Source organism: Methanococcus maripaludis, assembly GCF_002945325.1.
GTDB lineage: Archaea > AGJL01 > Methanococci > Methanococcales > Methanococcaceae > Methanococcus > Methanococcus maripaludis.
The window spans coordinates 1548419-1663761 of the sequence record NZ_CP026606.1; the positions used below are offsets into that span (position 1 = coordinate 1548419).

The window sequence follows — 115343 nt, forward strand, 5'->3', positions numbered from 1 at the left end:
GCCTGAAAATGTTGTAAAACTGTGCAATGAAGCACTTAATTTGGGAATTTTACCTGAAGAAATTATTGACAATGGATTAATTGCAGGGATGGATGAAGTAGGTAAGCTTTACGAAGAAGAAGAATATTTTGTTCCAGAAGTATTAATCTGTGCAGATGCACTTTATGCCGGGCTTGACGTTGTAAAACCCCATATTACAACAGAAGACGCAACAAAACCAATAAAAGTTGTTATCGGGGTAGTTCAAGGGGATACTCACGATATAGGTAAAATCTTGTAAAAATTATGATGGGTGCATCAGGAATTGAAGTATACGACCTTGGAAGGGATGTTCCGTTAGAACTCTTTGTCGAAAAAGCCGAAGAAATTGGTGCAGATTTTATCGGAATGTCAACTTTAATGACAACGACAATGGATGGAATGGAAAAAGTAATCAAAATGCTCGAAGAAAAAGGACTTAGGGATAAATACAAAGTATTTATCGGTGGAGGACCTATTTCACAAAGTTTTGCGGATAGAATTGGGGCCGATATATATACAAACACTGCAAACGAAGCAGTAAGGCGCGTAAAAGAAGTTTACGAGGGATTGTAATGGAAATAAAAAAAGATATAATGACTTCTAAAGAAAGAGTTGCAGCATTTTTGGAAGGAAAACCTTTAGATCGAATAGTTGCGATGCCAATAGTTACTTCAAACACGGCACAGCTAATTGGTAAATCTCAAAAAGATTTCCAGTTAAATTCTGAAGTGATGACAAAATCACACATTGCAGGTTTTGAGAAATTTGGATATGATTTGCTTTATCTATTTACAAATTGTTCATATCTTGCAGAAGCAATGGGTCAGAAATTAGTTTATTTTGAAAATGAACCTGCAAGCTGTAGGGATCCCGTTGTGAAAACACCCGAAGATATTTCAAAAATAAATGTTGCAGAAGGTTACGAAGCAAACTTACCTGTATACTACGAAGCTATCGAAATGATTCAAAAAGAAATAGGGGATCAAGTAAATGTTGCAGTCTGTTTTTCAGGGCCTTTTTCAACAGCTTCAACTTTGAGAGGACACGAACAATTCATAAAAGATACATACAATAACCCCGAATTATGTCACGAATTAATGAAAATGGCAACAGAAAGTGCAAAAAACTTTATAACTGAAGTTGTAAAGCGAGGTGCAATTCCAATTATTCTTGAACCGCTTTCATCAGGAAGTCTAATAAGTCCAAGATCATTTAAACAGTTTTCAAAACCCTACATAACCGAGCTCGTTGAACACGCACACGAGTTGGGAACTATTATTCCACTGCATATCTGTGAAAAAACAACAAAAATAATAGATCAAATGTCAGAAACAGGTGCAGATGTATTGAGTATTGATCTGTGTGATCTTGAGGTTGCAAAGGAAAAAGTTTCTGGAAAATCTGTAATTCTTGGAAACGTAAGTCCTTCTGATGATCTGCTTTTTGGTCCTGTAGAAAGGATTCATGAAACATGTAAAAATTTAATCGAAATAATGGATGGATTCAAACCAGGATTTATTCTTTCAACAGGCTGTGAAACATCTGATAAAGTTCCTATGGAAAATATTCAAGCTTTGATGGATTCAGCAAGATATTATGGAGTAAATGAAGATTTTCAAAACCAAGTTTAATAATTAATAAAAAATTCCTTTTTTCTTTTTAATTTAAAATTTAAAAAAGCAGAAAAATAATATTTTAATAAGATTAGAGATCTCTTGGATCAACAATTTCTCCTTTAACAGCACATGCTGCAGCAGTAATTGGTGATGCAAGGTATACGTCTGATTCTAACGAACCTTCTCTTCCTCTGAAGTTTCTGTTTGATGTTGCAATTCCAACTTCTCCAGGGCCTAAGAGTCCGTATAATGCACCCATACATGCAGAACATGATGGATTTGTTACAACACAGCCGTACTGGTAGAATTTTTTAATTAATCCTTCATCAATAGCTTCAAGCATAATGCTTCTTGATGCAGGGGTTACAACGACTCTGATATCTTTTGAAATTCCGCCGTGTTTTTCAATGACGTTTAAAGCAGCTCTCAAATCTTCAAGTCTTCCGTTTGTACATGAACCAATAAATACTTGATCAATTGGAGTTCCTGCAACTTCTCTTACTGCTTTTACATTGTCCACGTTGTGCGGGCATGCCATAACGGGTTCAAGGTTGCTTACATCGATTTCGAATTTTTCTTCAAATTCTGCATCTTTATCTCCAAGAACTAATTCGAATGGTTTTGCGGTGTTGTTAGCTTCCATTGCATTTTTTACATAATTAATTGTTTTGTCGTCAGGAGCAATCAATCCTGCTTTTCCGCCCATTTCGATAGCCATGTTTGACATTGTCATTCTTGATGCAATAGTCATGTTATCCACTGTGTTTCCGGCAAACTGTGCAGCTTTGTATGTCGCACCATCAGCTCCAACCATTCCAATAATGCTCAAAATTACATCTTTTGACATTACTTCTGGTTTTAATTCTCCCGTGATATTAAAGTAAAGTGTTTCGGGAACTTTAAACCATAATTCGCCAGTTGCAAATGCAGCAGCCATGTCGGTACTTCCAATTCCTGTTGCAAATGCACCAAATGCACCGTACGTACAGGTGTGGCTGTCTGCACCAACTACAACAGTTCCTGGAACTATGTGACCTTTTTCAGGCAATACCTGGTGGCAAACTCCTTCTCTAATATCATAGAAGTGTTTGATATTTTGTTCTTTTACAAAGTTTCTCATTAATATATGATTTTCAGCAGCGTTGATGCTATCAGCAGGTATCTGGTGGTCGAATGGAATCACAATCTTTTCATTGTCCCAAACTTTTGAAATACCTTCTTTTTTTAATGTATTTACTGAAAGCGGGCCTGTAATATCGTGGACCATCGCGGTTTCTACTTTAGCCATAACGATGTCTCCAGGTGAAACCTCTGAGTTACCTGAAGCTTTTGCCAAAATTTTTTCAGCTAGGGTCATTGCCATGTTTATACCTCCATATAGCACCATATGACAAATAAGACGTACTTACTTGGAAAGTATTATATAGCAGAACTATTTATTTATTTCTACGAATTAGAATTAGCAGTTGTTTTTTTATTATGCGAGGTGCGAATATGATGGATACACAAAGACCATTAGACGCTTTAGGTAAATCAATTAACACAAACGTAACAGTTTACTTAAAAGATGGTAAAGTTGTTAAAGGAAGATTAAAAGCATACGACTTACACATGAACGTTGCTTTAGAAAATGCTAAAATTGAAAACGATGAAGAAAAAGAATTCCCAATGCTGGTTGTAAGGGGAGACAACGTACTCTACGTTTCATTATAATTCCTTTGATTCAACAGTTAATTTTTTATGTGATCTCGATATATGGAATAAGGTAAAGATAAACACGGTGAAGTAAATGACAAAAGGAACACCATCCCAAGGTAAACACAATAAAGGTTCAAACCATATTGTATGCAGAAGATGTGGAAGAAGAGCATTCCACGTAAGAAAAAAAGTATGTGCAGCATGCGGATTTGGTAGAAGCTCAAAAATCAAAAGATTTGCATGGCAATGGAAAAAAGTGACCGGAAAAGGAAATAGAGTAAAATAACATACCCACTTTCTTTTTTATTACTTAAAATAATTATCTAAACCATCTTTTTTATTACTCGTTTAAACTCAATTTTTGTAACACTTATATACCAGTTCAATTTAGTTATTCTATCGATATTTATCAACATTCTACGAATAGTATATAATCTATTAATTTGATTTTGTGATAATCATGTGTGGTATCTTTGGAATTTATTCTCATGAAAAAAGTAACATTGTAAAAAAAGTGTACTATGGTCTTTACGCACTTCAACACAGGGGGCAAGAGGGTGCTGGAATTGCTGTTGGGAACGGTAAAGAAATAGGATTCTATAAGGGATTGGGATTGGTTCCAGAAGTATTTTCAAACAAGGAATTACAAAATTTGTACGGGCACATCGGCGTTGGCCATGTAAGGTACTCTACAACCGGCAGAAATACAATTGAGAACTGTCAGCCATTTGTTGTAAACAGTTCTTTTGGAAAAATTGCAATTACCCACAATGGAGATATTGTAAATTCAAAAGAATTAAAACATGAACTCGAAAAAAAGGGACATATCTTTGTTTCTACAACAGATTCCGAAGTTATTGCTCAACTTCTGGTTCGAGAACTTTTAAAAAATGATGACATTATTACTGCAGTTACAAACGTGACGCAAAAATTAAACGGTGCTTACTCTCTTTTAATTATCTATGACGATACATTGATTGCAATAAGGGATCCAAACGGATTTAAGCCGTTATGCATTGGAAAAGATGATGGAGCATACTATTTTAGTTCTGAAAGCTGTGCTCTTGACATTGTTGATGTTGAATTTGAAAGGGACGTTGCCCCTGGAGAAATGGTTGTTGTAGACCAAAATGGACTTAACACCTACAAACTACCAAATGCAAAAGAAAAAGCATCTTCTTGTATGTTTGAATACGTTTATTTTGCAAGACCTGATTCCGTAATTGATGGGGTAAGCGTTTACGAAGTAAGAAGAAATATTGGAAAAATTTTAGCAAGGGAAACTCCTGAAGAAGTCGATATTGTATCCCCAGTTCCTGATTCAGGAATTATTTTTTCACAAGGATACACCGAAGAAGCAGAAGTTCCTTACTACGAAGCTTTAATTAAAAATAGGTATATTGGAAGAACATTTATCCTTCCAACGCAGGAAGAACGAGATCTTGCGGTAAGATTGAAGTTAAACCCTGTAAAATACCTTTTAAAAGATAAAAAGGTCATGTTGATTGACGACAGTATCGTTCGTGGAACTACATCTGGAAAAATAATGAAGATGGCTAAAAAAGCGGGTGCAAAAGAGGTTCACTTAAGAATTGGATCCCCAAGAATTGTTTCACCATGTTTTTATGGAATAGACATGGCTACAACAAAGGAATTAATTGCAAATTCAAAAACTGACGAAGAAATAGCTGAAATGATTGGCGCAGATTCTGTAGCATACTTAAGTATTGAAGGATTAGTCGAAGCAATTGGAAGAGATGACCTTTGTTTAGCATGTTTAAACGAAGAATATCCAACAGATGTTTCATGTAAATTTGAATGCGGAAATTGCAAAAAATAAAATTTTAATTTCTATTTTTTTAATATTTTAAAAATTTAAAAAAAGAGTAATTATTTCTTAAATTTTGAAAAAATGCTTCTTTTTAATTTTTCAAAGAAACTTTCATTATAAATTTCTTCAATTTTCCCAATATCAACGTATGATCCTGTAACTTTTAGTGCAAGTTCAGTATATGCTTTTGAAGAAGGGCATCTGGGATTGTATTCAATTACATCCATTTTTTTAAGGGTTGAATTTCTGATATTTTCATCTTCTGGGATCAATCCAACAATTTTTTCTTCCAAAATCATTTCAATTTCGTCAGGTCCCATTTCACCGAAATCTTTTCCAGTTCTATTTAATACAATTCCCATTACATTGGTTCCTGCCATTTCACTGCTTTCTTTAATTTTCATCGCATCAGCAATTGAAAAAAGTTCAGGAGTCACCACAAGTAGGATTTTATCTGCAATTGCAAGGTGAATTGCCATGTCTTTGTTCAAACCTGCTGGAGCATCAATAATTACGTAATCGTATTCATCAGCAATTTCATTTATTACATCAGGGAATAAATCGAGGTCTGATTTTTTGTAGCCTGCAATAGAAAGGCTTGCTGGGAGTACAAATGCACCAGTTCTATGTTCGTAAATTGCATCTCTTACAGAACACTCTTCTGCGAGAACTTCATGAATGGAGGGTCTCTTTTTTTCAAAATCAAATATTAGCCCCAAATTGGCCATTGAGATATCCCCATCAATTACAATAGTTTTTTTGCCGAGTTTGGAAAGCGCAACCGCTAAATTTGCAGATGTTGTCGTTTTTCCAACTCCACCTTTTCCAGAAGCTACCGTAATAATCATGAAATCACCAAATAAAACAAAATAAATCGTGTAATTAACTACTTATTATTTAATTTAAAGTATTTGTATTTAGTTATTTGTAACGGAAAAAAGTATTTAATCAAACAGTTACTATTCAATAGAAAGTCAAGTTAATAATCAGGTTATAAAAAATGGAAGAATTAATTCTTGGAATAGTTCAAGGACTTACCGAATTTTTACCGATCTCAAGTTCTGGACACCTTGCTATATTTACTGCAATTTTTAACAGTACTCCGGATGTCGGTTATTTTGCATTTTTACACCTTGCAACGTTTTTGGCGGTTTTAATTTTTGTAAAAGCGGAAGTTTTTGAAATAGTAAATGGAATTACAAAAAAAGAAAAGGAATACCTAAACCTTGCATCAAAACTTGTTATATCAACAATCCCTGCAGTTTTTGTCGGACTATTTTTTGGAGATTTTATAGAATCAGTTTTTTCATCAACCTTATTAATTGGGGTTTTTTTATCAATTACTGGAATATTAATGCTTCTTTCAGATAATTTAAATAAAAACCTAAAAACAATTAAATCTATTCCCTATCTTGATGCACTTATTATCGGAGTATTTCAAGCCTTTTCAGTGCTTCCAGGAATTTCAAGAAGCGGAACAACACTTTTTGCAGCGCTTTTTTTAGGTATAAACAAAGAAGATGCTGTAAAATATTCATTTTTAATGAGTCTTCCAGTAACCTTTGGTGCCGGGATATTAGAACTTCAAAAAATAACTTTTTCATCAGAACAGGTACTTGGATTTGTTATTTCATTTTTAACCGGACTTTTAGGGTTATATCTGGTTAAAAAAATGGTAATTGGTGGAAAACTTAAAATTTTTGGATATTACTGCTTTTTAGCGTCATTTTTTGTAATAATGTTTCTATAGAATAATTGATAAAAATTGAGGGATATTTTGAAAAAAGAATTGATATTACTTGGTATTTTAATTTCGATAGTATTTGCAGGATGTGTTGATCAAAACCCTGAAGAATATTATTTAGAAGGTGTTTTACAGTACGATGCTGGAAATTATACTGAATCGATAGATTTATTTGAAAAAGCAATTCAATTGGACCCCGAAGAATCGAAATATTGGCTCATGAAGGGAAAAGCGCTCTATAATTTGGAAAGATACGAAGAAGCAGTTGATTGCTACAATTATGTCATAAATGTAATTGAAGATGAATACAATAAAGATGTTTGGGCTGCAAAAGCAGACGCTTTAAGGTATATTGAAGGAAAAGAAGTCGAAGCAGAAATCGCTGAAGCAAGAGCAAAATAGATCATAAATAGAAATCTAAAATTAAAGGAATTTTTCAATTTTTGAAAGATCTGGAAATTTTAAAACTTCTTCCCCAATAATAATTGGAAAAATATCTTCTTTTTTAACTTTTTTTAAGTAGGGCGACATGAAGTTGCTTTCAAGTTCGTTTATCTTGACACCTGACGCAATGTGTGAAAATGCAGGTGCTACAAGTATTTTAAAATCATTTTGAACGATTTCAAGATAGCTTGGAAATCTCTGCTTATTTATTTCTAAAACGGGGTGCTCATGACCCATGATTAAAAGATCAAAGTTAAACTCAACATCAAATGGTTTATCCCCATGGACCATTAAAATCTTATCCTCAAGCAAATAATCTAAAATTTTAAAATTCGTATTTTCTTTTAGTATGTATTCGAGCATTATGTCATGATTTCCGCGAATTACGATTATTTCATAATTTGTTAAAAGAGAATTCAATTCTTTAATGGTTTCATAAACTTTATATGGAACTTTTTGAAAGTGGTGGAGAAAATCTCCTAAGAAAACTAATTTTTCAGGTTTGAATTCAACTATTAAATTTTTAATTCGTTTCAGAAGTTCTTTTTTTTCATTCAAGGGGAATAAAACACCGGTTCGTCGAATAAATTCTTCCATTCCAACGTGGACATCTGCAAGTATTAAAATTTTATTTTCTTCTAAAAATACTGCATTATCTTTAAACTGGATTTCATGCCCATTTATTTCCATAATTATTCCTCAAGCGAAATTCCCTTTTCGTATTCAATCATTTTGATAACCATCTGGTGGAACTCTTTTAAAAGTTGGTTTTTGTTTTCTGCAAGAACTGAATCGCTCGCAGTAAGTGTTGCGATTCCAAAGCTCATTGGAGTTGGAATTGGAACTTCGATTACATTAATTTTTAATTTTCCGTTTCTAATTTCGCCCAGAACTTCACGAATATTGTCAAGTTCAAGTGAATCTTCAATAATTTCCCGCAGTGTTTCTTCAAGTGGCGCAAATCTGTCAAGGCTTTTTGCGTAGCTTATTAAAATATCCGCACTAACCTGCTGTTTTTTTGCAGATTTTTTATGCCCAATATAATTTCTCAAAATCATGAGGCTTCTTGTTGCATTTATCCTGAACATTCTTTTTAACAGGTTTGTTCCATCAAGAGCCTGTTTTAATACATCTTTTATATTTTCTGGAGTTAATGATCGAACTGCACTTTCAATATCGACTTTTTGATTTTTTGCAAATTCTAATGAAAATCCTGTATCCGAAATACTTACCAAAACTCCAAGTTTGTACTGTTTACTCAAGGCATAAGCCACAGCTCTGCTAAATCCATCGTTAAATTTCCTTCCATAATTGCTGTGGAAATAGTAGTGCATTTTTTTGTCGAAAATATGGCCTTCTACAACCATTTTATTTAATGTGCTGACGCTATCGTTTCCTTTGTATAATATCTGTTCATTAAAAAGCCCGTAGAGACTTTTCGTAGCATTTGAATCAAGCGGATATTCATTCAAAAGGTCAAGAAGTCTACCTGCGTTGTATTTTGAAACAGCTTCTTTTTTAAAAAGAAGGATATTTCTTCCAAGGTCGTAGCTTAAAGGCAGTCTTTCGGAGTACCAGCTAGGAATATTTGGCCTTTCGCTTGTTTTATCGACATAAACTTTACTTCCACGCCGGTATTGAAATTTAAGATGTTCTCCACCAAGTGTAAATACATCGCCCTTTTCAAGCCGGTCTAAATACTGCTCATCAAGTTTTCCAATCCAAATCGTGGTCCCCCTAAGATAAACGTCACAACTGAAATCGTCCGGAATTGTACCAATATTCATGTAATAAATTGCTCTTGCAGTTTTTCCGGTTTTTCCAATCATTTGAGTGTCTGGGTCGTACCATATTTTTGAATATATCCTTTTTTCATCCATTCCTGCGTATGATGCAGTCATGTAATTTAAAAGGATTTTAAACTCCTCATCAGTAATATCGTGGTAATTATAGCTTCTTCTAACAATATTTTTTACTCTTTCAAGTTCAATATATCCGTTAATCGCAATCCCATAAATATGCTGTATCAAAACGTCAAGCGGGCCTTTTGGAATGTGTACTTTATCGATAAATCCATCCATCGCTTTTTTTAGCATTACGGCACATTCTAAAAGTTCATCTCGGTCAAGTGCAATTATTCTGCCCTTTGCAACTTTTCCAATTCCGTGTCCTGCCCGCCCAATTCTTTGAAGCATTGTTTTAACACTTTTTGGGCTTCCAATCTGTACAACGAGGTCGATATATGGCATATCAATTCCAAGTTCAAGACTGCTGCTAGTTGTAGCAAATTTAAGATTTCCGCTTTTTAACTTTTCTTCGAGTTCAAGCCTTTTTTCTTTGGATAAACTTCCGTGATGGCATCCGCTATTTGTTTCATCGTACTTTTCAGGATAACGCTTTCTAAGATTGTATAATACCCTTTCAGCACCGCCTCTTGTATTTGTAAATATGAGGGTATTTTCATGAGTCTGGATCAATCTATCGAGTTTTTCGTAGAGTTTTTCAGAAATTTCTTTTGGAGTTTTATTTATTAAATCATCAACTGGACACAGTAATTTTAAATCATAGCTTCTGACAAACCTTGTATCGACAATTTCAACGGGCCTTTTGTATCCATCGTCATAGTATCCCCCAAGGTAATCTGCAACCATTTCTAATGGTTCAACTGTTGCACTGCATCCAATTCTTAAGAATTCCTGATTAGTAATTTCTCGAAGTCTTTCAAGGCTTATACTTAAATGAACTCCCCTTTTATTGTCTGCAAGTGCGTGGATTTCATCAATAATTACCCACTGAACTGTTTTTAATTTTTCTTTAAATTTTGGGGAATTTAATATGATTGCAAGCGTTTCTGGAGTTGTATTTAAAATATGGGGTGTTTTTTTAAGCATTTTTGATTTTTCATAGTTTGAAGTATCCCCATGTCTTATTGCATGTCTAATTCCAGTAATTTCATTTCCTTCTTCTTTTAAAATTTCTTTGATTTCAGTTAATGGTTCATCCAAATTTACGTGGATGTCGTTTGCAAGGCTTTTTAACGGGCTGATGTATAAGCAATAGATACTATTTTGTAGTCCTTCTTCTTTTTCAATTCTAAAAAGTTCGTTTATAATTGCAATAAAACTGCTGAGTGTTTTTCCACTTCCTGTTGGACTGCAAATTAACGTATTTCTTCCAAAATGTATCTTTGGAATTGCAAGTCTTTGAGGGGGGGTAAAATATCCATTATTGATTGATTTATAGGCTTCAAACTTATTTAACCACCACTTTTTAACTGCAGGTTCAAATAAATCTAATATTTCCCCATCATTTTTCAACCCAAATGGATATTCTGGATTTTTTAAATTTTTTGAAGTAGTTGATTGGATAATATCACCGTAAAAATATGGTGTAAATCTGTAAATTTTTAAGTCTAATTTTTAAATTTGGAGGGTTTTAAAATTGATCTGAAAATAACTATTGACAAAAGTGTTTTGAAATATTGTTATATGTATTTTTGGATTCATTAAAAAAGTTGAATGAAATCACTGGAATTTTTCTTTTAATTTGTTTAACTGCTTTTCAAGAATATGCCTTTTCAAATTAACCTGTATTGCACCAACAGGGCATGCTGCAACGCAAATTTTACAGTTGTGACAATCTGAAACATCAAATGCATAATATTTTCCGTCTTTATCTTTTTTATAAATTCTAGGGCCTTTTGGACACTTATCGTAACATTTACCGCAACCAGTGCATTTTTCCTTATCAACGATAATTTCTACAGTCATAACTCTCACGTTTGAAATTTTCTGAATTTTAACAGATTTAGTTCTAATTAATAATGGCATTGAAATATATTTAACACTATCCTTCCTAAAATCGTCAAAATATCTAAAAATAGTTCAGAAAACGTCCCCCTAGGGAATATGGTTTTTTAAATTAACTTAAAAAAATGAAAAATAATTATTTTATGTGTTTTTTAATTAGTTCATTCATGTTTTCCGCAGATTTTAAAATGTTTTCTGCACCAACAATTGCTGAAACAACAGCAACACCCGATACACCGCATTTTAATACATTTTCAACGTTTGAATGATTAATGCCGCCAATTGCAACAATTGGGAGTTTGGCAATTTTTGAAATGTTTTTTAATCCATTAATTCCTAAGTCTCTTGCATCAAGTTTAGTGTTTGTCGAATAAACCGCACCAACTCCTAAATAATCAGCACCTTCTGATTCTGCAGTTTTCATCTCATCGAGGTTGTATGCGGACGCTCCAATTATTAAATTAGGTGCAATTTCTTTAATTTTTGAAACAGGCATATCATCAATTCCAACGTGGATTCCATCAGCATTTACGGCCTGTGCTACATCGAGCCTGTCGTTTACAAAAAACAAGGCATCGTATTCAGAAGTTAATTTTCTGAGTTTATTTCCAACTTCAATCATTTTACGAGTATTTGAAGTTTTCATTCGAAGTTGGATTGAAGTAGCACCCCCTTTTAGGGATTCTTCAACAGATATAACTTCATCTGAATAATTACTGTCAGTTATTACGTAAAATTTTAATTTATCCTTAAATTTCAAATTTATTCACCTTAGCTTTTTCTAAAACTAATTTTTCATCGATTCTGTATAGCCAGTCGTATACTTTTGCCTGAAATGTTCCTGGATACGGTGCTTCATTAAATGCCATTTCAGCAGAAATTCCGTAAACTACAAGTCCGCTTACCGCAGCTTTCAGTGGATCATCGACTGCGGAAAATGCACCAATAATTGATGTAGTTGCACAGCCAGTTCCAGTAACTTTTGAAAGCATGGAATGCCCATTTGAAATTGCATAAATTTCTTTTCCATTGCTTACATGATCAACCGGGCCAGTTACTGCTGAAACCGTGTTGAATTCTTTTGCAGCATTTTTAGAAAGTTCGATAGCTTCGTTGTTATCGTATGCAGCACTATCTACTCCTCTTGTTTTTCCGTGTTCCCCTAAAACTGCGGCAATTTCACCAAAATTTCCCCTTAAAACTGAAATATCTGCAAAGTCGAGTATTTTTAAAGCTGTTTTTGTTCTTAATTTGGTAGCTCCTGCACCCACTGGATCGAGAATTATTGGTTTTTTAAGGTCACTTGCAATTTTTGCAGCTTTTTCCATTGATGGAATCCAGTATTCGTCAAGAGTTCCAATGTTTACTACTAATGCGCTTGCAATTGAAACCATTTCTTCTAATTCATCTATTGCATGGGCCATTACTGGAGAAGCACCAAGTGCCAAAAGTGAATTTGCAGTAGAGTTCATTACCACGTAATTTGTAATGTTTTGAACGAGCGGGTTTGTTTCCCTTAATTTTGTAAGATTTTTTGCTACAAAGTCCATTTTTTCACCGATTTTCACCAAATTATCATTTAATAAAAACATCCATATATTTAAAAACATGCCGGTAAAAAAGTTTCCGAAAAAATTATAAATTTGTCAGATATCTATCATAATTATAAAGTATAACGTATATATATAGGTTGATATCAATATAAAAAACGATGAAATAAGGATGTTTTTATTATAAATAAACCGGTGAAAACAATGGATGAAAAAGACATGAAAATACTCGACTTTTTAATAACTGATGGAAGAAAACCTTTTACTGAGATTGCAAAGGAATTAAAGACAAGTGAAAGTTCAGTTAGAAAAAGAGTTAAGAAAATGGAAGAAGAAGGGGTTATAAAAGGATACTCAGTAATGGTCGACACTCCAAAGATGGGGTACAATGTTGTTGCACAAACCGGATTTGATACAAACCCTGAAGATTTTTTAGCGGTTGCACAGGAACTCTGTAAATTTGAAGAAGTAAAAAAGGTCTTTACTTCAACAGGGGATCACATGATAATGACTGAAATCTGGGCGAAAGATGGAAAAGAACTTTCAGAAATTATATTTAATAAAATTGGAAAAATTAAGGGAATTAAAAAGGTCTGCCCAGCAATTATTTTAGAACAGTTGAAATAAACAACTTATTTTGATCAACTTTCACTCGCAAATTTTCAATTTGTGGTGCCGACAAATCTTTGATTTGTACGGTTTAAAAGGTTGAAAGTATGTCCTGCAATTATATTGGAGCAATTAAAATAATTATTTTAAAATTTTATTAATTTTTTAAAAAATATAAAAAAAGTTTTGATCAACTGTTTAAAAAAGATTAAAAGAATTATTTAAAGTATCTATCTAAAATTCCTTTTAACATTTTAGCGTGTCTAGCTTCGTCTCTTGAGCTTTCTTCAAAGAAATCATGAATGTTTTCAAGGCCTTCTTTTTCAGCTAAATCTGCAGCTGCTTTTTTTTCGTTGTTAGCCATAGTTTCGCCTTCAAACATCATTTCAAGGTTTTCTTTTAGCGTAGCTTTAATTACTCCGTTCATTTCTACAAATTTTGAAGCATGTTCTGCTTCTTCAAATGCAATCGATTTTAAAACTTCTGCAATTTCTGGGAAACCTTCTCTTTGTGCTTGTCTTGCCATTGCAAGGTACATTCCAACTTCCATACATTCTCCTTTAACGTTTCCGCCAACTTCTTTTTCAAGTGCAGTACCTTTTGAAATTCCGATTTTGTGTTCGTTTATAAGTTCCATAATTTTCACCGTATATCGTTATATATTTTGAAATTTACTTCTATTTTTAATTTCAAAATTTTTATTGTTTTTTTCTAGTATAAAAAGTATATTTTAGGTTTTATCTTAAATTATAATGTATTTACTGGTATATTACTTTAATTAGATATATTTATTAATTTCTGTTCAGGTGTATCAATTTCATATTATTTTAGTTTCATTCCAAGTCTTTTTCCTGCGTTGTAGCATTTTTCAAGTTCTCCTTCTTCAGGAACGTAAAGTACTTCGTAAGAATCATCAAGGACTTCAAATCCACATTCTTTTAAATCATTTCCAATAAGTTTCGTAGCTCCACCTCGTCCACCCATAGAACCAAAGGTTAAAGCCAATTTTTTAAATCCGGTTCTATCAAATCTAAGTCCCCTTAAATAGTACATTAAATCCCCGATACTTGGGAACGGCTGATCATTAATTGTCGGAATTCCAAATAAAACTGCTTTACTGTCAAGAATATCTTTTACAATTTCACTTCTTTCATCACTGTGTAAGTTATAAATTACAACTTCAATTCCTTCTGCTAAAAGACCTTCTGCAAACGCGTGAGCCATCTTTTGAGTTGAATAGTGCATTGTGTCATACACAATTGTAGCTTTGTTTTTGCACTGTCCTGTTGCAAAATTTTGGTATGCAGAAATTACTTTCATTGGATCAGTCCAGATCTGGCCGTGGGAAGGTGCGATCATCGTTATTTTTTCAAGTAATCCTAACGAAATTACTTCGTTAAATTTCTTCAAAACGAGTTTTGAGAGCGGAGTAATTAAGTTTGCATAGAATTTCTGGTTTGCATCCATAAGGATATTTTCAGGAATTTCGTTATCAAATCTTTTGGTAAGGCACAAGTGCTGGCCAAATGCATCGTTTGAGAATAAAATTCCTTCTTCACCGTAAAGTGTAAACATGCTGTCAGGCCAGTGTAAAAGTGGAGCTTCCAAGAATGTAAGTGTTTTTCCGCCTAAATCGACACTTTCAAGAGATTTTATAACTTTAAATGGTGCATCTTTAAGTCCTGCGTAGTGTTTTTTCAAACCTTCAACTGCAACTTCGGTACAGTAGATTGGAGCATCTGGAAATTTCTTGGTAATTTCAACGAGAGCTCCACTATGGTCTTTTTCAACGTGATTTTGAACAATTACATCGATATTGAATTCTCTTCCTTCCTTTTCAAAGGCGTTTTTAATTCTTCCCCACATCTGGGCAGAGGTTCCAGGATATACATTATCAATCACTGCAACCTTTTCATCCCCAAATACAAGGTACGCGTTATATGTAGTTCCTTTTAATGTATAGCCGTGGTATGATCGGATATCCCAGTCATAAGTTCCAACCCAGTAGACTCCATCGCTAATTTTCACTGCATCTGCTTTCATGAAAATGCCCTCCAAAATTTGGATAAGAATTGAGTTATTGATATTATAATTTATAAAAAGAATCTATTTATATAATTTTATATTTAGAATTACTATTTCATCAAAAGAGGTAAAATTAAGAATTATTTTAAGTAGTTTTCAATAATCATTCCTTTTTTGTTGCAGATATTTTTCAATTTTTTATACAGTATTTCATCAATTTCAAAACCATTTTTCTTACTTTCAGAAGTGCGTGCTTCAACGTCGCCAGGAATCAAAATTTCAGAAGATCCTTCAGATAGTCTTGAATTTTTTATTTCATCGACTAAGAAGTCAGTTTTATCTAAAAATTCGCTTTTTTCACCGAAAAATTCAGGATTTATCGCGATAAAGAAATCTCCTTTTGTACATTTTTCATCAGCTCTTGCAGTTCCTTTTACATTTGTTCCAATGTCTGCACCGCCAATTGCAGAAAGAATTTCAACCGCCATTGCAATTCCGTATCCTTTAATTCCACCAAATGGTAAAATGCTACCTTCAAGTGCTTTATCCGGATCAGTTGTAATATTTCCATTAACATCTACTGCTGCATTTTCAGGAAGTGTTTTTCCAAGACGTTTTGCTTCAAAGATTTTCCCCCTTGCAACGGATGCTGTTGCCATATCAAGAGAATATTTGTGTTTTTTTCCAGAAATCGCAATTGCAATTGGATTTGTTCCCAAAATTTTATCTTTTCCACCATATGGTGCCATTGCGGGTTCAGTATTTGTAATTGCAATTCCAATCATTCCTTTTTTTGAAGCTCTTTCAGAATAATGTCCAGTAATTCCAAAATGATTTGAATTATATGTAGCAACCGCTCCAATTCCTACATTTTTCGCTTTTTCAACTGCTAAATCCATTGCCATTGCAGCTGTAACATAACCTAATGCTAAATCTCCGTTTATCGTTGCAGTTGCAGGACTTTCTCTTTCAATTTTGATATCTGGATTAATTTTTATATTTTCAGTTTCAAGACCGATTATTGTTTGCGGAAATCTTCCAATGCCGTGTGAAGTAAATCCTTTCAAGTCCGCTTCTGTGTAAATTTCAGCAGTAATATTGGCATGTTCTTTCTTAACACCGTATGCCATTAAAATATCCGAAAGTAATTTTTTTTCTCCTTCAGGCGTAATTATATGTGACATCATGATTCCTCCAATAATTAAAGCTTTAAATATCCCATGTTGTAGTAGACGACGCTTCCATCAGCATCAACTATTGCAATAATTAATTCTTTTCTAACGGAGTGTGCAACCCTAACGAATCCCGTAATTTCTGAAATTTCGCAAGGAATTTCTTCTGAAAAAACTTTTACGAGGTATCTTGAGTGAATCTCATCAATATTACTTCTTTCATAAAGTCTAAAATCAGAACCGTATTTTAAACCAGTTCGAACAGTATATCCTCTGTTTCTTAGGTCTTTGTATGCAAGATACCGAATGCACAACTTTATATCAATATTCTGTGCAACGTCGAATAATTCTTCAAAAGAAAGAAGTTTATTTTTTTTATCTCTCAAGGATATCCAGTTTTTAGATACTAGGTAGAGCCCTTCCACAAATGAAAGTGAAAGAAAGTTTTCGTGAAGTTCTCCGTACCTTTTTTCATTTAAACGAGATATTCCGTCTTTATCGTAAATTACAATTCTCTCATCCGAGAGTTTTGCAGGTATTGTCTTTTTAGGTTTCGCCATTATATTTCCTCAAATCAAAAATAAAAATATCAGAATAAAAAACATGTATCTAATATATAATAGAGAAAACTATATATAGTTTTTAAAAATATTCAATATAATTCAAGCTTACACGTGATTTTAAATCCATTTCTCTTAATTTACGGAAATTGGCATATATAAACGCGAAGACTATTTTAAGGTGGATATATGAGCGGAAATTCATCAACTGATTTGTATTTATTCAAAAAATCATTAAAGGAACTTAAAGGTAAAAAGGGAAAAGGAACAGAGCTTATAAGTGTTTATGTTCCAGCAGGAAGGAGGCTTTCTGATATTTCTCAATATTTGAGGCAGGAGCTTTCCCAATCCTCAAACATTAAAAGCAAAACAACAATGAAAAACGTACAATCTGCAATCGAGGTAATTTTGCAGAGATTGAAGCTTTTAAAGGAACCTCTCGAAATGGGGGTAATTATATTTGCAGGAATGATTCCAAGGGGCGGTCCAGGAACAGAAAAGATGGAAGTTTACGTTCTTGAACCTCCTGAACCTGTAAAAACATTTGTTTATAGGTGTGACTCTTTATTTTACACCGATCCATTGGAGGACTTTATTCAGGATAATGAAGTTTACGGTGTAATTTTAGTCGACAGAAACGAGGCTACAATTGGAACTGTTCGTGGAAAAACAATAACTATATTAAAAAAGCTTACAAGTGGAGTTCCAGGTAAGTTTAAGGCAGGAGGTCAGTCTGCAAGAAGGCTCGAAAGACTTATTGATGATGCTGCACACCAATTCATGGTAAGGATTGGAGAATATGCAACAGAATCATTCATGCCGATATTAGAAGAAAAAAAATTAAAAGGACTTCTTTTAGGAGGTCCTGGAAACACCAAAAACGAATTTGCTGAAAAAGACTACCTTCACCACGAATTAAAGAAAAAAATCATCGATACATTTGATTTGTGTTACACCGAAGAATTTGGAATCCGGGAACTTTTAGAAAAGGCATCCGACCTTTTAAGAGATCTTGATTTGATGAAAGAAAAAAATTTAATCCAGAGATTCTTCAAAGAACTTATAAAAGATGATGGCGGGCTTTCAGCTTACGGTGAAGCTCAGGTAATGAAATATCTTGAAATGGGTGCAATTGACACGCTCATCGTTACTGAAGACATCGGAATTACAAGAGTTACTGTAAAATGTAATAACTGTGACTATGTTCAAGAAGTAAACGTAAAAACAAACGAAATGTTCAAATTCGAAGAACAGTTAAAGACCAAAGCATGCCCAACATGTGGCGGTGCAATGTATGTTGATGAGGAGAAAGATATTATTGAATATTTATCTGATCTTTGTAATGTGCACAATACTGAGATAATCGTTGTTTCTACAGATACCGAAGAAGGAAGCCAGATTTCAAGAGCATTCAAAGGAATGGCTGCAATTTTACGGTACAAATTGTAATTATTCTAAAATATTTTAAAAATTATTAAAAACTATTTTTAAATAACGTTTTTTAGATTTTGGAGGGACTTTTATGTTTTTCGAGTATTCAATTAAAACTGACACAAGAGAGTCCTTGGTTGATATTTCTGACCATATTTTAGATGCAGTTGTAAAATCAAACGTACAAAATGGGATTGCGGTAGTTTTTACACCACACACTACGTCTGCAATAACTATAAATGAAAATGCAGATCCATCTGTCAAAAAAGATATTGTTAAATTTTTACACGAAAAAATCCCTGAAAATTATGGATTTTCACATTATGAAGGAAATTCTGACGCTCATTTAAAAAGTTCGTTTTTTGGGCCATCCTTAACTTTGATAATAAACGATGGAAAAATAATTCTTGGAACCTGGCAGGGTGTTTATTTTTGCGAATTTGATGGGCCGAGAAACAGGAAATTTTACGTAAAAATAATGAGAGACTGATTTAATTGTTAATTAATTCAAGTAAAAAATAATTTATACGGGAATTTTCTAAAAATAATCTGAAACATTTAATTTTTGAAAAATTAATTAAAAAATTTATTTTCTGGTGAAAATATGATTGCTACAATTCAAACAACACTTGGAACAATTAAAATAGAACTATTTGCTGATAAAGCACCGATAACCGTTGAAAACTTCAAAAAATACGCAGAAACTGGATTTTTCGATGGAACGATCTTTCACAGAGTAATAAAAGGATTCATGGTTCAGGGTGGCGGATTTACAAAAGATGGAATTCAAAAAGAAACTTTTGCACCAATTAAAAATGAAGCTAAAAACGGACTTTCAAACAAAAGAGGAACCATCGCAATGGCTAGAACCAACGTTGTAGATTCAGCAACAAGCCAGTTTTTCATAAACACCGTTGACAACATGTTTTTGAACTACCAAAATGATGCAAACTACGGTTACGCAGTATTTGGTGAAATGACAGACGGTTTTGATGTTCTTGATAAAATTGCTGCTGTTAAAACTGGAAACAGGGGATACTTCGCAGACTGGCCAGTTGAAGATGTAATAATTGAAAAAGTTACAGTCGAATAAATTATTTTTTTTATTTATTTTAGTTATTTTCTGGTGAAAATATGGATTTTAAAAACGCTATTTTTATAATTGTCGCATCAATTGTTCTTTTAACCAGTTTTTCAGGATGTACTGAATCTGATTCAACAACTTCGAACGAAACTGGAGAAATAGTTTATGCAACAATTCAGACGAATTACGGAAACATGACTTTTGAACTCTATCCTGATAAAGCACCAATAACTGTTGAAAACTTCAAAAAATACGCAGAATCTGGGTTTTATGAAGGAACAATTTTCCACAGGGTAATAAGTGATTTCATGATTCAGGGTGGCGGATTTACCGTAAACGGAACTAAAAAAGAAACAATCGATCCAATTAAAAATGAAGCTAAAAACGGACTTTCAAACAAAAGAGGAACCATCGCAATGGCAAGAACCAACATTGTAGATTCCGCAACAAGCCAGTTTTTCATAAACACAGTTGATAATTCATATCTGGATTATCAAGATGATTCAAACTATGGTTACGCAGTATTTGGTAAAATGATCGATGGCTTTGACGTTCTTGAGAAAATCGAAAATGTCGCTACTGCAAATAATGGGCAGTATCAAAACTGGCCAATTGAAGATGTAATTATTGAAAAAGTTAAAATTGAAGAATAATTAAAAAATAGATTAATATTTAATTTTTTTATTTATTTTAACTTATTTTGCACGTTTTATCGAAAGTGAAACTCTTTTTTTATCAAAATCAATGTCCATTACCATAACATCAACAATGTCTCCAACAGAGATTACATCAAGAGGATGTTTTATGAACCTGTCAGCAATTTCTGAAATATGTGCTAACCCATCGTGGTGAACTCCAATATCAATAAAAGCTCCGAAATCAACAATATTTCTGACAGTTCCTTTTAATATCATTCCTTCTTTTAAATCTTCAAGTTCTAAAACATCGCTTCTTAAAACGGGTTTTGGAAGGTCTTCTCTTAGATCTCTCCCTGGTTTTTCAAGCTCTTTAATTATATCTTCTAGTGTTGGGATTCCGCAATCCAGTTTTTCAGCCAATTTTTCAATATCGACTTTTTCAGAAATTTTATCGATTTTCTTTTCTTTGATATTTTTTATCGAGATATTTAACTCATTAAGTAAATTTTCTGCAATTTTGTATGATTCTGGGTGAACACCCGTATTGTCAAATAAATTTTTACCTTCAGGAATTCTCAAAAACCCTGCACACTGTTCAAATGCTTTTTTACCGAGTTTACTTACCTTTAAAAGTTCTTTTCTGGATTCAAATTTTCCATTTTCCGTTCTGTATGCTACAATGTTTTTTGCAATTCCAATATTGATGCCTGACACATAATTTAAAAGTGAAACTGATGCAGTGTTTAAATCAACGCCAACAGAGTTTACTGAAGACTCAACAACCCCTGTTAAACTTTCAGATAACTTTTTCTGGTTCATATCATGCTGGTACTGTCCAACACCTATTGATTTTGGGTCGATTTTTACAAGTTCTGCTAAAGGATCCTGAAGTCTTCTTGCAATTGATATTGCACTTCTAATTCCAACATCGTATTCTGGAAATTCATCAGAGCCGAGTTCCGATGCAGAATAAACAGAAGCTCCAGCTTCATTTACAATTACGTAGTAAACATCGTTTACAACTTCTTTTAAAATTTCAGAAACAATGTTTTCAGATTCTCTTGAAGCGGTTCCATTTCCAATTGCTACAACGTCGATATCGTATTTTATTATGAGTTCTTTAACCTGTTTTTTAGTTTCTGCAATTTTGTTATGTGGTTCTGTAGGGTATACTACCGTTTTATCGAGAACTTTTCCGGTTTCATCGACTACTGCAAGTTTACAGCCTGTTCTAAATGCCGGGTCCCATCCAAGCACGGTTTTGTTTTTTATTGGTGGCTGCAATAACAACTGTTTTAAATTTTTTGAAAATACTTCAATTGCACCGTTTTCTGCTTTTTCTGTGAGGCTATTCCTAATTTCCCTTTCAATTGACGGTGAAATTAATCTTTTGTAGCTGTCAATTACCGTATCTTTTAAAATTTCAGAAGTTTTTGAATTTTCTAAAATTATATTTTTAAAGATCCAGTCCTGAATAAAATCAACAGGTGCATCGATTTTCACCTGTAAAATTTTTTCTGATTCTCCTCTATTTATTGCAAGGATTCTGTGGCCTGGAATTTTATTGATCGCTTCAGAATATTCATAATACATTTCATAAACTGATTTTTCGTCCACATTTTTTGCTTTTACCGAAATAATTCCTTCTGAAAATGTAAGTTCACGAATAAACTTTCTGTAGTCTGCATTATCTGAAATTTCTTCTGCAATAATATCTTTGGCGCCAGAGATTGCATCATCTATTGAATTAACTTCCAATTCTGGATTAACAAATTCTTCTGCAAGTTCTTCAATTGGTTTTTCCAAAATTTGTTTTAAAATTAATTCTGATAAGGGTTTTAAACCCTTACTTTCCGCAATTGTCGCCCTTGTTTTTCTTTTTGGCCTGAATGGACGGTAAATATCTTCAAGTTCAGTTAAAAGTTCAGATTTTTCGATCTTTTGTTTCAATTCTTCAGTTAATTTGTCCTGTTCGTCAATTAATTTTATAATCTGGGCTTTTTTATCTTCTAAATTTCTTAAATAATTCAATCTATCAAAAAATTTCCTCAAAACAACGTCATCAAGGGAACCTGTTGCTTCTTTCCTATATCTTGAAATAAATGGAATGGTATTTCCTTCGTCAATTAATTTAACTGTGTTTTCGACTTGAAATGTTTTTAAATTAAATTCTTTCTGCAATTTTTGAAAAATATACATAATAAACCCTCTAAAAAAGTAATTAATTAGATAAAATAATTTCTGAAAAATTAATTTTTAACTTTTCTAAATTTTGCAATGAAAAATGGCTCATTTGGTGGAATTACCTTCAAAGTTCCTTTAACTTCGCCTTCAATCATGTTTATTCCTGGGAAATCATCCACAGTTAACTCAATAAGTTCCATGTTTTTATTTGTCTTTAAAATATATCGAACGATATCTTCGTCTTCTTCAATTTCGGGGGAACATGTACTGTATACCAATTCACCGCCGTCTTTTAATACTTCGATTGCAGTTCTAAATAATTCGACCTGTCTTTTTGCACAAAATAATATATCTCGTTTTGTTTTTACCCTGTTATTGTCTTTTATCTCGTTTCCAGTACATGGGGCATCTAAAAGAATTTTATTGAATCTTAACTTTTTATCGAGGTTAACTGCGTTCGTGTTTATCATTAATGTATTTTTAAAGCCCATCCTGTTGATATTTGACCTTAAACTTTTTAATCTGTTTTTATTTATCTCAACAGCAAGAATTGATCCTTCATTTTCCATCAACTGTGCAAGGTGCGTAGTTTTTCCACCCGGTGCTGCACACATGTCGAGTACATCGTCATCTTTTGATGGATTAAGAGTTATTGATGGAATTATCGATGAAATACTCTGTAAAAAATAGTATCCCAAAAGATATTCTGGAGTTGAACCCATGGAAAATGGTGATTTTGCAACTCTAAATACATAATCTAAGAATGTATCTTCTAATTCTACTCCTTTTTCTTCCAATCGCTTTTTAAGGTCTTCAGAAGATATTTTTAACGTGTTTACCCTTATAAACTGTAAATTTTCCAAAAATACCACCGCAGTATAATAATATAGTAATTAGTAATATCAGCAACCGTGTTTATAATCTTTTTTTGATTTTCGACCATAGCAAAATCGTAAAAACTGCAATTGTTGGAAAAAACACAAAACCGATGGTGTTGTGAATGTATTCACCATTTCCAAACGTATTTGCGAGGATTCCTATAATAACGATTCTAAATATGTTTCCAAGGTATATTAATAATATACAAAATAATGAACCAAAAACATAATACTTTAACCTGTTTTCAACCGTCAATATATGAGCCAATAATATCGAAATCAACATCATTCCAGTACATGGTTCAGTTATTGAAATTATGATATTTGGAAGATATACAAGATTTTGAATCAGAATTACATCGTTTAATAAAAGTTTTAACAATAAATAGCTTTGATAAGCTATAAAATTTGTTAAATGACTTTCAAAATGGCATAATATATGGTAAATTATATATGAATAACTAAAATATTTTAAGATTATTAAAAAATATTCGTTAAATTTTTTATTCATGTTTTATCATGTTGCATGTCATGATATATCCTATTTAGTAACCTACCATTTGTGAACATATCCTTCTAATTCCACGGATTTTCCATCAACCGTTTTTCCGAATTCTACGACTTTTCCAATTTTTGTTACTGAATTTATATCTTTTAATTTTTCTTCGGCTTTTTTAAAATCAGGAGTTGTAAAAAGTAGTTCAAACTCTTCACCGCTGTTTAAAACCGTTTTTAATAAATCCCTATCAAATTTTTCACAGAATTCAATAACTTCGGTTGAAACGGAGTTTAAAAGTTTTTTTGAATTTATTTCAAAGTTTCCTGTATAATTTAAATCTTTTGAAAGACCGTCAGATATGTCGCAACATGAGGTGATTGTTTTATTCAATAAAAGCCCTTCTTTAACCCTTGCTTTAGGTTCTGCAAGCTTTTCCATGATCTCAGGAAATTCAGAAATTGTTTTTTCAAATTCCATATTTCCTAAAATTCCTTTATTTTTCATCTCAAGAAGTTTTAAAGCGCAATTAACTTTTCCAACATCGCCAGTGATGCAGATATCTTCACCAATAATTCCACCGCGATATATCGGATTATTCGTAATTCCAAATGCAGTTCCAGACAGTGTTAATTCAGGCGCTTTATTTGTATCTCCGCCTGCAATTGGGCATTCGTACTCTTTTGAAATAAAATTTATTCCTTTTGACATTTCATCGATAAATGTTTTGTCTGGGCTATCAAAACCCATTGAAATTACCATTCCAAGAGGTTTTGCACACATTGCGGCAATATCTGATACATTTGCAGTAACAACCCTCATTCCAATCTGAAATGGTGTTAAAATACTTGGAAAATGTGTTGATTTAAACATCATGTCTGTTGTAACAACCAAATGCTGGTTTTCTAATTTAAAAACCGCACAGTCATCCCCAATTCCCATTTCAACCCCATTTGAATAGGAAAGATTTTTTGAAATAATTTTAATAATATCAAGTTCATTCATTTTTGTTCCTGTTTTCAAAAGTTTGATAGTTTTTATGGAAAATCTCTTTAAAATATTTAGCTAATAATTAATGGTATTACTTCCGCATACAAAAACTTACAAAATGTAAATTCTAATTTCACAATCACCTTTATATACTGAATCCGAGATACTAATGATGCAATTGACGCATAAAGACTGAATGTTCTTTTTATGCACTTGGTGGATGATGAACGGAGTAGCTTCTGATTTATGATGAAAGATGGGCGAGCTGACACCAATTTTTTTATTCTGAAAAACTAAATTTTTATATCTCTTCTTTTAACTACTAACTTTTATACTATTCTTCATTTTGGCGGTAAAATGGCAATTAAAAACGTTTCAATCGTGTACCCGAATAAATTTGGCGGAGGGATAGCATGTCTTGCAGTGCATGTTTTAACCGGCCACTTAAACAAGTACTCAGATATTTCTGCAAATGCGTATTTTATAGAAAATTACTCGAAAATTAAGAACAATGACGCTATTTTAATAACTTTACAGTACGAAAACGACTATTTTAACGTTGTAAAAATTGTAAAAGAATTAAAAGCTCAAAATCCAAACGCTATTTTTATTGCAGGGGGTCCCTGCGCCATTTCAAACCCGCTAACTATTCAGGAATTTTTTGATGCATTTGTTGTCGGTGAAATTGAAGGAACTGATACAATGTACCAATTGATAAATGGTAATTTTGAAATTCCTGGAGTATATGTTCCGAAAAATTATAATAATGAAAAAATTAAAAGAATATATCCAAAAAAACTCGGGATAGATGATTATCCAATAGCCCAAGTTACGCATGAATCGGGAGCTTATGGAAAAGCTTATCTTCTTGAAATTGGAAGGGGTTGCATTAGAAACTGTAAGTTTTGCATGGCCAAATGCATCTACGCTCCTCCAAGATATCGAAAAATTGAAGATTTAAAGTATCTGGTCGATGAAGGATTAAAAAACACCGATGCAGACAAGGTTTCACTAATTGCCCCATCTGTAAGTGATTATAAGTATGTACTAGATTTATGCGCACACATCTCTGAAAAAAATGTGTTAATTTCGCCTTCATCATTACGGGCAGATACAATTACTGATGAACTGCTTGACTTTTTAAATCTGAAAACATTGACGATAGCACCCGAAGCAGGTAGCGAAGTTCTGCGAAAAAAAATTGATAAAGGAGTCACTGAAGAAAATATTTTAAATGCAGTTGATATTGCTAAAACACACGGAATATCTACCGTAAAACTTTATTATATGGTTGGTTTTCCTGATGAATCAGAAGATGATATTGAAGAAATAATAAATTTAACAAAAAAAATAAAAGATAACGTTCGAAAAGTAGATGTTAGCATAAACCCAATGGTTCCAAAGCCCCACACTCCTTTCGAAGACTTTGAATTTGACATGGACTCAAAAACGAAGATAAAATATATCGAAAAAAGTCTGCGAAAAATAAAAGTTAGTGTTGATTTTGAAAAATTCAATTCTATGGTTGCACAGACCGTTCTTGCAAGAGGGGGAAGTGAACTTTCAAAAGTTTTAAATGAGTCAAGAAACACAATCGAACTTATTAAAAATGTGGATTTGGATAATTACATTAATAAAATCGAAGAAAAACCTTGGGATTTTATAGAAATCTAATTTAACAAAGATATAACTTAACAATTATAAAAACGGTGATAGCATGGCGATATTAGGACTCGTTGGAAAACCAAACGTTGGAAAATCAACTACATTCAATGCAATGACGGAAAAAATTGCAGATATTGGAAACTATCCATTTACTACGATAAACCCAAATATTGGAACTTCTTTTGTTACAAAGCCATGCCCATGTGACACTTTAAATTTAAAATGTACTCCAAATAATTCGAAATGTTTCTCTGGAATGCGTTATATTCCTGTTGAAGTAATTGACGTTGCAGGGCTTGTTCCTGATGCACACAAAGGAAAAGGGATGGGTAACAAATTTTTAGATGATTTAAGGCAGGCTGATGCATTTATACTCGTTGTTGATGCAAGCGGAAAAACGGATCTCGAAGGAAATCCTTCTGAAAATAACGATCCTGTAGAAGATGTTAAATTTTTGTTAAATGAACTTGATATGTGGATTCACGGAATTTTAACGAAAAACTGGGAAAGACTTTCAAGAAAAGCACAGCAGGAAAAAAACCTTTTAAAAGCGCTTTCTGAACAGTTAAGCGGATTAAATATTTCCGAAAATCAGGTATTTGCAGTAATTAAAGAATTTGACGAAAGTCCAATGAAATGGACAGAAGAAGATTTAATCAATGTTTCAACAAATTTAAGAAAAGCTTCAAAACCAATGATTATTGCTGCAAACAAGGCAGATCACCCTGATGCAGAAAAAAACATTGAAAAATTAAAAGAAGAATTTAATGACTTTTTAGTTATTCCAACATCCGCTGAAATTGAGCTTGCACTCAAAAATGCACAGAAAGCAGGTTTAATAAAATACGATGGAAAATCAATGGAAGTTTTAGATGAATCATCACTAAATGATGCACAGAAAAATGCACTAAACTACATGAAAAATTATCTTGATAAATTTGGTGGAACCGGAATTCAGGATTTGATCAATGTTGCGTATTATGATCTTTTAGATATGATTGTGGTTTATCCTGTAGAAGATGAGGGAAAATTCTGCGATAAAAAAGGAAACGTTTTACCTGACGCATATCTTGTAAAAAAAGGAGCAACTGCAAAAGACCTTGCATTTAAAATACACACTGAAATCGGTCAAAAATTCATTTATGCGGTTGATGCAAAGAAAAAGTTGAGAATCAGTGCAGATCAAGAATTAAATGATGGAGATATTATAAAAATCGTTTCTGCTGCATAATTTTTAATTTTCATTACGTTTTTTTTACTTTTTTACATATTTTGGAGGATTATTATGATACCAGATAATAATAAAGCGCTAGATTTATTAAATTGTTATGTAAAAGAGCAGTCAAATCTCGACCATAATTTAATTGTAGGGTATGGGATGCTTGGAATAGCTAAATATTTAGAAAAAGATGAAACCGAGCAGAATTACTGGTTTGTGTCCGGAGTTTTGCACGACATCGATATTGAAGAGTATGGGTCGGATATTGAAAAACACTGCATTATCGGTGAAAAAATTTTGGAAAGAGAAGGAATTTCCAAAAATTTAATTGATGACATAAAATCTCACAACGATGTATTAAATATTGGGCGAAATTCGGAAATTAGGCATGCTTTATGGGCAGTTGATGCACTTTCGGGAATTATTCGAGCTTATGTATTAATGAGGTCTGACAAGGATGTAAAAAAAGCAGAATTAAAGTCAATTAAGAAAAAACTAAAAGATAAAAGTTTTGCACAAAATGTTTCAAGAGAACAGATTAAATCCTGTGAAGAAAATTTGAAAATAACGCTTGATGATTTTGTAAATTCTGTTTTAAAAGAAATAAAAGAAAATATTTCATTTAATTAATTTTAAAATTTAACTTTTTTAAAAAGTAATTTTTTTAAGTTTTTTTATTTTATTAATGGGAACATTACGTGAACTGTTGTACCTTTTCCAATTTTGCTTTCAACCCAGATCGATCCACCATGGGATTCCACAATTTTTTTACAAACTGCAAGTCCAAGGCCGGATCCTCCAACTTCTCGTTTTGAAGAAGAATCGATTTGGTAGAATTTATCAAATATTTTTCCAAGGTGTTCTTTTGGAATTCCTGGTCCCTGATCAGTAATTTCAAGGTGGATATTTCCTTTATCTTCAAAACCCATCACTGTAACTTTGGTCTGTTTTTTGCTGAATTTTATTGCATTTTCGATTAAATTACTAAGAACCTGATGAATTTTAGACTTATCTCCTTTAATATCCAGATTATCCACATCTTCGAGTAAAACTATATTTTTACTTTCTGCGAAATAATCGAAAGACCTTAAAATATCATTTACTTCTTTTTTAAGGTTTATTTTGTCTCGTTTGATGTCCAAAATCTTATTATCTACAGTTACAAGGTCTGACATATTGTCTGTAATTCTTTTTAACCTGTCTGAGTTTTCAGATATTACAGATATGAATTCTTTCTGTTTTTCGCTTAATTTTCCTGCAGTTTCATCTTTTAATAATTCAACATAGCCTAAGATTGCAGTAAGTGGCGTTCTAAGTTCGTGCGATACTATGGACAGTATTTCTGATTTTAAATTATCAACTTCTTTTAATTCGTCAAATGAAGTTTTAAGGGTATGTGCATCACTTTTAAGCTTTTTATCGGATTTTCGTATTTCATCAGCCATTTTATTAAACGATTCTGCAAGTTCTTCTAATTCATCGCCTGTATCAATTGATGCTCTTTCGTCGTAATTTCCACGTCCAAAAGATTCGGCAGAGTTTTTAAGTTTTTTTATCGAGTCGACTATTTTTTTATTTAATATCACTGCAACAAAAACTGCTATAATCAGGCTAGAAAATGCGATAAAGAATATTTTTTGGATTACTGAATTTAATAATACCGTAAATGGCGATTTTGGAGTTCCAACACAGGTCATTCCTATTACTTCACCGTCAATATTGTATATCGGGGAATATTTAGCAAGGTAGGGCACTCCATTTATGGTAACCGTACTCCTAACGTCCTGTTTTTTTGAAACAGTTTCATATATATCTTCATCTGCAAGTTCACCAACAAAATCTACTCCATCTTTTTGGCAGGTTGTAGATATTCTTACGTTGTTTAGATATATCGAAGCTTCATCACCGGTAACTTCTTTAATTCGGTCAACCCAGTAATCATCCTTATTCATTATATCTACGTAGGTTACAGCACCTATAAGAGAATCTCCATCATATATTGGTGCAACCGTAAAAATTGTAAGTGCATCGTGCCCATCTAGTTCATAATCGCTATATTTTGAAGCTTCTTCGTTTGGGAGGATATCGTAAGCATATATGGTATTTTTTTCTAATAATTTTTTAACGTAACTGCTTATTTCTGCATCATCGTCTCCGTAGCTTGCACAGATTACGTTTCCGTCTGCATCAGTAAAAACTGCTAAATCGATCCAAGACTGGTCTTCAAGGCCGTTTGCAAAATCTTGAAGCGTATCTTTATCATTATTTTTAACAGCATTAACAACAACTGGAAGGTTTGCCGTATATGCAGTCATCGTGTCAAATTCAACAAGAACGCTGTCCATTCGTTCATTTAATATTCCTAAATTTATATCTAGTTCAGATTCCTGATTTGAAGTCATCAAATCTGAAATAGTATCTGTAGATACATAACTCATCATAACGATTGGAATTAAAACAATAATTATTGAAAAAATCAGTAATTTAGTTCCAATCATTCCAATTCTCGATCTTCTCATGGGGCACCACTAAATAAGTCAGTTTGAGTAAATTTTTTTAAATATTTTCATTTAATTATTTTAGTTAAATATTTAGGAATATCATTAAATAATTATTTGTTCGTTCTTTGCCCGACATTTTGATCTTCAGTTGCTTAATTTTGACGAGTAAGTGCTGTGAATTACCATTCCAAATATTACAACAAGCAGTCCTAAATTTGCAAAAATGTCCGGGAATGCACCGCCCAATAGAATAAGTTCACCAAGTACTGAAAATACTATTTCTCCAGACTGGGTTGATTCGACAGCGGCAAGTTTTTTCATATCTTTTCTTACCATGTCCGTTGCTTTGAAAAAAAGCCATGTTGCAATTATTCCTGAAAATAATGCGACTATAAACGACTGAATGATCTGGTTGTTGTTTGGAATGCCTGACCTTAAAAGTCCATAGAATAAAAGTAAAATCCATGCAGGCATACTGCAAAGGGTCATTCCAAGTATTCTTTGAAATGTTGTTAATTTACCGCCTGAAAGTTCCATTGTTTTTCTGTTTCCCAAAGGATATGAAAATGCCGCAATAATAACAGGTATAAATCCTAATACAAGGTCATTTATTGAAACGGAAGTTATTCTTGAATACTGCATTAAGATTATCCCAAAAAGAATAATTAATGAAATAAAAAGCGACTTTTTTGGAATTTTATTCCTTACTTTTTCTAAATTCCCATTATTTTCAATCAGGCTGTAAAATAATGGTGTTAAAAGGATTCCTGCAACAATTGTTACCTGCCAGGTTCCTGCAATAAGCCATGATGGGCCGTAGTTGCCTGCAAACGTAAGGGGTGCATAGAATAAAACAAAACCAACATTACTCCATATGAACCATTCTTTGAAATTGTTTTTTATCTCGAAAATTACTTTTTTAATGTTATTTTTACCGTAAAGTATAATCAAAAGGAATGGGAGTGTGAATATGTATCTTAGGGATGCTGAAAATATCCAATCTCCTCCAAAAAGGTCCATCTGCCGGTTTAAAACAAACGTAGATGCAAAAAAGAGCGATGAAAGAATTCCTAAAATTATAGATTTCATAACGACACCATATATTTATTAAAATAAATATGAGGGATTAAAATTTAAAACTTTTGATATAAGAATATATTAAATAGAATAAACTTACATTTTTAATATATTTGAGGATAAATTTTTGGATGAATTTTTTTGGTGAAAATATGGAATGTCCAGTATGTGGCGGAGAAAAATGCATAAGAAAATCAGCAGTCGAGATTTACAAAGACTTAATCGAACTTTTTTTTAAATATCAAGATAAAGAAAGCGAAGTTACATTTAAAAAGCACCCTACCGTTGGGGAAATCGGGGAATGCGAAAAAACAGGTAAGAAGTTGTGGTACTGTCCGTACTGCGACAAACCATTTCCTGAAAATTATGAACTGAATAACGTAACAGTCGAGTGTCCACACTGTAAAAAGACACTTTGCATCCCTGTTTCAAACAGAACATTCTGTTAAATTATTATTTTTCAATTTTTTTAGATTTTTTCAATCTTTTTTTAGCCTTTTCAAAAAATTCTTCAGGAGTATTTTCTTCTTCTCCAAGGTATTTTAAAACGGTTTCTGCGTGTTTATAATATTCTTCATCAGGGTCTAAATCTCCCATAAACAGACCTTTACAGTTTTCCAAAAACCAGCCATCGTATGTTAAAACAAGGTTTTTGTCTTTAATTTGAACAGAATATGGTCTTAATCTACAGATAATTGGCCTAACTCTATAAATTTTACATTTATTATTTTCATCTAAGAATATACACTTTTCTTTTGAGGTTTTGAGCCTTCCAGTCATTCCATCAAAGTTTACGAGGTATTTTTTAACAACTTCGTCAAATGGAATTTTTAAAAATCCTGCAATATTTGCAACGTCCTTTTTGGAAACGCTTGGAGAGTCACAGCAGCCACCGCACATTCTACAGTGCCATGCAATGTTTTTCAAATCTTTTTTAATATCAATTTTCATAAAATTCACGTTTTCTTTTGATTTAAATTTTTAAATTTTTTTAATATCCTAAAAATTAAAAAATAGGGTTAATTAAAATTAGAAGTATTCATGTACTTTTTTAATGCATGCAACAACGAGTTCGGTTGTTTTTTCGAGGTCTTCTGTATCAATAACTTCAACCGGAGTGTGGATGTATCTTGAAGGAACAGATATAACGCCTGTTGGAATTCCATCTCTTGTTAAGTGAATTGCGGTTGCATCAGTTGTTCCTCCTTCTCCAACTTCGTATTGAACAGGTATCTCATCTGCTTTTGAAACATCCCTAACCATTCTTAAAACTGTAGGGTGCGTAATAATTCCTCTTCCTGATGCGTCAACAATTGTTGCAACAGGACCTTTTCCAAGTTCTACTGGCGCATCTTCTAATTTAATTCCAGGATGGTCTCCACAGATTGTAACGTCAAGTGCGAATGCAACATCGGGATTAATTCCAAATGCAGATGTTTTTGCACCTTTAAGTCCTACTTCTTCTTGAACTGTTCCAACAGCGTAAACCTGGCATTTTAAATCCATATCTTTGAGTAATTCCATGGTTTTTAAAACAACTGCACAGCCTGCCCTGTTGTCGAATGATTTACATGAAACTACATTTCCACCGAGTTTATCAAATTCGGACTTGAATGACATTGCAGTTCCAATTTCTACGCCCATTTTTTCTGCTTCTTCCCTATTTTTTGCACCGATGTCGATAAACATGTGTTCAGCAGAAATTAATTTGTTTCTTTCGCTTTCTTTCATTTTGTGTGGTGGTTTTGATCCTAAAACTCCAACAATATCGCCGTTATTTCCGTGAACGATAACTTTCTGATTTAAGAGCATCTGGTCGTTAATTCCGCCAATTTTTGTAAATTTTAAAAATCCTTTATCGTCTATATATTTAACCATGAGCCCGATTTCATCCATGTGTGATGCAATCATGATTTTTGGACCTGTAGATCCTTTTTTTGCAATTAAGTTTCCAAATTTATCTGTTTCAATACTGTCGCAGTATTTTTCAAGTTCTTTTTTCATGTATTCTCGTATGTTATCTTCTCTACCAGAAATTCCTTTTTCTGTTGCGAGAATCTTTAAATAATTGAGTGTACTCATAAAATCACCAGCTTATTTCTTAACTACTCAATTTTCATAATGATATCTATTCTATGATTTAAATATGATTGTTTTAAACTAGATTGGATGTTTCATAATAAAAAATTTAATGAAGAATGCAGATAAATAAAATGATACAAAAAATTTATAAATGCATCTGATAATATTCATGTTATTAATGGATTGTAGCATGATGCCGTATAGGTATTCTTTGTAACACATTCGAACACAATACTTACGATTTATTTCTATTTTTCATGTTATTGCAATTTTTAATAAAATCAGAAGAAAAAACGAAACAGATTTAAAAATTTATGTTTTTAAAATCGGTGAAAAGAATGAAAAACACAAAAAATTTGAATTTTGAAGAATTAGCTGTTAAATCAAAAAGTTTAAGATATAATATTGTAAAAATGATAGGACTTGCAGAATCTGGACACCCTGGGGGATCCCTTTCAGCAATTGACATTGTATCATCTCTTTACTACAATATTATGAACTATGATCCAAAAGATCCAAAACAGGATTCAAGAGATCGGTTTATTTTAAGTAAAGGTCACGCATGCCCTGCACTTTATGTAACCCTTGCAGATCTGGGCTATTTTAAAGAAGAAGAATTATGGAATTTAAGACAGCTCGGAGCTCTTTTACAAGGACACCCTACAATCGAGATTCCTGGAATTGAAGTAAATACTGGTTCATTAGGACAGGGATTTTCATCATCAGTTGGTGTTGCTATCGGATGTAAATTAAATAAATACGAAAATAACGTGTTCGTTCTTTTAGGGGATGGAGAATGTCAAGAAGGACAGGTTTGGGAAGCTGCAATGGCTGCGGCACACTACAAACTCGATAATTTAATTGGTTTTGTTGATAGAAACAAACTCCAGATTGACGGATGTACTGAAGATGTAATGTGTTTAATGGACTTGAAAGCTAAATTTTCTGCATTCGGTTTTGATGTATTTGAAATTGACGGCCACAACTTCGAAGAAATTGTTAAAACCGCAGAACTTGCAAAAACAATGAAAAACGGAAAGCCAAAAATGATTATCGCAAATACGATAAAAGGAAAAGGCGTATCATTCATGGAAAATAACGTTGGCTTCCACGGAAAAGCTCCAAATAAAGAAGAGCTTGAAAAAGCACTCGCAGAACTTCAATAATCAGGTGATTTAAATGGTAATGATTGGTGCATCTATTCTTTCTGCAGATTACGGTCACATGGCAGAGGAAGTAAAAAAGGCTGAAGAAGGAAATGTTGATTTTTTCCACGTGGATATTATGGACGGACACTTTGTACCAAATTTAAGTATGGGGCTTAGAGTTCCCCACTATTTGAAAAGTATAACTGACGTTCCAATTGACGTACACTTAATGGTTGAAAATCCTGATTTATTTATTCCTAAACTGGCAGATGCTGCAGATATGATTGCATTTCACGCAGAATCCAGTAAATATTTATTTAGAACTGTTGACCTGATAAAAGAACACGATGCAAAGCCAATAGTTGCATTAAACCCCTCAACACCGATCGGTAACGTGGAATACGTTTTAGAAAATTTATATGGTGTTTTGGTAATGACTGTTGAACCGGGCTTTTCAGGACAGTCTTTTATAAATCCGATGATTAAAAAAATAGATAATTTAAAAAACAAAATATTGACTGAAGGGTACGATACAAAAATCTTTGTAGATGGTGGAATTAACCTGGAAACTGCGCCAAAAGCTGTTGAAGCAGGTGCAGATGGGCTTATTGCAGCTTCAGCAATATATGGAAAGGAAGACGTTAAAAAAGCAGTGAATGATTTAAGAAATTCTGCAAATTTTAGGATTTAACTCGTAAATTAAATTTAAGAACTATATCTGAAGTTTATAATTTTGTGGTGAATTATATGAAAGGAACAAAAAAAGGAATGAGAGAAGCCTACGGTGAAACCTTAGCGGAACTTGGTGAAGTAAATGAAAATATTGTAGTACTTGATGCTGATTTATCAGGTTCTACTAAAACAGGAATTTTTGCTAAAAAATATCCTGAAAGATTTTTCAATGCAGGAATTGCAGAACAAAACATGATGGGTATGGCAGCAGGACTTTCAAGAACTGGAAAAACTGTGTTCGCATCAACTTTTGCAATGTTTGCAACAGGAAGAGCATGGGAGCAAATTAGAAATTCTATCGCATATCCTGGTTTAAACGTAAAAATATGTGCAACACACAGTGGCGTTACAGTTGGTGAAGATGGAGCATCCCACGAAATGACTGAAGACATTGCAATAATGAGAGCAATCCCAAAAATGATTGTAATTTCCCCATCTGACTATTTGGAAACAAAAAATGCCGTTAGGTGGGCTGCAAATTACGAAGGTCCAGTTTATGTAAGAATGCCAAGAGGGAATACTGAAATAATTTTTGAAAACGAAGAAGAAGCAAAATTCGAGTTTGGAAAAGCAAGAATTTTAAAAGAAGGAACTGACATTACACTCATTGCAACAGGAGAGCTCGTTCCAGAGGCACTCAATGCTTCAAAAATACTTTCTGAAAAAGGAATATCTGCACAGGTTATTGCAATTGCGACAATAAAGCCAATTGATAAAGATGCAATAAAAAATTCAAAAGATTTCATAGTTTCAATCGAGGATCACAGTATCATCGGCGGACTTGGCGGAGCAATTTCTGAAGTAATTGCAGAAGAAGGATTGAATAAAAAACTCCTTAGAGTTGGTATCAACGACGAGTTTGGAAAATCTGGAAAAGCAGGAGATTTATTAAAATATTATAAACTCGATTCAGAGAGTATTGCAGAAACCGTGATGAATGCATACAAAAAATAATTTTTAAATTAATTCTAAATAATATTTATTTTAATTTTATTTTTTAAGGGGTTAGATTCATGAAAAAAATCGGAATTTTAGAATTTTTAGTTTTAATTTCAATTTTAGTTACGGCCCTTGCAATCGGTTATAATTTTTTAAGCCCAACGTCAGAAGCGTATACTTTTGATGGGGAAGAAATGTACAAATGTGCATGGGTTTCTGAAAATATAATGCTCAAAGGTTTTCCGCTCTACGCAGATATTGATGGAAGATGGACTGCAGATTCTTCAGACTTTTCTGATCGAGTACAAATTTTAGCTGCAAGTGGTGGAACTCTTACCGTTGCATACAACGATACTGAAATGACGATTGGTGGAAAACTTGCTTCAAAAGAAGATATTGCAGCAAGTAACATATATCTGGTTCCTTTAGGAAACACAATTATTAGATATAACTTGGACTCTTTAAATGGAACTTCATTTTCAGAAATAAGCGATATTATTTACGATGACATTGGCAATGACTTAAATATTCTTGAAGTTGATATTGATGGTTCATTTGCGATTGATTCGGAAACTTTTTCACCAACAGAACAACTTGAAGTTATAAATTATTTCAAATATGAATCAGCTCTGCCAAAAATGAGTTTTGTAGATGGCGGTTTAATATTAAAAGGAGATTTTAATTTAAACGACTTGAAAAACTTGGATGGCTTATTAAATCCTCAAAAAATCGTTACATCAAATATTGAAGTAAATATAATTGTGGAAAACGCTACTAATGAAATAAAAACTGAAAAATACAATAATGCAAAACTAATAACCTGGATGTAATACTATGAAGAAGTTTTTGGAACTTAATTTACAAAAAATCGGACCACACCACATATTTGTTGGTTTAGTATGTATTTTTGTACTTCTATCAAATGTTACCACGCTTTCGGCATGTATTGTATTATTTTCATCAGTATTTTTTTATATTTCTTTTATTGCAGGGCAAAATATCTTTAAAAAATTGGATTTTAGGCCTTTCGAAGTAAATTATAAGTTTCATGAAAAGATAGGGCTTTTTTTACTTTTATTTGGTATTTTTTTCACGATAATGGATCTTTTATGGGTTAGGGGAGTTCCACTCTTTGATCCAACCTCTAGAAAATTTTTAAGTGTTATATATACTGCATTTTCGCATACACTTCCATTAGGTTGGGCCATAGTAATTTCAAGTTCCAAATTAAGTACTAAAAAAATATTTTTGTATTCTGGAGTATTTGCAGCGTTAATAGCACTTTTAGGCTACCGTACACAAGTTGTGGTGTTATTACTTTCAACAATTTTTGCAATGTACTATTCAGAAAAAATAAAAAATAAACTCATGATTTATTCATTAATCGGACTTGCGCTGGTCGTTTGTGGACTTTCATTTTTAAGGCATTTTATATTAAATATTGGTGGAAACCCCATACTTTCAAGAATAGATCTTACAATGAGTATATTTGATCTTATTGTCAAGAATTTCAATGGTAATTTTCAAGGAGTCATCCATAACGCCGTATTTTCATCATATGGGTTAATTGATGGTCCAAAATATGGTCCAAGAACGTTAATTGCAAACAGTATTGGGGTAACTGGCGTTACAATCACACCAACAATATTTGGTGCAGTCTTAATGGATTTTGGAACGCTCGGGCTCGTTCCCTATTTCGGGATTTTTGGGCTTTTAATGGGACTTTCAAACGAGGTTTCAGGTAAATTAAAAGGTTTATATTTGGGATTTTATTCAATAATGGTATCTTACTTGATTGTAGGGATTGAAACAGGTATTTTGGATCTTGATGTGGTTGTAATGTATTTTTTAGGTGTAATTTCCACATTTTATGGGATTTTTAGGGGGATTTTAAATGCTAAAAAATAATTTTGAAAAATCTAAAAATTATTTTAAAGAAAAATACGGGCTAGGACTTGATAACCCCATAGTAATAATTTTTATTGGATATTTCCTGATATTTTTGCTCGCAATTCCATATTTTGGAGAATTTGGGTTAAATTCCCTTTTAAAAATGATATTGGTTGTATTTGGAAATTTGGCTATTTTTTCGATTCCATTTTTTATAAATTTTGAAAAAAAGATGAAATTAGATAAATTAAATTTAAAAATGTTTTCAGGGATTTTGCTTGGATTTTCCATGTTTTTTGGAGTTTTTGTTCTTTCCGGGAGTGTATTGTCGGCAATGCTATTTTCAGGACTTGTATTTTTAATTCTACATATTTTTATAAAGAATTATTGCTCTGAAAAAATAAGTAAAATCATGTTTTTAATTGGTGTAGTTTCATTTCTTGCAATGGTTTTAATTTATGGAACTCTTCCAATTACCGATTACACAGTCAGAATGGCAATTTCAGATGATCCTTTAAGATTAATTTCTTCGGGTGCGCTCACGTTTGCAAGCCTCTTTAATTTTGGATATTTTTTAGTATCTTTCGCAATTTTGGCAGTAACGGGGTACAAAGCAAATGTTTTGGTATTAATCGTTGCATTTTTGCTTTATAATTACAAAAATAATAAAATAAGTGCAAAAAAAATATTTTTAATTGGAATATTTACCGTGTTATTTTTAGGAATAATGGCAAAAGCAATTCTTTCATCATCGGGTCAATCATGGAGCCTTAATTTTTTAGAAATTTTATCATACCGGGCTTATTTTGATTTGATGACCTTAGAAAAGATTATAATGTACCCTACGGCATTATACGGAAAAATTGCATTTACACCTGGTGGGGAGTCTTTAATTGGCGAAATAATTCATGGTTACAGACATAATATTACGTCAACCCTTTTTGGTCCGATTTATTTGGATCTGGGTTATTACAGCTTAATTTTTTCATTAATATTTGGAATAATCAGTAAGTTAATATATAAAAAGAGCGATACTAAAATATATTCTATTTATGGTGCTGTATTGTTATCAATGTGCGAAATCGGCATCAATTACGGTTTTTTAGTTACGATGTTAATGTTTTTGTATGTTTCAGAAAATCTGCATAAAAAGCCCATAATTAATAAAAAAATATTTTAATCGTTTATTTTAGTGTTAAAGTGGTATAATGGTATCAATAAAAGATATCGGCAAAGATTATAACGTTCCCGAAGATAAAAAGTATCTAGTTATTGTCGTTGACATGGACGACGATGTTGGAAGAAAAGCAAATATTAGGACCCCTATTTTAAGTAGGGAGGATAATATCAATGCAGCGGTAAAGCTCGGGCTAACCGATCCAGGAGATAGTGATGTAAATTCCATACTTGGTGGAATTCAGCACTACGACCATTTAAAGAAAGAAGGAAAAGATGTTGAAATTGCAACAATTTCTGGGGATATTGATATCGAATCAGAGGTATGTGCAATTAAAATTAAGGAACAAATCGACTTTTTAATTTATCTCTATGAACCTAACTTCATTTATCTCGTTTCAGATGGGAAAGAAGACGAAATGGTTTTAAAATACCTTGAATTAAAGGATATTTTTGTCTGGAAAAAGAGAATTGTAATTAAACAAAATGAATCTCTTGAATCAACATACTATCTCGTGCAGGAATTTATAAAAAAGACTATGTCGCAGTACATTCCGTTAATATTTACATCTATCGGTTTTGCAATGATTTTGTATGCCGTATTTTCCGATCTAGGGTGGAGAATAATTGCAGGGCTTATTGGAATTTACATCCTGTCTGAAGGCGTTGGATTAGTTGAATCTGTTAAAAAAACACTTAGTGAAAGCAAAAAGGGTCTTGAAGTTGGAAAACTATCTCCTTTTGGAAATATTTTGGGATTTTTGATACTTCTTGTAGGTATACTTTATTCTTACAGGGCTTCGGTGGATCCCGAACTAACGGTATTTTTCGGAAAATTCCTGTTAAATATTGCAAATCCGTTAACGTTAGGCTTTGTGCTTTTAGTACTTGTTCATTTCATAGATGACTTAATACACACTGAAAAAAGTATACTTAGGCTTTTAAAAAGGCTATTCTTTAACGTAGTTTTAGCATTCATGCTCAGACAGATGCTGATTGTTTCATCAGGTTATTTAATTGGATATAGCACTGAATTTACCGGTCTTGTAATGTATATTTTAGCATATGTATCTATATTAATTGTACTTTCGGTTGTATTATTTCACGAACCAAAAAGCAGAGAAGGGTTAATTGAAGAGTAGTTGTGAAAACATGCTTGAAATTCTTGGTTACCATGCTGGATCTTTTGAAGTTTTGAATTTGGATGACGTAAATAGTGAACACGATCTTATATGGATTGACTGTTATGACCCCTCAGACGTGGAATTAATTGAACTTTCTAAAAAAATAGAAATAGAAACTGATGAATTAAGTCTTGGGCTCGATGAGCAGGAAGTTCCAAGGGTCGAAGAAGAAGATACTTACTATACAATTATTTTTAAAGCCCCGTTATTTGAAGAAGACATCACAACTACTTCTTTTGGACTTTACGTAAAAGATAACATCATCCTGACGATTCATGCGGATAAAATCAAGTCAATTGGGCGACTCTACAATCTTGTAAAGACAAAAAAGCCAAAAACCCTTCTCGATAAAGGAAAAGGATTTTTTATATACACAATTTTAAACCAGATTACGATAAGCTATTCGAGAATTCTTGTAAACCTTGAAGATCAACTGGATATTTTAGAAGACAGAATAGTTCAGGAACAGAATAAAAACATGACCGAAGAAATATTACAGCTTAGAAAAATGCTTGTATATTTCCACAAGGCTCTTATATCAAACAAAGATGTTATTTCAGTTTTAAAACGAAAGTATCTTTCAATAACCACTCAGGAAGATAGGTGGGAATTTGAAGATTTATACTACGATATTCTGCAGTTAATTGACATGGAAACAACGTATCGTGAGCTTTTATCGTCAATGATGGATATGTCACTTTCGATTGAAAACATAAGAATGAATCAGGTAATGAAAATTCTTACAATGATTACTGCACTTTTTGCCGTTCCAATGTGGATTACTGGAATATATGGAATGAATTTTAAGTACATGCCTCTTTCAGAGAGCCCTTATGGATTTTGGGTAATTTCTTTAGTATCTATTGCGTTTATACTGGTAATCAGTCGCATATTCGTGAAAGAAAAATGGATTAAATAATTTTGGTGAAATTATGAAGGAAATAATTTTATGGCCCGCGTATATTGATCTAAAAAGAACCAAAAACGAAGGAAGGAAAGTTCCAAAAGAAATTGCAGTTCAAAACCCGAAATTAAAAGATATTGCGAGCAAAATAAAAAAAATGGGTTTGGAATATAGTGTTGAAAATAAAAAAAGTTATCCTAAAGAATCTTGGGAAATTTGCGGATACATAAAAGTAAAAGTGGATGAAAGTACTTCAAAATTACAATTTTTAAAAGAGATATGTAATAACATGAAATAATTATTTTTTAAAATTTTCATGTTTATTTTCAAGTTCCGAAAGTAAAAATTTAACCCTGTTTTCCAGTTTTTCATAACTTTTTGAGATATCCCTATATTTTTCATAGAGTTCATTTAATTTGTGATGTAAGTATTCAAGTTCTACGTTTTTTTGACTTATTTCATTTTTTAACTGGCTATTTACGTAAATTTCATGCCTGTATTTTGCTTCAAGTGCAATATATGACTTTTTAGATTCAATATATATTTTTTTAATATCTTCATATTTATCTCTTGAAACGGTTTCCTGCTTTTTCTTTCGGATGTTAAACATTGAAAATCACGTTTAACTATTTATTAATCCAGTAAGTGCTTTTGCAGCCCCTTCCATCGAGCTTTCGAAGCTTATTCCGTTTTCAGATAATATTTTTCTTCCTTCTTCTTCATTTGTTCCCATCATCCTAACAGCAAACTTAAGATTTGGATTTTCTTTTAAAACATCTACAATTCCCATCGAAACTTCATCACACCTTGTAATTCCGCCAAGAATGTTTATGAATGCCCCTTTAACGTTTTTCCGGGATGTTGCTTTTAAAAGTGCTTTTTTTACAGTTTCCCTATTTGAACCACCGCCAACATCTAAGAAACATGCAGGGTTTCCGCCAAATTCTTTTACAATGTCCATGCTTGCAAGGGTGAGTCCTGCACCGTTTCCAATAACTGCAATGTCTCCATCAAGTTCAACATATGCAAATTCGGATTTTTCCTGTTTATTAAATTCTTCAAATTTCTCGTAGTTATGTCTAAAGTATGCATCGTCGTCAATATTCAAAACCGCATCAGCAGCAATGATTTTTCCATCTTCAGTAAATACAAGCGGGTTTATTTCGGCTAAAATTCCATCCATGTCTTTGAATGCTTTATAAACTTTGCATAATACATCTGCTACTTTTGGAATTTCCTGGCTTGGAATGCCTGCTTTTTTAAGCATACCTCTTGCAAGGTATGGTAAAAATTCTTTTTCAGGGTTTAATGATAATTTTATTATTTTTTCGGGAGTTTTCGAAGATACTTCTTCGATATCTACTCCGCCTTCTGTTGAAAATATAACAACATTGTTTTTTTCGTTTCTATTAACAACAACGCCAACATAATACTCTTTTGCAATTTTTATCTGCTCTTCAAGGAGTACTTTTTCAACAAGTTCTCCTTTTACCGTGTTTCCAATTAATGATTCAATTTTTTCGTTTGCATCATCGACATTATCTGCAAATAAGATTCCGCCAGCTTTACCTCTTCCACCAACTAAAACTTGCGCTTTTATGACAACAGGATAGTCGATGCTTTCAACTTTTCCACATACAAGTTTATTTTTTGGAATAGGGATATTATTTTCTTTAAAAATTTCCTTTGCTTCGTATTCGTGTAATTTCATAAAAATCACCAACAGTTCTCATGATAATAGTTACTGAAAATATAAAAAAACTAGGGTTTATTTTGAGATTATAATTGAATTAATGAATTTTTCGCAGTATTCGCACCTGATTTTTAACGTGTTTTTCTGTTCGATTGAGAATCTGCTTTCGATATTTTCTTTATTCGTGATGCAGTTTGGATTGGTGCATTTGATTATTCCGTCAATTCTTTTTGGAATGTCTACTTTAAATTTTTTTATGACTTTTCCTTCTTTTATGATGTTTATCGTTGCATCTGGTGAAATTAACGCAATTTTGTTTACATCGTCTTTTGAGAGTTCAAGCCCTTCAATTTTTAAAATATCTTTTGTAACGCCTTTTTTTGACGGCACGTTTAGTGCAAGTGTTATTGGGAGTTTTTCTTCGATATTTAGTATTTTATAGACTTTCAGTGCTTTTGATCCACTGATATGGTCGATAACAGTTCCGTTTTCAATGGGTTTTACTTTGAGTTCCCGTTTCATGACTTCACCAGATTTTTTTATGTAATCTATTAAAAAACTGTTTTAAATCATTACTGTTTTTCAATATATTTTATAATTTCTTCGAGCATTTCAAAGGCATCGTTTCTTTTTATATCTGGCTGATTTTTTAAAAATTTTTCCAAAACTTCCCGTTTTTCTCCAGAAATTCCTGATTTTTCAATAACATTTTCAAATGTTCTAAGTGGGTAATATAATTCTTTTCCCGAAGTAATCAATCGTTTTAAATCATTTTCATCGATTATTTTTTCATTCAATGCATTATTGATCATTTCTCTAAAGCTGATCATCGAAAATGTGATCTGATTTAAATTATCATCAAATGTAACTGCAACTTCGTCATCATCTGTGATTATTCCGTTTTTATATAAATTATAAACCGAGCCAACTCCAATCATGCCGCATGTATCAAGTTCTGAAGCTCTTAATGCGCCCATTGAACCTGCACCAAATACTGTAATATTATTTTCAATAACCTTTAAAATTTCCCGATGAGCAACAGCAGTACTTTGCAGGAAGCAACCATCGATTATTCCGATTATATCATAATCAAAGATTTTTTCAGACGTTAAATCCCCACGTTTTATTGGCGGAAATATATCGACATCAAAATTTTCCAGTTTTTTTCTTATTTCGTCTTCTTTAATAGTTAGTTTGGAAAAAATAGCTATTTTCATTCGATAGACCCCCAAAGTGACTCAAAATATTCTTTTTCAATTTTAAGAACGTCTTCATTAGATACTGCAATTGCTGATTCTTTATTTTCAAAAAGGGCTTTATCAGTCCAGTTATGGCTTCCAACAATAACTGTATCATCAACTATCATTAATTTATTATGTGTTTTTTTAGAATCATGGAATTTTACCAGAATATGCTGGCTTGAAAGTTTGCTCTGGGCTAAAATATTTGATCCGACTTCTTCTTCAAGAATTACACGAACCATTACCCCTCGTTTTCTTGCGTTTGTGAGTTCATCAATTAATTCGGAAATCTTTGGATTTAAGTATATCGAAAACATGATAATGTTAATTTCTTTTTTAGCATATTTGATTTTGTTTAAAACATAATAATAGTATTTTTCGTCATTTAATACTTCAATCCGGTCTTCTGGGCAGGTTAAACTCCTTGAATATTCAAAGTTACTTTTTACAATTTTTAACAATTTTACAATTGTGAAAAATAAGATTGCGAGGATTATCGTGTTTATAATTGTCAAATATCCACATATATTGATTAAATCAAACTCCATTTTAATCCTCTTAATGCTTTCTTTAAATCCCGTTTTTGGAAAAAATACAAAACTTATTTTAAAAAACAATATATTTTTAAACTTGATACTATTAAATAATTTTGAATCATGATTTATTTAATCACATGACTGATTTTGAATGACTTGGTGGTTAGTATGAGTACTTTAGAAAAAGAACAGATTATTTCAGATGAAAAAAAATATGTTATAAACACATACGGCCGAGTTCCAGTAGTTCTTGTAAAAGGAAATGGAATGAGCGTGTTTGATACTGATGGAAAAGAATATCTTGATTTTCTTGCAGGAATTGGGGTAAATAACGTTGGGCACTGCCACCCTAAAGTTGTTGAAGCTATTAAAAATCAGGCAGAAACTCTAATTCACGTTTCAAACATATACTACAATGTTCCACAAATCGAGTTAGCAAAAAAACTCGTGAAGTTAAGCGGACTTGATAAAGCATTTTTCTGTAACAGCGGTGCAGAAGCAAATGAGGCTGCAATAAAGCTTGCAAGAAAATATGCTAAAGCAAACGGTAAGGAAGGAGAAATTATTACAATGGAACATGCTTTCCACGGAAGAACCCTTACTACAATTACTGCAACTCCTAAAGCAAAATATCAGGAAGGATTTGAACCACTGCCAACAGGTTTTAAATACATTCCATTTAACGATATCGAAGCATTAAAAGCGGGAATTTCCGAAAAAACTTCTGCAATAATGATTGAACCTGTTCAGGGGGAGGGTGGAATTCACCCTGCAGATAAAGAATATCTAAAAGCAGTTCGAAAACTATGTGATGAAAACAATATCGTTTTAATTTTTGATGAAGTTCAGTGTGGAATGGGAAGAACTGGAACTGTATTTGCATACGAACAATACGGAGTAATTCCTGATATTGTAACACTTGCAAAAGGTCTTGGTGGCGGATTTCCAATAGGTGCAATGGTCGCAAAAAGCGAAATTGCAAGCGCATTTACTCCCGGAAGTCACGGAACTACCTTTGGTGGAAATCCTTTAGCATGTGCTTCATCAGCAGCTGCACTCGATGTAATTTCAGAACTTTTAGATAATGCTGTTGAAATGGGTGAATACTTCAAAAACAGCTTAAAAACACTGGAAGAAAAATATGAATTCGTAAAAGAAGTAAGGTCCTTAGGATTAATGGTTGGAGTTGAATTAACGTTCAACGGGTCAGACATAGTTTCAAAAATGTTTGAAAAAGGATTTTTAATAAACTGTACTTCTGATACCGTTTTAAGGTTTTTACCTCCGCTAATAGTTGAAAAGGAGCACATAGATGCAATGATTTCGGCTCTTGACGAAGTATTTTCCGAAATTTAACTTTTTCTTTTTTTAATTCTGTTGTAATGTCTAGTACTAAACGACATTAAGGCAGATTTGATCAAAAATGTTTTTTCAATGTTAGTTGGCCTTACAAAAACTTTATATTGCACGTTTATGAAATATATAATTAGGTCTTTTGAAGTGGGGGAGCTTTAAATGGCTATTTTATATTGGGTTAAATTTTCAATATACAGTTGAGAGTGGGGCGATATAGTGAATAGCATAGAAAATGTAGACCAAAAATTAATCGAAAACCTTGCAAATTTAATGTCAAGCGAAGTTCGAGCAAAAATCTACATATATTTAAGGAAGTACAATAAAAGTACAGTTGATGAAATTGCAGGTGGAACTGGAATATATCCGTCAACAGTTCGTGAATCGATACTCGATATGTATAATACAGGATATGTTTCACGAGAAAAAATGGATAAAGAAGGTCTTGGTAAAAAGCCGTACCTTTATACTGCAGCAGCGCCTTCATACATCGTTAAAAAAATTTCAAAAAATATTCAGGAAAAATTAAATGATTTGATAATGGTTGATAAAAGGCTTGAATCAAAAGAACTTAAAATACCGTTCGTTCCTGTACGAATTGTAGTTGATGAAAAATATAATGATTAATTTTCCAACTTTTTTGTAGTTTTATTCAATAATTTATCAAATTCTTCTTCTTTTAAGCGTTCTCCGGTAATCATAAATGCAACTCTATCACCAATACTTCCACACAAATTTCCAACCCGTTCAAGGTATGTTCCAACAACCAAGAAATCGGTAGCTTCACTAATTATTTTTGGATTCTCAATCATTTTAAGTGTCATATCCCTGCAAAGTACTTTGTATAGTTCGTCAATTTTACTATCTTCACGGTATGTTTTTTTTGCAAGTTCCAAATCCCGATTTCCAAATGACAAAATTGAATTTTTTAGCATGTTTTCAAGAATTTCATCCATAATTGTTAAAATACTCCCGTTTTTTGATCTGAGAATGTTCTGTTCTGAATTAATGGTTATTTTTGCAATTCTTGAAGCCATATCTCCAACTTTTTCAAGTTTTGATATAATTTTAATCATCGTAATAATTTCCCTTAAATCGCTTGCAACAGGCTGCTGTCTGGCCATAAATGAAATGCACTTTTCTTCAATTTCCATTTCCATTAAATCGATTTCATCGTCCCAGTCCCTAACAACTTTTGCAAGTTCGATATCATTAGTTATAAATGCGGTTATGGAATTTTTTAGTGATTTTACACACATTTCAGACATTTTATTAATCATATCTTCAATTTCTTTCATTTGATCGGAAAATGCATTTCTAACCATTTTTACCACCAAATATCTTCAATTTTCTAATTTTTTCAATTTTAATTTTTAATCTATTATCCGAATCTTCCGCTAATGTAGTCTTCAGTTTTTTTATTTTCGGGTTCAACAAATAATTTATCAGTTTTATTAAATTCTACCAAATCTCCAAGCATGAAAAATCCAGTGTAGTCTGAAACACGGCTTGCCTGCTGCATATTGTGAGTTACAATTACTATTGAATATTCTTTTTTTAATTCAACCATTAAATCTTCAATTTTAAGCGTTGAAATTGGGTCCAGTGCTGAACACGGCTCATCCATTAGTATTACATCAGGTTTTACCGCAATGGTTCTTGCAATGCATAATCTCTGTTGTTGGCCTCCTGAAAGTTTTATTGCAGATTTTTTCAGGTCGTCTTTTACATCATCCCACAGTGCAGATTTTTTCAGTGCCCATTCAACGATTTCATCGAGCTGTTTTTTTTCTTTAATCCCGTGGATTCTTGGGCCGTATGCAATATTGTCATAAATACTCATTGGAAATGGGTTTGGTTTTTGAAATACCATTCCAACTCTTTTTCTAAGCTCAACAACGTCAATATCTTTGTCGTAAATATTTTTTTCATCGAGAGTTATTGTTCCAGTAACTTTAACTCCCGAAATTAGATCATTCATCCTGTTGAGGCATCTTAAGAATGTAGATTTTCCACAGCCACTTGGACCGATCAGTGCTGTGATTTTATTTTCATAAATTGGCAGATTTATATCATTTAACGCCTTTTTTTCGCCATACCAAAAATTCACATCTTTTGAGTTCATTTTGATTTTCATAAGTTACACCAAATTTTAATTAGCTCTGCATGAGTTTGAATCTATTTTTAACGACATTTGCAATTGTAAATAATACAAACATGATTGCAATCAGGACAAGTGCAATTCCATAAGCCATTTTAAGTTCTTCTGCATTAGAATATTCGGTTGAAAGCACATATAAACTAAATGATAGTGTTTCAACCCTATTAAATAATCCAATTCCAAATGAAAATGCAGTAGCAGCGGTAAACATGATTGCAGCAGTTTCTTCTGCACTTCTTCCCATTGCAAGGATAATTCCCGTAATCATCTGGGGGAGAGCTGAAGGAATTACTACTTTTTTAATCGTCTGCCATTTTGTAGCACCGAGTGCAAGACTTCCTTCTCTAAGTCCGGGTGCAACTGATTTTAAACCTTCTTCTGTTGCCCGCATTATAATTGGAAGAACCATGAACGATAACGTAAGTCCTCCGATTAATAGTGATGGGCCAACTGTCTTTATTGCAAGAGCATACCCGAAAATTCCAAATACAATTGAAGGAAGCCCTGCAAGGCTGTCTGATGAAAATCTAACTGCCTGTGTTAATTTATTGTCCGAAGCATATTCATGAAGATATATTGCACCCAAAACTCCGAAAGGAATAGCTAATAGAATTGAAAGGACAACTAGTGCAATAGTTCCAATTATTGAATTCCAGATTCCATCAAATGATCTTTCAACTCCCAAAATCACGTTTATGGGGTTTGCATCACCAAAGAAAAATTCCATGTTTATTGCGCCGATTCCGTTAATGAAGACGTAACCAACAATTGTGAACAGGATACCAACTACAATAAATGCAAACAGGTAAAAAATACCAAATACGATGTTTTCTTCAATTTTGGCTTTTTTGGAGTTATTCAAATTTCCACCTTGTTAGTCCCATTTTATTTTGTATTTTTTATTGATATAATGTGATATTAAATTGAGTGAAAGAACCATTACAAAGAGTACGAGCCCTGTTGCAAACATTGCATAATAAATCGGGCTTCCTGAAGCTGCTTCTTTTATATTTAATATAATATGTGATGTTAATGGCCTTACTGGATCGAAAATCGATTTTGGAATGAGCGGCCAGTTTCCAGCAACCATTAAAACTGCCATCGTTTCTCCAATGGCTCTACCCATCCCCAAAATAACTCCTGAGAGTATCCCGCTGAGGGACGCTGGAAGAACTACCTTTTTTATAGTCTGCCACCGTGTAGCGCCCATTGCAAGACTACCCTCTTTTAATTGTTGTGGAACTGAATTTATTGCATCTTCGGAAAGTACTGTAATTGTTGGAACTATCATTATTCCAAGGATTATTGATGCAGCAAGCCAGCTGTATCCCGGATTTGTATTAAAAACATCTCTAATTAGTGGAACAAGTAAGACCATACCAACAAAACCATAAACTACTGAGGGAATTGCAGTTAAAATTTCAATTGAAGGTCTTAATATATTCTGAACTTTTTTTGGTGCAAGTTCTGCTAAAAATATGGCGCATCCAACTCCTAACGGGACTGAAAATACAAGTGCAAGTATTGTTACTAAAAATGAGCCGACAATCATTGGAAATATTCCGTAAGCGTCATAATTTGGTGACCAGTCAAGTCCCAATACGAAATCAAACGGACTTACAGCTGAAAATACTGGAAGACTACTAATTATTAAAAACAAAACCATTGCAAATATAATTACGCTTGATAAGAGTGCACTCAGTTTTAATATATTTTCAAGGACTGATTCGCCAATATTTTTTTTATGCATCCTGTTTCACCATAACTGTAAATTGAAAAGATTAATAAAAATTTTTTAAAAAAATAATTGGAAATTAAATAATTAAAATATTAGTTTACTTGGATATATCCTTCTTCTGCAACGATTTTTTGACCTTCTGAACTTAATAAAAAGTCAATAAATGCTTTAACTTCTTGTGAAGGTTCACCGTTTGTAATAACATTTAGTGTTCTTGAAACTTTGTATGTTCCGGAAATTACATTGGCTTCAGTAGGAATTACTCCTTCGTATTCGCAACCTTTAACTGACGAGTCAAGGTATCCAATTGAAAGGTATCCAATTCCATTAACGTCCGCTTTAACTGATGATTTCATTGCACCGTTTGAAGCAACAACAACTGCTTTTTTAGTAATATTTCCTTTATTCAGTGCTTTTTCAAAGAATACTTCTCTTGTGCCGCTTTCTTCGTCTCTTGTGTAGACTGTAATTGGTGCATCGTTTCCACCAACTTCATTCCAGTTTGTAATTTCTCCAGAGTATATCGCGATAACTTGTTCTTGTGTTAAACTTGAAACTGGGTTTTCTGGCTGTACTATAATTGCAACACCGTCTTTTGCAATTCCAAATACTTGTAATGATGGATATATTTCAAATTCTGAGGATTTTACATCTCTTGAAGCCATTCCGATGTCATTTAAATTTTCACCGGCTTCTTTAACTCCAAGGCCCGAACCTCCGCCGGTAACTTCAATCATGTAGTTTTTATTTGCAATCATGAATTGTTTTGCAGCTTCTTCTGCGATTGGTAGTACGGTAGTCGAGCCTGAAATTTTTAAACTAACTTTTTGAACTTCCACATTATCTGAGCCATTAGTACTTTCCGTGCATCCGCTCAATCCCACGATTAGGGCGATAAAGACTGCACCAATTAGAACACTTATATATTTTTTCAAAGGAGACACCTCCCAGGTTTATGATATATCCTACACATCAAATGTATATAAATGTTTCTATTTTGGTATTTTAGTTCCTATTTTATGAATAAATTAAGTGTATTTTAAAAAAATAAATTATCAAAAACTAAGTCTGAAATCAACTCTACAAAATATTATATATCTGAGATGTATAAAATAGAATTGTAATCATAGTTATTTTTGATAGACGAAACATGAATTGAACGAATGGAGGATTCAACATGAAATTGATAACTTGGCTTGATGATCTCAGAAATGATGATGTTGATATTGCAGGTGGAAAAGGAGCATCTTTAGGGGAGATGTGGAATGCAAAATTACCTGTACCTCCGGCATTTGTCGTCACTTCAGAAGCTTACCGGTACTTTATCAAAGAAACAAAGCTTCAGGATGAAATTGAAAGAATTTTGTCAAATATTGATGTTAATAATAATGAAGAATTGAACAAAGCATCAAAAGAAGTTAGATACGCAATTGAAAATGTTAAAATTCCTGATGATTTGAAATTAAGCATTATTGAATCATACCACAAAATGTGTGAACTTAGCGGAGACGATGAAACGTTTGTCGCAGTAAGAAGTTCAGCAACTGCAGAAGATTTGCCTGATGCAAGTTTTGCAGGGCAGCAGGAAACTTTTTTAAACATGAAAGGAAATGAACAGGTTTTACAAGCAGTTCAAGAGTGTTTTTCATCGTTATTTACTCCAAGAGCTATTTTTTACAGGGAAGAAAAAGGATTTGATCATTTTGAAGTTGCACTTGCAGCAGTTGTTCAAAAAATGGTAAATGCAGATCAAGCAGGAGTTATGTTTACCGTAAACCCTATAAATCAGGATTACAACCAGATGGTAATTGAAGGAGCATGGGGACTTGGGGAAGGTGTAGTTAGCGGAACAGTAAGCCCTGACACATATATTGTTGCAAAAGATACTCAAGAAATCCTAAGCGTAAATGTTGCAAGGAAAGATACAATGTTTATAAAAGATGCCGATGGCGTAACAAAAGAAATAAAAACGTCTGAAGATTTAATCGAAAAACAGGTTTTATCTGAAGAAATGATCAAAAAACTCGAAAATGTTGGTCAAACAATTGAAAATCACTACAAAAGACCAATGGATATTGAATGGTCTATTGAAAACGGGGAAATTTACATGTTACAGGCAAGGCCAATTACAACGTTAACTGATAAAAAGGACTCAAAATCTTCAAATGAAATCGAAGGAAAAATTATATTAAAAGGAATTGGCGCATCTCCCGGAGTTGAATCTGGAAAAGTAAAAATTATTTCGGAAATTGAAGAAATTGGAAGAATTCTTGATGGGGACATTTTAGTTACCAAAATGACAACTCCTGACATGGTTCCGGCAATGAAAAAAGCGGCTGCAATAATTACGGATGATGGTGGATTAACTTGCCACGCTGCAATTATTTCAAGAGAACTTGGAACTCCTTGTGTAGTTGGAACAAAAGGAGCTACGAAAAATTTAAAAGACGAAGAATGTGTCACTGTTGATGGTGAAAAAGGAATTGTCTACGAAGGAAAAATTGGCAAACCTGAAGAAAAAGCACCTGCTCAGGTAGTTTATGCGGGAGCTCCAGTAATCACTGCAACAGAAATAAAAGCAAATGTGAGCATGCCTGAAGTTGCAGAAAGAGCAGCTGCAACCGGTGCTGATGGAGTTGGGCTTTTAAGGGCAGAACACATGATTTTAGGAACCGGTGTTCACCCTGGAAAAATCTTAAATGAACAAGGCGAAGGTGCATTAACCGAAGTATTTGCAGAAGGTATCAGAAAAGTTGCAGATGCATTCTATCCAAGACCTGTTACATACAGAACTCTTGATGCTCCAACCGACGAGTTTGTTGGTTTAAAAGGTGGTGAAGACGAGCCTCACGAACACAATCCTATGATGGGATGGAGAGGTATCCGGAGAGGTCTTGACCAGTCTGAAATTTTAAAATGCGAACTAAAAGCTATTAAAAAATTAAGAGAAGATGGCTACAGAAACATTAACGTGATGATTCCTCTAGTTACAAACGTTGATGAAATAAGAAAAGTAAAAGAAATTGCAAACGAAGTTGGCCTAAAACTTAGACAGGATGTAGAATTTGGTGTAATGGTCGAAACTCCTGCTGCAGCTTTGATAATCGATGATATTATTGAAGAAGGAATTGATTTCATAAGCCTTGGAACAAACGATTTAACCCAGTATACAATTGCAATTGATAGAAACAACGAAAATGTTTCAAAATATTACCTTGAAAACCACCCTGCAGTTCTCAAATTGATTGAACTTGTTATAACATCCTGTAAAAGTGCAGGTGTAAAAACTTCAATCTGCGGTCAAGCTGGAAGCAGGCCACAAATCGTTGAAAAATTGGTTGAATGGGGAATTACAAGTATTTCTGCAAACATCGATGCAGTAGAAACAATAAGAAATGTTGTTGCAAGAACAGAACAGAAAATTATTCTTGAATCAATAAGAAAACAAAAATAATTCTTTCTTTTTTATTTTTTTAATATTATATCCTTTAATTTTAATTTACAAATGTGCTGGTGTTTTTGAAATGAATAATGTTGTTATCGGAGGTACCTTTGATATACTGCACAAAGGCCACGAAAATTTATTAATGCACGCATCAAAATTTGGAAAACTCTTTATTGGAATTACAAGCGATGATTTTATAAAATCGTACAAAAAACACGATGTAAATTCATTAAATGTTCGAAAAAACAATTTAAAAAAGTTTTTAGATACTAATAAAATTGATTACGAAATAATGGTAATTAATGACGTGTATGGTAACTCTATTTCAGAAAATTATGATATAATTGTCGTAACTCCTGAAACAAAAGAAAATGCCGAAACTATAAATAAAATAAGGGTTAAAAATGGACTAAAACCTTTAATTATTGAAGTTTATGACTTTTTAATGGCAAAAGATAATGTTCCAATTTCGACTACGAGAATAAGAAATGGGGAGATAGATAAACAAGGAAATTTAAAACGATGATAATTATGGAAATCATGTATGTTATTGTATTTTTAATTTTGATCGGATATATTTCGAGACATTTTAAAATACTCGATGAAAAAGACAGGATGGTCTTAAATAAAATAGTAATTTACATTGCAATGCCTGCAACAATATTTTTGCAGTTACTTACTAATGTAACGCCCTCAGACCTTCCAGAATTTATGAAATTGCCGATAATAATATTTATTTCAACAGCAGCATGTGCACTTTTAGCATATATTGTTGGAAAACGTTTAAAATTGGATAATAAATCACTTGGGGGATTTGTACTTGTTGCATCAATTGGAAACACGGGATTTTTAGGGTATCCTGTAATTTTAGGATTTTATGGAGAACAAGGTCTTTTAAGAGCGATATTTTGTGATATGTCTGCAATTTTTTGCAGCATGCTCCTTGGAACATACATCGGGGTTAAATTAAGCGGTGCTAAAAAAAGCATTTTAAAAGAAGTATTTACATTTCCGCCACTGTTTACGGGGATATTTACTTTAATTTTGGTATTATTGCACGTGAACCTATCAATATTCCCTGAATTTTTCACAAAATCGCTTGAATACATGTCTAGTGCAACAATTCCCTTAATAATGCTTTCACTTGGACTTTCGCTGTCTCCAAAAGCTGCGAAATTTGGAATATTTTACGGAATTTTGGCATCGATATTTAGAATGGTAATTTCTCCACTTGTGGCCTTCCCAATTTCCGAAAGTATTTTATCAAACCAGCTAGATAAACAAGTAACGATAATGCAATCAGCAATGCCTTCTGCAATGATGCCTTTAGTTTATGCGGTGATCTATGATCTGGATGTAAAACTGGTTGCTTCGGCATGTTTTGTATCGACCGTTGTATCGTTGTTTGCGCTACCGATACTTTACACATTAATGTAAAAGCCATATTTAAACGTCATAATTTTATATGTGGTTTCAATAATACTATTATAGTTTTTGAGGGGAATATCTAATGATAAAAAAAGCTATCATACCTGCAGCAGGATTTGGAACAAGGCTTCTTCCAATTACAAAAGCACAGCCAAAAGAGATGTTGCCAGTACTTGGAAAACCAATTATACAGTATGTAATTGAAGATTTGGCAAATGCTGGAATTGAGGATATTTTAGTAATTACTGGTCGTGGAAAATACGCAATAGAAAACCACTTTGATAAAAATTTTGAACTCGAAGAACGGTTAAAAAAAGATGGAAAATGCGAACCTCTAAAAAAAATTTTAGATATTAATGAATTTGCAAATATATACTACACAAGGCAGGGAAAACAAAATGGCCTTGGAGATGCAGTACATTGTGGAAAAGAGTTTATTTGTGAGGATTACACAATAGTAATGGTTGGGGATACAATTTATTCTGGAAATGTGCCAAAAAAACTCATTGAAGCACATGAAAAATATGGATGTTCAGTAATTGCACTTGAAAGAGTTCCAAAAGAAGATGTCCATAAATATGGAGTAATATCTGGAAAAGAACTTGAAAGTGGAATCTTTGAAATAAATGATCTTGTTGAAAAGCCAAATGTAGAAGATGCTCCATCAAATCTGATAATTACTGGGGCTTATTTATTATCTTCAAAAATATTTGATCACATTGAAAACACGAAACCCGGAAGGGGTGGAGAAATCCAGCTTACTGATGCTATGAAAACATTGTTAAAAGAAGAAAAAATTATTGGTCTCGAAGTTGATTTCAAAAGATATGATATTGGAGACATTAAAGGATGGCTTGAAGCAAACGTTGAACTTGGAATAGAACATATAGATGGGTTTAAAGAATACATCAAAGACCTATGTGATGATTAAAAATATACATACTAATTTATTTTTGGTGAGATTTTGAAAATTTTAGTAACTGGCGGTGCAGGATTTATCGGAAGCCATATTGTTGATATTTTAATTGAAAATGGTCACGATGTATCAATTTTAGATAATTTAAGCACGGGAAATGAAAAAAATTTAAATTCAAAAGCAAAATTTATCAAAGGAGATATTTTAGATAAAAATTTAGATTTAACTGGATTTGATTGCGTAATTCACGAAGCAGCACAGATCAATGTTAGAACTTCGATTGAAGATCCTGTTTTTGATGCAAATATAAATATTCTTGGGACTGTTAATATTTTAGAAAAAATGAAAGAAAATGGCGTTAAAAAGATTATATTTTCATCATCAGTCGCCACAGTCGGGGAACCAGAATATTTACCTGTTGACGAAAATCACACTTTAAAACCCTTATCCCCTTATGGGTTGAGTAAAGTTTGTGCAGAAGAATATATTAAACTTTATAATAAATTTTATGGAACCGAATACTGTATTTTAAGATACGCAAATGTTTATGGTGAAAGGCAGGATCCACTTGGTGAAGCAGGAGTTATTTCAATTTTTATAGATAAAATGAAAAAAGGAGAACAGCCTGTGATTTATGGCGACGGAAATCAAACTCGGGATTTTGTAAATGTCAAAGACGTTGCAAGAGCAAATTTAATGGCTTTAAATTGGAAAAATGAAACAGTAAATATATGTTCTGGAAAAGAAATCTCCATAAATGAACTTTTCAAAATTATTTCCTCAGAACATGGTTTTGATTTAAATCCTATTTATGAAGAAGGAATGGACGGTGAAATTTATCAGATATATATGGAGAATGATAACGCTAAAAGTTTAGGCTGGGTTCCAGAAGTTGAATTAGAAAATGGGATTAAAGAGATTTAAGATATGTGTGAAAAGATGAAAATTTCAGTTATTGGAACAGGTTATGTTGGGTTAATTCAAGCGGTAGGTTTGGCAAGTTTCGGGTTTGACGTTACGGGTATTGACATTGATGAATCAAAAGTTAAAATGTTAAATAATGGTGTTTGTCCATTATATGAGGATGGTTTAGAAAAACTTTTAAAAAAACATGTTGGAAATAATTTAAAATTTACAACTTCTTATGAAGAAACTATTGATTCTGACGTTATTTTTTTATGTGTTGGCACTCCTCAGGACAAAGAAGGAAATACTGATTTAAAATATATTTTTTCAGCAGTTGAAATGTTAAAAAAACATTTTCAAAGTCAAAAATGGTTGGTTATAAAATCAACAGTTCCAATTGGAACTAACCGTCTTTTAAAAGAACGTTTAACAGGGTATGATATCGAGATTATATCGAATCCCGAATTTTTAAAAGAAGGAGTCGCTTTAAAAGAATTTTTAAACCCTGAAAGAATAGTTTTGGGTTTTGATGAAAATGATTCATCATCAAAAGAAATTTTAGAAAAAATATATAAAAATTTTAAAGAAAAAAATATTCCATTTATTTTAACAAACTATGAAACATCAGAAATGATAAAATATGCTTCAAATGCATTTTTGGCAACCAAAATTTCATTTATAAATGAACTTTCTAAATTGGCCGATAAAACAAATGCAGATATAAAAACAGTAGCTTATTCAATGGGACTTGATGATCGAATCGGAAAAAAATTTTTAAATGCAGGGATTGGTTATGGAGGGTCATGTTTCCCAAAAGATGTAAAATCCCTGATAAAACAATTTGAATATAATGGGGTAGTTCCAAAAATTATAACTGCAACAAATAGTGTAAATGAAAATCAGATAAAATGGTTTTTTGGAAAAATTAAGAATTATTATGGTAATATAAATGGTAAAACCTTTGCAATTTTGGGCTTAGCATTTAAGCCAGATACTGACGATTTAAGGGAAAGTGCAGGTATAAAATTAATCGATTTATTATTATGTGAAGGAGCAATTATTAAAGGATATGATTATATTAAACAGGCGCGTGAAAATGCATGTAATATATACAAGTCAAATGCCTCAAAACCATTTCATGGCTCCAATTTTTATGTTTTGGATAATTTATATGATACGGTTTCCAATGTTGATGGAATAATTATAACGGTTGAAGACAATAAATTGAATTATGAGGATTGGTCAAATATTTTTAATTTAGCAAGCGAAAAAATAATTTTTGATGGAAAAAATATATTGCATAAAGAAAAAGTTGAAAAATTCGGTTTTGAATACTTTGGCGTTGGATTAAAATAATTTTGTTAAGATTATATACTTTAGCCTATTTGAAAGAAGAATATCCAAAAAATAATTTAAAATTTTAAATCATTAACTGATACCTTTTCAATAGTGGTTAATGGAAAGTTTTAGGATATGCTCAAATTTCAGGGTTGTGTCTGACTAAAAACAATAACAATTGGTGCTACAATGTCTTATAAAGAACGGGTTTTAAAAGGAGTAAGTTGGAATTTTCTGCTTCTATTGGCAGCTGCACCAATTGGTTATTTTGTTAGGATTTTATATTCAAATGAAATCCCTAAATTAGATGTGGGTTTATTTTATGCAGTTTTCGATTTTTGTTGCATGATCGCTATTTTCAAGAATTTGGGACTAAATGCTGCACTGGTTAGGTTTATTCCAAAGTATTTACATGAAAAAAGACTAGATTTAGTTAAATCTTCGATAATATGTGCAGGGGTATTGCAGACTACTGTATCCTTAATTATGACCTTATTAATAATTTTGTTATCTTCATTTATCGCAACATATTACATAAACAACCAAGGTCAATTTACGGGTCAGTTGGATTTGGTTATCTGTGTTTTAATTATTTTGAGTATTGGTTATTGGTTTCAAAGTATTATGGACGTTGTTGCCAATAGTATATGGGGTTTTCAAAATCAAAAATATTATGGAACTATAAATTTTGTTAAAATATTTATGGTTTTAATTATATCATTTATTTTAATACATGTTTTTGATGTGCGTACTGTTTTTACCCCAATATGCGCTTACACTTTAGCACCGATTTTAATGATTTTTATATATACATATATTTTTATTAAAAAGATATTTCCTGAATTTTTTATTGAAAAATTTTCATTTTCAAAAAAACTCACAAAGGACTTATTTAGTTATGGTTTACCACTTATGATGGGCAGTGCTGGAGCTTTAGTTTTAAATTATATCGACGGGATATGTTTAACTTATTTTGCAGGGTTAAATGCAGTTGCAGATTATAGGAATGTTGCAATGCCAACAGTCAGTATTTTACGATATTTTGCAACAGCTGTTGGTGCAGTTTTATTTCCAATGAGTTCAGAATTATGGGAAATGGGGCATGGAGGCATATTGGGAAAAAGTGTCGAAAAGATATGTTTATATTCTTTTGTGGCAGTTTTTCCGATTACTGTTTTAACAGCATATTTTCCAGAAGTTATCGTAAATTTATTTTTTAACACTCAGTATTTACCTGCAGCAGATGCTATAAGAATATTAAGTTTGGGAACTATATTTTTTACATTAAATAGTATAGGATTTAATGTTTTAAATGGGATCGGAAAGTCACTATTATCTACAAAAATAATATATTTTGGAGCAATTTTTAATTTAATATTTAACATATTGTTAATACCAAAATTTGGGATCGTCGGGGCATCTGCAACAACTGTTTTGGGGTATCTTTTAATGTGGATTTTGCAAGCACGGTATTTGGGTGACTTTATAAATTACTCAAACATGCTCAAGAAGTGGTTAATAACAACTCTTTTAGGAGTTTTTAGCTTAATTCCCTTGATATTCGTAACAAAAATTATAAATAATATTATTTTACAATTATCTGTTGGTATGGCCGTCTATTTGGGCGTATATGCACTGGGCATTATATTATTCAAAATTATAGAAATCGAGAAGTTAAAAGAAATGTTTAGAATAGGTATTTAAAGATATAATTATAATTGTTAATTTTCAGAATAATAATGGAAATGTTCATCTATTTTGGCAGTAATGTGTCAGGTTTACAAATTTTAATTAATGGCGTATATTGATAAAAAATATTGAATTATAGTTTTATTTAGTGGAAAATATGGGAAAAATATATTATTATTTAAAAAAAGATTTGAATACTTTTGAAGGTAAGGATAAAATTAGTGGTGAAGTATACAATTATCTGAAAAAATATTATTCTAATTTAGAAATTTTTGATGAGTTTTCTATATCCTATGGGGATGATGATATAATTCATATAAATTCTTCAGGAATTTTAGATTCTATTAAATATGGTAAAATGAATAAGAATTTAAAGATATACTCTCTTTATTCTAATCTGAAAGCAAATCCTATAACGCTCTTACGAGACTCTATTGATTTTTTTAAACTAAAAGATAAAAATTTAAAAATTTCATTATTTTATTTATTTAAAAGACGTTCATTTCCAATTTTTTTGAGTTTAATCCCTTGGTTTCTAATTAAAAAAATATTGGGACAAAATGAAGTTTTAATTTTGCCAAACAAATATCTTTACAAGAATTTAAATATAAAAACCGCTAAAATCATCCCCATTGGAATAGATGCTGTTAAATTTCATAAAAAAAATATTGAAAAAAATTCAAAAATCACTGTAGCTTATGCGGGCCATCCCGCAGTCGACAAGGGTATTATCGAGGTTTTAAAAATATTTAGTCGGTTGGATAGTACAAAGTTTAGAAAAGTCCTGTTTTTAACAAATTTGAATATAAATTTAGACTACTTGAAAAAAATAGATCCGAGTGTTGAAATATTTGGGCCCCAAAAAGATATTGTAGATACATATAATTCGATAGATATTTTGATTTTACCCTATAGGCATGAAATCAGCAGCATTGCTAGCCCGCTAGTTTTAATTGAGGCTATGGCATGTGAGGTTCCGGTAATAACTAGTGATTTACCCCACGTTAAGGAAATAGGGGGGGAGATATTACAATATGTTAAACCATTTGATATTTCGGATTTTGTTAAAAAAGTCAGTGATCTTGCAAATAATCCTGAAAAAAGATTGGAAATGGGAAAAAAATCTAGAAATATTGTTTTAGAATATTATGACGAAAAAGAAACATTAATGAAATATATGAAAATTTATGATACTGTGATTAAAAGGGACCAAAATGAATGAAAAAAGTATAAAAAACGTATTGGATTTGGCACAAGAACTTCGGTCAAATAATATAAGGTTTTTCTTTCATGATTACGATCGATGGATGACGAGTACTGATATCGATATTTCATTAAATAGCGATGATATAACTAATTTTCACAAAATAATGACTAAAAATGAATTTAAACTACTTTCAAAATTTCCTCCTTGGAAGTTATTTTATGTGAAATATCAAAACGGAGACATAATTTTCTTTGACACCCATTTGGATGCATACGAAGGAGTTTCTAAGGATATTTTGTTTCCAAATTCATCAAATTACTTTTTGGACGAAAACAAACAACTTTTTTATTATATATACCGAATCAGTATTGGACAACCTTGCTTAATTGAAATAATATCTCCATTTGTATATTATTTGGAGTATTTGCTACGAACTTTATTTTTGTATCCTGAACGAATAAAATATTCGGCTGTTTTAACCGACAGATGGTTTTATGATTTAAATACTTCTCCGAACGCATCAAATAACATTGTGAAATTTTTAAATAAACTGCTTCCAAAACCCTCTTTGGTAGTTTATTTGTATAATGATATAGATGTTTTAATAACTAGAAAACCCGATCATCCAAAAAGTGATTTAGAAAGACAATTAGCTAGCTTTAATGAAATAGAAAATATTTTTGATTTAAAAATTAAATCGGGAAATAAAGGGGAAGTTATAAATGAGATTATGGATAGGATTATTAAATTACTATGATGCTTATTTTTGAATATGTTAAATAAAACTGATTTTACGTGGTTTAAATGGAAAAAAACTTTAAAATACAATATTTTGAAAAATATGGTGGTGGGCATCTACCTTCAAAAAAATATCTAATTGATATTCTAAGCAAACTACCTAAAAATGCGAAAGTTTTAGATGTGGGCTGTGGAAAAGGTACATATCTCAAAGAAATTCATAAAATCCGGCCTGATTTACTATTGCATGCTGTTGATATTGGGGATGTTCAAGAATATTTGGCAGATTATATCTTATTTAAAAAATCCTGTGGAGATAATCTACCATTTAGCGATGAAATGTTTGATTTTGTGTTTTGTTTACATGTGTTAGAGCATGTTCAGAACCCCCATGAGTTTATGATTGAATTTAATCGGGTTTTAAAAAAAGATGGTTTTACTTATATCGAAATGCCATATTATAAAAGAGCATATATTCCAGATGGAAATATGAATTTTTGGAGTGATCCTACACACATACGACCATACAATCATAATTCCGTGGATAAGCTTTTAATCGAAAATGGTTTTGAAACTTTAAAAATAAAACTTTGGAGGGACTGGATCCCTATTTTTTTAGGCCCTTATTTAATACTAAAAAGGATATTATTCAATGATATGGATGCCCTATCGACATTTTTTGCAAATTTATATGGTTGTGCAATAGGTGGGTTGGGAAAAAAGGTAAAAAACATTAAATAAAAAATTTTGGGAATATTATGAAAGTATTAATAATCGCTCTTTCGGGAATTGGAAATTTAATAATGGCATTTCCAATGATAAACGAATTTAAAAAAAAGTACCCTGATTCAGAAGTAAATTTTTTAGTATCTCCTCGCGGAACAAAAGAACTTCTGGATGGTCAAGATTTTGTAAATAATATCTTCACGCTTGATTCAGAATTAATATTAGATCTATTCTTAAAGAATAAATCCAAAAAGTTAATCTCTCAATTAAACGGGGATAATTACGATCATACAATCACAATATACCCCTCACAGGGGATATTTTCCGCCATTTTAATGAAATTAATTAATTCCAAAAATAGAATCCAGCACAAATATAATTTTAAAGTTTTTAAAGACATAGGATAGTTTTTGACATATTCTCCAAAAATAAAAGATAATCACAGCGTATTTGTAAATTTGGATTTACTGGACGATTTAAGTTTAACCTGCAATGCTGAAGATTTAACCTATAATTATAATTTAAAAAATGAAAGTGTTAAATTCGCCAATGAATTTTTTGTAGAAAACGAATTAAAAGATAAATTTGTTATCGGTATCCATCCTGGTGGAAAAAATGACCTGATTTGGAAGAGGTGGGACATCAAAAACTGGCAAAATCAGATTGAATTATTCGAAAAAAATTATTCGAATAAAATTAAATTCTTAATATTTCTAGGACCTGATGAAAAAGAATATGAAATTTATTTTAAAGATTTTAAGAGTGCAGTAATCGTAAAAGACGTTTCTTTACAAAATACAATCTCATTAATAAGCAAGTGTGGTTATTTTATTGGTAACGACAGCGGTTTGTCTCATTGTGCATCGTTATTTAAAATTCCACAAAGCGTAATTTTTGGAGGAACAAGTTACGTACACACCGCCCCCTTTTCAGATAAAGTCAATTTAATACTTCCAAAAAATTATGATGTATTTTATATTCCTTATTATGGATTTATAAAAAAGCCAGTGAATTTGCTGGTAAATTTAAAGGCTGAAACCGTATTTAAATCGGTATGCTCCCACATGAATTCTTTAAATTTACTCAAATAATTCCATAAATTTTTCATAATAGTCATAATCTTCTAATTTCTGTTCTGTTAAAACATCTTCCCTATATCCAGTTATTTCTTTTACAAAGTTTTCAACTGTCGGTTTGGTATATATGCCACATTTTAACCAATCTATGACTTCAGGGATTCCTCCCCTATCGCTTCCGATGACGTGGCATCCATTATACGCCCCTTCTAAAACAACCCTACCAAAAGGTTCATGCCAAAGGGATGGAACCAACAAAATATCGGCTGCTCGGTAATAATCTTTAAGTTCTGAAATTGATAAATATCCAAGATATATTAAATTGTCCTGTTTTTTTTTCAAAAATAGCTCTTTTAAAACCCCGTTTCCAATAACAATAAACAAATGCTCTTTTAATTTCTCAGAAAGATCACTTAACATATGGGCTCCTTTTTCTTCTGTAAGACTACCTGCATATAAAACAATTTTTTTATTTTCAGGTAAATTTAATAACGATCTTGCTTCTTTTTTGGACAATTTGGATACAATGTCGTCAGATATTGGGTTATATATAACTTTTATTTTATTTTTATCGACATTTAGCACATCAATATATTTTTCTTTAACAAAGTTACTTATCGCGATCAAAAAATCGAAAGAAGACAGAACGGATGTTTTATTAATTCTTTTTTTCATTTCATGCTCTAGAATTTTGTTTACTGTACCTTCAGTACCCATACATGCATTTAAATTATTTAGTGAGCACCCCTCACAGAGGCCCCCTGATTTATTTAAGCCCCTATTATAACAAAATAGGCCAAAATCTCTCAAATGAGCAATTTTTTTGGCAGATGTATTTATTGGACCAACTGCCAAAATGGATTCTAAATTATTGGCATGAATCACGTCAAATTTCTCATTTTTTAAAATTTTTTTTACCCATTTTCTTAGTTCATATGTTGAATATCTAACGTAATGATTTAAAAATGTGTAAAATATGGGTTTTGTTTTTTTGTAGACTTCATGGGAAGTTTTTTCTCTTTTTTTGAATAAAAAATGTCTAAACGACCCAAATCTTATGATTTTTAGGTTATTTTTTTTGTCAATTTTTGTTTTGGGCGAACTATAATTTGGGGTTAACACTACAACTTCATGGCCTTTTTTTACGAGATTATCAACTAATATTTTTAGACTTATCTCTGCTCCACCCATGACATATGGCGGAAAATATTCTGCAACAAACAGGAATTTCATAAAATCACTTAATGTATATATTTGTTTTCTTTTAACCATGTAGTATAATCTCGAACTGCATCTTCAAAATTCCATCTGGGTGTGTATCCTAAATAATTTTCCGTACGGGTTAGATCTGCCTGAGTAAAATCTTGGTAAAACTCTGCATAGGTGTTTTCTATATATTCGGGTTCGTAATTAAACCCTAAAATTTCATTTAAAGTATTAACAATATGATTAAATGAAACTGCAGTGCCATTCCCTGCATTCACAATACAACTTTCTTTCGCATGTTGTGCTAATAAATTTGCCCGAACAATGTTTTTAACATAAACTTGGTCTCTTTGCTGTTCTCCCCATTTGAATATTTTTGGATTTTTTCCTTCAATCATCTGTTTTGTTATTTGCCAAATCATTGAAGCCATTTTGCCCTTGTACTGTTCTCGAGGTCCAAAAACATTAAAATACCTTAATCCAACAATATGGTTTTCAGGATATTTTTCCATATATTTTTTAGCAATGCAGTCACAAGCCCATTTTGAAAAACCGTATACATTGTTTGGTTTTCCAGCATATTCTTCTTTTTGAGGAGATACTGCATCCCCATATGTGGCTGCAGAAGATGCGTAAACAAACTTCACGTTATTGGTTACAGCAAAGTTTAGAAGTTTCTTAAATCCATCTGTATTTATTCGCATCATTAATTCTTGATCATGTACTGTGGTATCAGTTATCGCAGCTTGGTGAAATATTATATCCACATCTTTAACAATATCTTCAGTAACATCAAGTATATTTCCAGAGATAACTTCCCCTTCAAACCCGATAAGATTTTTAAAGTGCCCTGATGAAAAATCATCTAAAACTAACACTTCATAGTTTTTGTTTTGTAATTCTAATGCTAGATTGGAACCTATAAATCCTGCACCGCCAGTTACCAGAGCTTTCATTTTATCACCAAATTTATAGTTTTGATTCATCAACTGATTTTTGTATTGTATCAAAAACATCTTCGACAGTTATGTTTTCCATGCATTTTTTTCCATAGGGGCATGGTTTTGGAAATTTTCCCCATAGATCATAACAAGGACTGCATCCAACCTGTTTCCAGAGGAATGTACTTTTTTTATGTAATGGGGCTTTTTCACAAGGGTGTGTGGGGCCGAAAATGCTTAAAACTTTTTTATTAACTGATGCCGCCAAATGCATGGGGCCGCTGTCGTTACATACAACAATATTACATTTTTTTAACAAAGCTGCACTCTGTTTCAATGTAGTTTTTCCGATTGCAGAAACACAGGTATTTTTTTTAAAAATCTGTTTTTCTAGTTCTTTATCTGTATTTCCACCAATTAATAATACTTCAAATCCTTTTTCGTTTAGATTACTTATTAATTCAATATAATTTTCGTTACTCCACCGCCTTAAATCGTCATCACCAACGCCAATGTTTTTAGCGCCTCCTGGGCAGATACCCACAACTAATTTACTATTTAGTGAATTCTCATTCCAAAAATTATCTGCAAAGTCCATATCATTTTTATCCAGAAATAAATCCATATTACAATTTTTATGTTCTGAATTGATTCCTAATCCTTTTATTAGATCTAAATAATAAAAAATTTCGTGTTTTCTTCCAAAGTACGGAACTTGATATGTCAAAAATTTTCCTTCATTAAATCTATCAAAACCTATCCTTTTTTTAATTCCAAACAGCAATGAGGTGAAATTAAAAATCAAGTGTTTATCCAAAACAAAAACAACGTCGTAATTTTCTTTTCTAATTTTAAAAATTAGATTTATCCAGTCAAAAAAACGTTTTTTGAAAAATATATCTTCATCAAATGTGATTGTGTTATCCAAATAACAATTTCCTTTCAAAACTTCATGGGAATAATTTCCAATTAAATAGTGAAGTTTTGCATCAGGAAAATTATCTTTTAAATTCTTAATCAATGGGGTAGTCATTAATGTGTCGCCTATTGCCCCAATTTTGAATAATAATATTTTCACAGTTTCACGTCTTATAGTGTATTACTTCTATTTTAAAGTAAAGTTTAGGTTTTTCTAAGATTAACACTCGGGTAATTTTGGATCGTTAAAATCACCAGTTACCGAATTAAGAACATCGTTTACTTCGATTAGGTCCATGCATTTTCCATCTAATTTGCATTTTTCAAATTTTCCTTCGTGGACATTTATACACGGGGAACATTTTAGATTTTCTGCATTATATAATGCGATATTTTGTTTACCGAATGGGGCAAACCGTTCGGGTAAGTTGGGGCCGAATAATCCAACTGTTTTAGTACCCATTGCTGCAGCAAGGTGCATTGGCCCTGTATCATTTGAAATAAATACGTTAAATTTTGTTAATAAGTAAGAAAATTCTCTTAAATTTGTTTTGGAAGCAAAATTATATATTTTATTTTTAAATTTTTTATTAACTAGTTTTAAAACTTCTTTATTTATTATATTGTCACTACCGCTACCCGTTAGTACAACATAATATCCTTTTTCAATTAAATTTTCGATTAATTTGGCAAAATTTTCTTTTTTCCACGTTCTCCAGGGTGCAGTTTCCGCAGTACCGCAGTGGATTCCAATTAATGGTTTATCATGTAAGGAATACTCTTTTAATAATATATTAACCTTTTTTTGGTCTTGAATTGTATAGTTTAAAGGAATTAATTTTTTAGGCAAATCGCTGTCAATAAACGGCCCTGATAGATTACAAAAATTATAAACTGCATGAATTTTGTCGTCATATTTTATTTTAAAATCATAAAGTTTATCTCTACCAAGTCCTTTAAATCCGATCGTATTTTTGCCTAAAAACCACCCTAATATGGCAGATATGTTAAAATAAGGTTCTGTATCTATAACTACATCGTATTCTTTAAATTTTTTTAGAATTTCCCAAAAATTTTCCAATTCAAAAATTTCATCAATAAAATCAACATTTTCAAAAACGCTTTTACTCCTTTTCGTAGTTAAGATTGTTATTTTAGTAATTTCTTTTTCACAGGGATTTTTAGAATATTTAACGGCATTAATCAATGGTAGGGTTAAAATACTTTCACCCAGTGTCCATAACCTAATAATTAGTATATTATGTTTTTTGGAAATATGGGGCTGTTTTTTTGATTTTAGCAGGCATAATGAATAAATAATAACATTTCCAAAGTATTTGTCAATATTTCGCATGAATGGAATCAAATTCATAAGATTACCTATTTTTTTCTATAATTTCAACGCATTCAACTAGATTTTTGCCCATAAAATCTCCAAAGTGCTGTTTTAAATTATCACAAATCATTATAGTTTTGCAGCCTACGCTTTTTCCACATAAAATATCACTTTTACTATCTCCAATCATCCAGCTTTTGTTAAAATCGATGTCCAATTTTTCTTTGGCATCATATAACATTTTATTTTCAGGTTTTCTACAATTACAGGTTCCATTTAAGTGAGGGCAGTAAAATATATCGTCGATTTCAGGAAGTTCCTTTAACATATGTTCGTGGACTTTTAAGAGGTCTTTTTCAGACATTATACCTTTTCCAATACCCTGCTGGTTTGTGATAACAACCAGTAAATACCCTAACTCTTTTAGTTTTTGCAATGCGATTTTGACTCCTTCGAGTATTTCAAACTCCGAAATTGATTTAACATAATCATTTTCAAGTTTTTTATTAATCACTCCGTCACGGTCTAAAAAAACGGTTTTACTCATGGGTATCTCCAAAAAGTTCCTCTAAGGTTACCGTGGCAGTGCCTGATTTTGAAACCACTATTGAACTTGCCCGATTTGCAAGTTTTACTGCATCTATTAATTCATAACCTTTATCTATTGCGTAAGCGAGTGTGGCGATAAATGTGTCTCCGGCACCAGATACATCGTGAACATCTCTTACTTTTCCACAGATATGTTCGATTTTTCTATCTTTTGTGAATACACTAACTCCTTTTTCGCTTCTAGTAATCACGAAATTGGAGTTAAATCTTTCAACCAGTTCTAAACCTGCAGACTCAACGGAATCGTCGTTATTTATTATTTCCCTTCCAAGGATTTTTGAAGCTTCAAAAAGATTTGGTTTTATCAAATAAACATCATTATACATATTGATGTTTTCCGGTTTTGGGTCAACGAGTATTTTACCTTTAAATTCCTGTTTAAGTTCTGAAATAAGATTTTGAGTTAATAATCCTTTATTATAATCAGAAATTATTAAAACTGATGAATCATTTAAATTTTTGAAATTGGAGATTATTTCATTGATAATACTGTTCGAAAAAGCTTTTTTTTCTTCATAATCTGCCCTTAAAAGTTGTTGATTGTAACCCACTGCAACAAATCGATGTTTTAAAATGGTTGGGCGTCCATCTGATACGAATTTATAAGTTATACAATTTTCATCACAGATTTCTGCTATTTTTTTTCCAAATTCATCATTTAAATTAGCAGAACTAATCAAAAGAACAGGATGTTTTAAAAAAGCAATGTTGTTTGCGACGTTTCCTGCGCCTCCAATGGCATATTTTTTGTTCAAAACATTTAAAATTGGAACTGGAGCTTCAGGATTTATTCTTTCAACTTTTCCATAAGTATATTTATCAAGCATTACGTCTCCTAACACCGTTATCATGTTAAACACCTTTTAAAATGGAAGATACAATATTTGTGGTGGAAAAACCATCTACTAAATTTATAATTTTTATTTTTCCACCATATTCTAAAATTATTTTTGATTCAGGAAGACTTTCTATCGTATAGTCCCCTCCCTTTACATGAACATCTGGTTTAATTAGTGATATAAGATTGAGCGGGGTTTCTTCATCAAATGAAATTACAAAATCAACAGGTTTAATTGAATTCAATACTTCGATTCTGGATTCAAGTGGGATAACCGGTCTTGATGATCCTTTTATTTTTTTAATCGACAAATCTGAGTTTATACCAACGATTAAAATGTCTCCAAATTTTTTAGCTTCTGAAAGATATTTAACGTGGCCTTTATGGAGTATGTCAAAACATCCATTGGTAAATACTATTTTTAAGTTATTTTTTCTTAGATCTTTAATTAAATCCTGCAATAAATCTTTATTTGATATAATCACTATTATCACATCAATTTTTTTTCAACTTCTTCGCAAATAACATGATAAATAGTTAAATGACACTCCTGAACTCTTGGAGTATTATTCGAAGGAACTATTAATGGTATATCAACTAAATTATTTAGTTTTCCGCCGTCTTTTCCCAAAAGTCCAATCGTGTATAATCCTTTATTTTTAGCAAGGTTTACTGCATTTATCACATTTTCTGAATTTCCACTGGTCGAAATTCCAATTAATATATCGCCAACAGTGCCTAATGCTTCAACCTGACGTTCAAATATTTTTTCAAATCCGTAATCATTTCCAATGGCAGTTAATATGGAAGTATCAGTACTTAATGCAATTGCAGGATATCCTTTTCGTTTTAATTTGTATCTTCCAACAATTTCGGCAGCAAAATGTTGTGAATCTGCAGCACTTCCCCCATTGCCACAAATTAATATTTTATTTCCATTTTTTAATGCATTTACAATTATATTTATGGCATCAATTAATTTATGTTCATTTTTTGATATAAAGTCTAATTTTACTTTTGAACTTTCTTCAAAATATGTTTTCATTATCCACCCTGTTTAAAAATTTTAAATTATTCCATTTTCCAAAGTACGTATGTTTTCCATTTAATTTAATATGGTTTAATGTTAGGCCATATTTTAAATATAAAAGTTTTGGAACTCTTGCAACAACATTTATTTCGTATTCGTTATCATTTAAAATGAAAAACGGTTTTAAATAATCAATTTTTGGATTATTATATGAAATATTTACAAGTGCAGGGTAGTAAATTCCATTAATCTCACCAAAAAACCAACCTTTAATTTTATCCCACAATGACTGTTTTAAATAAATATACTGACAATCAAAGCTTTTTTCATTGAAATCTATTGAAAATTCTCTAATTCTCGTGTTATTTAATTTTTTATTAAATAAATCAATCGATTTTGAAAGATCCGTTTTATATTTTAAAATTAGATTTTTTGGAGGTAGTTCTTTTTTTAAAATGCAAGTTTTAACGATATCGTATTCTTTTAATTTATATGCTGAATTTAGGTTTGAAACATATTCTTTTAATCCCATATTATATTTTGAAAAATAATACGTATTTCCAAAAATTAAGTCTTTTACAAAAGGTTTATAAATATCTGGAACTTTATTTTCAGCATAATTTAAAATTAATTCTTTTAATCTTTCTTTTTCAAAATTATCAAGTTCAAAGTAGGTTTTTGAAGGGTTTAAATTGTTATTTTTTAAAAATATAATCGATTCTTTTTCAGAATTAAAAAGCGGAATTTCGTTGAAATAGTAAAGCATTTTAAATAATGGGTAATTTTTGCCATAAATTGCTAAATCATTTCCAATTTTTTCAATTTCCAATTTTTTTAAAGTACTTTCATCAATTTCAGGTTCATTATTTTTGTAAATACAGTCCAAAATATTTAAAAAATCTGAAATTTCTTCGTTATTATTTTCCTTTTTAATCTCCAGAAATAAATCAGATAACATGAAAAACCCCCGTACAAATCAAATCCTTTATATGTATGATTAATTAAAAGGATATAAAGTATTAGTTTAGGCGTTAATTTGTGCTTGGTGAAATCTTGAAACTTTTTGGGACTTCTGGGATTCGAATGAAAAATTTAGATCCTTTAATTGCATACAAGGTTGGTTTTGCAATTTCAAAGAATTTTAAAAAGGCAGTTATTGGAAGAGATACTAGAACTACTGGAAACTTAATTGAAAGTGCGATCACGGCAGGACTTCTTAATGGGGGCTGTGACGTAACTACGATTGGCATGGTTCCAACTCCAGTTTTAGGTTATTCTGCAAAAGACTATGATTTGGGAATTATGATTACTGCATCTCACAATCCACCTGAATACAACGGGATAAAGTTGTTTAATAAAAATGGAACTGCATTTGATCTTATGCAGGAAAAAAAACTTGAAGATATAATTAACAATGACGATTTTAATGAAGGTACCTGGGATAATATTGGCTGTATATTGGAAGACAAAACCGCAGTTAAAAAGTATTCTGAGTATATTTTACAAAGTTTGAATATAAATACGAATTTTAATGTTGTAGTTGATTGTGCAAACGCAGCAGGATGTGTGGTTTCTCCAACCATATTTACTGAAGCAGGTTGCAAAGTAATTTCTGTAAATTCGCACTGTGATGGAAGATTTGTTGGAAGAATGCCTGAGCCAAATGAAACAAACTTGAAAGAAACCGTAGATATTATAAAAGGCTTAAATTCAAACGGTAGGAATTATATTGGGATTGCACATGATGGTGATGCTGACAGGATGATTGCAATTGATGAACTTGGAAGAGTTACCGATTTTGATAAACTTTTAGCGGCATTTTGTAAATATCTGGTTCAAAAAACAGGTGCTGATAAAATTGTGACAACTGTTGATGCTTCAATGGCAATTGAGGAATATTTAAACGAATTTGGGGCCAAAGTAATAAGGACAAAGATTGGAGATGTTGCAGTAGCTGAAGAACTTGAAAAAACAGGTGCTATTTTTGGAGGGGAACCTTCTGGAACGTGGATACATCGCGATATTCATTTAACGCCTGATGGAATTCTTTCGGGACTTAGGGTTTTAGAAATGATGGAATTTTACGGCAAAAAATTGCATGAAATTATTGATGAAGTTCCGTCATACTATAATATGCGTGAAAAAATATCGTGCCAAGATAATTTAAAACAGGAAGTAATGGATTACATTTCAAAAGAAGGCGAAAAAATATTTGAAACGAAACCTGAAACTCTTGATGGGGTTAGATTTTCATTTGAAAAGGGCTGGATATTAATACGACCTTCAGGAACTGAAAGCTACGTTAGAGTTAGGGTTGAAGCAAAAGAAAAAGATTTTGCAGAAAAATTAATGAAAACAGGAATTTCAATGGTAAAAACAGGAATTTCTGGAAATTAGGGGGTTAATATGGATGCAATAATATTATGTGCTGGAAAAGGAACTAGGTTACATCCAATAACGGAATCACGCCCAAAACCAATGATTCCAATTGCTGGAAAGCCTATATTGGAACACATTATTGAAAAAATCGAAAACCACGTTGAAAAAATATATCTGATTGTAGGGTATCAAAAAGAAAAAATTATTGAATATTTCAAAGATAACCCAAAAATTGAATATATTTTACAGGAAAAACAGCTTGGAACCGGGCACGCGGTTTTAACTGCTAAAAATTTCATAAAAAACGATTTTTTAGTTTTAAATGGGGATGTAATTTTCGAAGATTCAATCGATGAAATTTTAACTTATGAAAATGCAGTTAGCTTGTCAAAAGTAGACAATCCTGAAAATTTTGGTGTAATCGAACTTGGGTATGATAACAAAGTAATAAATTTACTCGAAAAACCAAAAAAAGAAGAAATAACTTCAAATCTCATTAACGCAGGAATTTATAAACTTCAAAATAGCGTATTTGGAATTTTAGAAAATCTTGTTCCCTCAGAACGTGGGGAAATCGAGCTGACTGACGCTTTGAAGACGTTGGTTGAAAACGGAAAACTTCACGGTGTTGAGTTAAAAGGTTACTGGAACGATATCGGTCATCCCTGGGATGTTTTAAGTGCAAACAATCACTTTTTAAATAAAATAATCTCAAAAGTTTCTGGAAAAATCGAAGATAATGTATCGATTACAGGAAACGTTATGATTGAAGAAGGGGCAGTAATAAAATCAAATTCTGTAATTGAAGGGCCTGTAATTATAAAATCAGGTTCAATTGTTGGGCCTTTAGCATATATACGTCCAAATACTGTTTTGATGAATAATACGTTTGTTGGAAATTCTTCTGAAATTAAGGGAAGCATTATATTTGAAAACACGAAAATCCCGCATCTTTCTTACGTTGGGGACAGTATAATTGGTGCAAACTGTAATTTCGGCTGCAACACGATAACCGCGAATTTGAGATTTGACGATAAACCCGTAATTGTAAATATCAAAGGAAAACCCGTAAAAAGTGTCAGAAAACTTGGAGCAATAATTGGAGATTGCGTAAAAACCGGAATTCAGGTTTCGTTCATGCCTGGTGTTAAAATTGGCAGCAACTCATTAATTGGCGCAAATTGTCTAATTGATCGAGATATTGATCAGGATAGTTTTGTTTATAAAAAGGACGAACTTGTAATTACTAAAAAGAGGAATTAACATGATAATTGGACCGAATATCACGAAAGATTTTTTATCTGATTTAAAAGAAGGTCAGCTTCAGCAGTGCGGGGTTGATTTAAAACTCGATAAAATTTATAAAATCGAAGGAAAAGGGGCGATTGATTTTTCAAATGAAAAACGGGTTCTTCCAGAACATGTTTTAATTTTTGATTCAGAAAAGGATGAAAAAATTGACCTCGAATGCGGAATATATATTGTAAAAATTAAAGAAAAAATGAATATTCCTGAAAACATGGCCGGTTTTGCATATCCTAGAAGTACGCTTCTTAGAATGGGTGTAACGCTTTATACTGCAGTGCACGATCCTGGATACGAAGGTTATGCAAGCTATTTAATGCATGTAATGAATCCTGTAACGATGTATAAATACGCTAAAATTGCACAGATTGTTTTTTCCGAAGTTAAAGATGGAAATGGAACTTACAACGGAATATATCACAAAAAATAATAAAAATGGAAGTTTCTTTTTTTCAAACTTTTTAAAAAAATTTTAAAAGGATTAATTATTTTTTAAATTATTCATCAAGTCTTTGTGTTCTTCTAACTGTAAATGCGAAAAATGCAGGTAAAACCGCTCCACCTAAAATTGCTTCTGTTAATGCAACATCTGGTGCAAGTAATGAGCTGAAAAGGAATGCAAGTCCAAGTCCGCCAAGTCCTGTTAAAACAACACACTTAATTAAGTCTTTTTGAATCAAAGCACCGATGTATGACATTAAAACGAGTGCCATTATCAAAAAATCAATATAAATACTCATTTTCACACCTTACTGCTTTTTTAATTCATCGAAGTAGTCTGCATTAGCTATTGCATGTGCTGAGAATGGAACTAACACGAGATATGTTAAAGCAAGCAAATACTGTCTGAATACAAGCAATATCACGATACATGCGATATCAATAACCCCCGTTATATGGAGCCTTGCATAAACCATTTTTTCACGGTCTTTTTCAACCCAGAGCCTAAATGATGCTAACAATATCCCAATAGACGCAATTATTAGTACAATATCGTCAAACATGAATTCACCAATTATATCAAAGATTTTTTAAAGATTAGGCAGATTTATTAATACAATTACCACTTAATCTGTATTCAACAATAATTTAAACGAGTAAACAGGATAGATTACATATATAATATCGACAACAGAAATAATAACAATAATAATGATTAATCATTATAATTCTTGATTATATATAATTATCTAAGGTGATTTTGTGATTGCAGAAAGGTGTTTGAGAACTGAACAGTCTGAAATTCGTAAGATATTTAACATGGCAACAGAAAACTCGATAAATTTAGGGATTGGAGAGCCTGATTTTGATACTCCAAAGCATATCGTAGAAGCTGCTAAATTAGCTCTTGATGCTGGAAAAACGCACTACGTTCCAAATGCAGGAATCCCAGAATTAACTTCTGCAATTTCTGAAAAGTTGAAAAAAGATAATAACTTAGATGTTTCCCAAAAAAACATTGTTACAACATGCGGAGCTTCTGAAGCACTCATGCTTTCATTATTTACTCTTGTAAACCGCGGTGAAGAAGTTTTAATTCCTGATCCCGGTTTTGTGTCCTACAAAGGGCTGACTGAACTTTGTGAAGGGAAAATGGTTCCAATTGATCTGGACGATAAATTTAGGATTGATTTGGAATCTGTAAAAAACAGTATTTCTGAAAAAACAAAATGCATTGTTTTAAATTCGCCGTCAAACCCGACCGGAAGTGTGATGACGAAAGAAGAGATTAAAGGAATCTGTGAAATTGCAGAAGAAAAAAATATCTGCGTAATTTCTGATGAAATATACGAAAAGATAATTTATGGAAAAAAACACTATTCTGCAATGGAATTTACTGAAAACTGTATATTAATTAATGGTTTTTCAAAAGCTTACTCAATGACTGGCTGGAGAGTCGGATACTTGGCAGTAAATGAAAATTTTGATAAAAAATACCAGATACTCGAAAACATGATGAAAATCCACCAGTACGGTTTTGCATGTGCAACATCATTCGCACAGTTTGGTGCAGTTGAAGCACTTAATGGGGACCAAGTTTGCGTTTCAGAAATGGTGGCAGAATTTGAAAGAAGAAGAGATTTAATTTATTCAGGAATGAAAGAGATATTTAGCGTTCAAAAGCCAGAAGGGGCATTTTATATATTCCCTGACGTTAGCGAATATGGTAACGGAATGGATGTAGCAAAAAAACTCATTCAAAACGGAATTTTATGCGTTCCAGGTTCAGCCTTTGGTAAAAATGGCGAAAACAGCGTAAGATTCTCATACGCTACAAAATATGAAGACATAAAACGAGCATTAGAAATTATGAAAAACGTTCTTCTTTAATTGAGATGATACAATGATAATCAAGATAAAAACAAAGGTAAAACCAACCGAAGATGAAAATAAGGTTTTAAAAGCAGTAACAAACATATTTGCTGACGCAGAAATGGAAATTTCTGAAAATATCTATACTGGGGTTTCAAAAGATATTTCAAGATTTAAGGAACTTCTTAGAAGTCAGGCAATTTTGGATGCTGCAAGAAACGTTCTTGAAAGAAATATTGTTGGAAATGCAACGAAATTTCATATAAACAAACAGGCAGCGTATTCAGGAATTTTAAACTTTGATAAGGATGTTCACGGCGGAATAAAGCTTGAATTTGTTTCTGAAGAAGATGAAGATATAATGAAATTGATTAAAGACATTGCGCCAAGAACAAGGGATGGCATCATAATTAACGAAGATGAAGAAGCAATAGAAAAGAAAAATGAATAATCTTTAAATTTTTTAAATTAATTATTTTTTAGTTAAACTTATATTTTTTTAAATCATAAATTTATACTTACATTATTACATTTGGTGAGAATCGTGATGAGATACGTAGCATACAAAATACACCCGCAGGAATTTGCAGAAAACGAAATTTTTGAAAAATCGCTTATTTTAGATGGAAAAAGAATCCACAGGGTCAGGTTACTTGGAAATGTCAGTAATGTCGACAAATCAAACATTGTTTCATTCGAACTTGATGGAATTTCCGTAAAAGATTTTGAAAATAAATCATTAGACGTCGAAGAAAACGATTTATTAGACGTTGTTGGAAGAATCGGAGAATACAACGGTGAAAGATACGTTGCACTCGAAGTTTACAGCAAAAAAAATGAAAATAAAGATAAATGGATCGAACTTAGAAATTTAGAAATTGAAAAAACTAGGAATTATATAAAAGACGAAGAAACAATCACCTACAACCGTGAAGAAATGTCTGGTGAACTTTCAATTGAAAGTGAAGCTTTAGAGGATCTTTACGGCGATTTAGATGTTAAAGATAAAATTTTGGATATTATACGGGAAAATGATGGGATTACATATGAAGATTTAATTGATAATTCTGGGCTTGAAGATGTTGAACTTGACAACGTTTTGTCAGAATTAAAAGAAGATGGGGAAATTTACGAGCCAAATCCTGGAAGTTACAGGATATTGTAATTTAATTTATTATTTTTTTGGAGGGGTACGTTTGAAAAAGATATATTACTATTCAATCGCAGTATTTTTGATAATTGCAATTTTAATGGTCGGACTCTTGGTTTTTGTATCTTCTGACGGAATATCGTCTAAAAATATTGCACTTATTAATATAGATGGAACAATAACACTTGAAAGTTCAGATTCTGGACTTTTTAGCTCAATTCAACCAGGGGTAAATGATTACGTGGAATGGTTAGATGACGCAGAGAATAATGATAATATCAAAGCAGTAATTATAAAAATAAATTCACCGGGCGGAGGGGCTGTTGCAAGTGAAAAACTTTCCCGAAAAATAAAAGAAGTTTCCGAAAAAAAGCCGGTTGTTGCATACATCGAAAATATGGGTGCATCTGCAGCATACCAAGCTGCTTCATCAACTAATTATATCGTTGCAGAAAGACAGGCAGTTGTTGGAAGTATCGGTGTTAGGATGGAATTAATACACTACTACGGTTTAATGGAAAAACTTGGAATTAATACAACCAGCATAACTGGTGGAAAATATAAAGATATCGGAACACCAACAAGGTCAATGACTGAAGAAGAGTATGCAATGCTTGAATCAATGGTCAATGAAAGTTACTACGAATTTGTGTCATGGGTTGCTGAAAACAGGAACATGACGATAAATGAAACTTTAGAAGTTGCGGATGGTAAAATTTACAGCGGTACACAAGCTCAAAAAGTAGGGCTTGTTGATATGACTGGAACTGAAGATGATGCAGTTGATATGGCCGTAAAATTAGGAAATATTACGAATCCTGACATTTATGAATATGGTGAAACTTCAACTGTTAGTTTATTTGGAATGACATTTAATGACTGCTTATACAGTTTTGGATATGGTCTTGGAATGGGCCTTTCTGAAAATTTAAATACAGAAGAAAGCTTTAAATCTTACCAGGTTTATTATTGATAAACTTAATAAAACACGCTTTTTCTTTTTTATGGTGAGAAATATGCTTATTGAATCGGTTCTTTTTTTAGCAGCAGGTTTATTCATGCTATCCTATGGTAGTGATTGGTTTGTTTTAGGTGCTTCACGCGTTGCAAAACAGTTTAACATTTCGAGTTTTGTAATTGGGGCTACAATTGTTGCATTTGGAACGTCACTTCCTGAAATTGTAACAAGTGCATACGCTGCATCCACAGGTTCCGTTGAACTGGCAGTTGGAAATGCCCTTGGAAGTTGTATTGCAAATATCGGGCTAGTACTTGGTCTAAGCTTGATAATTTCCACAGTATTTATTAAAAATAGGTCTGTTCTTAAAAACGGTTATTTATACATAATTTACACGATAATTTTTACTGCAATCGGATATAACGGGTTTTCATTCTTTGACGGTATATTTTTACTGTTTTTACTTTTAGTTTATATAATATATACTATAAAATCCGGTGAAATGGACGACGAAGAGCATGAAAAAAGTATAACGTTTAAAAAAGCAATAATTTACCTTTTAATAGGCCTATTACTCGTAATATTGGGAAGTAGTTTCTTTGTCGACGGTGCAAAAGGTCTTGCAAGTGCTTTTGGAGTTTCTGAAAAAATTATTGGATTTACAATCGTTGCATTTGGAACGTCACTTCCTGAACTTTCGGTTTCATTTGCTGCAGCAAGGCAGAAACTTGGTGGAATTGTTATTGGAAATGTGATTGGAAGTAATATTGCAAACATGTTTGGGGCTCTTGCAATTGCATCAATTATCCATGAAATTCCGGCAGTTAAATTTGAGCTTTCAGTTAATATTTTGATGGTACTTTTGCTGGTAGCAATGATGAGTAAGGAAAAACTAAAAACACTATTGAAATTAAACTCTACAAAAGAGTATCTGTCAAAAATTACAAAAGCAGATGGTTTAATTTTGATATTAATCTATCTTTTATTCGTTTTAGGGCTTACAGGACTCTTTTAAATTTTCTTTTTTTATTATTTTTTCAATTTTAAAGCTGTATACCATACAACTTTTTTAAATCACCTTTTTTACCAATTATTTCTAAAAATCGTCGTTAAAAATATAAATTAGAAAAATCATAACTCTCGAGTATTCAATACATTTTAACACTAATCGAAAATGTTCGGGGTGAACACTTGATAAAAAAAATGTCTATTACTATGTTTACTGCTTTTTGCAGTAGGAAATGTTAATGCGGCAGAGATATCCGATTATTCAAATCAGACTGATGTTGATATGGGCGGATGGACAGCTCACGCGTTTATAGTTATTGATAAACCGGGTGAATATACGGTAACAACAGGTTTTGCAAACAATTCATTGGATAGCAATAGTATTGTATTTTTAATTAACAATACTGAAAATGTTACACTCGATTGTAACGAAATGTCTTTTACAACCAACACAACAAACTCAAGTATTCTGGTTTACGCTTACAATTCAAGCAATATTGTAGTTAAAAACATGAATGCTAACTGGTCTAAAGATACAATTATTTTTGAAAATGTTAATGATTCAACAATTGAAAACTCAGAAATTATTACTGAAGGCTATTCAATCAAGTTAGAAGATTCTTACGGAGCTACGATTTCAGGAAATGACATTACCGTTGCAAATGGTGAATACTACGGTATTTATGTTGACGGAAATCTTGAAAACGGCACTATTTTTGGAAATACAATTAATGTTACAAATAACAACAATGTTTGTGGTATCTACACAGTATCAAATATTACAAACAGCGTAATTTCAGGAAATACCATTACAGTAAATACAGACCGTAATGCTTACGCTATTTGCGCTGATGAATATATTGTGGACTCAACGATTGAAAATAACGTAATCGATTTAGTTGCTGGCGATGATGGATATACTGAAGCTTTAGGTATTAGTGCCTACGACGAAGATATTCTCAATACCACAATTTCAGGAAATAACATTACAGCAGAGGCATACTGGTGGGCCTGCGGTATTGACGCATACTATGTTATGTACTCAGAAATTGAAAATAACGTAATCAATGTTACTGCAAGGGGCAATGATGAGGTATACGCTGACGGTATCTATGCAGATTATAATATTACCAACAACGTAATTTCAGGAAATAATATTACGGCATACTCAAACGACTGGGCTTGTGGTATTGACGCATACTCCGGTGACATCGTAGACTCAACAATCGAAGATAACGTAATCGACGTTTATGTCTATGATTATTATAACTACGGTGAAGCATTTGGTATCTACGCATATTATAATATCAACAACACCGAAATTTTAAGAAATACACTCACAGCAAACGCATCGTACGAAGCTTACGGTATTTGCACATCTGATAATGATATCGTAGACTCAACAATCGAAGATAACGTAATCGACCTTATCGCTAATGGTGAGTATTTCTACGAAAATCTTTACGCCTATACTTACGCTATTTGCGCAGATGATTATATCAACAACAGCGTAATTTCAAGAAATATTATCACAGCAGAATCATGCTACGAAACTGATGGTATCGAAGCATACGATGAGAGTATAATAGATTCAACAATCGAAGATAACGTAATCGACCTTATCGCTACTGGTGATTCTAATTATATTTACGCCATATATGCTGATGAATACACGATAAACTCAAGCATCTCTGGAAATACCATTACAGCAAACGCATCCGACGAAGCTTTTGGTGTTTATTTATACTACTATGTTACAAATACCACAATTTCTGATAACCAAGTCACTATTATTTCAGAGAGTGACAGTGAAGATGAAGCTTACGGTATTTACCTTTACTATGGTGCAGAAACCAGCATTATATCAAGTAACTCGGTTATAACTTATGGAAATTACTCACATGGTATAGAATTCGATGATTATGGCGATATAATCAATGTAACAATTTCCGACAACACCATTACAACGTACGGTGAAGATGCTTATGGTATAAGTATCGAGTACGACATGTATGACAGCATAATTACAGGAAATACTGTGAATACATTTGGAAATGATTCTTACGGTATTTACACTTACTACGATATATATGACAGTAAAATTTCCGACAACACCATTACAACGTACGGTGATTATGCCTATGGTATAGAATTGTATGATGATGATTACTACAATGTAACGTTGGCGCAAAATACGGTCACAACGTACGGTGAAGATGCTTATGGTATAAGTATCGAGTACGACATGTATGACAGCATAATTACAGGAAATACTGTGAATACATTTGGAAATGATTCTTACGGTATTTACACGTACTACTCTGTTACAAATACGACAATTTCGAGTAACACAGTCACAACAGAAGGATCATGGGCTTACGGTATCTACATCTACGACGATCCACTCATAGATTCGACAATTTCCGACAACGCAGTGACAACAGCCGGATACGAAGCTTACGGTATTTACATTGAATATGGGGCTGAAAACAGCAATATCTCAGGTAACACGGTTATAACAAATGGTGAAGATACTTACGCTCTTTATTTATATGATGTAACAACTTCGTCCATATTTGAAAACACATTCACCTCAGGTGATTATGCAATATACATTAACAGCTCAGAAGAAAACAGATTCTACTTAAATAACATTGATGGATTATTAAACAATGGAACAGACAACTACTTTGTTTCAAGTGAAACAATAACTTACAGCTACAATGGAAAATCATACACCAGTATTCTTGGAAACTATTGGGTAGGTTATGATGAATCTGATACGAATGGTGACGGTATAATCGATACACCATACACACTAAACGGTACAAATGATACAAAACCACTCGCTGACATGTGGAATGACGGTGAAATTGGAAACTACGTTGCACCATCAAGATCATCCGGCGGTAGTGGAAGAAGTTACGATTCAGACATTTCAGATGAAATCGAATCAAAAGTTATTAAAAACTTCGTTTCAAGTGCAACCGTGCTCTTTGGAAACGGAATTGATGAACAATATGCAGTTCAATTACGAGAAAGAGTAACCGATGCAAACGGCTACACAATTTCTGGAAATGCAGTAATTGTTGGTGGGCCAAACGCAAATGGCTTTGCAAAAGAATACAACGACCAGTTTGAAATGCCAATTTCAAACGACTATCCTGGTGAAAACAGGGGAATTATTCAGGTTATGGATATTCAAGACAACTCTGGAACAATCATTAGAAGTTATACAATTGTATATATTGCAGGAAGTGACAGATTAGGAACACAAGCTGCTTTAGAATACTTTAAAACTTTGGATGAGTTGCCAGAAGGCCCAATCATGATTGAATGGACTGCAAATGGACCTGTAGTTGTTGAATAACTTATTAAAAAAATAAAATTTTCTTTTTTTCTGATTTTTAAATTGAATTTAAAACGAACAATTTCTTTATATATCATTTTCATATAATTTTTAAATACGATTATTGATTTTTGATTTAATTTTTATTTTAAAATTTATGCGTGATACTTGTGAAGACTTTTACAATTACTGTAAAAAAAACAGAAGGATTTAAAAAATTTGAAGTTCCGGTAGGACTCACAGTTTTAGATGCTCTTGAATATATCAATAAAACTTACGGCGAAAATATTCAATTCAGGTCGTCATGTAAGGCCGGGCAGTGTGGAAGCTGTGCAGTGATGATAAATAAAAAATCAAAGCTTGCATGTAAAACCAAAGTCGAAGATAATATGATTATCGAGCCTCTTGAAGGTTTTGACGTAATTTCCGACCTCGTAGTTGACAGAGAACCATATTATAAAAAAATTGGAACACTTAGAAATTACATTCAAAAAAAGAATGAGAAAATTACCGAAAAAGAATTGGACGGGTTAAAATTATATCCTGATGATTTAAAGGATGTAAAAAAAATCAGGGGATGTATTGATTGTTTAAGCTGCATTGCAATGTGTCCTGCAAGAAAATATTCTAATTATCCCGGACCCACATTAATGAGACAGCTTGCAAGATTTGCATTTGACCCAAAAGACGAAATTGATAGAGAAAAGGAAGCATTTGACGAAAATATTTACAACTGTACAACTTGTGGACGCTGTGTTGAAGTCTGTCCAAAAGAGATAGATATTGTCCACAATGCAGTTGAAAAATTGCGGGAAAAAACATTTAAAAAAGGATACAATTTAGACAGCCACCTTGAAGTTAGAAAAAACGTGCTGTCACAAAATAGGTCAGTTCCAAAAGAAAAAACTTCATTTTTAGAAGAAGTTTCAGATGAATACATCGTAGAAAATGAAAAAATGAGGGTTGCATTTTTTACAGGATGCCTTGTTGATTTCAGACTTCAAGAAATTGGAAAAAGTGCAATAAGGGTTTTAAATGCACACGGGGTTTCCGTAATTATTCCTAAAAATCAAGTATGCTGTGGATCGCCATTTATTCGTACAGGTCAGACTGATATTTCAGAAAGTCTAAAAAAACAAAATCTTGAAATTTTTAATGATCTAAATGTTGATTCTGTAGTTACATTGTGTGCTGGTTGCGGAAGCACTTTAAAGAACGATTACAAAGAAAAAGAATTCAAAGTAATGGATATTACGGAAGTTTTAGTTAAAGTTGGTTTAATTGATTACAAACCACTGGATATTACGGTAACATATCACGACCCATGCCACCTTAGGCGCGGTCAAAAAGTATACCTCGAACCTCGTAAAATATTGGAAAGCATTCCAAAGCTGAAATTCCTTGAAATGGAAATTCCGGACCAGTGTTGTGGAGCAGGTGGCGGAGTAAGGTCTGGAAAACCTGAAGTAGCTGACGCAATAGGTAAAAGAAAAGCAAATATGATTTATGCAACTGATGCAGATTATTTAATTACCGTATGTCCGTTTTGTGAATACCACATAAGAGATAGTTTAACAAAATATCTTAAAGAACACGGGTTAAAAAAAGATATTCCTGTAATGAATATAATTTCACTGCTTGATAAAGTGATTTAAAACAAAAAATCAAATAATTTATTCTTTTTTTATTTTTTCAGTAACTTCTATTCCATAAATTTGGGTGTCCGGGTACTGTCCAAATTCATCTTTTTCAATTGCTTTTACCATGTCCCAAATCGTTAAAAGTGCAACAGAAACCCCTGTTAAACTCTCCATCTCGATTCCAGTTTTGTAAGTTGCTTTTACTCTTGTTTCTGCTTTTATTCTGTCTTCAAAAATCTCAAAGTTAACTTTTATAGATTCAATTGGAAGCGGGTGGCACATTGGAATGATATTTGAGGTGTTTTTAACTGCCATAACCCCTGCAACCTGAGCAGTGGTTAAAACATCGCCTTTTATAAGTTCTTTTTTCGTAATTTTTTCAATGGTTGATTTTTTAAGTTTTATAAAACCAACTGCTGTACAAATTCGTTCGACATCCTTTTTATTGGAAACATCGACCATTTTTACGCCATTTTCATCAACATGTGTAAGCACTATAATCGCCTTTTTTGAATGAATAAAATAGATAACATTAAGAAAAAGAATATTCGTATATAGACATGTGATTTTATTTAAGTTATTTGATTTACACGTTGTGAAATTGATGAAAATTGATGGGCTTACTGAAAAAATACTTACACTGCTTAAAAAACACAGCACTACTCGAGAGATTGCAGCTGAACTTGAAACCCACCCCAAAAATATTGATAGATATATCCGTGTATTAAGGGATCTCGGGTTTGTCGAAACTAAAAAAGGGAAAACCGGTGGAGTTTTTTTAACTAACGAAGGAAGGTACGTTTTAAAGAAAAAAAATATAAATTTAATTACAATTAAGGTTCAGGTAGTTGCAGAGGATAAAATAGGGCTTTTGGCAAGCATATCATCTAAAATTTCCGAGATAAATGGAAATATTTTATCGACCACACTTGAAAAGGAAGGAAATAAAGTAAGGGTCTGGCTGGTTATAGAAAATCTTGAATTTAATGATTTAAAAGACAATTTAAAAGAAATAACTGATAAAGTGGTGCTTTTATGATCGAAGTTGAAATAAAGGTTAGTTTAAAAGACGAAGATTCTAAAAAAATACTCGAAAAACTAAAAAGTTTAGGTTTTGAAAAAGAAGAAACAAAAGAACAGGTTGATACATATTTTAACGGGATAGATCGGGATTTTCAGGTAACTGACGAGGCATTGAGGATAAGAAAATCTTTAAATCTTGATTCAAACAAAGGAACAATATATGTTACATACAAAGGTAAAAAATTAGATTCAATTTCAAAAACAAGAGAAGAAATTGAAGTAGAAATTTTGGACATGGATTTAATGTACAATATTTTTGAAAAACTTGGATTTAAACCAGTTCACCCGATCAGGAAAATAAGAAAAATTTACAAAAAAGAGGATATTGAAGTTTCATTTGACACCGTGGATTGTGTTGGGGATTATCTTGAAATCGAAAAAGTTGTAGATGATGATTCAAAAAGGGAGCAGGCTCTTTTAGAACTTTTAGATTTACTGAAAAGTTTAAATATTAGTAATGATAAATTGGAAAAGAGATCTTATTTAGAATTATGGAGAGGGAACTGTGGAAAATAGGAAATTGGTTGCATTATTTATCGGATTGGCAATGATATGTTCTACGATCCCGCTGTTTTTTTTACATTAATTTAATTTTTAAAACTTAACTTAATTTTTTTAACTAATTTAAAAAAAGTAAAAAAATGGAATTAACCCATTAATTTGTTTATTCCATCGATAACTGCTTCTACTGATGCTTTAACAACGTCATCGCCAGTAGCTTTTGCTATAACTTCTTTTTCTTGATTTTCAAGTCTAACTGTAACTTCTGCAATGGCGTCGGTTCCTCCAGAAATTGCGCTGATGTTGTATTCGTTTAATCGGATATTTTCACCAACTGCTGCCTGAATTGCTTTTAGTGCAGCATCAACAGGTCCTACTCCAAGTTCAGATGTTTTATAAATCTTATCTTTTACTTTCAATGCAACGCTTGCAGTTGGAAGCACATTATTTCCAGTCATTACTGCAAACTGTTCTAAATCAACTATTCTTTCCGATTTGAGTGTTCTTTTCGTAATATCTTCTGCAATTGCCATTACATCTGCATCTGTTACGATTTTTCCTTTGTCGCCAATTGCTTTTACTCTTTCAACTATTTCATGAAACTGCTCTTCTGAAACAATTTCACCAACTTCAACACCGATTTCTGAGAGTTTTGATTTTATTGCATGAGCACCACTGTGTTTTCCAAGAACAATTCTACGTCTGTTTCCAACTATTTCTGGATCAATTGGTTCGTATGTTAAGGCATTTGCTAAAACACCGTGTGCGTGAATTCCACTTTCGTGTGCAAATGAATTTTCACCAACAATAGCTTTATTAGGTTGTGTTTTAATTCCGGTGTAGTGTGAAACCAGTTTTGAGAGTTTTGTTAACATTTTTGTATTTACATTAGTGTTAATTCCATAAACCATGTTTAATGTCATCACTGTTTCTTCTAATGATGCATTTCCTGCTCTTTCACCAAGGCCGTTTACAGTACAGTGCACCTGTTCGGCTCCAGCTTCAACTGCTGCAACAGAGTTTGATACCGCAATTCCAAAGTCGTTGTGGCAGTGTACAGATATTGGAACGTTTATATCGTTTTTTAATTCTTTTATTAAATAAGACATCGAATTTGGAACCATAACTCCAACGGTATCTGGAACATTTATCCTGTCAGCTCCAGCTTCAACTGCTTTTTTGTAAACTTCTTTTAAGTAATCAAGTTCCGTTCTTGTAGCATCTTCCGCGGAAAATTCTACAATTACACCGTGTTCTTTGATATATTCGATAGATTCAACTGCAATATCGATAATCTTTTCTTTACTCATTTTTAGTTTGTATTCCCTGTGCAGTGGAGAAGTAGCAATAAACGTGTGGATACTGTCAACTCCACAGTCAATTGCAATATCGATATCTTTTTTAACGGCTCTTGCAAGTCCGCAGATTTCTGCATCCAGCCCTAGAGACGTTATATTTTTAATAGATTCCTGTTCTCCTTCTGAAGAAACTGGAAAGCCTGCTTCTATTGCATCAACACCGATTTCACTTAGATTTTTTGCAATATCCATTTTTTGTTCAGGCATTAGGGAGACTCCTGGAGTTTGTTCTCCATCCCTTAGCGTAGTATCAAAAACACGTACTTTTTCTGGCAGTTTCATTGATTTTAGGGAGTTTTTGATAATTTCGTTGCTGTTTAAATAAGATTCCATAAATATCACCATTACAATGGAGCAGAAATATTTGAATAATATGATTTTAAAAAGAATTTAAAAATAATAGGGTAAAGAACTATTTAATTATTTTTACGATACCACATACATATCAAAAAGCCTGAAACGAGTCCCGTGATTAAATACGTGATATTTATAAAACAATTTTTGTAGTCAAACCCGAAGGTATTCGTGTTATCCGAATTTTTTGAAATTTCGCAAAATACAGATTCTTCCTTATAATTAAAAGCAGAACTGTCAAATTCTTTTAAAACATCCATATTCATCTGTGCATAAGCTATCGAATACTTAAAGTAGAGAATTTTTGAATATTTATCGTCTAAGTTTTCCGCGTATTCAAAGTAGCTGAGTGCAGAAACAGGGATATATTCTGAATTATTTTCCGTGTTTAACATGCAGTTTTCGGCCTTATTTATCTTTTTTTGGGCTAAATTTGATAGGTAATCAACATCCGTAGTATATTCTAAAAACATTGTAGAATAAACATATGCATCGATACTTTTTGACATTGAAAGCAGGTATTCTTTTTTATTGTATAGATCAATTGAATCGTCAATCTGGGACATAGGGTAGGCAGCTAGTTCTTCTGAAAGAACTGTTGAAGTGTAGACTACAACGATTTCTGAATTGTCAAGATATTCCCTTGCAAGGTATTTTAAATCTTTTTCATCAATCTTTTCAGGATTTTGTTCTTCAGGCGATAATTCAAGCCACCAAATTCCGGTTTCAGCTCTTAATTTTGCATAAGCGGCATATTCAATCGCAGAACTTAAATTTCCTTCATCGTACTGGTAAAATGCTTCATCCATTAATTCCGAAGCTTCATATACCCTGCTTTTTGCTGAAAAGACGTATTCAATGTTGTGTTTTGTTAGCGTTACATTTGAAAGTTCGTCCTTTTTTTCAGAAATACTTTCATTTACGTCTAAAAGATAATTTTTAATGGATTCATTGTCTTTGTAATTGTATTTTGACTGCAATGTTTCAAATATGATTAAAGAATTGAAACTTCTGGAGGTTGCAGTATAATATTTCTCATTTGAATGCAGTTCATTTCCAAGGTACACTAAATTTGATGCAGTTTTTAATTCTTCTTCAAATTCTTCCTTTTTTGAAGAATTTAGTTCTGATAAATCTAATTTTTCAGTTTCTTCAAGACTTTTTTTGGCATTTTCAAGTGTAACTTCGGATAATTTTTCCATAATTTCATTATATTTGCCATCTATAATTGGATTTTTTTCGTAATCCGTGCTGATATCGTGATTTGTAAAGTAGTACACCACATCATAGATGTTACTTACTTCAACAACTTTAATTCCAAGATTTTGGCCGTATTCGATACAATCAACCGAATTATTGTTTTCATCGATTTGATACTGCTGTCCGTAAGGTATTAGGAAATAATCAACGTTTTGTTCGGCCCCTACATTAATTTTCTCAATTATTCCGCCAACAGGACCAATTGTTCCATCTGGGCCTATCATTCCAGTCATCATGACGTTTTTATTCAATGTCCAATTATTTATTGCGGCAATCGTTGCAACGGTTAAAACTGCACCCGCAGAAGGGCCACCAACTGTTGGAACGTCTGATCTTATAATATAATAAACATCGTGACTGTCTTGATCTATCCCGCAGATATCAAAAGCTACTTTTGAGGCAATACGAGCTGATCCTTGCATATCAATATCTGTAAGCGGTAGGGTGTCCATATATGCATGACCTTCACCATTTGAAACCTTTACATCGATATCAACAGCTGCCCCAACGTATCCTTCATCAGTTACTGAAACTGCAGGGGCTGTAATGCTAACGCAGTTTTCAAATGCAGTATTATTTTCTAAATCAAATGCAAATGTCGGAACTATCGACATTAAAATTGTGAAAATTATAATAAGTTTTTTCATAAAATCCCCTAAAAAATTATGTCGAATCAATTATAAATTATGGATTTTTATTTTATTTTTTGTTAAATTAACCAGTTTTTTAGTAAATTCATCTTCAAGTCCTTTTTTAATTTCTAATTTAAATCTTACAACGTCTGAATAGTTTTCATCAACGATTTTTCCAAAAATCTTTGATATATCTTTAATTTTTTGTATTTCTGAATAATCAAACTCTAAAACTAGATAAGACTTTTCAAAAACTTCTAAAATTCCGCTTGAATTTATAACTTCAGTTGCAGTATCGCTGTATGCTTTTACAAGGCCCCCGTATCCTAATTTAACTCCGCCAAAATACCTTGTAACAACAATTACTGTATTTTGAAGATTTTTTAATTCAATAACCTTGTAGATCGGCTTACCTGAACTTCCCTGTAGTTCACCATCATCGTCGTATTTCATTGCAAAATTATTTTCAATATTTATCCGATATGCAGAAACATTGTGTGTTGCATCGGAGTGAATTTCTTTAATTCTGTCAATAAATTCTTTTGCTTCAACCTCGCTTTTTACGGGTTTTCCATAACCAAGGAATAGTGAACCTTTAAAGATAAGTTCCACTTTTGAAAAAGATTTAAGTGTTTTGTAGGAATTTTCGTCCAAAATACCACTCGAAAATTAAATATTTATTTTTTTAAATACTGTTCCTTCTTTTGGGTTGTCCTCAATTTGATATCCTAAATTTTTCAATCCATCCCTTATTTTATCAGACATTTCGTAATTTTTTTGAAGCCTTAAATCTGACCGCAGTTCAATTAAAAATTTGACAAATTCTTCTTCATTTGATTCTGATGATTCTTTAAAGTAGTTTTCAAACAATCCAAATATTTCCCCTATTATTTTGTAAAAATCAAGTGCTTTTAACAGTAAACCTTCACTAGGAGTTTCTGTTAAACTTAAATATTTATTAACACCATTAGAAACTTCAAATACTGATTTTAATGCTTCAACCGTGTTAAAATCTGAATTCATTGCATTATAAAAATTATTTTTTGAATTTTTTAAAATATCGTAGAGTAAAAATTCATTTTCACCCCATATCCTCGATTTTTCCGATTTTTCAAGTGAAATTCTTATATTTTCAATTACGTTGTATATTTTTTCAAGATTGTTTTTAACGTGATTCATTGATTCAGCCGTATAATCAATCGGGCTTCGGTAGTGTCTTTGAATAAAGAAAAACCTTAAAATTTCTGGACTGTATTCTTTTGAGATGTCCCCAATAGTTATAAAATTGCCCAAAGATTTACTCATTTTTTCTCCGTTAACCATTACAAAACCCGTATGGATCCAGTAATTAACCCAATCTTTTCCAGAATATGCCGAACTTTGTGCAATCTCATTTTCATGGTGTGGAAACGATAAATCCCGCCCTCCTCCGTGTATATCAAATTGTTCTCCAAGATATTTTGAACTCATTGCAGAGCATTCGATATGCCATCCGGGCCTACCTTTCCCAAAAGGACTTTCCCATTTAGGTTCTCCTGGTTTTGCAGTTTTCCAGAGTGCAAAGTCTTTTTGGTTTTTCTTTTTTTCAGAAGTTTCAACTCTTGCTCCTGAAACCAAATCTTCTAAATTGATGTTACTCAATTTTCCATAGTTTTTAAATTTTTTAACTTCGAAATAAACGCCGTCTTCAGTTTTGTATGCAAAACCCTTTTCAATTAACCTTTCAATAAATGCAATAATTTCAGAAATATGTTCTGTAACTTTTGGATAAATATCTGCAGGTTTTACTTTTAATGTGGCCATATCGTCTAAAAATACCTTTATAAATTGTTCTGAAATTTCTTTTGGATCTTTTCCTTTTTCGTATGCTCTTTTAATGATCTTATCATCAATATCTGTAAAATTTATAACGAGATTTACCGTATAACCTATATGTTCGAGATATCTACGGATAATATCAAATGAAACGTAAGTCCTCCCGTGCCCTAAATGGGTGTTATCATAGACTGTTGGGCCACAAACGTACATTTTGACCTCATTTTTATTCAAAGTTTTAAATTCTTCTTCTTTTCTTGTGAGGGTATTGTAAACTTTTAACATAAATTCCCCTTTATTTCATGGTTTCTATTTGTTCCTGCCAATTTGTATTTTCATCTTTAAAAATATCAGTAATTCCTTCTTTTTTAAGAATTCCGCGAGCAGCAAGTATGCCTGTTGCACAAGAATTTGTGATATCTCTTGAAAGTCCGGCTCCATCTCCTGCGGCAAAAATGTTTGAAACACTTGTTTCTAAATCGTCATTTACTTTTGTTTTCATTGCATAATACTTAATTTCTGGCGCATATAATAATGTATGGTCGTTAGAAACTCCTGGAATTACTTTATCCAATTTTTCAAGTCCTTCAATAATATTTGTGACAATCCTGTGTGGCAGTGCCATTGCAATGTCGCCAGGAGTTACCTGTTTTAGTGTTGGATCAAAACTGCTTTTTTTAAGTCTATCCCATGTACTCCTTCTTCCGCGTTTTAAATCACCTAGTCTCTGTAAAATTGGTTTTCCGCCCCCGAGTGTTGTTGTAAGTTTTGCAATACTTTTTCCGTAACTTGTAGTGTTTTCAACAGGCTCAGTAAGTTCGATTCTTGTTAAAAATGAAAAATTGGTATTTTCACTTTTTTTATCGACCATTGAGTGTCCGTTTACTCCAATAATGTCGCCGTAATTTTCTTCTACAACAAAGCCGTATGGGTTTGTACAAAACGTTCTGACAAAATCATCGTAGGTATCAGTATATATGTGAAATTTGGGGTCGTGATTTATTTCAGTAATTGATTCCATGATTATCGAGGGAACTTCAACCCTTACTCCAACATCAATCGGGCCGTGATTGGATATTAAACCTATTTTTTCTGAAATTTTTAAAAACCACTCGGCATTACCCCTTCCCGGTGCAACAATTATATATTTGGCATTAATTTTTTCTTCTTTTCCAGAAATATTTGCAAATACCTTATTTTTTTCAAATTTAAAAACTTCAGTATTTAATAAGAACTCAACACCTCTATTCTGAAGTGTAATTTTGATATTATTAATCAGCTGTTTTGTGTGGTCTGATCCGATATGTCTTTGAATAATTGGAATAAATCTAACTCCATTTTGCGCAGAACGTCTTTGAAGTCCTTTTATTTTTTCAAAGGATCCTTTAAAAAGTTTTTTTGGACCTGCATGTTCTAAAAAAATTTTATCAACTTCAAAAATGAGCTGCCAGGCGTAATTTTCATCATTGGTTATTTCAACTAAATTTCCACCAATGTCTGGCCGTAAATTTAGTGTTCCATCACTCAAACCCCCTGCACCACCTACTCCATACATAATCTGACATGGGTTGCACTTTATACATTTTTTAAGTTTTTCTGCGGCACACTGTCTTTCTAAAACATCTTTTCCCCGATCAATTACGAGTGTTTTTAAATTACCATATTTTGATAATTCATACGCTGCAAAAAGTCCTGCAGGCCCCGCTCCAATAATAATAACATCAAAATAATTCTTTAAATTTTCCATGAAACTCCCTTTGAATTATTTTTCAAAATAACGTATAAATTTATGATATTAAGCAGTTTTATAGCTTTTTAAAAGAATATTTTAAATGGAAATATTTATATAGAAAAACAATCAAATCTAAGCTAGATTGGGCTGATAGCTCAGACTGGGAGAGTGCCGCATTGGCTATGCGGATGCCGCGGGTTCAAATCCCGCTCAGTCCACCTAATCTATTTTAAAATGGTTTAATCATTCCAGTAGTCTCTTTTAAACATTTCAGAATTATCTGCAAGTTCTTGTGGAAAAGGTTCGAAATAAGTCTGTTTTTTTAAATAATCAACGTTAAATCTAATAACCCACGATTTTAAAAGAATTATCGGGACACAGAGACAATCCAGTTCGTCATGGTATCTTTGAAGTGAATCGATAAATAATGATTTTTCATCTTTCGAAATTTTATTTGATATATATCCAAAAATATGCATGAGAACATTAATATTCGACCCAATGGCTGAGGGACGTTTTAAAAGTAATTGAAGATGTTTTTCGTAAAGTTTTATAATTTTATCAAAATTTTTGTTATGGTTTCCAACGATATTTCCTAAGACGTCTTTTTGTTTTTGATTATATGCCATAAATAAGAATTTATTGTTTGTATGAAATTCAATCAGGTTTTTAATAGATTCTGACTCTTTAACTTCTTTAAAATCTTTTATTGTATATAATTTGGTTAAAAAATGATCTTTTATTCTTTTATTTCTAAGTCGCGATTCTTCTTCAATTGCAATATCGGAATATCGATATAACACTTCTTTCGCAAAAAAGCCTTCTGTTTTTTGATTTGTCGGGTTTCCTTTTGCAGTATAAACTTTAACGTTTTTTATTCCGCATGATGGAGATTTGTGTTTTAATACTGCACCATCAATATTTTCAATTGAATCTAAAAAATCAGATGAAAATTGTGTAATTTTTGAGGTGTAATTATTATTTGTAATATTTTGAATAAATTCAAATTTTTCATTTTCAAAAACAATTTTTAAGGAATTTCTAGGAATTGAAAGCCCTATTTCAACTTCAGGACATACTGGAACGTAGTTAAAATATTTTTTAGTATTTTTAACAAAATCACTTGAAATCATCTGTCCGTCGTATCTGCATCGCCCATGTTCGAGGCATTTACTGACTAAAACATCCGGTTTTTTGAAATTTCTCATAATTGCCCACCAATTTCAAAAATTAGTTAAATTACTAAAAATAGTTAATAAAAAAGAAGTTAAATTAAATTTAAGTTACTTTCAAGGTTTCTTCGAATCCGATCTTTAATCCAGAGTGAAATTCTATCTCTATCAACACTGTACATTTCCATTTTAGGAATAATTACTCTTGAAACATCTATATCAGTTTTATTTAATTTAACAGTTATGATTTTATCAAAACCGTTCTGTTTTAATATATGTTTTACAGTTTCAATGTCTTTTTTAAGATTTAATTTTGCATTATCTGGCATATCTTCAATATTTATTTCATTTTTGAATGTATACCACTTTTTATGTACTCTTTTCATCCTGTCGTAACTTATTCTTCGTACAACGTCTCCACGATTTGTATCTTCTCTTGCTCCATGAATTTGTGTTGCCCTACTTTGTGCAACTTCTGTCAATGCCCTTAAAACGGCAATTTCGGGGTGCAGGTGGCATCCAACGCCCATACATAAAAGTGCAGGGTCTTTTAAAACATCATCATCGGAAATTGCAGCAACCGTTGGAATCCCAACTTCGCTTGTTAAATCTTTTAGGATAATATTTATTTTTGCTTTTTCGAATTTTTTAAGGAGTTCAAAAATAAGCGGATTTTTCGCATTTTCAACATTTACTTTTCTGTAAGTGTTTTTTGAAAGTTCTGAAATGCTCCATGCATCTCTTTCGATTACCTCGAGCATCCCGTGAAAAATAGCTTCTTCTTCGGAATTTCCTGATGCAAGACCATTAGTGTTGCTTCTAAATAGTTTTTTTCCATCATACGGGTGAACAGCACTGTTTATTGGAACGTCAAAGGTTTTACCACTGATAATATCTGTTCCGCTTACCCATTCAATTCCATCAGTATCTGAATATTCTGCACGTTTTCCACCAGGTAATATCAAATCATCCAAGTTTATTGGGTTTTCAGGTTCTTTTATAAGTTCAAGTTTTGAATTTTCATCAAATTCTGCAGAATATCTTTCAATTGCTTCCATCGTGGATGAAACCTTTGCTTGAATTTCAGTGGCACCTTTTCCAGCATACACGCTGATTGCACCGTCTTTTGCTGATGGTCGAATCGATGAAAAAACAGGAATTCCAATTCGATCTAGTCCATCGATTCTCGCAGTTCTTGTGACACCAATTTCTTTTATTATTGGCTCTATTTTTTCAAAAGTTTCCTCAGGGGTGCAGATTCTATACGCTGCAAGAGTGTAATTAATGTCGTCTTCCATGTTATCACTTTAATTGGTAAGATTAAATTGATTTAATTTCCTTTTTTAAAATTTTTACAACATCATCTTTTGTTTTATCTGGTATAAGTACTGTTTTTTGTGATGAGGTTGTTCCTGAATTTATCAGTATTTCACTTTTAAAAATGCCCTTTAAAAATTTTATTATTGCTTTGTTTGCTTTTCCCTCAATTGGCTGTTCTTTAATTCTTATTTCTATTCTTTTACGCCATTCATTAATTTTTCCAATTTCATTTTTTTTAGCGTTTGTAGTAACTTCGATATCAATTAAAATTCCTTTTTCTGATTCTTTGACCATTTTCTCAATCAAAATACCACCGTCTTAAATAATATTTGAATTTCTATTAAAAATATTTTGGTATTATACAAGAGTATAATATATGATATCGATTACCAATAAATATATTATATATAAACTAAAGTATCCTCGAGGTGTTAAGGATGATGAAAGCTGAAGAGTTGAACAAAGGTTTTGTAAACGAAATCATTGAAGCTGGAACCCCCGTTCCAGGAGAAAAAGAAGTAGCTTCATTAAAATCATGCTACCAGTGTGGTACATGTACAGGAAGCTGCCCAAGCGGTAGAAGAACAGCATACAGGACAAGAAAAGTTATAAGACAGGCATTACTTGGTATAGACAGTGTTTTAGATAGTGACGACATTTGGAAATGTACAACCTGTTACACTTGCTACGAAAGATGCCCTAGAGACGTTAAAGTAACTGAAATCATTAAAACAATCAGAAACTTAGCTGCTCAAAAAGGAAACATGGCAAAACCCCACAAAATGACTGCAGTATATGTTTTAAAAGCTGGTCACGCAGTACCTGCAAACGACGATACAGCAAAATTAAGAAAATCAATTGGTCTTGCTGAAAAAGCACCAATTGCACAGTTCAGTCAAAAAGACATGGACGAAATCAGAACTCTTGCTAAAAACTTAAAATTCGATGAATTAATCGGATTTGACTGGAAAACAATGGGTTTAAAACAATAATTTACGAACTTCATAATTTAAGATGGTGATATTGATGAAATACGCGTTTTTCCTTGGATGTATCATGCCAAATAGGTATGCCGGTGTTGAATCAGCTACAAGAACAGTAATGGAAAAATTAGGTGTGGAATTAGTAGACATGCCTGGTGCATCCTGCTGTCCTGCTCCAGGGGTATTTGGTTCATTCGACCAAAAAACCTGGTTAACATTAGCTGCAAGAAACTTAGTAATCGCAGAAGAAATGGGAACAGATATTGTTACAGTATGTAACGGATGCTACGGTTCATTATACGAAGCTGCACACATGTTACATGAAAACAAAGAAGCTTTAGCAATGGTAAACGAACAGCTCAAAGAAATTGGAAAAGAATACAAAGGAACTGTTCACGTAAGACACTTTGCTGAATTAATCTACAAAGAAATTGGTGTAGACAAAATCAGAGAAAATGTTGTAAAACCATTAAATGTTAATATTGGAGTTCACTACGGATGCCACTTCTTAAAACCAACTGCAGCAAAAGGTCTTGGAAATGCGGAACACCCAACAATGCTCGACGAACTCGTTGAAGCAACAGGTGCTAAATCAGTAGACTACAAAGATAAAATGATGTGCTGTGGCGCTGGTGGTGGTGTAAGGGCTAAAGAATTAGACCTTGCATTAAGCATGACACAAGAAAAAATTGAAAACATGTTAGCAGTAGGCGCTGATGCTACCGTTAACGTATGTCCATTCTGCCAGTTACAATTTGACAGGGGACAAGTTGAAATTAAAGAAAAATTAGGCAATGAATACAATTTCCCAGTTGTACACTTATCACAACTTTTAGGTCTTGCAATGGGAATGCAACCAAACGAAGTGGCTTTGGATGTAAACTTTATTTCCCCAGAACCATTACTTCAAAAATTAGGATACTAATTCCTTTTTTCTTTTTTAATAATAATTAAAAATTTAAAAATAATATTTATTCGATTGAATCGGTCGTTTTTGACGCATTTAGTAATGTGTAGCTTATTTTGTTTTTGTCAACTGTTTTTATTATTTTTTCAGCCATTTTTCCAGTGATCATTGCAATAACATCGCAACCCCTGTTGCACGCAGAAACAATTCCTTCAGAGACTGCAAATCTAATATCTGGATGAATTTCAAGTTTATTTGCAATCACTGTTCCAACAGTTCCTGCAGTTGCAATTACTGCATCAGGGTATTCTTCAAGAGTTTTTTGTACAATATCATAGTCAACGTTTCGGGATCCACCCATAACTTCAGAAGGAATTTTTAAAACGATAACTTTTCCGTTTTGAACTTCAATATGTCCATGAATTTCATGTATTGCAACATCTTCTCCAGACTCTCCACCGTAAAATACTTTTGCAGTTGCATCGGATTCGATGTTTTTTGAAACGTATATGATTCCCTTTTTCATGTATACTCCAACATTTTCCCCTGGCACTATATCTTCAGTAGCAATTGCTGGCCATACATCTTTGTATCGGTACAAATTCTGATTTACATCGTTTAAATAATTTTTAAAGTTCGAAATCCAGTTTTTTAATGAAGCCATACCTTTTTCGGTTATTATGTACTCCCCTCTTCCTTTATTTTTAATCTGTTCGTCTTTTATCAGATTTCGCATATGTTCTGAAACGCCCTGAACAGTTATGCCCAATATGTCAGCAATTTCTTTCTGCTTAATATGTGGCTGTTTTCTAACAACTTCTGAAAGTATTTGAAATTCTGTAATATTTCTTTTTTTCATAAATCCACCAAAAATCCATTATCAAAATAACTTTAATAAATATATAAAATCGGCTAGTATATATACTTTTGAAACCAATCCTAAAAGATTAACTTTAATTTTAATTTTCAGATGGAATTTTAAAAATGGTATAATTTAATACATAACTAAAATTTTAGTTTTAACTTATATATTTAAGATTTGAAGCGTGAATAATAATATACAGGTTTTAAGGTATTTTTTGCCAAAACGTAAAATACACATTTTAATTTTGATTAATAGGTTATTTATGAATTAATATGTATTGTATAAATATTTGCGAGACGATAAATAGTAACTGAATGGTGATTTGTTATGACTATGGAAATCTTACTTGTAAATGATGATGGGATTTATTCAAATGGTCTTTTAGCACTTAAAAATGTAATATGTGAAGAATTTGATGCAAATGTTACGGTTGTTGCACCCACTAATCAACAGAGTGGTATTGGAAGAGCAATAAGTTTATTTGAGCCTCTTAGAATTACTAAAACAAAACTTGCTGATTGTTCTGAAGGCTATGCAGTATCTGGAACTCCTACTGACTGTGTTGTTTTAGGGGTACACCAGGTTTTAAAAAAAGTTCCGGATTACATAATTTCTGGAATAAATATCGGCGAAAATCTTGGAACTGAAATTACAACTTCCGGAACACTCGGAGCTGCATTTGAAGGTGCACACCACGGTGCAAAATCATTCGCATGTTCCTTACAGGTTACAACTGACCATTTAAAATTTAAAGAAGGCGAAAGTCCAATTGAATTTATGACTGCCGCTAGAATTGTTAAAAACGTATTTAAAAAGTTTTTAGACGATGAATTCCCGTGTGATGTAGTAAATATAAATGTTCCAGATAATGCTACAGAAAATACGCCTGTAGAAATTACAAAACTTGCTAAACGTATGTATTCAATGCACGTTGAGGAAAGAATTGATCCTAGAAGTAGGAGCTACTACTGGCTCGATGGATATCCTGTTATGGATGAAGAAGATGGAACTGATGTATATGCTGTTAGAAATAAACGAAATGTGTCAGTAACGCCCCTTACATTGGACAATACTGCTAAAAATATTGATGAATTTAAGGAAAAATATGGAAAAAAGTTTTAGTTTTAAATAGTTTAAATACAAATAGATTATTTACTTAATTATTTTTTAATTTTGTTAATATTTGGTCGTGAGATAGATGTGGAAAAAACTGGGCAACTTAGAGAAATTTTATGTAAAAACTGGCAAAAAAGGGGCAAATAAGATGGCCTTACTTATTGATGGACCAAACATGTTAAGAAAAGAATTTAATGTTGATCTTGATAAAGTAAGGGATGCATTAGAACAGTTTGGGGATATTGTTGTTGGCCGGGTTTATTTAAACCAGTATGCGTCAGATAAATTAATCGAAGCCATTGCAAATCAGGGTTTTGAACCAAGGATTTCTGCAGGAGACGTTGATGTTGAAATGGCAGTCGAAGGAACTGAATTGATATTTAATAAAAATATTGATACAATTGTCTACATGACAAGAGATGCAGACTTTTTACCTGCAATCAGAAAAGCCAAAGAACGCGGAAAACAAATTATTGTCGTTGGTGCTGAACCTGGATTTAGTACTGCAATTCAAAATATTGCAGACCACGTAATACGGGTAGAAGAAGATTTTGAGCTTGATAAAGAAAAATTAGAGCAGAAAAAAATAGATAGGGAACACAGTATTGCAGTTTCAGAAAAAGAAGCTGAAGTGCCAGAAGTTCAGAAAAACAGTCAGGAACATAAAAAAAGCAGTACTGATTCATTTAAAGATGGAATAAGCAACGGTATAAACTGGCTTAAAAAATAAAATTAAATTCTTTTTTGTTAAGTATCTTAAATAATTTATACTTCTGCAGGATTTCCTTTTTTCATGAATTTTGAAAATGCAATTGTTCCAATCGGGCCGCATACCAAGAGTAACAGTGCTACGGTTTCTACATATGCAATTGAGTATATTTCTGCTAAAATTACTAAAAATGTAGCAATTATTACAGCCATTAGGCCTTCTCCGATAAGTACGTTTGAAGTTTCTTTTCTAAATGCTAATTTTAACGCAGAAAACGCACCAAACACTAATGAAATCATGGTGAAGTATAATACATATTCATTCATCAAACCACCTAAATTATGCTGATAGGAATTTGTAGGCCCATATCACAAAGATAACTGCACCAATAAACATTGAGAACCAAACCCATATATTTACTAGGAATAGTATCTTATAAATTTTTTCGCTTTTTTCAGGGTCATTCATAAGCTTCTTTAATGGATCTCTTCCATAATATTTTTTCTTTTTTAGCATTTTATCACTAATTAAGGCCTACTCTAAATAAATACTGTGTTGTAGTTGGTAATTTTCGCCTAACTTCTCTTAATTCAGGTTTGTAAATATAAAGGATACTTTCTTCACTAAAAAGGCTGACTTTTTTTCCTAAAATTTTTGATATTAATTTTACTTCTTCGATTCCTTCTATTTTTACAGTTCCCGAGTCATAACTTGAATCAACTTCTAGTACTATTGGAAGTCGTATATCCCCAGATATATTTTCTTTTATAAATTCGAGTTCCTTTTTCTTAATCCTGTGTCTCTGTCCGTTTACTAGTAAATGCGGTTTATCTTCTTTTAAAAGTTCGTTTAATGTTTTTCTTTTAAAATTGGATTTTAAATTATGCAGAAACTTATAAATTTCTTTATCCATTGTTTCACGTAAATTTTATTGAAAAGTAAAAAAAGTTAGTATTGATGGTATTTAATTATTCAGCATGGAGTACTACTATGGTTCCAACAAGTTCTCCTTCTTTAATAGTTCCTTCTTTTACTGCAACAAATATTGCGTATTCGAGACATCTTTCATGTTCGAAAGGAACTGGAGTTTCTTCCCCTAAGGATACCATGTTTCCTAATTTGTGCTGAATGTATGCAGAAGGCATCAAAACTGTTTTTTTAGGCAAGCAAATTTTCGAAATGTTTATCGGTTTAATTTCGCCTGCTTTAATTTCAACAGTTTCTGCTGCAAAAACTGGAACTTTTTGGCCAACTATTTCTAGTTTAGCCCCTTCCTGTTTTTTGCCTTCAATTTTATCTTCAATTTCCTTAATTTTTCCAGTAATTCTGAACATAAAACCACCAACGATGTTGAATTATGCTTCTTCAGCTTCTTTAGCGTCCATTCTCGCTTTAATGATTTTCAATCTGAAGAAGTTTTCCCTCTCCATCTCTTCAAGTCTCATAGCGATGTATTTTTTGGTTTCGTTCATTTTTGGAATTACAACGTATTCAAGAGCGTTAACTCTTCTTTTTGTTGTGATGATTTCCTGAGCGAGTAATTTTATCGAAGTTTCGATTTCTGCAAGTTCTGTAATAAGTTCTAAAGCTTCTTCGAAGTTCTTTGCAGCTTCATCCAATTTTGAGGAAACTCCGTAAGGGCTGTAACCTCTAGTTGAAATGTCTCTTTTTACGTTTGAAATTTCAAATACTGGAACATCGATACCCATAATGTTTCTCATGTCCACATCTAGGTCGATGTCATTATTTTTAGCTGCAAATGAAGCTTCTTTAACTGATAAAGTACCCATTACTGCCTGAGCCATTATCAAGTCTTTGTATGCTTGTGAAAGAGCATCATTTACTTTGTCTCTTATTCCAGAAGCTTGATCAAGGATTTCAAAAAACTCCATCATAAGGGCGTCTCTTTTTTGTTTCAAGAGTTTGTGCCCTTTTTCTGCAAGTTTAATTTTTCCTTTCAACTTTAGAAGTTCCATTCTTGTAGGGTTTACGTCTGCCATTGCTATCCCCCTAGTTTAATAAAATGGGAATAATTCAGCTTCTGAATTATTTTTTAGGTAAGTATTTTTCAATTAATTCATCGGAAACTCTCTTGAGTTCTTCTCTAGGTAATATTGTTAATAAATCCCAGACGTAATCAAGTGTTTCTTCAATGCTTCTGTCTTCGTCTACTCCTTGAGTAACAATGCTGTTTTCGAAAGCATCAGCGAATTTTAAGAATGATCTGTCTCTTTCGGTTAATGCTTCTTCCCCAACAACCGCTACAAGGTCTCTTAAACCTCTACCTTCAGCGTATGCAGCGTATGCTTGGCTGATAACTTTTGAGTGGTCGTCTCTTGTTTTTCCTTCACCTTGGCCGTTACCTGCAAGCCTTGAAAGTGATGGCAAGATGTCAACTGGAGGGTAAACCCCTTTTCTGTTTAACTCTCTTGAAAGCACAATCTGTCCTTCGGTAATGTAACCTGTAAGGTCTGGAATTGGGTGCGTGATATCGTCATCAGGCATTGTAAGAATTGGAATCTGTGTTACTGTTCCTTCTTTACCTTTAACTCTTCCTGCTCTTTCGTAGAGGCAAGCTAAGTCAGTGTACATGTAACCAGGGTAACCTCTTCTTCCAGGTACCTCGTTTCTTGCAGCTGCAATTTCTCTTAATGCCTCACAGTAGTTTGTAAGGTCAGTTAAGATAACAAGTACGTGCATTCCTTTTTCGTATGCAAGGTACTCTGCAGTTGTGAGTGCAATTCTTGGTGTAAGAATTCTTTCAATTGCAGGGTCATCTGCTAAGTTAATGAAAACAACAGCTTTTTCCAAAGCACCTGTTTTCTTAAATTCATCCATGAAGTAGTTTGATTCTTCACCGGTGATACCCATTGCAGCAAATACTACCGCAAACTGTTCACCTTCTCCTCTTACCTTAGCTTGTCTTGCAATTTGTGTAGCAAGTTTGTTGTGTGGTAAACCGGATCCGGAAAAGATCGGGATTTTTTGTCCTCTAACGAGTGTGTTTGTACCATCGATTGTTGAAACACCAGTTTGAACGAACGCGTTTGGCGGGTTTCTTGAAACTGGGTTTAATGGGTAACCGTTGATATCTAATTTTTTCTCAGCGATGATTTCTGGTCCGCCATCGAGTGGTTTTCCTGCACCGTTGAAAATTCTACCGAGCATATCGTATGATACACCGATTTTTGCAGTGTCTCCTGTGAATCTTACTTTTGTTTCACTGGTGTTTAATTCTGAAGTTCCTTCAAATACCTGAACAACAGCAATTTCTTCTCTAGCTTCTAAAACTTGCCCGGTTCTTTTTTCTCCATTTGGAGTTGTAATATCTACAATTTCACCGTAAGCAACTCCTTCGATTCCATCAATAACCATTAAAGGACCAGCAATTCTGGAGACGGATGTGTATTCTATGGTTTTTTGCATAGCGTCCATGATAACCCTCCTTACAGTTTAAAATTAAATTAGGTTATTTGATTAAAGCACCTAATTCGGATTCCATTTTGTTAATGATTTCAGGTACTTTCGTGTTTATAAATTCGTCATCAGTCAAGTATTTCATTCTTGCAATGTCTCCTTTTACAGTAACAGCTGAAATGCCTGCTGGGTCAGCACCTTTAGCAACTGCATCTAATCCTTTCTTGTAGAACGTCATGATGATTTTCAACATGTTGTACTGTTTTAATGGTGAACAGTAGCTGTCTACTTCGTGGTATGCATCTTGCTGTAAGAAGTCTTCTCTTAACATTCTTGCAATTTCTAAGATAACTCTTTCTCTGTCTGGAAGTGCATCTGGACCAACAAGTTGAACGATTTCTTGGAGCTCAGCTTCTTTTTGGAGTAAGCTCATTGCTTCATCTCTTAATGATCTCCAGTCTGCTGCGGTGTTTTGTTGCCACCAGCCAGCGATGTCGTCAATATAGAGTGAGTAACTTGTTAACCAGTTGATTGCAGGGAAGTGTCTTCTTCTTGCAAGGTTTGCATCTAATGCCCAGAACACCTTAACGATTCTCAATGTGTTTGATGTAACTGGTTCTGAGAAGTCACCACCTGGTGGTGATACTGCACCTACAATACATACGAATCCTTGTTTGTTTTCTGAACCTAAACATTCAACTCTTCCTGCTCTTTCGTAGAACTGAGCGAGTTTTGATGAAAGGTATGCAGGGTATCCTTCTTCCCCAGGCATTTCTTCAAGCCTACCTGAGATCTCTCTCATTGCTTCTGCCCATCTTGATGTTGAGTCAGCAGTTAAGAGAACACCAAGTCCTTGGTCTCTGAAGTATTCTGCAATTGTAATTCCAGTATATACTGAAGCTTCCCTAGCAGCTACCGGCATGTTTGATGTATTTGCAATTAATACGGTCCTGTCCATCAATTTGTTTCCTGTTTTGATATCATCTAAGTGTGGGAACTCTTCGATAACTTCTGTCATCTCGTTACCTCTTTCTCCACAACCGATGTATACCACAACATCCACGTCAGACCATTTAGCAAGCTGGTGTTGTGTAACAGTTTTTCCACTTCCAAATGGACCTGGAATTGCTGAAGCACCACCTTTTGCAAGTCCGAAGAATGTATCTTCAACTCTTTGACCGGTAATTAATGGAATTACTGGAGCTTGTTTTCCTTTTGATGGTCTTGGCTTTCTTACAGGCCATTTTTGCATCATCATGATTTCTTTTTCGCCTTCAGCGGTTTCAACAACTGCAACTGTTTCTTCAACAGTGAAGCTGCCTGCTTTAATTTCTTTGATTTTACCGCTAACTCCGAAAGGAATCATGATTTTGTGAACGATTGATGCAGTTTCTTGAACTGTACCGATAACGTCCCCAGTTATAACTTCATCTCCAGCTGCTGCAGTTGGTTCAAAGTCCCATTTAATTTCTCTTGAGATTGATGGAACACTTACTCCTCTTGGGATGTAAATTGAATCTGTAGCATTTTCGATTTCGTTTAAAGGTCTTTGAATACCATCGTACATTGCTTTTAACATACCAGGGCCGAGCTCTACTGATAATGGAGCACCAGTACCTTCAACTCCTTCTCCTGGTTTGATACCAGCAGTTTCTTCATAAACCTGAATGATTGCTTCGTCCTCAGTTAACTGAATGATTTCCCCGGTTAAACCTTCGTTTCCTACTTTAACCACTTCGAACATCTGGGAACCTTTCATGCCTTCGGCAACAACAACCGGACCGGATATTTTGATAATTTTACCGACGACCATATTTTCACCTCAGAATTACTTAATGTCAACACCAACAGCGTTTCTTACTAATACTTTCACAGGATCATTTTCTCTGACAATAGGACCGTTTTTGTCAGGAACTTCTACAACAACTTTTTTTATGCTTGAAATAGCATCCCTTATTTTTTCACCGATTCTCTCAGTGGTAATAATCAATCCTATTTCAGAGTTGCTGTTTAATTCTCCAATTGCCTTTGCAGCTTGTTCAGGGGAGTTAACTTCGTAGACATCTGTAAGTCCAGCAAGTCTGAACCCAGCTACTACATCAGGATCTCCAACTACACCGATTCTCATAATATCACTTTATAATCGTTTTTAGGATACCAGTATCTCCCTGATTTCACTTGCAGACAGGCCTTCAATTTTACCTTTAATGATAATTTTTAAATTTCTTATCTCAAGTTCTTTTGAGGTAATAAGTCCAATTATCGGGCCTATTCCAAATGGCTGTCTGAGTGATAATTTTTTACCCATTTGAACTAGGTAACTGTCAAGTGCTTTTTCAAATACATAAACTGACTTAACTTTTTCGAATTCTTCGAGGTTTTCAGTTACAATTGGTGCATATTTTGTACCTTCAAGTGAACTGATAACTCCTTCGATTGATTCTACATCAGCAAGCTCTTTTAATTTCCAAGAAGCAAGTTCGTATCCTTTGCTTGTTGTATATTTTGAAATAACTTCAGATGATAATCCGTCAGCTTTTGCTTTGAGGATGATTTTCAAGTTTTCAATGTCAATCATTGTTCCGATAAATTCTTTGAACAAGTCTTTTTCGGTACCATCAACACTCACGTTTTTCCAGAGGTTTTCAAGGATTAATTTATCGAGTGACATTTCAAGTGTAGTTAATTTGCCGTTTTGCTCGTATTCTGTCAAACCTTCTGAAAGTACGCCTGAATAACCAGTTCCATCTAAAGCACTTACTATTTCTTCAATTTCTTTAGTTTCACTTAATTCTCTTAATTTGCTTTCAGGGATTGTTCCAAGTGGAATCAATAATTTGAAAGTTTCTTCAGCATCCAAACCAACATATTTTGCTCTAAGAAGTGTTTTGATGTTTTTAACATCGAATTTCTTTTCAAGCAATTTTAATATTTTCCTTGCTCCATCAGGGGAGATATTTGCAAGTGTTTGGTAAACGTGTGCTAAATGAATATCCAATGCCTTTTCAACAACTACTGGGTCTTCACTTTGTCCTAAAACTTCGGATAAGTATGGCCCGTAGTCCGTATCTTCCAAGAATCCAATTAACTCTGTAGTTCCTGCAGATTCGATTAATTCATTTATTTTATGGTCTTTCAATAACCTAGACTCCATACTTCTTACTCTTGCATTAACGTAAGCAAATGGAGCAGTTTCTGACAAGTATCTTATCAGGAAGATCATAATAACCAAGAATATAGCGATTCCTGCAAGTACAAATAAAGTCATGAATATGTCAGTAGGCATTCCTGCTAATTCCATTAACTGTGTTAAAGCATCTACCATCTAAATCACCTTAGAACAACATTTCAGCAATTTTAGCTCTGACTGAATCTAAATTCCTTTCAAATGTTGCTTCGAGGCTGTTGTCAGATACTTTTGTTTGATCTGCAGTTTTTATGATACAACCGCCAATGATCGATTTAGCTTCGCCTTTTTTCAATACTGTGACTTTTTTGAGTCTGTCTTCCATTTCTTTTTCGAGAGCCCAAAGTGTTGAGTCATCGATTAATTCAAAGTCTTTTTTGTTGAGTAACAATTCTAATTCGCCGCCGCCTACTGAGTAAACTCCGGAAATTATCAATTTCAACAAAATGTCTTTGTAGTCTTCTTTTTGAGGTAATTTTACTAAATCTTCCTCTAATTTTTCGAGAGTTAACTGGATCGTTTTTTCTCTTTCTTCAAGCAATTTTTTCTTTGCGGAGAGTCTTGCTTCGGCTAAAATTCTGTTTTTAGTCATTTCAGCATCTTTTTCTCCTTTTTTAGCTATTGCTTGCTCTTTTTTTGAAGCTTCTTCTTTAGCTTCAGTTAATATTGCTTCTTTTTCATTAAGAGCTTCAGCCAAAATTTTTTCGGCATTTTTATTTGCATCTTCTACGATTTTGGATGTTATCTTTTCCGCTCCCATCGTAACACCTTCGGAATTGGATTTAAAGTATTTAGAAACCCTGAGTTTCGTTATTTTTAATTAGAACATGATACCGAGCATGATCAAGATTGCTATCAATAAACCGAAGATAGCGAAAGTTTCTGGCATAACTGCTAAAACTAAACCTTTACCCATTGCATCAGGATCTCTAGCTGTAGCTCCAATTGCACCTGCAGCTGTGATACCCTGACCGATACCTGAAAGACCAGCGAAACCAACAGCTAAACCAGCACCGAGGGCTGCAATTGTTGTAACACCTGGGCTTGCAAATACTCCAACTAAGAGAAGGATTGCAACTAATAAACCGTAAATTGCCTGAGTTTCTGGAAGAACGGAGAAAACCATTGCTTTACCGAAAATTCCATCATCTTCAGCAACAGCACCTAAACCAGCAGCTGATGCGATACCTTGACCGATTGCGGATAAACCAGCTAAACCAGTACCTATACCTGCAGCGAGCATTGCCCATTCAGGAGCGCTTTTGAATACGAATAATATTAAGATTGCAACAAGGAAACCATAGAGACCTTGTGTTTGTGGTAATGCTTGGAACACGATTGCTGTACCGAATTTGTTTGGGTCTTCTGCAACAACGCCAGCACCGCTAGCACCAGTGATACCTGCACCGATACCTGAACCGAGACCAGCAATACCTACTGCTAAACCAGCACCGATAGCTCCGAGTAATAATGGGTTTTCAAATACCATCATAAGCACCTCGTTTCGAATCATTCATTTAGATTATTTTTCCTTTTTTTAATTAGTTTGAAGTGTATTCTCTTTTAGCTTTGAATGGGGAGAATTTCTTTCCACCACCTTCATAGTATTGGCCAAAGAATTCTACGTAATGTAGCCTCAATGAGTGGATAAATGAACCAAGACCATTCATCACGAAGTTGAATGAGTGACCAAATACAAGCATTACTACTGCAATTAAAATACCGATTACTGGAACTGCATCTCCTAATAATTTAGCCATAATGTTTACAGCCATTGCAAGACCACCTGTAGCTAAACATAAAGCTAAAAGCCTTGCGTAAGAGAGAACGTTACCTAAAAATCCTGTAATATCCATTGCACCTAGTAAAGCATCGAGAATGCCGCCATTCATGAATCCTTTAATCATACATAATGCGATTACCGCGATTACTGCACCGCCTGCAATCATCATGTTTCCGGTTACTACTGTAGCAACTATTGCAAGTATCAATAATATCCACATACCTTGATTTAAGAATGCATCTAAAACTGATCCATTTGCCAATGATTCCTTAAGACCAACTGTTAATCCAATGAATAGGTGAATAATACCTGCTACAATTGAGAATAACAAGATTGCCATAGGTCCATTGTTTACATCAATTCCACCAAGACTGAGTAATGGTTTTGCTGCACTGATGTATGTGCTTTCACCAAGCGGGTTTACAAGCGCAAATCCTGTTGTGTATATGTCCATTCCAAGGAATTGGTACATAAAGTCACCAAGGTAGCCACCTGTTAATATTCCAAAGAATACTGTTGAAAGACCTGAGAGTGTTAAGATATAACCTAAGTTGTATGCACCACTGCTCACTTTGCCCATTCTTTTCCAGAGTACAAGACCTGCCAAGGTTAACAATAAACCATAAACCGCATCAGTAAGCATAATACCGTAGAATATTAAAAAACCAGGCATTATCATCATTGTAGGGTCGATTTCGTTGTATTTTGGCGGTGCGTACATTTCTGTAAGCATTTCGAATGGTTTTACAGATTTTGCATTGTCGAGCATAACAGGTATTTTTTCAACTGGTTCGTCAGGCTCTGAAACTTCAACAACTGCATATCCTTCTGAAGCGCTTTCAATGATTTCCTGAACTTTTTTAACATGTTTCTTAGGTGTCCAAGCTTCAATGAGGTGTGTCCTGTCGGTTTTACCTGTCATTGAATATGCTTCAGCTCTTTCTTTTTCAATTTCAAGAACTTCATGCAAAACTAAGACTTCGTCAGTCCATTTTTTTGAAAGTGCGTTCAAATTTTCTAAAATAGCTTTTGTTTCGGTTTCGATACTTAAAAGTTCTTTTTCAGTATCGTTGAAAATCTCTGAAGGGGTTCCTTCAACATTTGCAATGTCTAGTCTTTCAAAACCAGATTTTCTGAGTTCTGCGCCTACAACATCTGCACATTGTTTCAATGTAGCGACAATTACTGGAATTTTTTGTTCCTTTTCGCTCTTATTTACAGGATTTCCTTTTACAATTTCAACATAACCTTCTGTAGCTTCTTCAAGTGAAGATTCTAATTCAGATATATCTTCTTGTGAAACAAGTCCAGAAACAATATATGTGTAAGATCCTTCCCCGAGGAATTTCAAATCAAGATCAAAACCAGATAAATATTTAACACTGTCTTTTAACGTTTCAAGAATAGTTTTTCTATTTTCAAGTTCGGCCAGCTTTTTAGCGGGTTCTGAGACTTCTCCTTCAACGCTCTCGAGAACGTTTTCAACGTTGGAGATAATTTCTTCAGATGATGAAAATGAAAGTTTCTTCTTTGCTGGTACTTTTGGATTAAGTACGCCTGAAAGTCCTGCTTTTTCTCCTTCACTGACGCTTGAAAATAAGTCTAATAATCTACTTACTTTAATTGTCAATGAAGCAACATTTCTACCATACTCGGCTGATGGAGCTGGCAACATAAGCGCGTTCCATTCAGGGTCTTCGAGTTTCGCAGATAAGTCGTATAACTCCACTAGCCCGCTTTCATGGAGTTGTCTAATGACAGGATCCACTTTTTCATCCAAGATGACCGCTCTAATTTTGTTCATTCTTGCGGGTCTCAATAAAACCACCTTTCAAGTTTTGACAACGGGAAATTAGAATTCTATTACATCTTCCAATTTGATGTTTAGAATTTTGACTTTAGCAAGGTTTGCCATTTCAGCAATTGCTTTGTCTTCTTTATTCATTATTTCATTAGCTTTTTCTTCAGCTTCTTTTTCAAACTTTGAAACTAATTCTTTTGCAGATAATTCTGCACTAGCTTCGGCTTCAGAAATTATTTTCTTACCTTCTTCTATTGCGGCAAGCTTTATTTCTTCTGCTTTTTTCTTAGCTTCTTCTATCGCATTCACAGCATTATTTTCTGCATGCTTTATTTCCCTAATGGTATCTATAGCACTCACAGAATAACCTCCTTTGAAGAATAATTAGTATATCCCGTAGAATACCTATATATATTTTATTACTTCCAAGATTTTTAATAAGCGATTTATTTTACTGTTTAAAAGCACCACTTGCAATATTTTAAAGCAGTCATCATAAATATATCAAAGTTATTTATGCCATTTTGGTTTTTCAAAGATTTTAATAGAAAAATCTTATTATTTGAATATCTAAGATAATTGATATACTTTTCGAATTGATTTTAAATTCAAAGATAAAAATGGGGTCATGAGACTAATTTATAGGTATAAGATTTATAAAATCGAATTTTCAAATTAAATTGGATATTAAATAATTTTTTGATAATTACGCATGTTGAGCTTATATATTTTTAAAAAGGGATATTTTTGAAAATTTAAATATTCTTTAAAATAAAGGGTTTAATTTCTATAAAAAAAGTAGCTTATTCTCTATTTATTTCTTCGTGTAGCTTAAATATTTATTATATTTCTTTATCATAATATTTTTCATATATTGTTCCATATATTCATAATCGGGTTCATTATTTTCATTAATCGGTAGTAATATGTTCTGTTTTTTGATTCTTGTAGAATTAATTGTGTATGTGTAATTATATTTTGATTTTTGTTGTTTTAGCGAAGTAGATATAAAATATAACACTTTATCTGACATTTTCAATTTTGGTATAAGAATATTTACTTTTGTGCCTGTAAAAAATGAAAAATTTTGTACAAATGGTTGTGCGGTTTCGTTACCTATCGTTATTACTGGAAAGTTATTATTTAATTTACAAATATCTTCATCTATAAATCCGTCAAGACCATTATTCGATTCTTTTCTGGTAATATATGGAATATTGCCTGAAATTTTATCAACTTTATTTCCATCGATATTTTTTCCAATAATTACGTCAAATAACTCATTTATAAAAAATTCTTTCCATTCTTTTTTTTCTAATGGAACAATTTCTTTATATGTTAATTCTTTGATAACTTTTTTTATGTGTTCTTTATATGTTTTTTCTTTAATTGCGTATTTTTCTTTGATATATTCTTCCATAAATGCCCAATCTGGTTTAAATTCCTCATTTTTCGAGATGGGAAGTAATATTTTAGTTGTATCCGCATTTCTTTGTCTAAATTGTTTGCCATACGAATATTTACTTTTGTTTTGGTTGATACACGCTACAATAAATAGTTTTGTTGCTTTGGATAATTCATCATTTATAAAGAAATAGATATTGTCGTCCCCCGAACAAATATGTTCATGATAAAATGCATTTCCAAACATATCTATGGAAATAAAATCTTTAAATGTGATAAAGTCTTTATTAGATATAAAATCTCCTAAACCTTGATTATATTCTCCAGCGGTTAAAAAAGGTAAATTTCCATCGATTCTTTTTTCTTTAGTCAACCTTTTTCCATGGTAATTTTTAAAAATGCCATTTTCGCCACTTAAATTAAACTCTTTCCATGCCCTATCCTCCAATTTCATAATTATTCATCTCCATCTCCATCTCCATCTCCATTTTTAGGAGTTTTGAATAAATATTCTCTGTTTTGCATTATCATGGAAAATTCAAAAGATAGGTAATCTGAAACAGTTTTTTCAAAATTTTCATCTGTTGGAATTTCATCATTGAAGTAATAAAAGCTGTGAAGCCATTCATCATTAGGCTCTACCGTCGTTTTTACACAAAATTTTGTTTCTGATTCGATTCTATCAAACCATACATCAAGTAAGTGCTGTTTTTTATCTTTTGCCTGTTCAGTTTCCAGTAATCCTATATGGGGGCTAATTTTATAACCGTCATCCCTAAAATCGATAAATTTACATTCTTTATCATTTAAATGTGGTTCCCCTGCCGTAAATATGGCAATACAAGGCATTACCCCAACACCATAAAATGTATCTTTGTTTAGGGTAATTACGCCTTCTAGTGTATGTTTTTTTAAGATATTTTCTTTTATACTCTGTTCTTCTCTAGTTTTCCCTGTTACTGAGGATTGGGGTATAATAACGATACAACGTGCACCAACAGTCAATGAGTCAAGCAAATGTTCGGTAAAAGCTATTTCATATAACGTAGGATCTTTTTTTGAGCCTTGTGAATAAGGTGGATTCATCATCCCTACGGTGGGCTGTTTTAACTGTATTTTATTGGGGTCTTGCTTTAAGAAATCTTCATTTATTAGGTTGCTTTTACCATCTCCTCGTAAAATCATATTTGTTGTAGCAATTGTAAACATGTAGGGCTGTAATTCAAAGCCGTGAAGTTGGTTTTGTCTGATATTTCTTTGTTCTGATTTTTTACTGGTTTGTTTTAACATGTTATGCATTGAAGCAATTAAAAATCCTGCAGTTCCACAACAAGGGTCAAAAACAATATCATTAGGTTTTACTTCAACTAAATCGCAAAATAATTCCGTAATATGTTTAGGGGTAAGAACAATACCTAATGTCTGCCCATCACCCCCCGAATAAGACATAAATTCTCCATAAAATCTACCCAAATAATCTTCCGAAGACTGAATATATCTAATACTTTTGTAAATTTTGTTGTATAGGTATTCGGTATAATGTTTTAGTGGTGTTTTCTTTAATTTCGGTTCAATTTCATTTAATTTTGGTGTATCTTTAATGATTGCAAACTGACTAAGTAATTTATCTTTTTTTACATCGGGAGATACATTTGCTCTTTTTAAATTGGATTCTATCGCATCATAAATTTTTTGACCATCTGTTTTAATCGTATCTCCTGTTAAATCATCAATAGAAAAATTCTTAGATTCTGATTCCCTCAAAGCTAATAAAATACCTGATACAATCAAAGGTTTATCAACATCTTTAAGAGTCCCGTAATTTCTTAAATCTTCATGTAGTATTGAAGCATCTTTTAAGATTTCTTCAGTCGTTTTTTCTTCATCTGTCGCTTCTTTTAAGATTTCCCTTGTATAATACTCATCAATGTTTTTTTCATTGAATGATATGAATGATTCTACATCTGGAAGTTCTCGATAATATTCAGTTTCATCAATATAGATTGGGCTAATTTTATGTTTTTTCTCGTTTCCAGATATGCCAAAAGCAATTATTTTTTTATATGATGTGTTTTTAGCCAAATGTTGTCCATAAAACAGTGCACCATTAACAGCGTAATTTTTCACATCATTTCGTTCCATACTAATTAAATTTTTATTATCTAATATTATATGGTTAGATAACTCGGATTTATCTTCAATAACTAACAAAAAATCTTTAATTACTCCAATGTATTCTGGAAAACCGACTTTTCCAGTTCTGTTTTTTGAAGCAGTTTTTAATGCCGTGTTTATTTCAACTATTGAACTTCCTTGTGGTTCAAGTTCGATTTCTGCTTCTTTTAATAAATCATAGACCCATAAATCCGTTTTTACTTCTTTTTTGGCCATATCCTTTCCCCTTATCAGATATTACATCTTTCATATTTTTTAAAAATTATATAAATGGCCCTTAAGTTTTATGATTTTCGATTAATGGTGGATGGTTAATCCTCAAAAATAGAATTTAAAATTATAAATCGTTTTTCTTTAAAACTTTACTTATGATAAGGTTCCCCGCTAATAATTCTAAAACTTCGATAGATCTGTTCTAAAAGAATGACCCTCATTAATTGGTGTGGAAATGTCATTTTTGAAAAAGACAGCTTAAAATCTGAAATTTCTGAAATATTTTTTGATAATCCCAAGGATCCTCCAATAACGAATGTTATATCACTTTTTCCAGAAATTGAAAGGTCGTTTATTTTTTTTGCAAGATCTTCAGAAGTTAATTCTTTTCCCAAAATCTCAAGAGTTATCAAAAATGAATCTTTTTTTAGATATTTTAAAATTCTTTCAGCTTCCTTTTCAAGTATTTTTGATTTTTCAACGTCGCTTGGATTTTCAGGGGTTTTTTCATCGGCAACTTCGATTATATCGAGCTTTGAATATCGTGAAATTCTTTTTGAGTATTCAATAATTGCATCACTTAGATACTTTTCTTTTATTTTTCCAACAGAAATGATTGTTACGTTCATATAAATTTCTCCACTTTAAAGCTTTTAAATTGCCAAAATTAAAAAAAGAATTTGAAAAATATTTAAAAAAGAATTATTTATTGTTTAATGAATTTTTTTGCAACATCCATTAAATTTTCGGAAATTACAAATTTAGTGTTCTCTTTCAATGTGTTTGAAGTTACATCAAGAGCTTTGTAGAGCTGAGCTTCGTTTTTAAAGTAGTTTTGAGCAGATTCTGCAACGATCTGGATTGCTTTTGCCTGACCTTCTGCTTCAATTTTCATACTTTCAGCAGTACCTTGGGCTTTTAAGATTTTACTCTGTTTTTCACCCTCTGCTTCCAATATGGCAGCTCTTTTTAACCTTTCAGCTTTCATCTGTTGGGTCATTGCGTTTTTAATGTCGGTTGGAGGTTCAATTTCTCTCAATTCAACTTTTTCAACCTTTACTCCCCATGCATCAGTATCCCTATCAAGC

Annotated in this window: 121 protein-coding genes, 1 tRNA gene and 1 pseudogene (2 of these 123 running past the window's edge); 56 read left to right on the forward strand and 67 right to left on the reverse strand. The window is 32.5% G+C overall.

All coding sequences use genetic code 11. The features are described from left to right. Both MMJJ_RS09550 and MMJJ_RS08420 read left to right on the forward strand, forming a co-directional pair. Nucleotides 1–594, forward strand: a pseudogene (locus MMJJ_RS09550) (corrinoid protein) (it extends 53 nt beyond the left edge of the window). Beyond that, entirely contained in the window at nt 594–1652 is a 1059-nt protein-coding gene (locus MMJJ_RS08420) for a uroporphyrinogen decarboxylase family protein (protein ID WP_104838431.1), read from the forward strand. Before MMJJ_RS09550 ends, MMJJ_RS08420 begins: the two are co-directional and overlap by 1 nt. 73 nt (nt 1653–1725) lie before the next feature. On the opposite strand, the gene MMJJ_RS08425 is transcribed toward MMJJ_RS08420, so the two are convergent. Next, on the reverse strand, nt 1726–3000 hold the full coding sequence (locus MMJJ_RS08425) for a 3-isopropylmalate dehydratase large subunit (protein ID WP_104838432.1): 1275 nt from the start codon (nt 2998–3000) through the stop codon (nt 1726–1728). Nucleotides 3001–3131: 131 nt separating this feature from the next. Between MMJJ_RS08425 and MMJJ_RS08430 the strand changes: the two genes are divergently transcribed. The 3 genes from MMJJ_RS08430 to purF all read left to right on the forward strand — a co-directional run bounded on the left by MMJJ_RS08430 (nt 3132) and on the right by purF (nt 5175). Beyond that, on the forward strand, nt 3132–3350 hold the full coding sequence (locus tag MMJJ_RS08430; protein ID WP_011171092.1) for an LSm family protein: 219 nt from the start codon (nt 3132–3134) through the stop codon (nt 3348–3350). A 76-nt stretch (nt 3351–3426) separates the two neighbouring features. Then, complete coding sequence (locus tag MMJJ_RS08435; protein WP_011171091.1) at nt 3427–3621, forward strand: 50S ribosomal protein L37e; 195 nt, start codon at nt 3427–3429, stop codon at nt 3619–3621. Nucleotides 3622–3795: 174 nt separating this feature from the next. After that, entirely contained in the window at nt 3796–5175 is a 1380-nt protein-coding gene (purF, locus tag MMJJ_RS08440; RefSeq protein ID WP_104838433.1) for an amidophosphoribosyltransferase, read from the forward strand. Between the two features lie 50 nt (nt 5176–5225). Here the strand turns inward: purF and minD are convergent, their stop codons facing one another. After that, a complete protein-coding gene (gene minD, locus MMJJ_RS08445; protein WP_104838434.1) occupies nt 5226–6014 on the reverse strand; it encodes a cell division ATPase MinD in 789 nt (262 codons plus the stop codon). A gap of 152 nt (nt 6015–6166) precedes the next feature. On the opposite strand from minD, the gene MMJJ_RS08450 reads away from it, so the two are divergent. Next, complete coding sequence (locus tag MMJJ_RS08450) at nt 6167–6916, forward strand: undecaprenyl-diphosphate phosphatase (protein ID WP_104838435.1); 750 nt, start codon at nt 6167–6169, stop codon at nt 6914–6916. 27 nt (nt 6917–6943) lie between these two features. Beyond that, entirely contained in the window at nt 6944–7312 is a 369-nt protein-coding gene (locus tag MMJJ_RS08455; RefSeq protein WP_244901528.1) for a tetratricopeptide repeat protein, read from the forward strand. Nucleotides 7313–7333: 21 nt separating this feature from the next. On the opposite strand, the gene MMJJ_RS08460 is transcribed toward MMJJ_RS08455, so the two are convergent. From MMJJ_RS08460 to thiM, 5 genes are all read right to left on the reverse strand, one after another. Beyond that, complete coding sequence (locus tag MMJJ_RS08460; protein WP_104838437.1) at nt 7334–8044, reverse strand: metallophosphoesterase; 711 nt, start codon at nt 8042–8044, stop codon at nt 7334–7336. A gap of 2 nt (nt 8045–8046) precedes the next feature. Further along, the gene (locus tag MMJJ_RS08465) at nt 8047–10671 is read right to left on the reverse strand and encodes an ATP-dependent helicase (protein WP_104838438.1); all 2625 of its coding nucleotides are present in this window, start codon (nt 10669–10671) and stop codon (nt 8047–8049) included. Nucleotides 10672–10878: 207 nt separating this feature from the next. After that, nucleotides 10879–11124, reverse strand: a complete 246-nt coding sequence (locus MMJJ_RS08470; RefSeq protein ID WP_104838439.1) for a 4Fe-4S dicluster domain-containing protein — start codon at nt 11122–11124, stop codon at nt 10879–10881. A 175-nt stretch (nt 11125–11299) separates the two neighbouring features. Beyond that, nucleotides 11300–11923 (reverse strand): thiamine phosphate synthase, encoded by a 624-nt coding sequence (gene thiE, locus MMJJ_RS08475; RefSeq protein ID WP_104838440.1) that lies wholly within the window; start codon nt 11921–11923, stop codon nt 11300–11302. Then, nucleotides 11913–12713: a hydroxyethylthiazole kinase gene (gene thiM / locus MMJJ_RS08480; protein ID WP_104838441.1), complete on the reverse strand. Its 801-nt coding sequence runs from the start codon at nt 12711–12713 to the stop codon at nt 11913–11915. The genes thiE and thiM overlap by 11 nt, the downstream gene beginning before the upstream one ends. 204 nt (nt 12714–12917) lie before the next feature. Between thiM and MMJJ_RS08485 the strand changes: the two genes are divergently transcribed. Continuing rightward, nucleotides 12918–13340, forward strand: a complete 423-nt coding sequence (locus MMJJ_RS08485) for an AsnC family transcriptional regulator (protein WP_104838442.1) — start codon at nt 12918–12920, stop codon at nt 13338–13340. Nucleotides 13341–13539: 199 nt separating this feature from the next. On the opposite strand, the gene MMJJ_RS08490 is transcribed toward MMJJ_RS08485, so the two are convergent. From MMJJ_RS08490 to endA, 4 genes are all read right to left on the reverse strand, one after another. Continuing rightward, the gene (locus tag MMJJ_RS08490) at nt 13540–13959 is read right to left on the reverse strand and encodes a ferritin-like domain-containing protein (RefSeq protein ID WP_104838443.1); all 420 of its coding nucleotides are present in this window, start codon (nt 13957–13959) and stop codon (nt 13540–13542) included. A 185-nt stretch (nt 13960–14144) separates the two neighbouring features. Beyond that, complete coding sequence (locus MMJJ_RS08495; protein ID WP_104838444.1) at nt 14145–15365, reverse strand: FprA family A-type flavoprotein; 1221 nt, start codon at nt 15363–15365, stop codon at nt 14145–14147. A 122-nt stretch (nt 15366–15487) separates the two neighbouring features. After that, nucleotides 15488–16531 carry an L-sulfolactate dehydrogenase gene (comC, locus tag MMJJ_RS08500; RefSeq protein ID WP_104838595.1) on the reverse strand — a complete coding sequence of 348 codons (1044 nt, stop codon included), beginning with the start codon at nt 16529–16531 and terminating at the stop codon, nt 15488–15490. A gap of 17 nt (nt 16532–16548) precedes the next feature. Next, nucleotides 16549–17082, reverse strand: coding sequence for a tRNA-intron lyase (gene endA, locus MMJJ_RS08505; RefSeq protein ID WP_181505167.1), 534 nt, complete (start codon nt 17080–17082; stop codon nt 16549–16551). Nucleotides 17083–17268: 186 nt separating this feature from the next. Here endA and prf1 point away from each other — a divergent pair, with 186 nt between their 5' ends. The 4 genes from prf1 (at nt 17269) to MMJJ_RS08525 (ending at nt 20247) form a co-directional block, all read left to right on the forward strand. Next, nucleotides 17269–18528, forward strand: a complete 1260-nt coding sequence (gene prf1 / locus MMJJ_RS08510; protein ID WP_104838446.1) for a peptide chain release factor aRF-1 — start codon at nt 17269–17271, stop codon at nt 18526–18528. Nucleotides 18529–18601: 73 nt separating this feature from the next. Next, a complete protein-coding gene (locus tag MMJJ_RS08515) occupies nt 18602–19000 on the forward strand; it encodes a secondary thiamine-phosphate synthase enzyme YjbQ (RefSeq protein ID WP_104838447.1) in 399 nt (132 codons plus the stop codon). 114 nt (nt 19001–19114) lie between these two features. Beyond that, nucleotides 19115–19603 (forward strand): peptidylprolyl isomerase, encoded by a 489-nt coding sequence (locus MMJJ_RS08520; RefSeq protein WP_013999554.1) that lies wholly within the window; start codon nt 19115–19117, stop codon nt 19601–19603. Between the two features lie 41 nt (nt 19604–19644). After that, a complete protein-coding gene (locus MMJJ_RS08525) occupies nt 19645–20247 on the forward strand; it encodes a peptidylprolyl isomerase (RefSeq protein WP_104838448.1) in 603 nt (200 codons plus the stop codon). 42 nt (nt 20248–20289) lie between these two features. Here MMJJ_RS08525 and MMJJ_RS08530 read toward each other — a convergent pair whose 3' ends face one another. From MMJJ_RS08530 to thiL, 4 genes are read right to left on the reverse strand one after another with little or no spacing between them, the layout of a single operon-like run. Continuing rightward, a complete protein-coding gene (locus tag MMJJ_RS08530; protein ID WP_104838449.1) occupies nt 20290–22431 on the reverse strand; it encodes a Tex family protein in 2142 nt (713 codons plus the stop codon). A 50-nt stretch (nt 22432–22481) separates the two neighbouring features. Continuing rightward, the gene (locus MMJJ_RS08535; RefSeq protein WP_104838450.1) at nt 22482–23279 is read right to left on the reverse strand and encodes an NOL1/NOP2/sun family putative RNA methylase; all 798 of its coding nucleotides are present in this window, start codon (nt 23277–23279) and stop codon (nt 22482–22484) included. A 52-nt stretch (nt 23280–23331) separates the two neighbouring features. Next, nucleotides 23332–23805, reverse strand: a complete 474-nt coding sequence (gene artE / locus MMJJ_RS08540) for an archaeosortase family protein ArtE (protein ID WP_104838451.1) — start codon at nt 23803–23805, stop codon at nt 23332–23334. A 42-nt stretch (nt 23806–23847) separates the two neighbouring features. After that, nucleotides 23848–24795, reverse strand: coding sequence for a thiamine-phosphate kinase (gene thiL / locus MMJJ_RS08545; protein ID WP_104838596.1), 948 nt, complete (start codon nt 24793–24795; stop codon nt 23848–23850). A gap of 342 nt (nt 24796–25137) precedes the next feature. Here thiL and MMJJ_RS08550 point away from each other — a divergent pair, with 342 nt between their 5' ends. Genes MMJJ_RS08550 through MMJJ_RS08560 form a run of 3 tightly spaced genes read left to right on the forward strand, consistent with a single transcriptional unit; the run spans nt 25138 to nt 28294 of the window. Then, nucleotides 25138–26454, forward strand: a complete 1317-nt coding sequence (locus tag MMJJ_RS08550) for a B12-binding domain-containing radical SAM protein (protein WP_104838452.1) — start codon at nt 25138–25140, stop codon at nt 26452–26454. Nucleotides 26455–26497: 43 nt separating this feature from the next. After that, the gene (locus MMJJ_RS08555) at nt 26498–27676 is read left to right on the forward strand and encodes a redox-regulated ATPase YchF (RefSeq protein ID WP_104838453.1); all 1179 of its coding nucleotides are present in this window, start codon (nt 26498–26500) and stop codon (nt 27674–27676) included. A 54-nt stretch (nt 27677–27730) separates the two neighbouring features. Next, nucleotides 27731–28294 carry a metal-dependent phosphohydrolase gene (locus tag MMJJ_RS08560; protein WP_104838454.1) on the forward strand — a complete coding sequence of 188 codons (564 nt, stop codon included), beginning with the start codon at nt 27731–27733 and terminating at the stop codon, nt 28292–28294. Between the two features lie 44 nt (nt 28295–28338). Here the strand turns inward: MMJJ_RS08560 and MMJJ_RS08565 are convergent, their stop codons facing one another. Both MMJJ_RS08565 and MMJJ_RS08570 read right to left on the reverse strand, forming a co-directional pair. Next, on the reverse strand, nt 28339–30183 hold the full coding sequence (locus tag MMJJ_RS08565; protein WP_104838455.1) for an ATP-binding protein: 1845 nt from the start codon (nt 30181–30183) through the stop codon (nt 28339–28341). Nucleotides 30184–30309: 126 nt separating this feature from the next. Then, complete coding sequence (locus tag MMJJ_RS08570; RefSeq protein WP_104838456.1) at nt 30310–31254, reverse strand: DMT family transporter; 945 nt, start codon at nt 31252–31254, stop codon at nt 30310–30312. Between the two features lie 140 nt (nt 31255–31394). Here MMJJ_RS08570 and MMJJ_RS08575 point away from each other — a divergent pair, with 140 nt between their 5' ends. After that, nucleotides 31395–31691, forward strand: a complete 297-nt coding sequence (locus MMJJ_RS08575; RefSeq protein ID WP_104838457.1) for a hypothetical protein — start codon at nt 31395–31397, stop codon at nt 31689–31691. Between the two features lie 4 nt (nt 31692–31695). Here the strand turns inward: MMJJ_RS08575 and MMJJ_RS08580 are convergent, their stop codons facing one another. Together MMJJ_RS08580 and MMJJ_RS08585 are read right to left on the reverse strand one after the other, a co-directional pair. Continuing rightward, nucleotides 31696–32193, reverse strand: coding sequence for a YkgJ family cysteine cluster protein (locus MMJJ_RS08580; RefSeq protein WP_104838458.1), 498 nt, complete (start codon nt 32191–32193; stop codon nt 31696–31698). Nucleotides 32194–32271: 78 nt separating this feature from the next. Next, complete coding sequence (locus MMJJ_RS08585) at nt 32272–33324, reverse strand: M42 family metallopeptidase (RefSeq protein ID WP_104838459.1); 1053 nt, start codon at nt 33322–33324, stop codon at nt 32272–32274. Nucleotides 33325–33662: 338 nt separating this feature from the next. On the opposite strand from MMJJ_RS08585, the gene MMJJ_RS08590 reads away from it, so the two are divergent. From MMJJ_RS08590 to MMJJ_RS08630, 9 genes are read left to right on the forward strand one after another with little or no spacing between them, the layout of a single operon-like run. Continuing rightward, nucleotides 33663–34490: a transketolase gene (locus MMJJ_RS08590; protein WP_244901529.1), complete on the forward strand. Its 828-nt coding sequence runs from the start codon at nt 33663–33665 to the stop codon at nt 34488–34490. A 13-nt stretch (nt 34491–34503) separates the two neighbouring features. Further along, complete coding sequence (rpe, locus tag MMJJ_RS08595; protein WP_104838461.1) at nt 34504–35163, forward strand: ribulose-phosphate 3-epimerase; 660 nt, start codon at nt 34504–34506, stop codon at nt 35161–35163. A 56-nt stretch (nt 35164–35219) separates the two neighbouring features. Beyond that, nucleotides 35220–36158 carry a transketolase family protein gene (locus tag MMJJ_RS08600; protein ID WP_104838462.1) on the forward strand — a complete coding sequence of 313 codons (939 nt, stop codon included), beginning with the start codon at nt 35220–35222 and terminating at the stop codon, nt 36156–36158. A 59-nt stretch (nt 36159–36217) separates the two neighbouring features. Beyond that, nucleotides 36218–36973 (forward strand): TrmB family transcriptional regulator sugar-binding domain-containing protein, encoded by a 756-nt coding sequence (locus MMJJ_RS08605; RefSeq protein ID WP_104838463.1) that lies wholly within the window; start codon nt 36218–36220, stop codon nt 36971–36973. 4 nt (nt 36974–36977) lie between these two features. Continuing rightward, nucleotides 36978–38051 carry an oligosaccharide repeat unit polymerase family protein gene (locus MMJJ_RS08610; protein ID WP_104838464.1) on the forward strand — a complete coding sequence of 358 codons (1074 nt, stop codon included), beginning with the start codon at nt 36978–36980 and terminating at the stop codon, nt 38049–38051. Then, nucleotides 38038–39213 carry an oligosaccharide repeat unit polymerase family protein gene (locus tag MMJJ_RS08615; protein ID WP_104838465.1) on the forward strand — a complete coding sequence of 392 codons (1176 nt, stop codon included), beginning with the start codon at nt 38038–38040 and terminating at the stop codon, nt 39211–39213. Before MMJJ_RS08610 ends, MMJJ_RS08615 begins: the two co-directional genes overlap by 14 nt. Nucleotides 39214–39241: 28 nt before the next feature. Next, nucleotides 39242–40351: a DUF373 family protein gene (locus MMJJ_RS08620; protein WP_011171053.1), complete on the forward strand. Its 1110-nt coding sequence runs from the start codon at nt 39242–39244 to the stop codon at nt 40349–40351. Between the two features lie 10 nt (nt 40352–40361). Continuing rightward, nucleotides 40362–41312, forward strand: coding sequence for a magnesium/cobalt transporter CorA (corA, locus tag MMJJ_RS08625; RefSeq protein WP_104838466.1), 951 nt, complete (start codon nt 40362–40364; stop codon nt 41310–41312). Between the two features lie 13 nt (nt 41313–41325). Continuing rightward, a complete protein-coding gene (locus MMJJ_RS08630; protein WP_013999537.1) occupies nt 41326–41595 on the forward strand; it encodes a signal recognition particle subunit SRP19/SEC65 family protein in 270 nt (89 codons plus the stop codon). Here the strand turns inward: MMJJ_RS08630 and MMJJ_RS08635 are convergent, their stop codons facing one another. From MMJJ_RS08635 to MMJJ_RS08655, 5 genes are read right to left on the reverse strand one after another with little or no spacing between them, the layout of a single operon-like run. Beyond that, nucleotides 41596–41907 carry a hypothetical protein gene (locus tag MMJJ_RS08635; RefSeq protein WP_104838467.1) on the reverse strand — a complete coding sequence of 104 codons (312 nt, stop codon included), beginning with the start codon at nt 41905–41907 and terminating at the stop codon, nt 41596–41598. Nucleotides 41908–41919: 12 nt separating this feature from the next. Beyond that, nucleotides 41920–43008: an ADP-forming succinate--CoA ligase subunit beta gene (gene sucC / locus MMJJ_RS08640; RefSeq protein ID WP_104838468.1), complete on the reverse strand. Its 1089-nt coding sequence runs from the start codon at nt 43006–43008 to the stop codon at nt 41920–41922. Between the two features lie 57 nt (nt 43009–43065). After that, nucleotides 43066–43512, reverse strand: a complete 447-nt coding sequence (pyrI, locus tag MMJJ_RS08645; RefSeq protein WP_011171048.1) for an aspartate carbamoyltransferase regulatory subunit — start codon at nt 43510–43512, stop codon at nt 43066–43068. Between the two features lie 50 nt (nt 43513–43562). Further along, nucleotides 43563–44207: a TfuA-like protein gene (locus MMJJ_RS08650; protein WP_104838469.1), complete on the reverse strand. Its 645-nt coding sequence runs from the start codon at nt 44205–44207 to the stop codon at nt 43563–43565. Then, nucleotides 44204–44779: a phospholipase D-like domain-containing protein gene (locus MMJJ_RS08655; protein WP_104838470.1), complete on the reverse strand. Its 576-nt coding sequence runs from the start codon at nt 44777–44779 to the stop codon at nt 44204–44206. The genes MMJJ_RS08650 and MMJJ_RS08655 overlap by 4 nt, the downstream gene beginning before the upstream one ends. A gap of 156 nt (nt 44780–44935) precedes the next feature. Between MMJJ_RS08655 and MMJJ_RS08660 the strand changes: the two genes are divergently transcribed. Both MMJJ_RS08660 and MMJJ_RS08665 read left to right on the forward strand, forming a co-directional pair. Then, complete coding sequence (locus MMJJ_RS08660) at nt 44936–46123, forward strand: acetylornithine transaminase (RefSeq protein ID WP_104838471.1); 1188 nt, start codon at nt 44936–44938, stop codon at nt 46121–46123. A 216-nt stretch (nt 46124–46339) separates the two neighbouring features. After that, nucleotides 46340–46747 carry a helix-turn-helix domain-containing protein gene (locus MMJJ_RS08665; protein WP_104838472.1) on the forward strand — a complete coding sequence of 136 codons (408 nt, stop codon included), beginning with the start codon at nt 46340–46342 and terminating at the stop codon, nt 46745–46747. On the opposite strand, the gene phoU is transcribed toward MMJJ_RS08665, so the two are convergent. The 5 genes from phoU to MMJJ_RS08690 all read right to left on the reverse strand — a co-directional run bounded on the left by phoU (nt 46744) and on the right by MMJJ_RS08690 (nt 50954). After that, on the reverse strand, nt 46744–47445 hold the full coding sequence (phoU, locus tag MMJJ_RS08670; RefSeq protein WP_104838473.1) for a phosphate signaling complex protein PhoU: 702 nt from the start codon (nt 47443–47445) through the stop codon (nt 46744–46746). The genes MMJJ_RS08665 and phoU overlap by 4 nt on opposite strands. A gap of 56 nt (nt 47446–47501) precedes the next feature. Continuing rightward, nucleotides 47502–48257 (reverse strand): phosphate ABC transporter ATP-binding protein PstB, encoded by a 756-nt coding sequence (gene pstB, locus MMJJ_RS08675; protein ID WP_104838474.1) that lies wholly within the window; start codon nt 48255–48257, stop codon nt 47502–47504. A gap of 19 nt (nt 48258–48276) precedes the next feature. Continuing rightward, nucleotides 48277–49143 carry a phosphate ABC transporter permease PstA gene (gene pstA, locus MMJJ_RS08680; protein ID WP_104838475.1) on the reverse strand — a complete coding sequence of 289 codons (867 nt, stop codon included), beginning with the start codon at nt 49141–49143 and terminating at the stop codon, nt 48277–48279. A 12-nt stretch (nt 49144–49155) separates the two neighbouring features. After that, on the reverse strand, nt 49156–50031 hold the full coding sequence (gene pstC / locus MMJJ_RS08685; RefSeq protein ID WP_104838476.1) for a phosphate ABC transporter permease subunit PstC: 876 nt from the start codon (nt 50029–50031) through the stop codon (nt 49156–49158). 80 nt (nt 50032–50111) lie between these two features. Beyond that, nucleotides 50112–50954 carry a phosphate ABC transporter substrate-binding protein gene (locus MMJJ_RS08690; RefSeq protein ID WP_104838477.1) on the reverse strand — a complete coding sequence of 281 codons (843 nt, stop codon included), beginning with the start codon at nt 50952–50954 and terminating at the stop codon, nt 50112–50114. A gap of 242 nt (nt 50955–51196) precedes the next feature. Between MMJJ_RS08690 and ppsA the strand changes: the two genes are divergently transcribed. From ppsA to MMJJ_RS09475, 12 genes are all read left to right on the forward strand, one after another. Then, on the forward strand, nt 51197–53473 hold the full coding sequence (ppsA, locus tag MMJJ_RS08695) for a phosphoenolpyruvate synthase (protein ID WP_104838478.1): 2277 nt from the start codon (nt 51197–51199) through the stop codon (nt 53471–53473). Nucleotides 53474–53543: 70 nt separating this feature from the next. Then, nucleotides 53544–53990 carry a phosphopantetheine adenylyltransferase gene (locus MMJJ_RS08700; protein ID WP_104838479.1) on the forward strand — a complete coding sequence of 149 codons (447 nt, stop codon included), beginning with the start codon at nt 53544–53546 and terminating at the stop codon, nt 53988–53990. After that, the gene (locus tag MMJJ_RS08705) at nt 53987–54901 is read left to right on the forward strand and encodes an AEC family transporter (protein WP_104838480.1); all 915 of its coding nucleotides are present in this window, start codon (nt 53987–53989) and stop codon (nt 54899–54901) included. Before MMJJ_RS08700 ends, MMJJ_RS08705 begins: the two co-directional genes overlap by 4 nt. Before the next feature lie 73 nt (nt 54902–54974). After that, nucleotides 54975–55823 (forward strand): UTP--glucose-1-phosphate uridylyltransferase GalU, encoded by an 849-nt coding sequence (galU, locus tag MMJJ_RS08710; protein ID WP_104838481.1) that lies wholly within the window; start codon nt 54975–54977, stop codon nt 55821–55823. A gap of 33 nt (nt 55824–55856) precedes the next feature. Beyond that, nucleotides 55857–56732 (forward strand): NAD-dependent epimerase/dehydratase family protein, encoded by an 876-nt coding sequence (locus MMJJ_RS08715; protein ID WP_104838482.1) that lies wholly within the window; start codon nt 55857–55859, stop codon nt 56730–56732. A 15-nt stretch (nt 56733–56747) separates the two neighbouring features. Continuing rightward, nucleotides 56748–58070: a UDP-glucose dehydrogenase family protein gene (locus tag MMJJ_RS08720; RefSeq protein ID WP_104838483.1), complete on the forward strand. Its 1323-nt coding sequence runs from the start codon at nt 56748–56750 to the stop codon at nt 58068–58070. A 171-nt stretch (nt 58071–58241) separates the two neighbouring features. Continuing rightward, nucleotides 58242–59756: a flippase gene (locus MMJJ_RS08725; protein ID WP_104838484.1), complete on the forward strand. Its 1515-nt coding sequence runs from the start codon at nt 58242–58244 to the stop codon at nt 59754–59756. A 142-nt stretch (nt 59757–59898) separates the two neighbouring features. Further along, entirely contained in the window at nt 59899–60963 is a 1065-nt protein-coding gene (locus MMJJ_RS08730; RefSeq protein ID WP_104838485.1) for a glycosyltransferase family 4 protein, read from the forward strand. Beyond that, nucleotides 60956–61705: a hypothetical protein gene (locus MMJJ_RS08735; protein WP_104838486.1), complete on the forward strand. Its 750-nt coding sequence runs from the start codon at nt 60956–60958 to the stop codon at nt 61703–61705. Before MMJJ_RS08730 ends, MMJJ_RS08735 begins: the two co-directional genes overlap by 8 nt. Nucleotides 61706–61752: 47 nt before the next feature. Further along, a complete protein-coding gene (locus tag MMJJ_RS08740) occupies nt 61753–62427 on the forward strand; it encodes a class I SAM-dependent methyltransferase (protein ID WP_104838487.1) in 675 nt (224 codons plus the stop codon). A 17-nt stretch (nt 62428–62444) separates the two neighbouring features. Next, a complete protein-coding gene (locus MMJJ_RS09470) occupies nt 62445–62819 on the forward strand; it encodes a glycosyltransferase family 9 protein (RefSeq protein WP_244901530.1) in 375 nt (124 codons plus the stop codon). 3 nt (nt 62820–62822) lie between these two features. Beyond that, nucleotides 62823–63503: a glycosyltransferase family 9 protein gene (locus tag MMJJ_RS09475; protein ID WP_244901531.1), complete on the forward strand. Its 681-nt coding sequence runs from the start codon at nt 62823–62825 to the stop codon at nt 63501–63503. On the opposite strand, the gene MMJJ_RS08750 is transcribed toward MMJJ_RS09475, so the two are convergent. Genes MMJJ_RS08750 through MMJJ_RS08790 form a run of 9 tightly spaced genes read right to left on the reverse strand, consistent with a single transcriptional unit; the run spans nt 63492 to nt 71324 of the window. Beyond that, a complete protein-coding gene (locus tag MMJJ_RS08750; RefSeq protein WP_104838597.1) occupies nt 63492–64721 on the reverse strand; it encodes a glycosyltransferase in 1230 nt (409 codons plus the stop codon). The two genes, MMJJ_RS09475 and MMJJ_RS08750, sit on opposite strands and share 12 nt — an antisense overlap. A gap of 8 nt (nt 64722–64729) precedes the next feature. Continuing rightward, complete coding sequence (gene rfaD, locus MMJJ_RS08755) at nt 64730–65650, reverse strand: ADP-glyceromanno-heptose 6-epimerase (RefSeq protein ID WP_104838488.1); 921 nt, start codon at nt 65648–65650, stop codon at nt 64730–64732. Between the two features lie 13 nt (nt 65651–65663). Further along, nucleotides 65664–66713, reverse strand: a complete 1050-nt coding sequence (locus MMJJ_RS08760; protein ID WP_104838489.1) for a glycosyltransferase family 9 protein — start codon at nt 66711–66713, stop codon at nt 65664–65666. A 60-nt stretch (nt 66714–66773) separates the two neighbouring features. Further along, nucleotides 66774–67925: a glycosyltransferase family 9 protein gene (locus MMJJ_RS08765; RefSeq protein WP_104838490.1), complete on the reverse strand. Its 1152-nt coding sequence runs from the start codon at nt 67923–67925 to the stop codon at nt 66774–66776. 4 nt (nt 67926–67929) lie between these two features. Continuing rightward, complete coding sequence (locus tag MMJJ_RS08770; protein ID WP_104838491.1) at nt 67930–68436, reverse strand: D-glycero-alpha-D-manno-heptose-1,7-bisphosphate 7-phosphatase; 507 nt, start codon at nt 68434–68436, stop codon at nt 67930–67932. Then, the gene (locus MMJJ_RS08775) at nt 68429–69349 is read right to left on the reverse strand and encodes a bifunctional heptose 7-phosphate kinase/heptose 1-phosphate adenyltransferase (protein WP_104838492.1); all 921 of its coding nucleotides are present in this window, start codon (nt 69347–69349) and stop codon (nt 68429–68431) included. The genes MMJJ_RS08770 and MMJJ_RS08775 overlap by 8 nt, the downstream gene beginning before the upstream one ends. Nucleotide 69350: 1 nt before the next feature. Further along, a complete protein-coding gene (gene rfaE2 / locus MMJJ_RS08780; protein WP_104838493.1) occupies nt 69351–69821 on the reverse strand; it encodes a D-glycero-beta-D-manno-heptose 1-phosphate adenylyltransferase in 471 nt (156 codons plus the stop codon). Nucleotides 69822–69826: 5 nt separating this feature from the next. After that, nucleotides 69827–70381, reverse strand: coding sequence for a D-sedoheptulose 7-phosphate isomerase (gene gmhA, locus MMJJ_RS08785; protein ID WP_104838494.1), 555 nt, complete (start codon nt 70379–70381; stop codon nt 69827–69829). Beyond that, a complete protein-coding gene (locus MMJJ_RS08790) occupies nt 70365–71324 on the reverse strand; it encodes a hypothetical protein (protein WP_104838495.1) in 960 nt (319 codons plus the stop codon). The genes gmhA and MMJJ_RS08790 overlap by 17 nt, the downstream gene beginning before the upstream one ends. A gap of 95 nt (nt 71325–71419) precedes the next feature. On the opposite strand from MMJJ_RS08790, the gene glmM reads away from it, so the two are divergent. Genes glmM through MMJJ_RS08805 form a run of 3 tightly spaced genes read left to right on the forward strand, consistent with a single transcriptional unit; the run spans nt 71420 to nt 74480 of the window. Beyond that, on the forward strand, nt 71420–72763 hold the full coding sequence (gene glmM, locus MMJJ_RS08795) for a phosphoglucosamine mutase (protein WP_104838496.1): 1344 nt from the start codon (nt 71420–71422) through the stop codon (nt 72761–72763). Between the two features lie 9 nt (nt 72764–72772). Further along, nucleotides 72773–74008, forward strand: a complete 1236-nt coding sequence (gene glmU, locus MMJJ_RS08800) for a bifunctional sugar-1-phosphate nucleotidylyltransferase/acetyltransferase (RefSeq protein WP_104838497.1) — start codon at nt 72773–72775, stop codon at nt 74006–74008. A 1-nt stretch (nt 74009) separates the two neighbouring features. Then, a complete protein-coding gene (locus MMJJ_RS08805) occupies nt 74010–74480 on the forward strand; it encodes a deoxyuridine 5'-triphosphate nucleotidohydrolase (RefSeq protein ID WP_104838498.1) in 471 nt (156 codons plus the stop codon). 67 nt (nt 74481–74547) lie between these two features. Here MMJJ_RS08805 and MMJJ_RS08810 read toward each other — a convergent pair whose 3' ends face one another. Then, nucleotides 74548–74790, reverse strand: coding sequence for a DUF4040 domain-containing protein (locus MMJJ_RS08810; protein ID WP_104838499.1), 243 nt, complete (start codon nt 74788–74790; stop codon nt 74548–74550). 9 nt (nt 74791–74799) lie between these two features. Then, a complete protein-coding gene (locus tag MMJJ_RS08815; protein WP_011868285.1) occupies nt 74800–75054 on the reverse strand; it encodes a cation:proton antiporter in 255 nt (84 codons plus the stop codon). A gap of 199 nt (nt 75055–75253) precedes the next feature. Here MMJJ_RS08815 and MMJJ_RS08820 point away from each other — a divergent pair, with 199 nt between their 5' ends. From MMJJ_RS08820 to tfrB, 7 genes are all read left to right on the forward strand, one after another. Beyond that, on the forward strand, nt 75254–76381 hold the full coding sequence (locus MMJJ_RS08820) for a pyridoxal phosphate-dependent aminotransferase (RefSeq protein ID WP_104838500.1): 1128 nt from the start codon (nt 75254–75256) through the stop codon (nt 76379–76381). A gap of 13 nt (nt 76382–76394) precedes the next feature. Then, nucleotides 76395–76814, forward strand: a complete 420-nt coding sequence (locus MMJJ_RS08825; protein ID WP_104838501.1) for an RNA-binding domain-containing protein — start codon at nt 76395–76397, stop codon at nt 76812–76814. Between the two features lie 96 nt (nt 76815–76910). After that, entirely contained in the window at nt 76911–77528 is a 618-nt protein-coding gene (locus MMJJ_RS08830) for a hypothetical protein (protein WP_048064092.1), read from the forward strand. A gap of 31 nt (nt 77529–77559) precedes the next feature. Beyond that, complete coding sequence (sppA, locus tag MMJJ_RS08835) at nt 77560–78486, forward strand: signal peptide peptidase SppA (protein ID WP_104838502.1); 927 nt, start codon at nt 77560–77562, stop codon at nt 78484–78486. Between the two features lie 43 nt (nt 78487–78529). Beyond that, on the forward strand, nt 78530–79486 hold the full coding sequence (locus tag MMJJ_RS08840) for a calcium/sodium antiporter (RefSeq protein WP_104838503.1): 957 nt from the start codon (nt 78530–78532) through the stop codon (nt 79484–79486). 276 nt (nt 79487–79762) lie between these two features. Then, nucleotides 79763–82849 carry a NosD domain-containing protein gene (locus tag MMJJ_RS08845; protein ID WP_104838504.1) on the forward strand — a complete coding sequence of 1029 codons (3087 nt, stop codon included), beginning with the start codon at nt 79763–79765 and terminating at the stop codon, nt 82847–82849. A gap of 149 nt (nt 82850–82998) precedes the next feature. Then, the gene (gene tfrB, locus MMJJ_RS08850) at nt 82999–84483 is read left to right on the forward strand and encodes a fumarate reductase (CoM/CoB) subunit TfrB (protein WP_104838505.1); all 1485 of its coding nucleotides are present in this window, start codon (nt 82999–83001) and stop codon (nt 84481–84483) included. A gap of 18 nt (nt 84484–84501) precedes the next feature. On the opposite strand, the gene moaC is transcribed toward tfrB, so the two are convergent. Then, nucleotides 84502–84963 (reverse strand): cyclic pyranopterin monophosphate synthase MoaC, encoded by a 462-nt coding sequence (gene moaC, locus MMJJ_RS08855; protein WP_104838506.1) that lies wholly within the window; start codon nt 84961–84963, stop codon nt 84502–84504. Nucleotides 84964–85072: 109 nt separating this feature from the next. Between moaC and MMJJ_RS08860 the strand changes: the two genes are divergently transcribed. Together MMJJ_RS08860 and cyaB are read left to right on the forward strand one after the other, a co-directional pair. After that, nucleotides 85073–85507 (forward strand): Rrf2 family transcriptional regulator, encoded by a 435-nt coding sequence (locus MMJJ_RS08860; RefSeq protein WP_104838507.1) that lies wholly within the window; start codon nt 85073–85075, stop codon nt 85505–85507. Further along, nucleotides 85504–86067 carry a class IV adenylate cyclase gene (cyaB, locus tag MMJJ_RS08865; RefSeq protein WP_104838508.1) on the forward strand — a complete coding sequence of 188 codons (564 nt, stop codon included), beginning with the start codon at nt 85504–85506 and terminating at the stop codon, nt 86065–86067. The genes MMJJ_RS08860 and cyaB overlap by 4 nt, the downstream gene beginning before the upstream one ends. A gap of 131 nt (nt 86068–86198) precedes the next feature. Here cyaB and MMJJ_RS08870 read toward each other — a convergent pair whose 3' ends face one another. The 5 genes from MMJJ_RS08870 to MMJJ_RS08890 form a co-directional block, all read right to left on the reverse strand. Continuing rightward, a complete protein-coding gene (locus tag MMJJ_RS08870; RefSeq protein WP_104838509.1) occupies nt 86199–87743 on the reverse strand; it encodes a 2-isopropylmalate synthase in 1545 nt (514 codons plus the stop codon). 83 nt (nt 87744–87826) lie between these two features. Beyond that, on the reverse strand, nt 87827–89671 hold the full coding sequence (locus MMJJ_RS08875) for a S16 family serine protease (protein WP_104838510.1): 1845 nt from the start codon (nt 89669–89671) through the stop codon (nt 87827–87829). Between the two features lie 30 nt (nt 89672–89701). Beyond that, nucleotides 89702–90310: an IMPACT family protein gene (locus MMJJ_RS08880; RefSeq protein ID WP_104838511.1), complete on the reverse strand. Its 609-nt coding sequence runs from the start codon at nt 90308–90310 to the stop codon at nt 89702–89704. 15 nt (nt 90311–90325) lie between these two features. Then, entirely contained in the window at nt 90326–91756 is a 1431-nt protein-coding gene (gene cysS, locus MMJJ_RS08885) for a cysteine--tRNA ligase (protein ID WP_104838512.1), read from the reverse strand. 10 nt (nt 91757–91766) lie between these two features. Beyond that, the gene (locus MMJJ_RS08890; RefSeq protein WP_104838513.1) at nt 91767–93218 is read right to left on the reverse strand and encodes an NAD(P)/FAD-dependent oxidoreductase; all 1452 of its coding nucleotides are present in this window, start codon (nt 93216–93218) and stop codon (nt 91767–91769) included. Between the two features lie 129 nt (nt 93219–93347). On the opposite strand from MMJJ_RS08890, the gene MMJJ_RS08895 reads away from it, so the two are divergent. After that, nucleotides 93348–93421, forward strand: a tRNA-Ala gene (locus tag MMJJ_RS08895). Between the two features lie 21 nt (nt 93422–93442). Here MMJJ_RS08895 and MMJJ_RS08900 read toward each other — a convergent pair. The 3 genes from MMJJ_RS08900 to MMJJ_RS08910 are packed head-to-tail and all read right to left on the reverse strand — an operon-like array spanning nt 93443 to nt 96001. Continuing rightward, on the reverse strand, nt 93443–94411 hold the full coding sequence (locus MMJJ_RS08900) for a YbgA family protein (RefSeq protein ID WP_104838514.1): 969 nt from the start codon (nt 94409–94411) through the stop codon (nt 93443–93445). A gap of 59 nt (nt 94412–94470) precedes the next feature. Then, the gene (locus MMJJ_RS08905; RefSeq protein WP_104838515.1) at nt 94471–95673 is read right to left on the reverse strand and encodes a YcaO-related McrA-glycine thioamidation protein; all 1203 of its coding nucleotides are present in this window, start codon (nt 95671–95673) and stop codon (nt 94471–94473) included. A 22-nt stretch (nt 95674–95695) separates the two neighbouring features. Continuing rightward, the gene (locus MMJJ_RS08910) at nt 95696–96001 is read right to left on the reverse strand and encodes a DUF167 domain-containing protein (RefSeq protein WP_104838516.1); all 306 of its coding nucleotides are present in this window, start codon (nt 95999–96001) and stop codon (nt 95696–95698) included. Between the two features lie 131 nt (nt 96002–96132). Here MMJJ_RS08910 and hdrC point away from each other — a divergent pair, with 131 nt between their 5' ends. Together hdrC and hdrB are read left to right on the forward strand one after the other, a co-directional pair. After that, nucleotides 96133–96687 (forward strand): CoB--CoM heterodisulfide reductase subunit C, encoded by a 555-nt coding sequence (hdrC, locus tag MMJJ_RS08915; protein WP_013999495.1) that lies wholly within the window; start codon nt 96133–96135, stop codon nt 96685–96687. A gap of 34 nt (nt 96688–96721) precedes the next feature. After that, the gene (hdrB, locus tag MMJJ_RS08920) at nt 96722–97603 is read left to right on the forward strand and encodes a CoB--CoM heterodisulfide reductase subunit B (protein ID WP_104838517.1); all 882 of its coding nucleotides are present in this window, start codon (nt 96722–96724) and stop codon (nt 97601–97603) included. A gap of 46 nt (nt 97604–97649) precedes the next feature. On the opposite strand, the gene MMJJ_RS08925 is transcribed toward hdrB, so the two are convergent. Beyond that, on the reverse strand, nt 97650–98444 hold the full coding sequence (locus tag MMJJ_RS08925; protein WP_104838518.1) for a DUF7839 domain-containing protein: 795 nt from the start codon (nt 98442–98444) through the stop codon (nt 97650–97652). 333 nt (nt 98445–98777) lie between these two features. Here MMJJ_RS08925 and surE point away from each other — a divergent pair, with 333 nt between their 5' ends. Continuing rightward, the gene (gene surE, locus MMJJ_RS08930; protein WP_011170995.1) at nt 98778–99572 is read left to right on the forward strand and encodes a 5'/3'-nucleotidase SurE; all 795 of its coding nucleotides are present in this window, start codon (nt 98778–98780) and stop codon (nt 99570–99572) included. Between the two features lie 76 nt (nt 99573–99648). Continuing rightward, nucleotides 99649–100296, forward strand: a complete 648-nt coding sequence (locus MMJJ_RS08935; RefSeq protein WP_104838519.1) for a TIGR00288 family NYN domain-containing protein — start codon at nt 99649–99651, stop codon at nt 100294–100296. 35 nt (nt 100297–100331) lie between these two features. On the opposite strand, the gene MMJJ_RS08940 is transcribed toward MMJJ_RS08935, so the two are convergent. The 17 genes from MMJJ_RS08940 to MMJJ_RS09015 form a co-directional block, all read right to left on the reverse strand. Beyond that, nucleotides 100332–100601 (reverse strand): monovalent cation/H+ antiporter complex subunit F, encoded by a 270-nt coding sequence (locus tag MMJJ_RS08940; RefSeq protein ID WP_011170993.1) that lies wholly within the window; start codon nt 100599–100601, stop codon nt 100332–100334. A gap of 13 nt (nt 100602–100614) precedes the next feature. Then, nucleotides 100615–100791, reverse strand: a complete 177-nt coding sequence (locus MMJJ_RS09375; protein ID WP_169929111.1) for a hypothetical protein — start codon at nt 100789–100791, stop codon at nt 100615–100617. Nucleotides 100792–100798: 7 nt separating this feature from the next. Further along, nucleotides 100799–101188, reverse strand: coding sequence for a DUF61 family protein (locus MMJJ_RS08945; RefSeq protein ID WP_104838520.1), 390 nt, complete (start codon nt 101186–101188; stop codon nt 100799–100801). A gap of 55 nt (nt 101189–101243) precedes the next feature. Next, nucleotides 101244–101609: a DUF22 domain-containing protein gene (locus tag MMJJ_RS08950; RefSeq protein WP_011170991.1), complete on the reverse strand. Its 366-nt coding sequence runs from the start codon at nt 101607–101609 to the stop codon at nt 101244–101246. Between the two features lie 21 nt (nt 101610–101630). Continuing rightward, entirely contained in the window at nt 101631–102275 is a 645-nt protein-coding gene (locus MMJJ_RS08955) for a V-type ATP synthase subunit D (protein ID WP_011170990.1), read from the reverse strand. Between the two features lie 46 nt (nt 102276–102321). Continuing rightward, on the reverse strand, nt 102322–103710 hold the full coding sequence (locus tag MMJJ_RS08960) for a V-type ATP synthase subunit B (RefSeq protein WP_104838521.1): 1389 nt from the start codon (nt 103708–103710) through the stop codon (nt 102322–102324). A 34-nt stretch (nt 103711–103744) separates the two neighbouring features. Then, nucleotides 103745–105505: an ATP synthase subunit A gene (locus MMJJ_RS08965; RefSeq protein WP_011170988.1), complete on the reverse strand. Its 1761-nt coding sequence runs from the start codon at nt 105503–105505 to the stop codon at nt 103745–103747. A gap of 15 nt (nt 105506–105520) precedes the next feature. Then, nucleotides 105521–105820, reverse strand: a complete 300-nt coding sequence (locus MMJJ_RS08970; protein WP_104838522.1) for a V-type ATP synthase subunit F — start codon at nt 105818–105820, stop codon at nt 105521–105523. Between the two features lie 21 nt (nt 105821–105841). Further along, entirely contained in the window at nt 105842–107017 is a 1176-nt protein-coding gene (locus MMJJ_RS08975) for a V-type ATP synthase subunit C (RefSeq protein ID WP_013999489.1), read from the reverse strand. A gap of 10 nt (nt 107018–107027) precedes the next feature. After that, the gene (locus tag MMJJ_RS08980) at nt 107028–107639 is read right to left on the reverse strand and encodes a V-type ATP synthase subunit E (RefSeq protein WP_011170985.1); all 612 of its coding nucleotides are present in this window, start codon (nt 107637–107639) and stop codon (nt 107028–107030) included. Nucleotides 107640–107699: 60 nt separating this feature from the next. Beyond that, nucleotides 107700–108368 carry an ATP synthase subunit K gene (locus MMJJ_RS08985; protein ID WP_011170984.1) on the reverse strand — a complete coding sequence of 223 codons (669 nt, stop codon included), beginning with the start codon at nt 108366–108368 and terminating at the stop codon, nt 107700–107702. 52 nt (nt 108369–108420) lie between these two features. Next, complete coding sequence (locus MMJJ_RS08990) at nt 108421–110481, reverse strand: V-type ATP synthase subunit I (protein WP_181487654.1); 2061 nt, start codon at nt 110479–110481, stop codon at nt 108421–108423. 33 nt (nt 110482–110514) lie between these two features. Beyond that, nucleotides 110515–110823, reverse strand: coding sequence for an ATP synthase subunit B family protein (locus MMJJ_RS08995; RefSeq protein ID WP_104838524.1), 309 nt, complete (start codon nt 110821–110823; stop codon nt 110515–110517). 454 nt (nt 110824–111277) lie between these two features. Then, nucleotides 111278–112321: a restriction endonuclease subunit S gene (locus tag MMJJ_RS09000; RefSeq protein ID WP_104838525.1), complete on the reverse strand. Its 1044-nt coding sequence runs from the start codon at nt 112319–112321 to the stop codon at nt 111278–111280. Between the two features lie 2 nt (nt 112322–112323). Beyond that, nucleotides 112324–114258 carry an HsdM family class I SAM-dependent methyltransferase gene (locus tag MMJJ_RS09005; RefSeq protein ID WP_104838526.1) on the reverse strand — a complete coding sequence of 645 codons (1935 nt, stop codon included), beginning with the start codon at nt 114256–114258 and terminating at the stop codon, nt 112324–112326. A gap of 146 nt (nt 114259–114404) precedes the next feature. Then, nucleotides 114405–114884, reverse strand: a complete 480-nt coding sequence (rlmH, locus tag MMJJ_RS09010) for a 23S rRNA (pseudouridine(1915)-N(3))-methyltransferase RlmH (protein ID WP_011170981.1) — start codon at nt 114882–114884, stop codon at nt 114405–114407. A 77-nt stretch (nt 114885–114961) separates the two neighbouring features. Beyond that, on the reverse strand, nt 114962–115343 hold the end of the coding sequence (locus tag MMJJ_RS09015; RefSeq protein ID WP_104838527.1) for an SPFH domain-containing protein. Its footprint extends 425 nt past the window's final position; 382 of the gene's 807 nt are visible here — the last part of the coding sequence; its start codon lies beyond the right edge, outside the window; it ends in the stop codon at nt 114962–114964.

Excerpts from the sequence above, each read along its gene's own strand:
- MMJJ_RS08420 (WP_104838431.1), top strand. The coding sequence starts at position 594 with ATGGAAATAAAAAAAGATATAATGACTTCTAAAGAAAGAGTTGCAGCA.
- MMJJ_RS08425 (WP_104838432.1), bottom strand. The coding sequence starts at position 3,000 with ATGGCAATGACCCTAGCTGAAAAAATTTTGGCAAAAGCTTCAGGTAAC.
- MMJJ_RS08430 (WP_011171092.1), top strand. The coding sequence starts at position 3,132 with ATGATGGATACACAAAGACCATTAGACGCTTTAGGTAAATCAATTAAC.
- MMJJ_RS08435 (WP_011171091.1), top strand. The coding sequence starts at position 3,427 with ATGACAAAAGGAACACCATCCCAAGGTAAACACAATAAAGGTTCAAAC.
- purF (WP_104838433.1), top strand. The coding sequence starts at position 3,796 with ATGTGTGGTATCTTTGGAATTTATTCTCATGAAAAAAGTAACATTGTA.
- minD (WP_104838434.1), bottom strand. The coding sequence starts at position 6,014 with ATGATTATTACGGTAGCTTCTGGAAAAGGTGGAGTTGGAAAAACGACA.
- MMJJ_RS08450 (WP_104838435.1), top strand. The coding sequence starts at position 6,167 with ATGGAAGAATTAATTCTTGGAATAGTTCAAGGACTTACCGAATTTTTA.
- MMJJ_RS08460 (WP_104838437.1), bottom strand. The coding sequence starts at position 8,044 with ATGGAAATAAATGGGCATGAAATCCAGTTTAAAGATAATGCAGTATTT.
- MMJJ_RS08470 (WP_104838439.1), bottom strand. The coding sequence starts at position 11,124 with ATGACTGTAGAAATTATCGTTGATAAGGAAAAATGCACTGGTTGCGGT.
- thiM (WP_104838441.1), bottom strand. The coding sequence starts at position 12,713 with ATGGACTTTGTAGCAAAAAATCTTACAAAATTAAGGGAAACAAACCCG.
- MMJJ_RS08485 (WP_104838442.1), top strand. The coding sequence starts at position 12,918 with ATGGATGAAAAAGACATGAAAATACTCGACTTTTTAATAACTGATGGA.
- MMJJ_RS08490 (WP_104838443.1), bottom strand. The coding sequence starts at position 13,959 with ATGGAACTTATAAACGAACACAAAATCGGAATTTCAAAAGGTACTGCA.
- MMJJ_RS08495 (WP_104838444.1), bottom strand. The coding sequence starts at position 15,365 with ATGAAAGCAGATGCAGTGAAAATTAGCGATGGAGTCTACTGGGTTGGA.
- comC (WP_104838595.1), bottom strand. The coding sequence starts at position 16,531 with ATGTCACATATAATTACGCCTGAAGGAGAAAAAAAATTACTTTCGGAT.
- prf1 (WP_104838446.1), top strand. The coding sequence starts at position 17,269 with ATGAGCGGAAATTCATCAACTGATTTGTATTTATTCAAAAAATCATTA.
- MMJJ_RS08515 (WP_104838447.1), top strand. The coding sequence starts at position 18,602 with ATGTTTTTCGAGTATTCAATTAAAACTGACACAAGAGAGTCCTTGGTT.
- MMJJ_RS08520 (WP_013999554.1), top strand. The coding sequence starts at position 19,115 with ATGATTGCTACAATTCAAACAACACTTGGAACAATTAAAATAGAACTA.
- MMJJ_RS08525 (WP_104838448.1), top strand. The coding sequence starts at position 19,645 with ATGGATTTTAAAAACGCTATTTTTATAATTGTCGCATCAATTGTTCTT.
- MMJJ_RS08530 (WP_104838449.1), bottom strand. The coding sequence starts at position 22,431 with ATGTATATTTTTCAAAAATTGCAGAAAGAATTTAATTTAAAAACATTT.
- artE (WP_104838451.1), bottom strand. The coding sequence starts at position 23,805 with ATGAATAAAAAATTTAACGAATATTTTTTAATAATCTTAAAATATTTT.
- thiL (WP_104838596.1), bottom strand. The coding sequence starts at position 24,795 with ATGAATGAACTTGATATTATTAAAATTATTTCAAAAAATCTTTCCTAT.
- MMJJ_RS08550 (WP_104838452.1), top strand. The coding sequence starts at position 25,138 with ATGGCAATTAAAAACGTTTCAATCGTGTACCCGAATAAATTTGGCGGA.
- MMJJ_RS08555 (WP_104838453.1), top strand. The coding sequence starts at position 26,498 with ATGGCGATATTAGGACTCGTTGGAAAACCAAACGTTGGAAAATCAACT.
- MMJJ_RS08560 (WP_104838454.1), top strand. The coding sequence starts at position 27,731 with ATGATACCAGATAATAATAAAGCGCTAGATTTATTAAATTGTTATGTA.
- MMJJ_RS08565 (WP_104838455.1), bottom strand. The coding sequence starts at position 30,183 with ATGAGAAGATCGAGAATTGGAATGATTGGAACTAAATTACTGATTTTT.
- MMJJ_RS08570 (WP_104838456.1), bottom strand. The coding sequence starts at position 31,254 with ATGAAATCTATAATTTTAGGAATTCTTTCATCGCTCTTTTTTGCATCT.
- MMJJ_RS08575 (WP_104838457.1), top strand. The coding sequence starts at position 31,395 with ATGGAATGTCCAGTATGTGGCGGAGAAAAATGCATAAGAAAATCAGCA.
- MMJJ_RS08580 (WP_104838458.1), bottom strand. The coding sequence starts at position 32,193 with ATGAAAATTGATATTAAAAAAGATTTGAAAAACATTGCATGGCACTGT.
- MMJJ_RS08585 (WP_104838459.1), bottom strand. The coding sequence starts at position 33,324 with ATGAGTACACTCAATTATTTAAAGATTCTCGCAACAGAAAAAGGAATT.
- MMJJ_RS08590 (WP_244901529.1), top strand. The coding sequence starts at position 33,663 with ATGAAAAACACAAAAAATTTGAATTTTGAAGAATTAGCTGTTAAATCA.
- rpe (WP_104838461.1), top strand. The coding sequence starts at position 34,504 with ATGGTAATGATTGGTGCATCTATTCTTTCTGCAGATTACGGTCACATG.
- MMJJ_RS08600 (WP_104838462.1), top strand. The coding sequence starts at position 35,220 with ATGAAAGGAACAAAAAAAGGAATGAGAGAAGCCTACGGTGAAACCTTA.
- MMJJ_RS08605 (WP_104838463.1), top strand. The coding sequence starts at position 36,218 with ATGAAAAAAATCGGAATTTTAGAATTTTTAGTTTTAATTTCAATTTTA.
- MMJJ_RS08610 (WP_104838464.1), top strand. The coding sequence starts at position 36,978 with ATGAAGAAGTTTTTGGAACTTAATTTACAAAAAATCGGACCACACCAC.
- MMJJ_RS08615 (WP_104838465.1), top strand. The coding sequence starts at position 38,038 with ATGCTAAAAAATAATTTTGAAAAATCTAAAAATTATTTTAAAGAAAAA.
- MMJJ_RS08620 (WP_011171053.1), top strand. The coding sequence starts at position 39,242 with ATGGTATCAATAAAAGATATCGGCAAAGATTATAACGTTCCCGAAGAT.
- corA (WP_104838466.1), top strand. The coding sequence starts at position 40,362 with ATGCTTGAAATTCTTGGTTACCATGCTGGATCTTTTGAAGTTTTGAAT.
- MMJJ_RS08630 (WP_013999537.1), top strand. The coding sequence starts at position 41,326 with ATGAAGGAAATAATTTTATGGCCCGCGTATATTGATCTAAAAAGAACC.
- MMJJ_RS08635 (WP_104838467.1), bottom strand. The coding sequence starts at position 41,907 with ATGTTTAACATCCGAAAGAAAAAGCAGGAAACCGTTTCAAGAGATAAA.
- sucC (WP_104838468.1), bottom strand. The coding sequence starts at position 43,008 with ATGAAATTACACGAATACGAAGCAAAGGAAATTTTTAAAGAAAATAAT.
- pyrI (WP_011171048.1), bottom strand. The coding sequence starts at position 43,512 with ATGAAACGGGAACTCAAAGTAAAACCCATTGAAAACGGAACTGTTATC.
- MMJJ_RS08650 (WP_104838469.1), bottom strand. The coding sequence starts at position 44,207 with ATGAAAATAGCTATTTTTTCCAAACTAACTATTAAAGAAGACGAAATA.
- MMJJ_RS08655 (WP_104838470.1), bottom strand. The coding sequence starts at position 44,779 with ATGGAGTTTGATTTAATCAATATATGTGGATATTTGACAATTATAAAC.
- MMJJ_RS08660 (WP_104838471.1), top strand. The coding sequence starts at position 44,936 with ATGAGTACTTTAGAAAAAGAACAGATTATTTCAGATGAAAAAAAATAT.
- phoU (WP_104838473.1), bottom strand. The coding sequence starts at position 47,445 with ATGGTTAGAAATGCATTTTCCGATCAAATGAAAGAAATTGAAGATATG.
- pstB (WP_104838474.1), bottom strand. The coding sequence starts at position 48,257 with ATGAAAATCAAAATGAACTCAAAAGATGTGAATTTTTGGTATGGCGAA.
- pstC (WP_104838476.1), bottom strand. The coding sequence starts at position 50,031 with ATGCATAAAAAAAATATTGGCGAATCAGTCCTTGAAAATATATTAAAA.
- ppsA (WP_104838478.1), top strand. The coding sequence starts at position 51,197 with ATGAAATTGATAACTTGGCTTGATGATCTCAGAAATGATGATGTTGAT.
- MMJJ_RS08700 (WP_104838479.1), top strand. The coding sequence starts at position 53,544 with ATGAATAATGTTGTTATCGGAGGTACCTTTGATATACTGCACAAAGGC.
- MMJJ_RS08705 (WP_104838480.1), top strand. The coding sequence starts at position 53,987 with ATGATAATTATGGAAATCATGTATGTTATTGTATTTTTAATTTTGATC.
- galU (WP_104838481.1), top strand. The coding sequence starts at position 54,975 with ATGATAAAAAAAGCTATCATACCTGCAGCAGGATTTGGAACAAGGCTT.
- MMJJ_RS08720 (WP_104838483.1), top strand. The coding sequence starts at position 56,748 with ATGAAAATTTCAGTTATTGGAACAGGTTATGTTGGGTTAATTCAAGCG.
- MMJJ_RS08725 (WP_104838484.1), top strand. The coding sequence starts at position 58,242 with ATGTCTTATAAAGAACGGGTTTTAAAAGGAGTAAGTTGGAATTTTCTG.
- MMJJ_RS08730 (WP_104838485.1), top strand. The coding sequence starts at position 59,899 with ATGGGAAAAATATATTATTATTTAAAAAAAGATTTGAATACTTTTGAA.
- MMJJ_RS08735 (WP_104838486.1), top strand. The coding sequence starts at position 60,956 with ATGAATGAAAAAAGTATAAAAAACGTATTGGATTTGGCACAAGAACTT.
- MMJJ_RS08740 (WP_104838487.1), top strand. The coding sequence starts at position 61,753 with ATGGAAAAAAACTTTAAAATACAATATTTTGAAAAATATGGTGGTGGG.
- MMJJ_RS09470 (WP_244901530.1), top strand. The coding sequence starts at position 62,445 with ATGAAAGTATTAATAATCGCTCTTTCGGGAATTGGAAATTTAATAATG.
- MMJJ_RS08750 (WP_104838597.1), bottom strand. The coding sequence starts at position 64,721 with ATGAAATTCCTGTTTGTTGCAGAATATTTTCCGCCATATGTCATGGGT.
- rfaD (WP_104838488.1), bottom strand. The coding sequence starts at position 65,650 with ATGAAAGCTCTGGTAACTGGCGGTGCAGGATTTATAGGTTCCAATCTA.
- MMJJ_RS08765 (WP_104838490.1), bottom strand. The coding sequence starts at position 67,925 with ATGAATTTGATTCCATTCATGCGAAATATTGACAAATACTTTGGAAAT.
- MMJJ_RS08770 (WP_104838491.1), bottom strand. The coding sequence starts at position 68,436 with ATGAGTAAAACCGTTTTTTTAGACCGTGACGGAGTGATTAATAAAAAA.
- MMJJ_RS08775 (WP_104838492.1), bottom strand. The coding sequence starts at position 69,349 with ATGATAACGGTGTTAGGAGACGTAATGCTTGATAAATATACTTATGGA.
- gmhA (WP_104838494.1), bottom strand. The coding sequence starts at position 70,381 with ATGAAAACATATTTTGAAGAAAGTTCAAAAGTAAAATTAGACTTTATA.
- MMJJ_RS08790 (WP_104838495.1), bottom strand. The coding sequence starts at position 71,324 with ATGTTATCTGATTTATTTCTGGAGATTAAAAAGGAAAATAATAACGAA.
- glmU (WP_104838497.1), top strand. The coding sequence starts at position 72,773 with ATGGATGCAATAATATTATGTGCTGGAAAAGGAACTAGGTTACATCCA.
- MMJJ_RS08805 (WP_104838498.1), top strand. The coding sequence starts at position 74,010 with ATGATAATTGGACCGAATATCACGAAAGATTTTTTATCTGATTTAAAA.
- MMJJ_RS08810 (WP_104838499.1), bottom strand. The coding sequence starts at position 74,790 with ATGAGTATTTATATTGATTTTTTGATAATGGCACTCGTTTTAATGTCA.
- MMJJ_RS08815 (WP_011868285.1), bottom strand. The coding sequence starts at position 75,054 with ATGTTTGACGATATTGTACTAATAATTGCGTCTATTGGGATATTGTTA.
- MMJJ_RS08825 (WP_104838501.1), top strand. The coding sequence starts at position 76,395 with ATGATAATCAAGATAAAAACAAAGGTAAAACCAACCGAAGATGAAAAT.
- MMJJ_RS08830 (WP_048064092.1), top strand. The coding sequence starts at position 76,911 with ATGAGATACGTAGCATACAAAATACACCCGCAGGAATTTGCAGAAAAC.
- MMJJ_RS08840 (WP_104838503.1), top strand. The coding sequence starts at position 78,530 with ATGCTTATTGAATCGGTTCTTTTTTTAGCAGCAGGTTTATTCATGCTA.
- MMJJ_RS08845 (WP_104838504.1), top strand. The coding sequence starts at position 79,763 with ATGGGCGGATGGACAGCTCACGCGTTTATAGTTATTGATAAACCGGGT.
- MMJJ_RS08860 (WP_104838507.1), top strand. The coding sequence starts at position 85,073 with ATGAAAATTGATGGGCTTACTGAAAAAATACTTACACTGCTTAAAAAA.
- cyaB (WP_104838508.1), top strand. The coding sequence starts at position 85,504 with ATGATCGAAGTTGAAATAAAGGTTAGTTTAAAAGACGAAGATTCTAAA.
- MMJJ_RS08870 (WP_104838509.1), bottom strand. The coding sequence starts at position 87,743 with ATGGAATCTTATTTAAACAGCAACGAAATTATCAAAAACTCCCTAAAA.
- MMJJ_RS08875 (WP_104838510.1), bottom strand. The coding sequence starts at position 89,671 with ATGAAAAAACTTATTATAATTTTCACAATTTTAATGTCGATAGTTCCG.
- cysS (WP_104838512.1), bottom strand. The coding sequence starts at position 91,756 with ATGTTAAAAGTTTACAATACCCTCACAAGAAAAGAAGAAGAATTTAAA.
- MMJJ_RS08890 (WP_104838513.1), bottom strand. The coding sequence starts at position 93,218 with ATGGAAAATTTAAAGAATTATTTTGATGTTATTATTATTGGAGCGGGG.
- MMJJ_RS08900 (WP_104838514.1), bottom strand. The coding sequence starts at position 94,411 with ATGAGAAATTTCAAAAAACCGGATGTTTTAGTCAGTAAATGCCTCGAA.
- MMJJ_RS08905 (WP_104838515.1), bottom strand. The coding sequence starts at position 95,673 with ATGGAAGACGACATTAATTACACTCTTGCAGCGTATAGAATCTGCACC.
- hdrC (WP_013999495.1), top strand. The coding sequence starts at position 96,133 with ATGATGAAAGCTGAAGAGTTGAACAAAGGTTTTGTAAACGAAATCATT.
- hdrB (WP_104838517.1), top strand. The coding sequence starts at position 96,722 with ATGAAATACGCGTTTTTCCTTGGATGTATCATGCCAAATAGGTATGCC.
- MMJJ_RS08925 (WP_104838518.1), bottom strand. The coding sequence starts at position 98,444 with ATGAAAAAAAGAAATATTACAGAATTTCAAATACTTTCAGAAGTTGTT.
- surE (WP_011170995.1), top strand. The coding sequence starts at position 98,778 with ATGACTATGGAAATCTTACTTGTAAATGATGATGGGATTTATTCAAAT.
- MMJJ_RS08935 (WP_104838519.1), top strand. The coding sequence starts at position 99,649 with ATGTGGAAAAAACTGGGCAACTTAGAGAAATTTTATGTAAAAACTGGC.
- MMJJ_RS08940 (WP_011170993.1), bottom strand. The coding sequence starts at position 100,601 with ATGAATGAATATGTATTATACTTCACCATGATTTCATTAGTGTTTGGT.
- MMJJ_RS09375 (WP_169929111.1), bottom strand. The coding sequence starts at position 100,791 with ATGCTAAAAAAGAAAAAATATTATGGAAGAGATCCATTAAAGAAGCTT.
- MMJJ_RS08945 (WP_104838520.1), bottom strand. The coding sequence starts at position 101,188 with ATGGATAAAGAAATTTATAAGTTTCTGCATAATTTAAAATCCAATTTT.
- MMJJ_RS08950 (WP_011170991.1), bottom strand. The coding sequence starts at position 101,609 with ATGTTCAGAATTACTGGAAAAATTAAGGAAATTGAAGATAAAATTGAA.
- MMJJ_RS08955 (WP_011170990.1), bottom strand. The coding sequence starts at position 102,275 with ATGGCAGACGTAAACCCTACAAGAATGGAACTTCTAAAGTTGAAAGGA.
- MMJJ_RS08960 (WP_104838521.1), bottom strand. The coding sequence starts at position 103,710 with ATGGACGCTATGCAAAAAACCATAGAATACACATCCGTCTCCAGAATT.
- MMJJ_RS08965 (WP_011170988.1), bottom strand. The coding sequence starts at position 105,505 with ATGGTCGTCGGTAAAATTATCAAAATATCCGGTCCGGTTGTTGTTGCC.
- MMJJ_RS08970 (WP_104838522.1), bottom strand. The coding sequence starts at position 105,820 with ATGAGAATCGGTGTAGTTGGAGATCCTGATGTAGTAGCTGGGTTCAGA.
- MMJJ_RS08975 (WP_013999489.1), bottom strand. The coding sequence starts at position 107,017 with ATGGTAGATGCTTTAACACAGTTAATGGAATTAGCAGGAATGCCTACT.
- MMJJ_RS08980 (WP_011170985.1), bottom strand. The coding sequence starts at position 107,639 with ATGGGAGCGGAAAAGATAACATCCAAAATCGTAGAAGATGCAAATAAA.
- MMJJ_RS08985 (WP_011170984.1), bottom strand. The coding sequence starts at position 108,368 with ATGGTATTTGAAAACCCATTATTACTCGGAGCTATCGGTGCTGGTTTA.
- MMJJ_RS09000 (WP_104838525.1), bottom strand. The coding sequence starts at position 112,321 with ATGAAATTGGAGGATAGGGCATGGAAAGAGTTTAATTTAAGTGGCGAA.
- MMJJ_RS09005 (WP_104838526.1), bottom strand. The coding sequence starts at position 114,258 with ATGGCCAAAAAAGAAGTAAAAACGGATTTATGGGTCTATGATTTATTA.
- rlmH (WP_011170981.1), bottom strand. The coding sequence starts at position 114,884 with ATGAACGTAACAATCATTTCTGTTGGAAAAATAAAAGAAAAGTATCTA.